The following is a 115343-nucleotide window of genomic DNA, read 5'->3' on the forward strand; positions in this document are numbered from 1 at the left end:
GAGCACCACCATAGCCCGATACTGCAACGCTTAGGGATTAACGATGAGCAATGGTTAACCTTAACCACAGAGTTTGAAAAGCACTTCAGCAGGGCAGTGGGTAGCGAGCAGATGCTGCAACAATATAAAAATAATACCCACCATCAACGCATACGAGGCATGAGTCAGGCTAAAGCCTTATTAAAACGCGCCTAAGCTGAATAACGTCCTACAAAAAAAATACGTAACAACACCCATTTGTTCAACAAGGCTGCGCGAAATCTAGTCTTACCTGCCATTTTTTGAGCTAAATCAGCTGCTTCTAATATGCAAACGGTGCATTACAGCGAATCATTTCATTTCTTGAAAAGTTGGGGATGAACTGGCTTTGTATTCTTTAAACTGGCGTTACTATTTTTTATGGTGGCTGTCCAATTAAGCTGCATTGGGTGTCTAACTAGCTGCAGGGTGTTGAACTGCCAAATAGTGCATCGCTTAGCCTGGTCCAAAAACTACGGTGATGGGGCGCCGTATTGCGATAGTCATTTTTTTGCTGCCAACGAGCTTGGGTGGCTAATCGAGTTTGACGTCTATCATCAGCCCGATTGGCAACTTGTACAAAACGCTTTCGTTGTTCTTGGTTTAAGTCTTCGCAAAAGGCTTTAACTGTGACTCTATTGGCACGAGACGCTGAATTTGATTTGGGTGAAGAACACATGAATTTGCTAACTTATTTATCTGCACATGTCTACTTAGACAGGGTATCCATTGCTATTCTTGCAAATTGCTTTGATAACCTTGCGCTTAGTTTGTTTACAGTACTTAAAATTGTTTTAAAATACTCTCGTCGTAATCATCTGCAACTAAGCTCAGGTTATACTGGGCGGCAAGGATATCAAGTTTAGCCTGTTCAATAGCTAAGTCTTCCATCACGATAGTGTTATCATCTAGTTGCCACAATAAACGCGAGCCCGCATAACTATATTGCATGGCTAACAATGCATTGGCATCGCCTTGTTGTCCGGCGGCTTTGAGTTTAAGCATTTTGCGATTTATTTTATTGAGAGCTTGCTTAAGATCCCATACGTAGGTGACTTCGGTCATAAAGTCGTGAGAGCGGAACTTATTGAGCAGCCAAAATATCGTCGCACCTGCAATAACGACACCCAGTAGATTCCAGTAAAAATGGCTGCCACTTTCATTGGGAAATAAAGCAATCAGTGTTTGTGAAATAGCCAGACTACCTAACAATAGACCAGCAATACAGCTGACAATAATTAGATTTAAGTGGCGTCTATAACGGACTTTATTTATTTTAATGAGCTGCATAATAACCAATAACAATAGTATAAATTTAATAGAGTGCTAAGTACCACAAATCTCATCATAGAATTAACAACATTACTTTTACGATGATGATTTACTGATAAAAATCGGCTCTTTCGCTGCGCCAACACGCTACTTTAGGTGGAAAAAGATCTTATTGAGATGTTAACAAGGCTTTTGTTTGGATAAACGCTATCGCTTCTTCAGATAAACATCGGCTGGATAAATAATTTTTCCCTCCATCATGGTACAGCAACCACCCTTGGTTGGTTTGTTCAATTTTATTGACTGCACTCCATTGTATTTCACTTTCGACCGAAAAGGAGCGAGTGTAAACGCCCTGTTGATTGATGGTTAAGGTTAGCTCGGTATTAGCGGCTTTGCTGATCAACTGCCTAGCTAACCACCATGACTTTCTAAAACGTATACTGAAAATTTCCAAACCACCAAGTGCAATAATAAACCAAGCAATATAGGCATGAATCTCGGTAAAAAGTAAAACCGCTAAGCCAAAAACTGCTAAAAAAACACCCTTAAGGTAGGCTTTTTTCGAGTTATCCTGCGTATTTGACTCATCGAAGGTTTCACTAAAATGGCTTTTATCTAGGGTGTAAGTTGTTGAATAAAAAAAAGGCGTAGTCATAAAAGTTACAGTTTGAGCTAAAATGCGATTGTAGCGACAAGTGATGTGACTGGATACTTGTTTTGTAAAGCATTTTTAGTTTCAGCTCGGGCTAATAAAAAACGCTTTGGTCTAGTGTCATCTTCTATACAAATATAACGTCCTTGTATTGGCCAAAGTGTTTGATTGCAACTAATTCGCTAATACTATCACTTATTAATCCGCAGGGCTTTGGCGAGGTTGATGCCAGTTTTAGCTTGCTGATATTTTTGTTTTTTTAATAGAACTAATTATTTTTTAGCTGACCAATACGTAGCGCTATGCAAAAAATACATACTTTAGCCATTTGGTTCTAGTCGATTTTATCCGCAGTCTCAGTAGATTGTGGCAAAATACCGCAACGAGAGTGTTTAGGTTGCCAACCCAACGATGAAGACTATGCAATATTGTTGTTCAAAATGTTAACGCTGAACCGTCAATTAGTTGCTTTAGATATGGTTTGCACTGAATTAGCTGAGTATGCAAATAAATTGAATGGGCACAATAATCTTGTCCCTCGAAGCTATTTGAACTTGCTGAAGCAATTTTGTTTAGCCATTGAGCAACTGAGTGAGACGGCCACAGCTTACAAACAATTTGCCTTCATCGCAGAAGTCGACAAATTTGGCTTGGCTCTGCCGATCACGAATACCCGTATCTTGTCGGTGTATCTTCGTCTGATTGAATACGTGATAGATTATTATCAGGCCAGTGAAAAAATTGCTGGAATAATAGACAGTCATTTTGACGACAACGCCGAGAAACGTTTACAGTTATTGCAAACTCGAGCAATACGAGCCAAAGCTCAGTTTAAAACCGTAGTACAAGCCTTGGGTAAGCCAGACTACCAAGAATTTTCCAGCCATCTTGCCTTACCTCAGTCCGATTGGGGTTGGGATGCACTGCGACTCGAGATACAGTAAATTTATTTAAAATAAAACATAGATTAAAATCACTAAAGCCAAGGTAAATAAAATGAAAAATAGTAAACGAAAATTACATGGCTTAATGCTATTGAGTTTGTTGACACTCAGTAGTCTTGTGGGTGCCACTCAGCCGATACCCGCAGCCTGGTTTGAAACCTTTAAGCAACAAGCCAGCCCTGAGCAGTTGTATGATTTTTTGTATTTACTGCCTAAAGGAGGCGATTTACATAATCATTTAAGTGGTTCAAATTTCAGCGAATGGTGGTTTGAGCTGGCGACTGATCAGCAGCTTAACGGTGGTTATCGTTACTACACGCAGATATTTGCCAATATGTGCCAAAACGGCAATGCCCTTGAGTTTAGTTCAATCGGTAATTTTTTGGCTTTTCGTAATATTCAACACAGCCATTATGAGCAATTAGGTGAATGTGAAAAATCGCAGTACAAAGCACTGAATGAACTAAACTCCGCTGAAAAACAAGGGTGGCTCAATAGTATTCGCCTTGATAAGTCGGGTGAGGGGCGCGACGAGTTTTTTGAAAAACATTGGCCACGACTCAATGAGTTAATGAATAACCCCTATATACAAGCGGCCTTGCTGGTTAAAAATATGCAGGCTTTTGGTCAAGAAAATCTGGTATATCTTGAAACTCAAGTGGGGGCTCGCAATATGTTGCGCGCCGATGGTTCGTTTTTTGAGCCCGCTGACGTGGTGGACATTTACCGCCAACGTTTAGCACAAAAAGATGCACTAAGCTCAGGTGTGACCACGCGTTTACAATATACCTTGTTGCGATTTACGCCTGATGCAGAGCAACAACTAGAGTGGATATATCGCTTTGTTGATCAACATCGTGATTTATATGTGGGCATTAACATGGCGGGCAGAGAAGACAACGATAAAGGTTATCCCTTACGTTTTTTATCGACTTTACGTAAGTTGCGTAGCACCTTACCAGCCGTTGATTTGTCTATTCACGCCGGTGAAGTAGATGAGCCTAATTTTCATGTACGCGATACTTTATTGCTTGGTGCTACGCGCATTGGCCATGGGGTAAACTTGATTGATGATCCGCAAACCATGCTGTTAATGCGCAATGGTCAAGCCATGGTGGAAATTAACTTAGTCAGTAATTTATTACTCGAATATATTAATGATTATAGCCAACATCCCTTTCCTGAGTATTTGCGCACCGGTATTCCTGTGGCTTTGTCGACTGACGATAGAGGTATGTGGGATTCCACCATGACAGACGAATATTATGTTGCGGTAAAACAATTTAACTTGTCGTGGCAAGAGTTAATTAAATTGGGCGAAAATTCACTGCAATATAGTTTTGTTGATGAAAAAACTAAACAGCGACTGTTGGCCCAGTATGATGCGCGTCTTGAAAAGTTTATTAAGGATTTTAAGCGCCAAGGCATGAATATGCTAAAAAGTACTCAGTCGCCGAAACGTGGCTTTATTTGCCAGTATTATTCATTGTGCAAGCCTTAAAAGTACAAACGAAAAAAATGAACTCATTAACTAATAGGGTATTGCATTGCAGAAAGTTAAAACTTAAATTGCCTTTTTTTTTGCAAAGATGCATATTCCGCGAATGAAAGAATTTTACAATAAATTAACAAGGTCAGTTGGCCAGCTTGTTTATGGTGATAATTGCCGTGAAAAAGCCCCCATTGAAGACAAAGATTGGTATTCACATACTGTGATAACCACTCGTGCTAAGTTAATGACATCTCTTTCACGCATGTTAAGTCCCGAAGAATCTGAAGAGATTATTCAAGAGGTTTATCTGAAATTGTTTGTAGTGGCAAAGACTGAAATACCAGATAACCCAGTTGCTTATGTTTATCGCTTGGCACGTAATTTAGCTATAAGCCGTTTGCGCAACCAAACAGTTGCTCATCGTTTTGTGCAAGAAGTACTTGAGCAAATAGCCTTGGTGCAAAATGGTAGCGATCCTTTGACTTCATGTACCGAAGAAGAAGATAAAATCTTACTATTGGAGGCCATCAATACCTTGCCACCTATTTGCCGTCAGGTTTTTATCTTACGAAAACTACATGATCAAAGTCATAAAGAAATTGCTGAAGATTTAGCGATATCAATAAAAACCGTAGAAAACCATATTTATAAGGGCATGCAACATTGCCATCATTATCTGACACGTTCACACTATAATCATCATATTAAATCGGCTAAAAAACTGGCGTAGTGCTAAATGTCTTTAGATGAATGGGTTGGGCATGGCATTCCTGATGAGATTATCGATTTAGCTATTGTTTGGATCGCTAAACTTGACTCACAAAACCTTACTGAGAATGAAAAACGCGAATTTTATCATTGGTTAGACGACGAACCGATGCACCGCTGGGCATTTGAAGAGTTATCTGAAATTTGGGCAAAAACCTCTTTATTGAAAGATAAGGCCCACCTAGTTGAACAATCCCAAATATTACACTTTCCTGCCCCGACTAACCACAACAGCGAAAAAAGTCGTTTATGGTTTCAAAACCCCTCCTATTTGGCCATCTTTTTTATCAGTATCGGCCTTTTACTGCCTTTAATATTTTAAAGTGTAAAAATATTGTTATTTTTTTGTAGGGGGAAGTTGCATTTCATGCGTCTTTACATCGACACATAAAAAAATAACATATAAAACTAGGGGCAACACCATGTTGAATCGCATCACCCAAGCCTTACGCAGTAATCACATCAAAAATATAAGCTATCCCTTATTGTTACTCACTGGCCTATCGACCAGTTATGCCGTGCACGCGCAAGATGCACAAAACGCTGAAAAAGATAAAGAAATTGAAAAAGTCACCGTAGTTGGTAGCCATATTAAAGGAGGACAAGTTGCAGAGGCTTTAGCTATATCGGTTCTTAATGCTGAAGCTATTGCCAATCTTGGTGTGGACTCGGGTGATGATTTAATGGCACTTATTCCTGAAAATGGCCAAAACTATTTTAACGAAGCTGCCAATATTGGTGGTGGAGTTAATGCTGCTCGCGGTGATGTGGGTGCGTTTAACCTCAGAAATCTGGGCACCGGTAATACCTTAGTTTTGTTAAATGGTCGTCGTATGGTTAACGAAGCTGCCTATCAAACTGAAGCTATAGGTGGCAGCTTTGTACCGGTTAATACGGTTAACTCCAACACCATTCCGGTGGCAGGCTTGTCTCGGGTGGAAATACTACGTGATGGTGCCTCTGCAATTTATGGCGCTGATGCGGTAGCCGGTGTGGTAAATAACGTATTAAAAAGTAATTTTGTTGGGCTGAATATCAGTGGTCGATGGTCTGAGTACAGTAACTTACCGCGTAACGATCAAACCGTCACCGTTGAATGGGGTAAAGACTTTAACGATGGTCGCACCAACGTTAGTACCTTCTTTAATTACTACCAGCGTGATCGGGTAAATTCACAAGACGATCCACGTTGGGCTGATTCAGATTTTAGGTCGCGTTTGCCGGCTGATTCACCCTTTGCCGGTACCACCACTTTTCGTAACGACAGCGCCAACTCGCTTTATGGTCAGTTTGATGCGGTAAGTAGTGTGGCCCGTACTAGTTTACCCGGACTGATTACTGATTCTGCGGGCGAATTTGAGACTTTTCCAGAAGGCGACGAGCGCTGCCAATATTCAATCGGTTATGGCACTTGCGGTGGAATTGACGGGCAGGGTACTTATCGCTATAACATGAACGCTGATCGCGACTTGAGCTCAAAACTCGATCGCGCCAACATGTTTATGTTTATCAACCATGAGTTTGAAAATGGCATGGAAGGTTTTACTGAGTTGTCATATTACAACTCAAAAACTAACTTGCGCCGCCACGCCAGCGCACCCTTTGCTGCAACAACATTGCGCGTTGCCGCTGATAATTACTACAATCCACTTGGCCCTTGTGGCTCACCTAATCGTTTACCAGATAGTGTCATTGGTGACAATGTTCCCTGCGCAGGTGTGGCCTTGAATATAGATAATTATCGTTTTGCTGAACTGCCGCGTATTGTGAACAACGATGCCTCTACTTACCGCTTATTACAGGGCTTACGTGGAGAATTAGGTGAATGGAGCTGGGAATCGGCAGTATCTTATTCCAAAGCCAAACGTGAAGATATTACCAGTAATCGCGTATCTAATAACCTTATTCAAGAAGCGCTTAACGATACAACAGCTGCGGCCTATAACCCCTTCAGTGGTGGTGTAAATAACAATATAGAACGTGCACTTATTGATGTTGAGCGCCTCAACGAAACTGAATTGACGACCTTCGACTTAAAATTCTCTCATCCTGAAATCATGAGTTTACCTGCAGGTCCCGTGGGCTTTGTGGCGGGCGCAGAATTTCGCCGCGAAACATTTCTAGATGATCGTGATGATCGACTGGACGGAACCATTCAATTTGTTGATTTAGACGGTGGCACTTTCCCCTATGTATCGGACGTAGTTAACTCTAGTCCGTCACCCGACAGCAGCGGTGCGCGCAATGTATCGTCACTGTTTAGTGAGTTGCAAATCCCAGTTTTGACAAACTTGAATGTACAAGCCGCGGTTCGTTATGAGAATTTTTCTGATACCACCGATACCACCGTAGGTAAATTGGCCTTTGGTTGGCGCCCACTTGATAATGTTTTGGTCCGTGGTTCATGGTCAACAGCTTTCCGAGCTCCTAATCTAGTGACAATTAACGAAAGTATTGTGGCACGTAATAATACCCGCACAGATTATACTTGTTTATATGCAGCAGAAAATGGCGGGGATGCAGGGCAAGATACCCTTGATTGCGTGAACAGTATTCAACGTATTGCCCAAGGTAGCCAAGACCTAGTGCCTGAAGAGTCAACTAATACCTCTCTCGGTTTAGTATTAACCCCAACTAAAGGGTTGACCTTTACTGTTGATTTTTGGTCGATTGAAAAAGACAACACCATCGGTTTGTTCGGCGAAGAAAATCATACTTTATTGGACTTATTGTTGCGCTTAGAAAGTGGTACAAGTAATTGTGCTGTACCCTTTAATCCAGCGGTATCGCGAGCGACTGCAGGTGAAGGTGAAGCCGCTATTTATCAGGCAGCGGGTATTTGTCCTGCTGGCAATATAGACTTTATTGATGATCGTTATACCAACCTCGATAAGCGCACAGTAGAAGGCTATGACATTGGTTTATATTACAATATTGATACGGGGATGGGGGAGTTTGATTTTAGCTACAACGGCTCTTTCCTTAGTAAGTTTGAACAGGCCTCCGGTGGTGATGCCGAGCGTCTAGTAGCCGCACAACAGGAGGGTATTATTCCTATGAGTTTCCCTGTGGCGGGCTTTGCTGATCTAGTCGGCCAGGACGGCAACCAAGAGGAACGTCATTCGGTTAAATTGGGCTGGAAAAAAGGTAAATATGCAGCCTCATTGAGTGGTTTTCAAATTGGTAGCTTTTATCAAAGCAGCCTGACTCTCGATGATGGTACTTTGTACGTAGTGCCGTCGATGACAACTTTCAATGCGACAGTTTCTTATCGCTTTGATTTGGCGGGCACAAAATCACGCCTACTGTTTGGGGTAAGAAACTTAACCGATGAGCGTGCGCCGTTGACCGACGACAGCTTTGGGTTTTTCTCTGACGCTCATAATGACTATGGTAGAAGCTACTACTTAGATGTAAAAGCCTCTTTCTAACCGCACTAAACTGGGGGAAACTATTCCCCCAGTTTCTCACACCCTAATTATTAGAAGTAACCATGACCACTAATTCTTTAACTCAAAGCAGTGAGCAGGATCGCGCTAATTATCAAAATGTAGGCCTTGTTCTGGGCCCAGCCTTATTTGCTTTGATGATGCTGTTCGATCACAGTCAAAATACCATGCCACTAGAAGCTTGGCGCACCGCGGCAATTGGGATATGGATGGCGATATGGTGGGCAACCGAAGCTGTGCCGGTGCCGGTCACTGCCTTTATCCCCTTAGTCACCTTTGAATTACTGGGGATCAGTGATTTTAAAGACACCGCGATTCCCTTTGCTAACCCTATAATCTTTTTGTTTATGGGCGCTTTTTTTCTGGCGATTGCCGTAGAAAGATGGAATCTGCACAAACGCATTGCCCTATTAATATTAACCAGAACAGGCACCAATGGCAGTCATCTCATTGGCGGTTTTATGCTGGTTGCCGCGTTGTTATCCATGTGGATGACTAACACCTCTACCACCATGATGTTATTGCCCATTGGTTTATCGGTGGTGCAGGTTATCAGCGACAATGTTGATAATTTGGGTGACAAACAACGCAAAGACTTTCAAGCGGCCATGCTTTTATCCTTGGCGTATGGCGCAACTATCGGCGGTTTAGCCACTTTGATAGGTACCCCACCAAATGCCTTGTTAGCCGCGTTTTTAGCCGAAAACTATGACATTCATTTAGATTTTGTTACCTGGATGGCGATAGGTGTGCCGGTAAGCGCCATCATGTTGCCAGTGGCTTGGTTCACCTTGACCAAGTTGTCATTTAAAGTCGATATTCAAGCGAATGATTCTGTTAAAGAGCATTTAACTCGTTTACGCAGTGAATTAGGTCCCATGTCATCGGCTGAAAAACGTGTCGCTGTGATATTTTCACTGGTGGTATGTGCGTGGATGACCCGCGGTATATTAATGGATACATTTGGCTTTAGTGGCTTGTCAGACGCAGGAATTGTTATGGCCGCAGCGTTACTTTTATTTTTATTGCCAAGTAAATCCAAAGACCAATATCAGATATTAAGTTGGCATGACGCCAATCGAGTGCCTTGGGGGGTATTAATTTTGTTTGGCGGTGGTTTGAGTTTGGCGGCAGCCGTGTCAAACAGTGGTTTGGCCCAATGGTTGGGCGAGAGCTTAATGCCCTTAACTGCTTTTGGTGTTATTGCGCTAATTATCGCCGCTACGGCAATGGTGATTTTCCTCACTGAGATGACCAGCAATGTGGCGACGACAGCAACATTTTTACCAGTGGTGGCTGCCATTGCCTTTCAGGCCGATCTGAGCCCCTTGCTGCTTACCGTGCCTATCACCTTGGCGGCAAGTTGCGCCTTTATGTTGCCTGTTGCCACACCACCCAATGCGATTGTCTTTGCTTCTGGCATGTTAACCATTCCACAGATGATCCGCGCTGGTCTGGTCCTCAATCTAGTGGGCATGGTGTTGTTATCCCTTGTAGCAATTTGGTGGGCACCTTGGTTGTTAAGTTAAAAATTTAGCCAGTTATTACCTTAAAAATGAGAAAATATAATGAAAAATAGAGTACTAAGTTTGTTGCTAGTTGGTTTGCTCAGTGTTGGTGTTGCAACTGCAGCTGTTAAACCTGAAGTGCAGCCAGTCAGCACACCTAAACGTGTGCTTTTTGTGGGCAATAGTTTTAGCTATTACAACAATGGTATTCAAAACCGAGTATCCAACCTTATTAAGTCAGCCGGTAAGTGGCAAGCAGGTGACAATCGTTATCGTTTAAAAACGATTTCAGGTGGTAAGTTATTTGAACATATCGCAGGTATTCCACCGCTGTTACAAAATAGTCAAAAAAGGCAGTGGGATGTAATGGTATTGCAAGAATATTCCGATGGACCGATTTCTAAAAAATACCACCAGTCTTTTGTTGATTCCTCCGATGAAATAGCAATTTTGGCTCGTAAACAAGGCATTGAACCCGTACTTTTTATGACCTGGGCTTATAAAAATGACAAAGATATGACCCAACAATTAGCTGACGCTTATACGGCTCAGGCCAATAAACTGAATGCCCTGGTCGTGCCAGTCGGATTGGCGTTTGCATTAGCGGCGCAAACCAATCCTGAAATTGAACTGTATATTCCTGACATCGATGGCTTCAACGAGACTGGGCAAGAGCAATATAATGACGTACTTAAACATCCTAGCGTGGCCGGTACGTATTTGGCCGCATGTATGTTTTACGCCAGCTTTTATCAGCAGTCACCAGAAGGTTTAGCCTATATTGCTGATTTACCTAGCGCCGAGGCCAAACGTTTACAGCAAATTGCTTGGCTAACATTTCAGCAATTTTATAAAGGCTAAGTTATGAAGTTATTGAGTATTGTTTTAGGTTTTTGGCTTTATACACTGAGTTTACCAATAAACGCTGAAGTAGTACTTGATGGGTGTACAAACCAACAGATCACCTTAAGTAAAAACTTTGAAAGTGCTCGATTCAATTCGTGTTTGGTTTTGGACAACAATGTTTTCGAACTCAGTTTGGTACCTGAAAACGAGCCAATAAACCCAAGCCCTTGGTATGCCTTTAAAGTGCATGCTAAAAGTCCAAGTACAGTTACTATTGTGCTTAATTATACCAAGGGTAAGCACCGTTATTGGCCTAAAGTGAGTGACGATTTTGTCTCTTGGCAGCGACTGTCTGAACAGCAAGTTGAACTGTCACAGGATGCTAAGCAAGTGCGCTTGCAACTGGATGTAAAGCAAGGTGATACCTGGATTGCAGCTCAACCTTTGATAAATAATAGCGCTTATCAACTTTGGTTAGAGCAGATGACGGTGCAACAACCAGCCGTGAGTTTATCTGAAGTGGGTAAAACGGTGCAGGGCCGCAGTTTGTTGGCTTTAACTTCAACAGCCAAAAATAAAAAGCCCCTTATCGTGTTACTTGGGCGCCAGCATCCACCTGAGGTAACCGGTGCATTAGCTATGTTTACGTTTGTTGAGACTCTAATGCAAGATACGGAACTGGCGCAGAAATTTCGCCAAGAAATAAATCTGCTTGTTGTGCCTAATATCAATCCGGACGGTGTGGCCGCAGGGAATTGGCGACACAATGTTAATGGCATTGATTTAAACAGAGATTGGGGGCCATTTAGTCAGCCTGAAACTCGCCAAACTAATGAGTACATAAGGCAGTATATGGCGGACAAAAGCTTGTGGTTGGTGATTGATTTCCATTCAACATGGCGTGATATTTTTTATATTCAACCAGCTGAACAAGAAACCCGTTTTCCTCATCTTGTCGATAGCTGGATGGCAGCTATTAATCAGGCGGACTCGCCGATTATTTTTGAACCAAAGCCCGGCCATGCGCCAGATAAACCAACCTCTAAAAGTTATTTTTATGAAAAATATAAAGTCCCCACACTCACCTATGAATTAGGTGACGACAGCAAACCGAGTGATATTGAAGACTCATCAAAGATAGCTGCAAAGACCTTGATGGAATTACTTTTGAGTGAGGTCAGTCTCTGAGTTCACGCTCAGTTTTGGCTTAGTGTTGATACTTTAGCCCGCTCGCGTAAGCAAAATAGGTAATCTTTAGCCTAGCAAAAAAATTTTAAATCATTTGCTGAGATAATTTGTACTCAGAACGTTCTAGATTATCGAAGGGTAAGGGCTAAATATTCTAATTTTTATTAATACATTGTGCATCTACACTAATAGCTATTAAACATAGTGGGTGCTAAAGATGATTAATCAAAGCAAAGCGGCAGTTAAAAGTAATACACAGGATAACGCTACTAGCGCTATTGAACTTATGATCTTGCCACATGAAAAAGATCTTGGGGAGTTTACTGTTAGGCGCAGTTTGCCCTCTGTGCAAAGAAAAATGGTTGGCCCTTGGATTTTTTTTGATCACATGGGGCCAGCAACCTTTGCCGCTGGGTCTGGTGTTAATGTTCGTCCCCACCCGCATATTAACTTAGCTACTGTTACCTACCTATTCGAGGGTGAAATATTACATCGTGATTCATTAGGCAATTATGCCACTATCAGCCCGGGTGATTTGAATTTAATGGTGGCTGGTAAGGGCATCGTGCACTCTGAACGCGAGCGGCCCGAAATCAATAGTATTGAACATCGTTTGCATGGTTTACAACTGTGGCTAGCCCTGCCTGAAAAAGACGAAGAAATAGATCCAGCCTTTTATCACTACCCTGCGTCCAGTATTCCGGCCACCTCGGTTGATGGTGTTGCCCTTCGTGTATTAATAGGAACCGCTTTTGGCCTGACATCGCCGGTGTTGACTTATGCCTCTACTTTGTATGTTGAAGGTTTTATGAGTGAAGGACAAACCCTTGAGGTGCCTGAAGCGCCAGAGCGCGCCATTTATGTTGCCAAGGGGGGCTTAAAAATTAATGGAACTGCCATTCCAGAGTTCGCTATGGTGATAGTAACACCCGGTGAGCAGGTGAGCATTGAAGCCTCTGCTGAATCTAGAATCGCTATCATTGGCGGTGAAAATGTGGGTAAACGTTTTGTAGAATGGAATTTTATCTCAAGCAGAAAAGCACGAATTGAACAGGCAAAACAAGACTGGCGAGAGGGTAAATTTGCTAAGGTGAAGGGCGATGAACAAGAGTTTATTCCTTATTAATCAAAATAGGCAGCATGATGACCCTAAGTCTGCAAAAAAGTGACAGCGGTACCTACCGGCAAACGATGCGCATTCACCAGCATACCTTGTTTGCTGATGTTGCGATTGCGCTCGGTGGTGAAGATTCAGCGCCCGATCCCCATGACCTATATGATGCGTCTTTGGCGGCGTGTAAAGCGATTACTTTATTGATGTACGCCAAGCGCAAGGGGATACCATTAGACAGTGTCGATATTGAAATTGAACGTGATAATAGCCGAGAATCAGCCGGTGTTTACGTACTGAATGTGAACATGATACTAGTAGGCGACTTAAGCGACGAACAACGCCAGCGTTTGGCTTTAATTGGTGATAAATGCCCCATTCATAAGCTAATGACAGCGGCCACCACCGAAGTTAATTCAAGCACAAGTTAGGGAAGTAATGAGCACGATAGAAAGTGTTAAAGAGGATGAGTCAGTGCCAATCAACAATGGCGTTTCGCTGATTATCCGGCATAAAGTCGAGCCTTCTAATCAAGCTTCTTATGAGCTGTGGCTCAAAAAAATCATTCCTGCAGCAGCGAAATTTGCCGGTCACCAAGGGGTGCATGTCTTGCGTCCAGCCCGTGGTAATAATAAATTCGAAATAGCCGTGCGATTTTCCAGTGAAAAACTGGCTCACAATTGGTTGAATTCAGATGAGCGAAAAAGCCTGTTAGCGCAAAGTGAAAGTTTGTTTCACGAGCAAGAAATGTTGGAATTATACGATGGCATTGATTTTTGGTTTACCGAGTCACCTGCACCCAACAAAGTTGCCACCCGCTGGAAACAGTGGTTACTAACGACCGCTGTTATTTGGCCTCTTACCATGCTAATTCCCCTCTTGCTCCAGCCTTTTTATGAGGTCTTGGCATTTTCTTTTCACCCTATTTTACGTCAAGGACTGACAGTGGCAATCGTTGTGGGTTTAGTGGTTTATCTGATAATGCCAAAGCTAGTGCAACTAAGCGCAAGTTGGCTGTTTGGTAAATAAAAACTTGAGTTTGTAGTATTCAGCCTCAGTCTATACCCTAGGATAAGCACTAATTACTCAAGCACCTTGAATCGGAGTGCACGAGGTTAGGTGGACGAACAATCTTTGCAATGGTCTTATTAAGGCTAAGTGAAAAACGATATGCTACTGTTTTTCATAGTTATTTCGTCTACAGTTTGATGACTTGTTTACAGACGGTCATGAGCGGTTGGTGACGCTAGGTCACATACCTTACATAACGGAGATAAAATGAAAGCATCAGATTTATTTGTAAAAGCCTTAGAAGCTGAGGGTGTGGAATACATCTTTGGTATCCCCGGTGAAGAAAACCTCGATTTACTTGAATCGTTACGCAAATCAGATATAAAACTCATTCTCACTCGTCATGAGCAAGGCGCAGGTTTTATGGCGGCCACTTATGGGCGTTTAACCGGTAAGGTAGGTGTTTGTTTATCAACCTTAGGGCCCGGTGCAACTAATTTAGTGACGCCTGCCGCTTATGCCCAGCTAGGCGCTATGCCGATGTTGATGATCACGGGGCAAAAACCAATTAAAACCAGTAAACAAGGCCGTTTTCAGGTGATTGATGTGGTAGATATGATGCGGCCTATTACTAAATACACTACTCAAGTAGTCAGTGGTGATCGCATTCCCTCTATCGTACGTGAAGCGTTTCGCATTGCTCACAATGAACGTCCCGGCGCGGTACACATCGAGTTACCCGAAGACATCGCTGCTGAAACTACCACGGCACAGCTTATTCCTGCTAGTCTCTATCGTCGACCTATTGCTGAGTACAAATCGATAGATCGCGCCGTCAGGCTTATTGAGGAGTCTCAGTCGCCCTTATTGCTCATTGGTGCAGCCGCCAATCGCAAGCTTACCAGTAAAATGTTACGCGAATTTGTGACTAAAACCGGCATCCCTTTTGTTACCACCCAAATGGGTAAGGGAGTATTAGATGAAGCCGACGAACGCTTTATGGGTAATACCTCTTTGTCGGATGGAGACTTTGTGCATAGGGCCATCAACAAAGCCGATTTGATCATTAATGTGGGTCATGATGTGGTTGAAAAACCGCCATTTTTTATGCATCACGACGGTAAAAAAGTCATTCATATTAACTTTGATGGCGCAGCTGTTGACCCAGTTTACTTTCCGCAAGTCGAGGTTATCGGGGATATTGCCAACAGCATTTGGCAAATTAAAGAAGCCATTAACGTACAAAGCAGTTGGGAATTCTCTTTCTTTAAAAAGGTTCATGAGGCTTACATTGTTCATCGAGCAGAGTTAGAAGACGACAAACGCTTTCCTATTTTGCCCGAACGCTTTGTTAAAGGCATACGTAAAGTTATGCCCAAAGATGGCATTGTTACTTTAGATAACGGTGTGTATAAAATTTGGTTTGCCAGAAACTATCCTGCTGCCTTTCCTAATACATTGTTACTTGATAATGCCTTGGCGACCATGGGTGCAGGTTTACCCTCAGCCATTGCCGCAAAAATAGTCCATCCCGAAAAGTCTGTTATCAGTATCTGTGGTGATGGCGGATTTATGATGAATAGCCAAGAGCTAGAAACGGCCGTTAGATTAAATCTTCACATTGTGGTGATTATATTGCGCGATGATGCCTATGGCATGATCAAGTGGAAACAAGCCCATATGGAATTCGAAAACTATGGCTTGGATTATGGCAACCCGGATTTTGTTAAATATGCCGAGAGTTATGGAGCAAAGGGGTGGCGGGTCAATGCAACAGAAGAACTGGAAGGTTTAGTCAGTTCTTGTTTAGCCTCACCTGGCGTGCATGTAATTGATGTACCTGTTGATTATAGCCTGAATGACGAAACCCTAAACCGCACCATTCGTGAACGTAGCAAAGCATTATAAGGAGTTAATATGTTAGCAAAATCTTATCCCTATTATTTAGCCAATAAAGCCGTTTATGCCAATGAAAATTTGGCAGTGACGGATAAATACACCGGTGAAGTGGCCACTCGCGTGGCAATGGCTGACGCCTCAGTTATTGATGCAGCCATTGCTGCCGCTCAAAAGGCCCAGCCATTATTAAACAAAATGCGTCCTTATGAGCGCCAAGCCATTCTAAATCACTGTGTTAAACGCTTTGAGGAACGTTTTGACGAGTTAGCCGATGCCTTATGTATTGAAGCGGGTAAACCGATTAAAGACGCAAGGGGCGAAGTGACTCGCTTAATTGATACCTTTCGCATTGCCGCTGAAGAGTCAGTGCGTATGCACGGTGAGGTGATGAATTTGGAGATCACCCCACGGGCAAAAGGCTATCAAGGTATGTATAAACGTGTACCCATAGGGCCATGTTCATTTATTTCACCCTTTAACTTTCCGCTGAATTTGGCTGCGCATAAGGTGGCTCCGGCAATTGCCACTGGCTGCGCTTTTGTACTCAAACCAGCCAGTCGTACCCCCTTAGGTGCCATTATTATCGGTGAAGTCTTAGCTGAAACTGATTTACCTGAAGGCGCATTCTCCATCTTACCCTGCAGCCGTGATGGGGCGGATTTATTTACCACCGATGAACGTTTTAAATTATTAAGTTTTACCGGTTCACCGGACGTCGGGTGGGCGCTTAAAGCCAAAGCGGGTAAAAAGCCAGTAATCTTAGAACTTGGTGGCAACGCCGCCTGCGTGGTTGACGAAGACGCAGATTTAGATGATGCCATTGAGCGGATTATTTTTGGTGCTTATTATCAGTCAGGCCAAAGTTGTATTAGCGTGCAACGTATACTCGTGCATGAAAAACTGTATGCAGAGTTCAAACAACGGTATGTCGAAAAAGTCGCGAAACTGGTGCACGGCGATCCGAAAAAAGAAACAACTTTTATCGGGCCGATGATTTCAGAATCAGAAGCTCAACGCCTAGAACTTTGGATTAAACAAGCCAAAGAAGCCGGTGCTGATGTGCTGTGTGGTGGTGAGCGTAAAGGCGCTATGTTACAAGCCTGTGTATTAGAAAACGTGCCCAATGATGCCAAAATAAAGGCTGACGAAGCCTTTGGGCCAGTGTCAATTATTGCTTCTTTTAATGATTTTGATGCGGCTTTAAAAGAAGTGAATAACAGCCAGTTTGGTTTACAAGCCGGTATCTTTACTCGCGATATCTATAAAGCCCATCAAGCTTGGGATGAACTGGATGTAGGTGGCGTTGTCATTGGCGATGTGCCCAGTTGGCGAGTTGATAACATGCCTTATGGCGGCGTAAAAGAATCGGGTCTTGGCCGCGAAGGCGTTAAATTTGCCATGGAAGACATGACAGAATTACGTTTGATGGTACTACGTACTCCGCAAAAATAGTTTTAGTCTTTGGATTTTATCAAACAGGCCACTTTATGTGGACTGACAGTTAATTAGGGATCTATATGGTCCCTTTTTTATTTTATATAAATTAATATATCAATGGGTCAAGGTGTTTTTTAGTTGAAATGTGATTTGCACATTTCATGATAGATATATTATTTATCAGTCTAGCAGTATTTGCAGAAGCGGCCGATTTTTCCTGAAAGGTATTATTCGTTGCGTCCTTGTAGCCCATCTCTTCGCATTCCAGCTAATGCTGTTGTGCATTGTTCTTACAATGTTGTGAACATCGGAACAACCATGATGGCCCTCAGGCAGAGGGCATGGATAGCTCGGGTAGCGATAATGGATGGCTGTGCTGGCATCAAGCTCCATGGATGGACTATTTTTACTCCGCCACTTTAGATTACTAAATCCGTTGAGCTTTTAAATTTTGGCCACATAAATCTGAAGACATTCACATATATTCACGCCGCTGCTTACTTTTAACATTGAGTCTCAGCAAGGTGTATTTCAAATTTTCCAACTGAGAAGAAGCATAGGGAAATCGCTATTAGACATTGACTCCGTGTAGTCGCTCAGTCCCGTGCTGCTAAAATCTTTGATGAAAAAGGGGCATTGATAGCTACTATCGTCAAATGCAAAGAAGGACTAAAGCAGACCATCGTATTGTCCAAAGTAACTTGGCTGATAGGCATTCTTGCGGCAACGGTTTAACTTTACTGCGAGCCCAGTTACTATTCGGGCCCAGTTACTATTGCGGGTTCCACGTAATAGGTCAGCAATTGATAGAGACAATCCATGACCAGTCACAAAGAATTTAAAGCAGCCGCCGAGAAGGCGCTTGAACATGCACTAGCATGGCGTGAGGATAGAGCAAAATTACCAGCCTTTCCATCAGCAACAACGGCGGAACTCAGAGCACGGTTTGACCGCGATTTACCGGCTCAGGGTTTGAACGGCGAGGTGGTTATCGAGAATTTAGTTAGAGCCGCTGAGCACGGTCTGGTCAATAACACACATCCAAATTTTTACGCTTGGGTGCAGGGAGCATCTCATCCCATTGGCGTAGCCGCCGACATCCTTACCTCTGCTTGGGGGCAGAATGCAGCAATCTATCAAACTGCTCCGGCCGCAGCTATTGCTGAAGAAGTCTGTGCAAAATGGATACTCGAGCTACTTGATTTACCAGCAGAGTGCTCATTTGCCTTCGCCACGGGAGCCACTACTGCAAGCTTTATTTGCCTCAGTGTTGCTCGCAGTGAAGTGTTGCATCGCCAAGGTTACGATCTCGAACTTGAAGGTCTAACTGGGGCACCTAACATCCAAGTGTTTTTAGGTGAAGAGGCCCATGCTACGATTATTTCAAACCTCAGGTATCTGGGGTTTGGGCGCAAAAACCTTGTTTATATTGCTGTTGATAAGCAAGGCCGTATGCTGCCCGAAGATCTGGCAGACAAACTGGGTCGGGCCGATGGACCGAAAATTGTGATCCTGCAGGCCGGCCACATCAATTCCGGCGCCTTCGATCCCTTCGGGGACATCATACCCCTTTGTCAAACGCATAATGCCTGGGTTCATGTTGACGGTGCTTTTGGTCTTTGGGCGCGAACCGCACCGTCGCTTACACACCTTTGTGAGGGGGTGGAGAATGCAGACTCCTGGACTGTTGACGGGCACAAGTGGCTTCAGGTGCCCTATGATTCCGGCTATGCCATTGTTAAACACCCCAAGGCCCATCGCCGCGCTATGGATATTTCTGCCAGCTATCTGGTCAGTGATCCTGATGATGGCCGCAACCCTACCCAATTCGGTATGGAGCTTTCACGGCGCGCGCGCGGATTTACTCTGTGGGCGGTATTGCAAGCTTTTGGTCGTGAAGGTGTGGTGGAAATGCTCAGCCGCCATCATGATTGTGCCAAGCTATTGCAACAACGCTTGACAGGAACACCCGGGATAAGAATTCTAAACCAGGTAGTATTGAATCAACTGGCTATCGCGTTTGGCGATGAAAACGAAGAACTGGAAAAACGTAATCAGATGACTGCCGCAGTTATCCGCAAAATGCGCCAAGAAAATACGAATTTTGTGCTGGGGGCTAAATGGAAAAATCAAACTATCCTGCGGATTTCCATCATTTCCCAGCTTACCGACAAAAGTGACATTGAGCTGCTGGCAGCTTCTCTGTTGAGTGCATGGAATGCGGTCAGATTTGTATGATTCGGAATTTACCCCTGTGTTAGAAAGAATAACTAGGGCAGTTTCATCCTAAAGTGGTACGTTTATAAATGGAGGATTACCGTAAAATGCAGCACCACTCAATTTCGCGAATTGAGGCAGTGCCTTTCAAATAGGCAAAAAGGATAATTTTTAACAGGGCAGAGGGAGCATATGCTGGACGGACAGTGGCATCATTTGGGTACTTCGGATAAAACACGGACTTATCTAGACTCCTGTGCCTAATTGATAATAACTATTGGATGACAAACGACGGTCTGTGAGAAGTAAATGATGCCGAATTTATGCACAATTTAAGGGCTTTCTAAAGTCTCAACATCGCCATAAGCGGAAATTTACAGTTTGGCTATAATGCGCTGAGCGCAAGCTAACAGTAAATTTCCGTTTGAACAGTTTGTTAGTATCGTTTTTACTTAGAAGAAATAAACTGCTGATACAGAAAGTGTATCTAGATCGTCTGCTTTGCTGTAACCAACACCAGCTGAGAATTGTTCGGTAAAGTTATATAACGCAGCGACACCGAAAGCGGTTTCCGTTTCATCAGCAATATCCACATATTGAATAGAGCCGCTCAGCTCAATTTTTTCAGAAAGCATTGAACGGACACCCACTGTTAATCCATAGCCGTTATCGCCGTTGCTTTCTGAATTACCTTCATATGTTGCTTCAACTTCGACATCTTCGTATGAAATCACACCGAAAAAGTCAGAGCTTTTCGAAAAAGCATAGCGATAACCTAGACCTAAAGATAGTGTATTGAAGTCTAGTTCAACATTTGCACCAAACACATCAATATCATCTGAAGCGCTTCCATAACTGCCTACCACAAAGAAATTTTCTGCGAGTAATTTACTACCAGAAAGACCAAAACCTGTTAATTTATCGCCATCGACATCAACTGATTGATAAGAAATAGATACGCTATCCCAACGAGGTGATTCTGAGGCTTGAACTGGGCCAAAGGCTAACAATAAGGCTGACACTAAGACTAATTTTTTCATTTTAAATTCCATACCCAGTTAAGAATATCGGTAGTGTCTTGGGCGCGAAACTGCCGCATATTATTTAGACGTCTTTGTATTATATGTGGGTCCACATTTTGTAATTTTCACTCATTTGTCAGAGAAATCAGAAAGCTTTTCGAGCACTAGACTTATTATTCTTTTAGGATCTTACACAGAAAGCAGAATAATCTACCATTCATTTTTATAAAAATAACCTTCAATCTTTTAGCTAATTCAACTAAGCAATTTCTATTTGGGATATTAGTGATACTTCGCTACAACGCACTCGATAGATTTCATGGTTCGAAACCACGTAAAGATCTTGATTAAAAGATGAAAAAGAATTTAAAGTTTAGTTTCATATTTGTATGCGAAGTATTGAAGAACAATACTCCTGCTCATGAGTTAAATTGATATAATCATATTGTTCATTCTCAAAAGCTCGAACGGCTGTAAACTGAGTGTTCCCGTCCGTCCGAATAGCTACCTAACGACAAGTGCGTAGTGCGGCAGATTGCAAACTGTCAGGTTTTGTTCGGGATCTTGACGTGAGTATTACCTAAGTAAGAGATAGTCTATTACCACTTCAGCCTCGAATTTAAGTATAATTCGGGCAGTAAAGTCATCACTATAATTTAATCCATTCAGAAATTGGCGGTCCAGCAGATTGGGGTCCGTGGAGAATGGGACGTCTAGTCCACCCTTCGGCATTCGACTCATCACACTCAATCCACATAGCTCTCGCCGGGCCAACGCCAGCGAGAGTAGACAATACAGCAGAGGCTTCTGAAATTTGTTCCAGGCTAGCTTTGCGGCACGGACTCCAGTCATCTGATTTTCGGAATACTCTTACAACTTTACCCACTATGTAACCTTGAGGTGTTTTATTCAGCTCAACTTCAACTAGATCACCTGATGTATCCCAAGTGGCATCTAAGTCGCCCTTGAGTTTTCCCTGCAGTTCAACAGGCACATGAGCAACGTAGTGACCGTGATGAGCACATATAGAAACACCACTATTCCAGCCATAGCAATAGGTGAAAATTGTTATTTCACTGCCATCAACGATGTCATTGTCAGTATATCCAGCTGAGATTAATTTATTCCTCCAACCCAATAACAAACCTTTGTTGGATAGGCTTTCATCGCGAGTTGTAATCATAACGACCTCAGCAAGAATTCGTGTTCCATTGACAAATTCAGGCGGTGCTGACTGAGTTTGCCATTCACTTTGTGAAGCGCACCCAGCAGTAACTAGTAGCCACAGCAAATAACTGACTCGACAGTAAATATGTAAATTTGTCATACTTATCCTCGTAATGTTTTTATGAGATTTTTATAGACAAATGAACCCATCATCAATGAAATTTAACGATGTCTAACTGGGCTGAATCGCCGTCCATTTTGTGTGAAATGCTTAATGTGATAGAAACAATATTAATAATTTACACCCAATATATAGACAGATAAGTTAACAAAAGCAAAATAGCGTTTATTTGCATGAGATGAATAGAATCCCCCACTCAAAAAACGTAGATAATTGGCAATCTGTCAGCTTAGACTGGCTGATTTCGCGACAAATATAAAAAAGGCATATCTGATGTGAGCAAAGGCTATAAAAATGACAGTAGTTTAGCGACAAATATTCGCCAAGCTACACCAACTGCAATTAATTGACTGACTGTAAATGTGGCAACTTTATAATTGAATGTGTGGTCTGCGACAATGTGCTTTCAGTAGAGCTGTTAAAGCAAAAGTATCGTCTGAACTCTCTATGCAGAAACTCAGAAACAAAGACTCGGACGCTTTCTTCTAAGACTAACTCAATGTTTTTTAATGCATGCCATTGAAAAATAAAGCTTTTTATATACACCACTAAATTCCACTAACAGTAAAGTTCAAAGCTATATCACCAAAACTTTAGCGATGAATAAAAAGTTATATTTAAAAACTCACTTAGTGCTTACAAAATCTCTCTAAACTAAAAATATCCCAAGACTGCATTCAATGTTTGTTTGGAAAACGGTGTTAAAACAAATAAGAACATTGTGTATTAATTTTTTGAATTGTTGGCAAGTGAAAGAATAACAAGCAACTTATTTTGAAGCGTTTTGCAATTTCACTAAAAGAATGGGAATAAAAAGGATTGTCCAAGCGTTATCTAGGTGTCATTCACATAAACCTAGAGGAAATTAAAATGACTTCGATCAATAAAATATCAATGATGCTTGGACTAGTGTCAATGGTATCAAGCTTAGGTGCAGTCGCTGCAACCACTCAGCAAAACATCGCTTTAAATACTTCATTAAGTGCGAACAATCAAGCACAGGTTTCTGCGGCAAATACTAAGGAGATGCAAACTACCACTGACACCAAGATAGTTAGCAATACTGCTAGCGCATTGGATACCGCACAAAACGACACTCAGTCTTCCAGTGAAACTGGAGCTAACCCGCAACTGAGTAGTGAGACTGAAGTAAGGCCTGAGCAGGAAGAAGCAAGGGTAATGACATCAGATGAGTCTGCACAAACTGCAGGAGCAGTTAAAGGACTGATGACATCCAGTAGTGATTTATCGCAAAAAACTACAGGGAGTGTCGGTGATGGAAATGCAAACACCTCGACTGTGCTGACTCAGCTAACAAGTAGTGACTTAAATGCTGATGCAGGGTCTTTACTATCACCAGTATCATTATCACCAAGCGATACTGCTAGCCCACAAAAAAATGGTTCTGCGTCTGACGATGTGCAATTGGCGAATTCGAGTGCCATCGTGAGTAATGTTGCTCAGTCGGCCGACCTGAGCCAGAACCTCGGGCAAAGCGCTGCACTATTTGACCCCAGTAACAGTGTTGTGACCAATACGAGTCAATCTATCAGTCACAACATTTCAGGGGCAATTGGCAATGGTGTGAGTGCGGTATCTGAACAAGCGCTGCAACAGCAAGTCGCTGGACAGGTGAGTTCTGTCGTTACTGAACAAATCGCCAGTACCCTTGCATTACAAACGACTAATCAAGTCAGTAATAGCGTGGCCAACAGCATGAATTTAGGCCTGTAATTCCCCCAGTAATACTTAAGCGTCAGTGCCATAACACTGACGATCTGCTTTTCATAGGACGATGATCATGAAAGCCACCTGTTATGTGCCCATTTTATTCAGTCTAAGTGCCGCTTTTTATTGTGTAGCACAAGAGTCAGCTTTTACTTATGAAGCCCAAGCCAAGCTTGGTGTATTAAACAATTCAACCCTAGTTGTGGCTGAGCTTGATCAAGTTTCTAATCAACAAGATGTTGCTCTGACCATGAATGCAAAGTTAGCGGGGCAATGGCGAGCGACATCTGCTTTAACTTTGCAGGGCGGGTATAGTTTTGCGCGTAAAGACTTTCAAGCCTTTGATCGCTATGATTTGGACTTACACCAGCTATACGTTGATGCACAATACGATTTTGCTTGGTTGAGTGTTGGTGTTCGCCATGACCTCGCTAAGGCTATTTTGCAAGATGAGGCGTTTTTAAGTTTAAATCAAACCAGTATCTATACCGCTAAATATTTAACCACGACCACCTATTTACGTTCGGCTTTAATTTACAAAGACAAAAAAATTGACTCAATGGCGAGTCGTGATGCGACTAACCGAGGAGTTGATTTGAATCTATTTCAATTTTTTGCTGGTGGCAATACGATGCTGGCCTTTGGATTGTCGGGTGAGCAAGAAGAAGCGCTAGATCAGCAATTTAATTATAGTAGTAATAGTCTCAATAGCAGTGTGTTACACAAATTTGAGTTATTTGGTCAAGCAAGTCAGGTGCAGCTAGACTGGCGCTATCGCCATAGTACTTATACAGATTCGGCTTCGAATACCGCTACCCAACGTAAGGATATTCAACAAAGTATTGAGTTACAGTGGCAGCAAGCTATTTGGCGCAAAATGAGTGTCGTTGCAAAAGTTGAATACAGTGATAACCAAAGCTCACTGCCCCAACTAAACTATGCACAAACCATCAGTTTAATCGAACTACAAATGACGTTCTAATTATTAGGTCTGTGCAACAGGCCATAACCAAATACCGGATCTTTGCCTGTTGCGCCTAAATCAATACTCCTCTTTATTAACTCGTGTTGTATAGTTTGCGGCTCATGTTGAAGTGATAAACATGCGGCTAAGGCAGCCACTAGCGGGGATGCGATTGATGTACCCGTTTCACGAGCTTCTTTGCCTTTTGAATGGGCTGTATAAACGTTTACACCCAGAGCGACAAAATCAATCTCATCCCCTTGATTAGCCCAGCGATATATCTGATTTTCATCATCAGTAGCGCTGACTGAAATGACACTAGCATAAGCAGACGGATACATAGGCGGCGCTGCAGGTCCTTCGTTACCTGCTGCCGCTACAATAATAGTGCCCTTAGCGATAAGTCTCTCAATAACCAAGGCTAAAATGCGATTATCAGGCCCCGCCAAACTCATATTAATAACCTGAACGCGTTCTTCTGCTAACCAATTAAGGCCATCTACCACGTTTAACATCGTTGCGCCTTGGGCAAACTCAGACTGCTTATAAAAAACGGCTGCGGCATATAAAGTGGCGTTTGGCACTAACGCTGAAAAGTGTTGACCACTGCCAACCAGCACACTGGCTACCGCGGTGCCATGGTTTAAGGGGGCAATACTGGCAATATCCACCAAGTTTTTGCTGATGATCTTGCTTTGTGCAAAGGCGGGATGCTGGAACTGAATACCGGTGTCGACCATACCAATTGATAAGTCTTGGCTGCACATAGGCGAGCTCAGTGTTTGAGTATCGGTTTGTGAGAGTAACTTATTATTTGGTTCGCTTTGATTCTGAAAGACATGATTGCGATCTAAACTAATGGCAACCTCGGCAGGCAATAAGGCGGTTAAGGCTGCGCGAGAATCTAAGCTCTCAGGCACGACAAATTTCACCAAATAAAGATCCAAGGCAGGGTAAGATTTTTGTTGTGTCATGCTGATAGCATGTTGTTTAAGAATCTTGATGCCATCTGCATCACTGAGCATAACCCATTCGCGCTCAATAGCCCGCCAACCATCAGCTAGTTTTACCTCGACTACTTCAACACCGCCGATGCCCGGCAAGGTCAATTTGTCAGGCAAGACAGTTAAAGGCTCGGTCAAAGTTTCTTCAAGTGTGGGCAAACGACTTAGTGCAAAAGGGCCTAGTAGCGGTTTTTTTATCAGCGGCTGGCTTATACGATCTAGTGGCCGTGTAACCTCCACCATGGGCGCTAATAGCGGTCGGGTTGGCAAGGTTTGTGCGCCGACTTGCGTCAATGTCACACTGCATAAAAGAGCAGTGGTGTATTTATATTTCATGTTAGCCTCATAAGGTGCTCAGTTTATATCTTTAACATGAAAACGTTTGAACATAGAAAATAATTCCAATTTTGTGGGAATAAAAAAATAGCTCGCTCGTCTTCACTATAAAGAGGAGATAATAATGAAAAACCAACTCACTACTTTACTACCCATGTTGCGGCGCTTTGCCTATTCATTAACTGGCAGTATTGCCGATGCGGACGACTTAGTACAAACCACCATAGAGAAAATATTGTCGCGGGGCATGCCCGATGATGCTGAGTTAAATAAATGGGCATTTAGAGTCTGTCGTAATATTTGGATTGATGAATATCGAGCGCGTAAAGTTCGTTCAGTGGCCGCGCAAAATCCTGAATTACACCAAGAGCAGACCAGCGACAACGATGAAAATCTAGCTAGGCAAGAAACATTGAATCAGGTGAATACTGCGATGCAAACCTTACCCAATGACCAACGTTCTATTTTGTCCCTAGTGGCGGTTCAAGGTTTGTCTTATAAAGAAGTGGCTGAGACCTTAGAATTACCATTAGGAACGGTAATGAGTCGTTTATCAAGGGCGCGCACAGCACTTTTGAAAATAGTAAAAAGTCAACAAGGAGGCATTTTTGCATGAATATTAGCGACCAACAACTCTGTGCTTTTTTAGATGCAGAATTACCTGAAGATGAAATGCAGGCGATACGCCAGCTACTTTTAAGTGACGATGACTTAGCTATGCGCTTGGCGGATTTAGCCCAAGTTGATGAGTGGGTTGCCGCGCATGCCAGTGAAATTGACCGTCATCCTGTACCTGCCAGTATCAGTGTTTTACTGCAAGAAAGCGCAAATCGTGACAATGTGGTTGAGCTTAGGGGGTGGAGAAAATTACACAATGGCCTGAGTAAACATGCCGCATTAGCTGCAGGCATTGCCCTGTTTTTTGGTATCGGTTTAGGCCAATTTGGCCAACAAGAAAGTGCGACTTTGAGTGCCCAACTGACAGCCCCACAAGCTAGGGCTTTAGATAATTTAAGCAGCGGCGAACAAGGTGAACTTACCAATCAACAAACTATGCAAGCGAGCTTAAGTTTTAGGAATCAGCAAGGGCAATACTGTCGTCAATATAGCCTCAGTGATAGCAGTGTACTCAGTAACAGTATTGCTTGTCGTGAGGGTGCTATCTGGCGCATTCAGGCAACTAGTTTTAGTCAGCTAGAGCAAGATCAAAATGTATATCGCAGCGCGACTAAACCCAATGCAATGCTCGATACGCTGATCGATCAAATAATCGAAGGTGAGCCATTAAATAAACAACAAGAGCTCGATGCCATCAGTAAGGCATGGGTAAATCCAGCCAATAAACCAGGAAATTAAACATGAAAAACATGAACGTTTTAAGCGTAGTTTTGATCTTAAGCATCGTCCTAGCTGGTTGTGCCAATGGCCCGCAATATCGTGCAGCTAAAAATGGTGGCAACGGTTACAGTGACATAAAAGTATCTGATGACAGATATCGGGTGCAATACACCAGTAATCGTGAGGATGTATTGAGCGTGACTAATCATGCCTTGTTTCGCTCTGCACAGTTAACTCAGCAACAGGGATTTGACTGGTTTGTAGTAACCAGTCGAGAGACCTTTGTTGATCGAAAACAAGTGCAGCCCGATGCCAGCATAAGTTTTATGCGCAGTCAGGCAAGCACAAGAGAATGCGGCTTGTTAACCTGTACAGAGCGTCATCAACCCATCGATGAAATGGGCCTTGAGCTAGCCAACAATAGAGAACGCACGGAAGTGCAAAGTATTTTGGAAGTCAGAATGGGCAAAGGTATGCAGGTGAATGAAGATAGTTATGCTGTGGTAGATGTGTTGCAAAATCTTCAGCCTAACTAAATAATTTTACTCCAATTTATCATGCCCACCTAGTGTGGGCTTCATTTTCTTCCGCATTTAGGTTAGTTTTTTTGCTCTAGGCAAATAAAATATCAAACGAGCCTTAAGTGATGACTACCCATGAGTCGTTTTCTATTTTGCAGTGAGTTGATGTTGTGATGACATTGAGGTTTAATTTAGCCGAATTTCAAGGGTAGGTTCTTTTGTTTAATCATGTGGATGTTAGTAACTATCCTTTGGGAAGATAAAGACGGTATCTTGGGCTATCGGATTGATTTTTATTCGTAGCTGTTTGAATTATCGTTAAGTTTGGCAAATCAGAGGTATGTTTTGTGTTCTTAATCCGAGCAAAAATTAATTGTTAGTTTACAAAGTAAGGGTTCAGTATGGCAGATAAAATGAGTGTCAATAGTTTGCAGAGTGTTGATGAAGTCAAGCTATCAAATCCACCAGAAGACTGTTTACCCAATTTGTCGATTGATAATATTGTGCTCGGGATTGAAAATGGGCGTTTAATGGTTTTGGTGGCAAAATTTAAAGAGGGTATGGCGCAAGGGAAATGGGGTTTGCTGGGTGGTTGGGTTAAAACCAGTGAAGATCTTGATACCGCAGCAAAGAGAAACCTTAAGTATATTACCGGGATTGAAGAATTGTTTCTGGAGCAATTTAGAGCTTTTGGCAGAACAGATCGTTATTCTTTGAAGCGGGTTGTTACCATAGGGTATTACGCTTTAGTAAAACCCGAGTTATATCATTTTTTACCTAGTGGTCGTGTGGCTGAATTACAATGGATGGAAGCCCGCAAAATTAAAGAACTCATCTACGATCACTATGAGATTTTAAATTGTGCATTAGAACACCTGCAATATAAAATTCGCCATGAGCCAATAGGGTTCAACTTGTTACCAGAAAAATTTACCTTGCTGCAACTGCAAGAGCTTTATGAAGTCATTTTGGACACAAAGTTGGATAAACCCAATTTCAGACGTAAGTTTAAGAAAATGAACTTGATAGTTGATTGTCATGAAAAACAGCGAGATGTGAATCATCGAGCGGCAAATTTATATCGATTTGATTTAGGCGTCTATCAACAATTGTGTCAGAAAGGATTCAGTTTTGAATTTTAAGCCTCGAAACTCAAGGCATAACGAATCAGTTATGTAAATTTGGGACATGTCACTGCTCCTGTATCGTGATCATTTACCGACCTTTTTATCCCTAAAGCCCATAATAAATCGTTATTTTATGCAATTACGTTTTTGTATGTTCAAAACTGTCATTGGTAAGGTGGGTTTGCTAATAAAATAAAATAATTATTTTTTCTTCATAATTCATCTCATCAAAAATATTTTAGATTATTTATTATTACTAATAAAAAGAATTAAGATATTGATTATTAGTAGTTTTTTTAAAAATATCGTATTGATTTGTCAATCTTCAGTTTACTATCTTTATTGAATCTTCCAGTTAATAAAATAAATTGGCATTACCACCTTACCTATAAAGTTAATTTTATGTTGCATAAGAGGGCTTGATTGTTATAGATTAGTAATAGTCAAAATGACTAAAAGATGTGTTTGAAGCCCCTTGCCTGCTACCGTTATGCAACTGCTTCTCGCTCCTCTATTTATAAAAAGCATATTTCAGCTACTAAAAATCGGAGTTACTAAATGTCTAGAGTTGCAGCAGCAAACAAAAAATGCAGGTCTTTTACGGGTTTTAACAAATCACTTATCGCCATTGCTGTAATGAGCTTGACTCATTCATCGTTTGCACAAGAATCAGGTGAACCTGCGCAAGAAGAAGAGGTTGAAGTTATTAACGTTAAGGGGATGCGAGCGAATTTACTGAGCGCTCAAGCCTTAAAACGTGATGCTGCGACCTTTGTTGATGGTATTACTGCCGAAGATATTGGTGCATTACCTGACCGAAGCGTACTAGAAGCTATTCAGCGACTTCCGGGCGTTTCTGTTGAGCGTTTTGCTGGCCCTGATGATCCTGACCATTTCAGTGTTGAAGGTTCAGGCGCAATAATTCGTGGCTTAACGCAAACCCGAAGTGAATTTAACGGACGTGATTCGTTTACCGCTAACTCAGGGCGAGGTTTGTCTTTTCAAGACGTTTCGCCTGAGTTAATGGGTGGTGTTGATGTGTATAAAAACCAAACGGCCGACATGATTGAGGGTGGTATTGGTGGAACTGTTAGTTTACGTACTCGTAGACCATTTGATTCAGATAAACGTATACTCGCTTTTACCGCTGATTATTCATACGGCGATTTAGCTGAAAAGGGCAGTCCTACTTTTTCTGCACTTTACAGCGATTCATTTGATACCGACACAGGAAAATTTGGTGTTTTATTTAATGTCGCACGTTCGCAGTTATACGGCACTTCACATGGTATTCAAGCTGATACTTTTGTTCCCTATTTGGCTTCGAACATCGCTGGCGCGGATGACTTTGTTGGCCTTGATGGCTTAGGTACAGTTTATATACCACAAGCATCAAATATCAGAACCATGGACAATGACCGCCAACGAAAAGGTTTCTCAACTGCTCTACAATTTGAGAACGTTGATGAAACATTGCTTGCTACTTTTCAGTACATTCGTTCTGATGCCACATTATCTTGGCATGAAAATGCTATTAAATATAACGGTGGGTTCCGAAGTCCATCAGACGGTAGAAGCCGTCCACTAAGCGGCACTGAATTTAGTTTTGATGAACAAGGCTTATTTGAGTCAGGCATTATTACCCAAGGTGTTGATGGATGGCGTACCAGCGATCCAAACGTAGATCATGTGTCGCGTGGTTGGGGTGACAATGCCACTTCACAGTTTGGTTCACTGCATACTTTTGAAAGCCGCGCCAGAACTAACCGTAATTTGGTTGAAGATTTTTCGCTTAATTTACGCTACAAAGCGACTGATTCGTTGACAGTAACCGGTGATGTACAACACGTTAAAGCTGAAACCAGCGATGATGACATTGTATTGATGAACGGTGCTTGGACGATTCAAGCGTTTGATTTGACTGGTTCTATCCCTACCGTAGGATTTATTGATCCTTGGAATGGTGGTCGAGATGCTAACCCAGATGCTTATGCAACACATCCTAGTGATGCCTTTGACATTTATCCTGGCTTTAGTGATGACCCTGCCGGTGATTCAAACTACTTCCAAGATCCCAATTCGTATTTTTCTCGCTCAATCATGGATCATTATGAGCGTTCTGATGGCGACTCAACCGCAGCGCGACTGGACTTCCAATACTACTTAGAAGATGGCGGTATAGTTACCGATATGCAATTTGGTGTGCGCTATGCTAAACGTGAACAAACAGTCAGAAACTCAGCGTATAACTGGGGATCGACTGCACCTGAATTTAGTGGCTCTGCACGCGCAGGTTGGTTGCCAGAAATCCCAGGTTATGAAAATAACTACCATCAAGTAGATTGGTCTGACTTCTATCGTGGTGGTGATATCGCTGATATTCCTGGTGGCTCAACTATCCACCCAACCGAGGAATATGTTCGTTCGTTTTTAGGTACAGGTGCTATTCCGTTTAAATCAGGAGCTGGTGAATGGTTCCCGATGGGACAAAGACGTGACCCAAGTACTGGAGGCAGCCCTAACGAAAGGTCACCTTATGAATTTGACAATGAATACGGTCTTTTCTTACCCAGTGAAGTGTTTACAACGACTGAAAAGAATAAAGCATTATATTTACGCCTAAACTTCGAAGGTAACGACGATGTTCGTTATAGCGGTAACGTTGGATTTCGTTATGTGATTTTAGATCGTGATGCACTTGGTGCGGTTCAGTTTCCAAATTTGGTACCTAACTTTGCTGCTCCTGAAGGAGTAAGTTTACCCCTGACTCCAGATGCTGTTTTGGCATACGTGAATCAACAAGTGGCCGATGGCACTTTCCCTGATATCTCCACAGCGTTGCGTGATCCGTCAAATCAATGGACAACTGGCGCTAATAACTATTTGTCGGACACTGTGAGAAGTTACGGTAACAACCAAACTGAGCAATCTATCGCATCATCGCAGTATAAAATGTTTTTACCTAGCTTAAATGTAAAGGTTGAAGTAACAGATGAGTTAATTGCGCGTTTTGGTATTTCTAAAGCCGTCGCTTTACCTGATATGGGCGATGTACGTAATAACCTAAGTTTAGGTGTTGAATCAGTTGAGTCTGTGCGTCCATTGGGAAATGATGCTGGTGAAGATGTTGCTCCTGAAGACAACTTAATTCAGTCTGCCTATGTCACTGCTTTTACAGGCGGTGGTGGTAATCCATACCTAAAACCAATTACTGCAGTTCAGTATGATGTTTCGCTTGAATGGTATTTTGCTGATGTGGGGCAATTAAGCGCCACGCTGTTCCATAAAAATCTAAAGGATTTCTGGGTCCAAGGTGCAACACCTATTGCTATTACCAATCCAAGCAGCGGTATTACTCAAACTTCTTTGGTTACTACAACTGTTAACGGTGGCACTGCCACAGTTGATGGTTTAGAAGTCGCCTATCAACAATTCTTTGATATGCTGCCTGAGCCATTTAATGGTTTTGGGGTGCAAGCTACCTATACCTTGGTTGAGGCGGGAGGAGTACCAAACAACCAGATTGATTATGAAGATGAGTCTTGGGCAGGCTCTGGTGAAGATCCCGGTCTTCGTGTTGACTTGGGTACTTTACCTTTGCAAGGTCAATCAAAACATACCGCAAACTTTATTGCCATGTATGAAAAAGACGATTGGAGTGCGCGTTTAGCTTATAACTGGCGTTCAAAATACTTGTTAACTACACGCGATGTTATCAGCAAAGTGCCCTTATTCTATGATGATTATGGTCAATTAGACGGCTCTGTATTTTATAATATAAATGACAGTGTGACCGTTGGGATACAAGGCACTAATCTAACTAAAACCGATACCAAAACGATTATGGTTCTCGATAATGAGGGGACTGAAGCTGGTCGCTCTTGGTTTACCTCAGATCGTCGTGTTGCCTTGGTGGTTAGAGGTAACTTCTAAGTAAAACAAACCCTCTAATGAAAACGCGCTTGTTTAGGCGCTTTTATTAGGGGACTTGTGGATCATTGGTCATCTTATTAATTTGTTTGAGAATCATGTGTCTGAACACTATAAAATAGTCATATTAGGCGGTGGCACCGCAGGCTGGATGGCTGCAGCGGCTTTAAGTCATTTTCTGAAACCGACGCAGTTTTCAGTTTGTTTGATTGAATCAGACGAGATTGGTACTATCGGAGTGGGGGAAGCTACCTTGCCCCATATTCGTCAGTTTAATCAGTCCTTGGGGATTGACGAAGACGACTTTATTCGAGCTACCGGTGCCACTTTTAAGTTAGCTATAGAGTTTCCTGGTTGGGGAAACCAAAACTCAAGCTATTTTCATCCATTTGGGCAAAGTGGCGAGCCAATAAATGGTATTGATTTTCACCATTATTGGCTAAGCCTTAATCAGCAATCCAGCACCCCATTTGATCATTATTCCTTGGCAGTAATGCTTGCTCGCAACAATAAATTTGCGCGTCCAACGGCCGAGCCTAATAAATTATCAAGCTCTTTTGCTTACGCTTATCACCTTGATGCGACGCTTTATGCGGCATTTTTAAGTGGTTTTTCTCAACAGCGTGGCGTCACCAGAGTCGAAGGTAAAGTACAAAAAGTGTTACAACATCCGAGTGGTGATATTGCTGGCTTGCAACTCGAATCAGGCCAACAAATAAATGGCGATTTTTTTATTGATTGTTCTGGCTTTCGTTCCTTAATACTTGGGCAGACTTTGGGTGTAGCTTACGAGAATTGGCAACAATGGTTATTGTGTGATAGTGCTATTGCAGTTGCCAGTGAAAGCATGGATGACAAACCGCCCTACACAAGAGCTGCGGCCCATCAAAGCGGCTGGCAATGGCGCATTCCTTTGCAACATCGCACTGGCAATGGCATCGTTTATAGCCAACAGTATATGTCAGACACGAATGCTCAAGATACGCTCCTGTCAAATATCGAACAAAGTGTAAATAGTGAACCAAGGCAATTACGTTTTACGCCAGGTAAACGCGCTGTATCTTGGCATAAAAATTGTGTCGCAATTGGTCTTTCAGCAGGTTTTTTGGAACCACTTGAATCAACTAGCCTATACCTCGCACAAATTGCAATCCAAACGCTTATCGACTGTTTTCCCGGTAAACCTGTTGGACACATCGAACGAGATAATTTTAATCGTAAGTTAAATTCAGAATATCTGCGCTGTCGCGATTTTATTATTTTGCATTACAAAGCCACGCGTCGAAACGACAGTCCTTTTTGGCAATACTGTCAGCACATGGCTATACCTGAATCTTTGCAACAACAATTAGAGGAATTTAATTGTACCGGTAATGTTAGTGCGTATCGAGAAGGTTTGTTTCTGCCGGCTAGCTGGTATGCGGTTTTGTTAGGTCAAGGGCAATTGCCGCAATTTCATGATAGCAGAGCAAATTCGATACCGACTGATGCGCTTATCACGCACAGCAATACATTATTATCTTCGCTTAAATCAGTCGCACAAAACGTGCCCCATCATCGACAAAGCATTATGCAACACCCTTTTAGTAGTGAAATGAAAGGTTGTGGGCAAGAAAAGGTAAAATATGGCTGAGTACACAGCGATTTCAAATGTTGTTGTGATAGGACATGGCGTTAGTTTATCTATGATGGCCGCTTTGTTGGGTCATGGTTTAACCCGCCACAGCAAAACCATTACGGTTGTGCAATTGCCAGACATGGCGAATGACTGTGATGTTGTTATAAGTGGTCCTGAGTTTGCTGCCTTGTGTGACATTCTTAAATTACCGATTGAGCAGGTTATTAGTCATTGTGTTGAAGGGTTTAGTCTGGGTATGTGTTATCACAAAGACCAACGGTCATGGTTTGTTCCTTTTGGTAATATGGGCTTAGTTGAGGGAGCCGCTTACTTTAATCAAGGGATCCTCAGAGCACTAAAAGATGAACTATTGCCTGAACTACAATGGCAACATTTGAGTCTTGCAGCCCAAGCAGTCAGCGCAGGAAAGTTTGCTATTGCCGGCCCCAAGCAAACACACTTACAAGGGCCTTTACAGTATGCAGTTACGCTAAATCGACAAGCTTATCGGGCCTTACTACAGCAAATAGCGCAACAAGCTGGTATCAAAATTATAGCAACTGCAAGTATTACTCCTACCTATCATGAAACGGGCGCAATCTCTGATTTAACCCTAGATAACGGTCAAATAGTAAAGGGCGATTTTTTTATCGATTGTTCAGTAGGGGATCGTTTAACGCCAAAGGTAGTAGACGCAATAGAGGCAAATCAACCGTCAATTATCACTATGAGTTGGGTTCAAAATACACCAGTTAAGCATCAATTTGGCTGTCAACATTTAGTTAGCACACCATGGGGCTGGATACGGCAAACTCAGGCTAAAGACAAATGGCACTTTTATACTGTATTTGAATCAACACAGTGGACAGCATCACAAGTCGAAAGTTGGCTTTCTGAGCAGGGTTTTTCTGATATTGAGCGATTGTCTGTCGCGACATTAAGTGGCGAAGCATTAGCCCAACCCATGCAGCAAAACTATTTGGCGGTCGGAAAAGTCGTTATGGATTTGGGCGAGTTGGTTTTTTCCGAATTAGTCGTTGTGCAGCAAGCGATTATCACACTGCTTGATCATTTTCCTATTAACAACAATTGGTCAATACATAACCGAATATACAATCGTGCTTGGCAAGTAGTCTTGTCGGAAGCCGAAGCGTTTATCGACCTGCATTCTTCTCATTTTATGGTGAGAGGTGCGAAAACCACACTTGCAAAAAATCTTGTAGCGCGTTTTGGTCGATTGGGTAGTTTGCCTACCTTGCAATATGACATTGTGTCCGAATCACAATGGTTTAGTTTGATGCTTGGATTGGGAATTAGTCCAAAGTTACCCTGTCACTATTTGTCAAATATCAGCGATACAGAATTGCAATCTACCTTGAGTAGTTTGCGTCAATATATTCTCAATATAGTCAATGGGATGCCTAGCTATGTGGATTTTTGTTCACAAGTTATCCCAAACACTCTCCATTGCCCATTACGTCGTCAAGAAGCTGGTTCTCATGGATGAATTAAATGCGCTTCATTCTTCTCGATAATTCTAAAACGGAGTCATTATTATGCACAGTTTTACCTCAAAGTTGTTTCGACCGAACGCTCGACATATTGCGTTGTTACTCGCTGGTAGCTTATGTTTAAACGCAGTTGCTCAGGAAATTAGCCCAGATTTAGTCGGGACTAATTTGTGGTATGCCGATCAAAATACTGGAGTGGGTCCTAACGCCACTGTTTGGCAACAAACTAAGGAAATGGGCACTCATGTCATTCGCATAGGTGGCAACTCATTTGATCGTAAAATGCCTTCAAATGGGATTATGTTGCAATGGGTTGATCAAATTATCGCCGCTGGGGCAGAGCCTATTATTCAGGTTTCACAATATAACGATGCCACTCCGCTCAATGATCGCGTTGCCGCTGCCGCCGACTTAGTGACATTTTTAAACGTTACACACGATCGCAAGATTAAATACTGGAACGTGGGCAATGAACCATGGTTGCAAGCCGAGCGTCCCAGTATGAGTACGATGGGCAACTTTGTTGAAGATTACTTTAAGCCCATGGCAGCTGCCATGAAGACGGTCGATCCAAGCATCAAAATTTATGGCCCAGACTTTAGTGATTTTTATGACGAAGCCTATGACGATTTATTCGGCGGAGACAACGATATAACAGGCCTGGTGCCAGGCAAATCGTATTACTATATAGATGGTTTATCTTGGCACCGTTACCCTCAAGCTGACAATGCCGACCCTGCTGTTGCGGGTGCTGCAGATATGTTGGAACGCGTGATAAAAGCAAAAAACAAGATTGATTTTGTCAATACTTTACATACTCGGACTGGCGATAATGCTTTGACATGGGGGGTAGGGGAATACAATTCAAAGTCAGGCGAAACGGTACATACCTTTGCCAACGGTCAGATGTTTGGTCAGATGCTTGGGTATTCAATGAAATATGAAGCGCGTTATATTGCAACGTGGTCGATGTATGAAAATAGCGGCAGTCGCACTGGTACAGATTTTAGTATGATTGATGGCAATGGAACCCGACGTGCTTCATATCAACATATGAAGTTTGTCACTCAGTATTTTACTGGTCATTATGCGGATGGCATGACCAGCGACAATAATGTCGTCGCTTACGGTGCAGTAAAAGAGGGACGATATTCTGCCATGATCATGAATCGTGGCGGCTCAAGTTTCAACTATACCTTGCGTTTTAATACAAACGCGATCGAAGGTGATAATTTGAAAATCAATATTGATGCCTCGGGCATCGGTGAAGTGACTGAAAGTATCGGTCCTTATACAACGCAAGTTATTGTCTTAGACAACGAAACCTCTACTTTAATCACCTATTCAAAAAATAATTTTGATAATGATCAAGCACCTACCGTCGAATTACTGTCACTATGTGGCAACAATAAACCAACCATTAGCCATTTAGAGCCCCTAACAATCGAAGTGGGTGACGGGCTACAAAATATTATGCTATCAGGAATAAGTGATGGTAATGCATGTTCACAAGACGTCACCATCACTGCCACTAGTAGTGATCCTGATATCGTGGTTATAGAGGGAGTTGATTACATTTCATGTGAGGCCAACGGCACCTTGAAATTAAGCCCTCTCAGTGCTGGGCAAGTTCAAATAGCGCTGGTAGTAAGCGATAGTGGCATAGGTGAAACTTGTGGACCTGCGTCTGTCAGCAACTATTTTGATGTACTTGTACCATCTCGGATCGATGTGCCAGCCTTGATTGAAGCAGAAGACTTTAGTGAGATGGAGGGGCTTGAAATTGGTGAAAATGATGTTGGTGGTGGCCAACATATTGGTTATATCGATGCGGGCGACTTTGCGGCCTATTATGTTAATGTGCCTACAGCGGGTAACTACGCTATTCAAATGCGGATTGCTAGTAATTTGGATACAGCTAGTTTTGCATTAAAAGACAGCACGGGTAATGCTCTTGAGACAGTTGCCGTGCCGAATACAGGTGGCTGGCAAACATTTCAAACCATAACGTTATTGACCCCTTTAGTTGCAGGTAAAGAAATAATCTATTTGGATTTTTTGGGGGCAGGGGTCAACATTGATTGGATTGAAGTTAAAAACGATGATGGCAGTTTTACTGAGTTTGAAGGTACCGTTGGCGCAACACCTATTCCAACGCCTATTCCAACACCTGCTCCAACACCGACACCAACGCCCTCTCAGCCTGATACCTCATCTGGTGGAGGTAGTGTTAATCTGTATATGTTAGCTTTGCTTTTAATCATGGGTTTAGTTTCAGCCTCCAAAGGCTCTCGCTTAGCTAATAAAGTAAGCAAATAGGTAGGTCATATCGCCCCTATTATTTTATTAAGTTAGTGTAATTTTGTTGTGAAAATGGACAAAGAATTGAGGATTTAATGAAGAAATACCCCTTATCAGAATACGTAGAAAATAGTAGCCCATTGGTTTTTGGTTGCATGAACCTCGGTGGTGGTTGGAATGACAATCCCATTAATAAAGCTGACATTGCACAGACACATGCTGTAATCGATGCTGCTTTAGAATCCGGTATTAGGGTATTCGATCATGCTGACATATATGCGCGTAGCAAAGCAGAGCAGGTCTTTGGCAAAGTGTTAAAAGAACGTCCTGAATTACGCTCGTCTATGGTTTTGCAATCGAAATGTGGGATACGCTTTGAAGAAGGCATTGCTCCCAAACGTTATGACTTCTCAGGCGCTTGGATCAGTCAATCTGTTGAACAGACTCTGGAACGTTTGCAGATAGACACCTTGGATATAATGATGTTGCATCGTCCCGATGCCTTAATGGAGCCAGATGAGATTGCTGAGGTGTTTAATCAACTGCAAACCAGCGGCAAAGTACGCTATTTTGGTGTGTCTAATATGCAGCAGCATCAAATGCGGTATTTGCAAAGCGCGTTGACCCAGCCACTGGTGGTTAATCAACTTGAATTAAGTCTCAGCCACCTTAACTGGTTAGAAGAAGGCATGACCTCGGGTTGTTCTGGAGAGTCAGTGACCAACTTTAGCGCAGGCACCTTGGAATATTGCCGCACTAATAATGTTCAAATTCAAGCATGGGGCAGCTTAAGTCAAGGTCTGTTTAGCGGAAAAGATTTGGCTCAGGCGTCAGACAGTGTTGTGAATACAGCAAAATTAGTTAGCCAACTGGCAGATGAGCTGGGTGTAAGTCGAGAAGCTGTCGTATTGGCTTGGTTGATGCGCCATCCCAGCAATATACAACCAGTCATTGGTACCACTAATCCTGAAAGAATTCGTTTGTGCGCCCAAGCCCAAACTATACAGTTAAGCAGAGAGCAATGGTATGCACTGTATGTTGGCGCCAGAGGTATAGAATTACCCTAGACCAGTTGTGTGTCCCCCTTGACTCTTCATCGTATATTTTCGCTTGAAAATGGCGGTGTTGAGTCAATTTTTTATTATCAATCTACTCGTTAACTAAGGGAAATAGCTAAAATGAAACTCAATTTACAACTACAACCGTTGTTATTAGCCATAACTTTTTATGCCACCGGTGTCAGTTCATCCTTTGCTCAAGAGATCAGCCCATATTTATTTGGACAAAATCATTGGCTGGCTTCCGGTGATGAAGGCCGCGTAGGTTATGTGCAAGACCTTTGGCCAGAAGTAAAGGCAAGTGGCGTAAAGATGGTTCGTATTGGCGGTAATGGTTACGAACGTCAGTTCCCTGAACGTTCTAGATTAAACGCTATGATCGACAATATTAAAGGTATAGGCGCTGAGCCTATCTTGCAGGTTCCGCGTTTTTTTAATGAGCTGCAAATAAGAGAATTGGTCCGTTATTACACCAAGGACAATAGTAAAAAGGTGAAGTATTGGTCGATTGGTAATGAACCTATGTTGCACAATGAAAACACCTTAGAAGAAGTGCATAGTTTCTTGTTAAGGATCGCGCCAATAATCAAAGATGTCGCACCTGATGTGACGTTATTTATGTATGACGAATCATCGCTAATGATGCCAGCCTATGGCGAATTAATTGGTGGAAAAATGGATGTGACTGGCCTAAAACACAAAGGAAGGTGGCTATTTGACGGTGTCACCTTTCATAACTATCCAAATGGCAAAGACTTCTCTCGGGATGACGTTATCTTTAGTGGACCACAAAAAATTCTGGGCGAAATAAAAACTCTGAAAGATCTTATCGCTAAGGCTAATAAAAAGTATAAACGCCAAGGTGACGACGCTTTACTTTGGGGCTTAACTGAGTTCAATGTCACTTATCATAACCCTGACCGCGAAATCTCTGGCTATGGTAATACCTCATTTTTGGCGGGACAATTTTTTGCCGAAATATTTGGTTATGGTATGGAGTACAGCGCATTCACCATTGATCCTTGGTGTATTAGTGAAGTAGACAAAGTGGCCACTGATTTTGGCTTCTTGGGCTTACCTACTGAATTTTTCCCACGTTCTAATTATTACCACATGCAGTTGATGAGTACCTATATGACCGGCAGCTTCTTAGCGAGTAACAATAATCAGAAGTATGTTAAGACCATCGTTACGCAAAACCCTGAAACAACTGCCATTATGATCCTCAATCAGGAAAAGGCTATGGCATTTGATTATCAATTAAATTTAGCCGGAAGTGTTACTGATGGTTCATCTTCACTATTGATAAATACAGATGCAGGCATAACGGCAACCCTTTCAGGTGAGGTACCCGCTCAGTCAACTCTATTATTAGTGGTTAACAAGCAAGGCAAATTAATCAAAAAAATTACCTATGGCCTAACAAATAATTTGAAATACGAAGCACCACAAATTACCCCCTTAGTACAATGAGCGCAAACTCGAACAGACTGAACTTGACACATACAGGAGCAACATATGAAACACTCTTCTCGAATAACCAGCATAGTCACATTAGTGATAATGCTTTTGTCGTTTACTAGCATGGCCAGTAATTTGGACCAGTATGTGCAAAATGCGGGCGCACGACAGCACATAAGCTTAAATGGTCAATGGCATCGCATATTAGATCCTTATGAAAACGGTTATTATAACCATCGTTACGAGCCGCACGAAAACGGCTACTTTAAAAATGCTAAAGCCAAAGATAAAGGCGATTTAGTTGAATACAATTTTGCTACGGCGCCCTTAATTAACGTACCAGGTGATTGGAATACTCAGGAAGAGCAACTCTTTTTGTATGAAGGGACCGTTTGGTATGAAAAGAGTTTCAATGTCGAAAAAATCACAAATAAGCGTTATGTCATGCACTTTGGCGCAGTTAACTACAAAGCAATAGTCTATGTAAACGGTACTAAAGTAGGTGAACACGAAGGCGGCTTTACCTCTTTCCAATTTGATGTCACTGAGCAAATCAAAGATAAAGACAACTTTGTGATTGTTAAAGTGGATAATCGCCGTGAGCGCGATCAGGTGCCTACTGTTAATACTGACTGGTGGAACTATGGCGGTATTACCCGTTCTGTTTCTTTACTGGAACTGCCTGAGCGATACCTTGCTGATTACTCCGTTCGTTTAAACGATAAAGGCGATGGCGTAATCGGTATGGTAAGCGTGTCTTCACCCGGCAAAAAAGATGAAGTGACCGTCTCGATTCCAGAGCTAAAAATTAATACAAATGTAAAATTGGATGCTAAGGGTATGGCCAGCTTTGACATCAAAGCTAACCCAAACCTCTGGTCGCCTGAAGCTCCTAAACTCTATGAAGTGTCGTTCGCGTTTAATGGTGAAACTGTAAAAGATAAAATTGGTTTCCGTTCTGTGAAGGTCGAAGGCACTGAAATTTTTGTTAACGGCAAGTCGATGTTTTTACGTGGTATCAGTATTCATGAAGAATCTCCCTTCGGCGGTGGTCGTGCATGGAGTGAAGCAGATGCCCGTACCCTGTTAACATGGGCCAAAGAATTAGGCTGTAACTTTGTCAGATTAGCCCATTATCCACATAATGAAATGATGCTTAAGATAGCTGATGAACTAGGTCTTTTGGTGTGGTCAGAAATTCCTGTTTACTGGACCGTGATGTTTGATAGTAAAGACGTGTATGCCAAAGCAGAAAAACAACTCACTGAGATGATCACTCGAGATAAAAACCGCGCGGCTGTTATCATGTGGTCCGTGGCTAACGAAACGCCTGTTCAAGATGATCGTCTTGTCTTCTTGGGCAACCTTATCAAAAAAGCTCGTGCACTTGACCCAAGCAGACTTATCACGGCAGCAATGGATACACAGAGTACCTCAGCTAACGGTAAGCTTATCGATGATCCCTTGGCTAAGTACGTAGACATTATCGGCATCAACAGCTATTGCGGTTGGTATTCTGCCAAGCCCGCAGATTGTGGTAATTTGCGCTGGGAATCCCACTATGAAAAACCCATCATCATGAGTGAAGTCGGTGCAGGAGCCCTAAAAGGCTTGCATGATAAAAAAGAGGTTATTTGGACTGAAGAGTTCCAAGCCGATGTTTACGTGCACAATATTGAAATGATGGAAAACATGCCGTCTTTGCGCGGTGTGACGCCATGGATTTTAAAAGATTTCCGCTCACCGCGTCGTCCACTGGATAATGTTCAGGATTTCTGGAATAGAAAAGGTCTGTTATCTGAAAAGGGTGAGCGCAAGTTAGCTTGGTATGTACTGCGGGACTTTTACCAGAAAAAAGCGGCTGAATAAGTTTTTTATTTTACATGTGCTAGTTAGTTATAACTAAACCCAAGCGGATCAGACATGATTCGCTTTTTTTTTACGTTTTTATGTAAATCACAATATATTTGACTTAAAAATGCGATGGGATTGGTCACATCAACATAACTTGCTACTTCGTTTGAATCTTGAATAAAGTGACGAGGCTTATTATATTAAATAGCCAACGGATTGTGTTATTGCTTGTTTTCTTATTTTGTTTTCATGCTTAATTTATAATTAATTTTCAATTCTCTATATTTGTTAAAGGAGAGGGATTAGTATGAAATAAACATCAATAAATAAAGCATTTTTAGATGATGTGTGCCACATTATGTTTGTACGTGCTTTGTTTTTAGTCGAGCTAGGCGAATTGGTTTAATATTAAGCTATATTGCTAATGTTATTGCCTAAAGGTTCGATAATATAAGTTAGCTGCCTTAGCCTTATGAGGAAAAAACATGTTTGGAAATCGTCAAAAAGTACAAGAACTAGAACAAAAAATTAGCGAGCTTACAAAAGACAAACATGACCTGTCTGCACAATTAGACAGTGCCATGAAGTCTCAGCAAAAATATAAGTCTGAAGCCGAACATGCCTCTAGTCAAAATAAGGCAGAACAAGTAATTAATAGCTTGTTTGTCAGTTCGATGGATATGCTTGATGGCGTGCGTCAAGAGGTGGCTACTTCTGCACAAAGTATAGCGGATGAGAAAAAACGCTTAGAAAACTCGTTAAGTGATTTTGCCCATATTAGCAGTACTTTAACTGACTGTGTTGATGTGTTGAAAAACCTAACCAGCAAGTCAGGCGAAATAAGCCAATCTATTGGAAAATTATCGCAATCAGCCCTAGAAATTGAATCTTTTGTTTCACAAATACAATCCCTCTCGGCACAAACAAATTTATTAGCCTTAAACGCAGCGATAGAAGCGGCTAGAGCTGGTGAACAAGGTCGTGGCTTTGCCGTGGTTGCGGATGAAGTGAGAACCTTAGCGGGGCGTTCTGCGCAGGCCTCAGATAAAATATCGGCCCTGACTTCAGCCACAACTGAACAAACGTCAAAGGTGTCGACCTACATTAACGAAAATAATGATCAAACCGCCAATGTGTCGCAATCGGCTGCATCGATCAATAATTCGGTGACTGATATTGCCAAGATGGCAACCAATATGTCTAAAGTTATCTCAGCCGCTAGTCTTAGTACCTTTGTGCAAACGGTTAAGCTAGATCACTTGGTGTGGAAAGTTGATATTTACAAAATGATACGCTCAGATTCTAAAAAGAGTCAGTCAGATTCTACAGATCATACTCAATGTCGTTTAGGTCGCTGGTATTATGAAGGTGAAGGTAAACGTTTATTTTCAGAACTTAATGAATTTAGACAATTAGAACAACCCCATGCTGCATTGCATCAAGCGGGTAAAGAGGCTTTGAAGGCTAAGGCTGACGGACAAGTAGACAAAGTTGTAGAAGCTTTGAATAAAATGGAAAAAGCCAGTATGCAAGTGTTTGACAGACTCAATAGCATAGAGGCAAGAGCAAAATCTTTATAGTCTATGAGTGACGTTTTCAAACCATTGCCACTACTCAATTTTGTAGCCAATGCCATAAACAGAATGTAATAAGTCTTGCGCAGGACTGGTTAACGCCAGTTTACTGCGTAAGTTTTTCATATGGCTGTCAATAGTGCGTGAACTCACTATCCTGTCATCTTCGTAACTTGCCTGCATCAAACTGTTCCGCGAAAAAACCACAGCAGGTTTATTAACTAAAGTAAGTAATAATCGAAACTCAACAGGGGTTAGTTCGATCAGTTTCTGATCGATATGACATTGAAACCGTTCGAGATCGAGTTCAATGCTTTTATAAGTGACTAACGATTTAGTGATTTTCTGCTGAGTCCTGCGCAATACGGCTTGCACCCGAGCAACCACTTCACGAGCTGAAAAAGGCTTGCATACGTAATCGTCGGCGCCAAATCCTAAACCCATTAATCGATCAATTTCATCCACCCGCGCGGTAAGCATCAGCATGGGAATATTCGAAAACTGACGCACTTCTTTGCAAATGCTTAAACCATCTTTATGGGGTAACATGATATCGAGAATAATAAAATCAGGTTGCTTTTGTTTAATAAATTCAACCGCGTGCAATCCATCTTTTAGTACATGAACTTTAAAGCCTTCCACTTGTAAAAAATCGACCAGAATTTGTGCAATTTTGGGTTCATCCTCTACCACCAATATTTGTTGCGATTGACTCATGCGGTTTCTCTTGTGCTGGGTAATTCGATATGGATCGTTAGGCCGCCCAGCGAGTTTGGCAAAGCCTTAATTTGACCTTGGTGTGCCTCGACAATATTGCGACAAATACTTAAACCCAAACCTGCCCCTGAGCTTAGTCTGGTTCTGGCGGAATCTTGTCGATAAAGGGGGGCAAATAGACGTTCACATTCGGTTGCATTAACGCTAGGTGCGGTATCGTTTATCTCAATAATAATATTATGTTGTTGTCTAGACAGGCTGATCTCTATACGTCCTGGAATATCGGTATAATGCCAGGCATTGCTCAGTAAATTAATAAATAGCTGCTCTAAACGCTGAGCATCGGCAACCAGTGATAAATCTTGTTGGCACTCAACTTTTAGGCTTAAACCTTTATCTTCTATCGTGCGGCCCATGGTGCTCAATACTTTGGCTAAACAGTCACTGGGATTAATCGTGGCAAACTGATAACGTAATCCGCCAATGTCGGATAATGACAACTGATACAAATCGTCTACCAAATGACGTAGCCTATTAGTCTCCTGCTCCAAAGACTCTAATTGCTCATGATTAAAGGGCCGAATACCCGCTTTTAGCGCATCTATTTCGCCGCTTAGTATGGTTAGTGGCGTACGCAATTCGTGGGATATATCGGCAAACCAACGGTTTTTGGCGCTGCGGTTTTTGTCGAGTACATTCGATAAATTTTGCACATCATCCATCAATTGACCAAGTTCGTCTTTACGTTGATGGGAAAAATGTAATTTGTATTCACCCTTCGACAGCTTTGATACGCCACTAAGTACTTGTTTTAGGGGGGTTAGCAACACCTGAGTCAATAACCAAGACATAAGTCCAGCGCAGATTAAACAAATAAGGCCAATCACCAAACTGGTCCACAATTGTTCTTTTGAAAAGGCACTGGCCAAGGAGCTTTCGCTTACCGCTTTAGGCCAACTGCGCAATTCGCCAATTTTTTCGTTTTCTAGATACAAAGGTAAGCTGATGTAAGTAGCTTGTGCTGCGAAACGAGCATCACCTGATACACTATTATCGGCAGCATCGTACAGCAAAGTGGGGGGACCAATATCTTTGGGTTTAGAAAATCCGTTTTGTTCTGGAGGCATTCTGCCATTAGGTGGAGACCTTCGTGGGCCACTAGGTGAGTGAAGTTGCCCACGAGGATTAAAGTGTTGGCGTAAATAACTGTCTAAACCCACTTGTTTTATCTTAATCCAACTATTACCTGCAGCTGTATATTCAGTGATTAGCTCATCAGCTACATATTGCAAACGCTGTGTTTCTTGGCCATTGATAAAGTCTAAAAAGCCCCGCTCAAAACTCCACCTTGCAAGAGAAAGTGTTGCAATTAAGATGACAGTAGTGAGTCCTAAAAAGGACAAAAAGAGTTTATTAGATAAGCGCATGATTTAAGTATAGCCCTTGAGGTGAGTGGCCCCTATAGCTGAAAAATAAATTCATTACTTCTGTGTTAATTCTGCACAGCTTCTGCACAATTAGTTAAACGCTTGTTGATACTGCTTTATTATCTTGTCGCTTAGCGCTTCAGCTTGATGATCGATTATCTGTCGTTCAGGCTTTTCTGCAAACCAATCTAATGTTTGTTGTATACCGATATTAAAGGGGGTCGAGGGACAAAAGTCTGGTACAAACTGTTTTATCTTGCGGTTATCAAAGATCACGCTGTGCGACTTATCTCCCAACAAGGTGCCGGTATAGTCGGGCGCTACATGACAAATAAAATCTGAAGGGATATGTACAATGTTGGGCTTTATTCCCACAGCTGCTGCGACAGCGAGATTTATTTGATCCCAATTGAGACTTTCATCGCTAGTGATGTGAAAGGCGTGGCCAATGGTAGTTTGCCGCCCCAATAAACCGACAAATCCTTTAGCGAAATCACTCGCGTGCGTAATGGTAAACAAGGAGGTGCCGTCACCTTGAACGATTATCGGCTTGCCTTGTTTGATTCGCTCAATTACGTTGTAGTGAGTCCATGCTCCGATTGGCAGAGGTATAACCGTGTCATAGGTCAGAGAGGGTCTGACAATACAGATGGGAAAACCCGTTTCTCGATACGCTTTTGTTAGTGCGTCTTCACCGGCAATTTTATCACGAGAATATTGCCACCAAGGATTGGCCAATGGTGTTGACTCAGTAATAATTGGATTTGAGACGGGTTTTTGATAGCAAGATGCTGAGCTAATATACACATATTGATTGGTATTTTTGCTGAATAATTTGATGTCTCGCTCAACATCTTCAGCGGTAAAGGCAATCCAGTTAACAACGGCATCCCATTGTTGCTTAGCGAGCTGTTCTTGCGTAGATTTTTGATTAATATCGCCAACAATAAATTTTGCTCCAGGGATCGCTACGCCTCGATTTCCGCGGGTCAGCAAGGTTAACTCAATGCCCAGTTGCACGCAGAGCAAACTTGACTCGGTACTGATATTGCCCGTACCGCCTATAAATAATACTTTCATTGTTAACCTTAAATTAAATACCTTGTTTGTTAGACACTCTCGTAAACTGGTTTTTAAGAGAGTTTTGTGTCGTTATCTTTGCGCCAAAACAGTTTTTTCAGTAATGCGCCAAGCGCAATTAAAATAACGATGCCGAACTTCTTCAGAAAAATGAAAGCCGCTGCTAAAAAGCCAGTTTTAGCGATAACTTTGCCTGCCACTAAAGCGCCAATACCATAGGCCGCAACATCATCCAAATCAGGGTCGAAGTCACTATAGCGAGAACCTTCGTTAAATTCTGCCATGGCTAATACGGTATCTATATTGTGATCAATTTCTGCTAATTGGTCGATATTGGCAATAAAGTTCAGTACTAACACGCCTTTGCGTCCCAGTATCCGAATATTGTAGTTCAATGTGTGGGTCGCTGAGTCACCGAATTTAAATTCTTTTGCCCAATGCAGTTTATTGCTAGTTTTGTCGTAATACGGTTTTGCCGCCCAGCCAACTAATTCAATGGGATCATAACCTTGCTCAACTCGGGCACGGCTGCTTTGTTGGGCATCATTTTTCATTTCTAGCAATAGTTTGTCGTAATTCAGTTGCTCGGCATCTTCATCACTAACATACCCGTCTTGTTCATACTCAATGCTTACGCCCCAAGCATCGCCATCAAATGGCGTGGTACCTTGTTTAAACAACATACCAAGCAAGGCCTCTGAGCTCCCCGGCGGATTTCCCCAGATATCTTCAAGGACCTTCTTGCTGCTCGTTGCTTGACTGATCAGCCTGCTGGGCAATCAAAGGGAAATTAAATGAAAGTAGTAAAACGAGGGCAAACCTTCCAAGTCGTTGCATAGCATTCCTTTTAATATTTTTAAATTGTTAGTTCTACACTTTTCAAAGCTTAACCTTAGTTTTAGCTCCAGCACAATAATAAAAGATCATTGTTTAAATGAGTGATATTTTTATTTGTTAGAAAATAAAGATATTAATCTACGAATTTTTATGACGATCAAAGGTGTTATGCTTTCCATTAACGGTTAAAATATACCGGTAATGTTAAAAGTATTGTGCCATTGTATCGAGCTGTAGCATGCTTTAATTAAAAGGTTTTAAGTATGCAGCGCTCGAACCACCACTCAAGTTAAAATTGGAACGCTATGAAAACTCTATCTGATATTGGTCTAATAGGCCTTGCTGTTATGGGTGAAAACCTGATCCTGAATATGGCGAGTAAAGGTTTTACCGTTACGGCTTATAATCGTTCGACTGACAAAGTAGAAAACTTTATTAACGGTCGTGCACAAGGTCTTTCTATCCGCGGTGCTTATTCTGTTGAAGAGTTAGTACAGTCACTTGAGCGGCCACGTAAAGTAATGATTATGGTTAAATCTGGTGCGCCAGTTGATGCCACAATTGAACAGCTTGTGCCCTTTTTAGAGAAAGGCGATATTATCATCGATGGTGGGAATACTCATTTCCCTGACACCATTCGTCGTGAAAAATATTTAGCTGATTTAGGTATTCATTTTGTTGGGGCAGGTGTTTCAGGTGGTGAAGAAGGAGCCTTAATAGGACCGTCAATTATGCCCGGTGGTTCGCAAGAGGCATGGCTAGCTGTTAAACCTATCTTCCAGGCTATTTCTGCCAAAGTAGAAGATGGTTCGCCCTGTTGTGATTATGTCGGGCAAAATGGCGCAGGTCACTTTGTTAAGATGGTACATAACGGCATTGAATACGGTGATATGCAATTGTTGTGTGAAGCCTATCAGATAATGAAAGAAGTATTAGGCCTGTCATCCGACGAAATGCACGAAGTCTTTAAACAGTGGAATACTACTGAATTAGACAGTTATTTGGTGGAGATTACGCGCGATATTTTAGCTTTTAAAGATGAAGACGGTGGACCCTTAGTTGAAAAAATCCTGGATACTGCAGGGCAAAAGGGCACGGGTAAATGGACAGGTGTTATCGCTTTAGATTTAGGTGTACCTCTCACACTGATTGCAGAATCAGTATTTGCTCGTTGTATCTCGGCATTAAAAGAAGAAAGAGTCGCTGCATCAAAGGTATTAACTGGGCCAGCTAAAACCTTTAGTGGTGATAAAACCGCCTTTATTGAAGATTTGCGTCAAGCTGTATTGGCCTCAAAAATTGTTTCTTATGCCCAAGGTTATACCTTAATGCGTGAGGCCGCCAAAGAGTACAACTGGGATCTTAATTACGGTGGTATTGCATTGATGTGGCGTGGTGGTTGTATTATTCGTTCGGCTTTCTTAGGTAAAATTAAAGAGGCTTACGATAAAAATCCTGAACTAAACAATTTGTTGTTAGATGATTATTTTACTAATACTGTTGTTAACGCTCAAGAGGGGTGGCGCCGTGTTGCGATGAATGCCATCGGTAATGGTGTTCCTGCTCCTTGTTTAACCGCCGCGTTAAACTACTTTGATGGTTATCGCACCGAGCGTTTGCCAGCTAATTTATTACAAGCCCAGCGTGATTATTTTGGTGCGCATACCTATGAACGTACTGATAAACCCCGAGGTGAGTTTTTCCATACCAATTGGACTGGGCGTGGCGGTAATACAGCATCTTCAACCTATAATGCCTAAGCTATCCTTAATGAGCTAAGCGGGCAATATCTCAGGTAGATATTGCAGTAACTGATGAACAAAAGGCCTAAGCAATAAAATTGCTTAGGCCTTTTGCATTGTAAGCGAGTGTATTCGTTAGCCACTGTCGTTAGTATTATTATATGTGTACCATTTGTCGCAACGCGACGAATGATCCCCTGAACTAATCGAACTCACTGCGCGTTAAATTATACTAAGCAGAACTTAGGCCAACTTTTTTAATTTATTAATATCAAAGGCTTAGCAGTTTATGATGGCTTAAAGAATATTGTTTGTGCACATTTTTAGGGAGTTCCAAAGATAGAACTCACCAAAGTGGTGAGTGTTTACTGCGAGTGTCGACTACTCTAGGATAAAATCTTGCCAGGCCAGTAATAAGTGTTGTAAATCATCGAGACCGCAGCCCTCTAGCAAGGGGTCTTCAAACTCAGTGCCTTCTGGTAGGGCATCTTCATCAGCAAAACCAACAAATAGTGCGGCAATCTCAACCTCGTCTTGATTGAGCTGTAAACGATAGTCTTTGCTGACAAATTCAACATGCTTCTTTTCAGCGCGTAGTAGTGAATCAACGATGGCAATTAGTTCAGCGACTTTGGCCTTATCACTACCAATATCATGACTTAACCAATCACCAAAAGCGGCAATCTCACAGCTTGCATTCGGCAAACTGCCCTCATCTCGAAAAAACTGATAGTCCATTTATGGCTCACTTAAATAAGTTATTTTACCGTCGCTTAAACACGTCAAGCTTAGTTAGTATTAAAAACCTTACCGCTACAGTCTAACTCAGTTAAGTATACTCTTACTTCAAACTCTAGTTGATGATAGTTAGGTAACATATGTTGGCAAAGCTGATAAAACGCTTTGTCATGTTGTTTTTCTTTTAGGTGGGCAAGTTCGTGCACCACGATCATATTAAGAAAAGGTTCAGGTGTTTGTTTGAAAAGAGTGCTCACCCGAAGTTCATTTTTGCTCTTTAACTTTCCGCCTTGCACCCGCGAAACATAGCTGTGTAAACCCAAGGCTTGATTGATAATATGTATTTTACTGTCATACACTATCTTACTTAGGGGCTGGGTTTTTTTCATATAGCGATTCTTCAGTGCAATAACGTATTCACGCAAATCGCTGTCATTCGATATCTCATGTATGGTCGGATACTTACTGCGTAACCAGTCCCCCAATTGCTTTTTTTCAATGAGGGCTATAATTTGCTGTTGAATTTGCGGTGAGTAATGCGATAAATAGGGTAATGAATCAGACATAAAAAAGCATTAGCGATAAATATGACATAATTCTACCTCACTTCATGCTTTGCGACGCAGTTAAATATGCATATTGAAAAGTGAAGGACTTCTTAGGGTAATTAAAAGCCAAGTTAGTATTTATAGACAAACGGGGCGCTTATATTGCAGCCCCGTAGTGTGAGAGTTTAACTGAAAGTTAAGCCTAATGAGGCTAAAGATTTGGCACGTTTTTCCATAATGTCAGATTCAAATTCAACGATATTCGCTTGTTCGAGATTAACTTTGGATGCGTCATTAATATTGGTTATATTACGGCTGATTTCTTGTGAAACCATACTTTGCTCTTCAGAGGCGGTAGATATTTGCGCGGTTAAATCAGCAATTATCGAGACATCGTCGTAAACTTTAAAAACCAAATCCCGAGTCTGACTGGTATCTTTCACACAGTCTTCAGCTGAATCCTTGCCGGTGTGCATGGTTTTTGACCACGTAAGTAAGGTGGTTTGAATTTCATTCACCGAGGTTTGGATTTGTTCTGTCGCTTTTTGTGTGCGGCTCGACAGGGCTCTTACTTCGTCAGCTACTACTGCAAAGCCTCTGCCTTGTTCTCCAGCCCGAGCAGCTTCGATCGCTGCGTTCAAAGCCAGTAGGTTGGTCTGATCGGCAATACCTTGAATTTCTTGCATAATATTGCCAATTTTCTCGGCTTCACTGGCTAATTCTGAGGCGGCACTAGCAGATTTAGCCACATCTTTAGCCAGTTCAGATACTTTATTCATGGTACGAGTCATAGAATCAGTAGCTACTTTACAATCTTGATGCACGGATTCTACTTTTTTCGAAGTGCTTACTGTATTGGTGGCCACTTCGCTGATAGAGGCCACCATTTCTTCTATCGCGGTTACCACTTGATGTAACTCGTGCGCTTCTTTCTCTACGCCTTTTTTCGCTTCGACTGAGGCTTTTTTCAATAAAACTACTCCTGAACTTAGCATGTTAGTACCATCAATAACTCGGCCTAATATGGTTCTAATCCGGCCCTCATCCATTTTTTTAATGTAATCAGCCACACTACTGATATCACTACCAGAAAAAATCAGTCGAGAGACGCTATCGTAATTCGCTTGTTGGTCGGTTAAATAACGGCGTAAATCGAGTAGTTCGCCTTTAAAAACGAGATAGGGTAGGGCAACTAACAAAAACGCGACAAAAGGATAAAACAAGGCAACAGTAGCCAGGAGAAGAGCGACAACAACAAAGGCAACATCTTTAAAAGCCGAAGCGGCTTTAAGAATATTGCTTGGCGCTTTATCACTATTGAGTTTGCTGTATAAAGCTTCGGCTCTGTCTCTATATTCCGGTTTTAGTAAGGTTCTGACACTTTGGTAACCTATTAATTGGCCATTCTCATACACTGGCGTAACAAAAGCATCAACCCAATAATATCGCCCATCTTTACAGCGGTTTTTCACCGCCCCACGCCAAGCTTGTTTGGCTTTAAGTTTACTCCACATATCTGCGTATGCCGCCTTGGGCATATCGGGGTGTCTTACAATGTTATGGTTTTGGCCAACTAATTCTGCCTCCGTGAAACCTGCTATCTGACAAAAACGTGGATTGGCATAAGTCAGCACACCACGAGTATCGGTAGTGGATACCAGCTCTTCTCCCTGGTTAAATCTCACTTCCTCATTAATTACATTTTGATTTCGCTTAGACATGCCTAGGTATCCCGTTTCCATTAGATAATATATATCGGCTTAGATTTGCAATGCTTTAAGTTCCAAGTTAACCAGCATTACATGAGTAAGGTTTTACATGTGCCACATAAATGACTTTTAAATTAAACATTTAGCCAAAGTGTTATTGATTAAGACTACGTGTAGATTCAAAATTGTCAAAATTAAAACTGCTTTTGTTTTAATAAAAGTTTACTGTTAAATTTTTAATTCGAAAGACACTTCGCAATATTATATAGGATTAACTCTTGGTTAGAAATATAGCCGTTGTTGGTGCAGGGATTGGAGGTTTATGTAGCGCCTTGGCGCTGGTTAAACGGGGTTTTAAGGTTACTGTTTATGAACAAGCTGCAACAATAAGTGAGGTAGGCGCTGGTTTGCAATTGAGTCCAAATGCCGTACAGGTATTGAATCAATTGGGCTTGGCTGCGGCTCTGTCTCCCACTATTTTCCGACCTGATAATGCAATTATGCGGCACTATCAAAGTGGCAAAAATTATTTTTCAGTGCCACTAGGAGAGGATTGTTTACAGCGGTTTGGAGCAGAGTATTGGCATGTTCATCGTGCAGATCTGCATCATGTTCTATATCAAGCCTGTATGCAAAACCAAGTCAAACTAAGATTAAATAGCCCAATTAGCACCTATCTGCATCGTGACGACAATAATGGTGTGGACTTAGTGTTAAACAATGCTGAAAAAATCCAACATGACTTAGTGATTGGTGCTGACGGCATTCATTCTAAAATTCAGACGACCTTATTGCATAACTTAGGTTTATCGTCCAAACCCAGATTTACTGGACAAGTTGCTTGGCGCGGCACGGTCAAAACCAAAGATCTGCCGCCTAATCTGATAGAGCCGAGTGCCAACCTTTGGGTTGGTCCGGGCAAACATTTTGTGAGTTATTATTTGCGTAACGGTGAAGAAGTTAACTTTGTTGCGGTTGAAGAGCGCACTAACTGGCAGCAAGAATCGTGGAGCCAACAAGGTGATATCGCTCAACTTAAAGGGCTATTTGTTGGTTGGCATCCCCAAGTTCAAGAAATACTTGGTGCAACACACAACACTTTTTTGTGGGCCTTACACGATCGTGAACCACTGAGCCATTGGGTAGACAAAAATGTAACCTTATTGGGGGATGCTTGCCATCCCATGTTACCTTTTTTAGCTCAAGGCGCAGCAATGGCGATTGAGGATGCTTATGTACTCGCCGCTTTGTTGAAAACTCAACTGCATACGCCAGCGGCGCTGCAGCAATACCAAAATTTGCGTTTAGCACGAACTCGTTCAATACAATTGAATGCTAGGCAAAATGCCTCCTTGTACCATATGAGCACTCAGCTCGACCGAGCTAAATTAAAGGTGCTTGCTGCTTTATCAGGCAGTGGTATCAGTTCGTTTTTAGCCAGTCAAAAACTACAACAAATCTATGGTCATAATGTGGTGCAGAATATGGAGTCGTTGCCAACATCAACAACTCATTAGGCTAGGTTTTAGGCAGCAAACGGTATTATGAGGTTTGCGAGAGAGTGAGAAATAATATGCAGAAAAAAATAACTGACTCAGCTACCGATGAAAGAGGGCGCTACCAAGATATTGGCTTAGTCCTAGGGCCTGTCATTTTTTTGTTGTTCATTTTTATACCGCAACAAACCATGAGTCAGCCTGCTTGGTTTACTGCAGCGGTCAGTTTGTGGATGGCAATTTGGTGGGCGACTGAAGCTATTCCGGTGCCTGCCACAGCACTACTGCCGATTGTAATGTTTCCCATGCTGGGCATAGCAAGTCTTAAAGATGCCACTTCTGCTTATTCAAATCCTATTATCTATTTGTTTTTAGGAGCATTTCTATTGGCTTTAGCGGTAGAGCGCTGGGATCTGCATAAACGCATTGCTTTAGGTATTTTGAGTGTTACAGGCACCAACGGCAAACACCTTATTGCGGGTTTTATGTGTGTGGCGGCCTTGTTATCTATGTGGATGACTAATACCTCAACCACCATGATGTTATTACCCATTGCACTGTCAGTGACAACGGTTATTGCAGACAATATCGAGGGCTTAACTGCCAAACGTAAAAATGCTTTTCAAGTGGCTATGCTTTTGGGATTAGCCTACGCCGCTACCATCGGCGGTATGTCGACCTTGGTGGGCACACCGCCCAATGCCTTACTCGCGGCTTTCATACTCGAAAATTATGGCATTGAAATGTCGTTTGCGCGCTGGATGGCATTGGGCGTACCCATTATGTGTTGTATGTTGCCTATCACCTGGTTATTGCTAACTCATGTTGTGTTTAAGATTGATATTCCTGCCAGCCAACAGACTCAAAACCATATTCAAAATCTGCGCCGTGACTTGGGAGTGATGAGTAAGCCAGAAAAGCGGGTTGCCTTTATTTTTTGTTGCGTGATTGTATTGTGGATTGTCAGGCGACCACTTGCAGAGTGGCTTGATTGGGACTTTTTAAGTGATCCTGGCATTGTTATGGCAGCTGCTATTTTACTGTTTGTGGTGCCAAATGGTGGCTTACCAGAAGCAAACAAACGAGCTAAGCAAGATCCTCGGGCTAGTTTGATGACATGGACGGACACCACTCAGTTGCCTTGGGGTGTACTCATTTTATTTGGTGGAGGCTTGAGTTTAGCCTCAAGTGTTTCATCTTCGGGTTTGGCGCAGTGGCTGGGTGAAAGTTTAATGCCTTTGGGCAGTATGGGCACTCTAGTCCTTATCGTGGCAGCCACGGCTGTAGTGATTTTTTTGACTGAATTAACCAGCAATCTTGCTACAACTGCGACGTTTTTGCCGGTTATGGCAGCGGTGGCTTTACAGCTTAATATCTCGCCTTTATTACTTTGTATACCAATCACTTTGGCGGCCAGTTGTGCCTTTATGTTACCTGTCGCTACTGCGCCCAATGCCATTGTGTTTTCATCGGGCAAACTGACTATTCCGCAAATGGTTAAGGTTGGTGTATTGTTGAATATAATCGGAATGGCCTTACTGACTGCGGCGACCGTTTGGTGGTCGCCCTATATTTTTGGCTAGACCTAAGATTTTGACTTTAGATCATTTGCGCTTATTTTACTTGGGTAAAGGCCCAATCTAACCAGGGCAACAATGCTTCAATGTCGCTGTTTTCGATCGTGGCGCCACACCAAATGCGTAAACCAGCCGGTGCGTCACGATAAGGGCTAATGTCATAAGCGATTTGATGTTGTTCAAGTAGTTTAATTAAGGCTTTTACCTGCTCAGGACTTAAATCCAAGCGCAAACATACACTGGTATTTGAACGAATACTGGCATCAGCAGCCAAAAAATCAATCCAGTCACGGCTTTCAATAAAAGCTTCTAAACTTGCTAGGTTTTGTTTACTGCGCGCGATAGTAGCATCTACACCGCCGATAGCCTCGACCCACTGTAATGCATCAAGATAATCGACAACGCATAACATAGAAGGGGTGTTAATGGTTGCGCCTAAGAACAGGTCTTCCATTAATTTACCGCCGCTGGTCATACGGAATATCTTAGGCAGAGGCCAGCTCGGTGTGAAGCTCTCAAGCCGTTCGACAGCGCGAGGGCTCAAAATCAACATGCCGTGGCCGCCTTCACCGCCTAATACTTTTTGCCAGCTGTAGGTAATCACATCCAGTTTGGGCCAATCCATCTCTTGCGCAAATACCGCAGAAGTCGCATCACAAAAGGTCAGACCTTTGCGATCGGCCGCTATCCAATCGGCATTGGGCACTTTGACACCTGAGGTGGTACCGTTCCATGTAAAAACGACATCGTGGTCACTGTTTACCTTGCTTAAATCGGGTAACTGGCCGTAATCAGCATGAAAGGTGCGCACATTGTCGATCTTTAATTGTTTGTTGATGTCGGTGGCCCAACCTTGTCCAAATGACTCCCAATACAACACATCAACTGGGCGTTCGCCGAGCATTGACCACATGGCCATTTCCATTGCACCTGTGTCTGATGCGGGGACGACTGCAACCCGATAGCCTGCAGGCAAGCCTAGAATACGTGCGGTATCTAAACAGGCTTTTTCTAGGGCCTTTTTGCCAATGGGTGCACGATGAGAACGCCCCAATACGGATAAATCTAATTGACTGACATCATAGCCTGGACGTTTTGCACAAGGACCAGAGGAAAAGTTGGGGTTTGCAGGTTTGTTCAATGGTTGCATGTAGATCTCTGGCGGAGTAAGTCAAAATAACGAGTTACATTCTAGCTTACAGGCCTTTTATTTAAAGAGTTAATATTGCATTGAAACAAATAAAAAAGGCTACGGCTTATTAGTTGCTGGTTGAAATTTAATCAGCTAACCTGACTGTAGTGATTTTTCCCTAGCGTAACTTTGCGAGAATAACTTTGGAAGAGATGACAAGCTTTTTAGATATCCTGGGCTGGCCTATTAAAGTGGTAGATAGTCTGCGGCAGGTTCTGCTGAGTGTTAATATTCAGTTACCTGCTGTTTTAGCCCAAACCTTAGTTTGTGTGACTTTTATTTTAATCGCCTATTCAATTAGAAAGAAAGCACAAACGGCGAAGTTATCCCATATTAAGTTAGCCGCATATTCAGTGGTAGCCGCTTGTTTAATCGGCGTTATTTCAATTGTTTATGTGTGGGCTGATTACGCCATTTGGCCCCGTAATAAAGAAGTTATTGGTAATATTGCCTTTTCAGGCACCGGTCAACCTAGTATTGAATTACTGGATAATCTGGGGCAAGAATTGACTGCGAATGCAGATATTGATCCCCAAGGTAATTTTTTCATTCGCATTAGTCCCGTGTTTGCAGATCCGCCTGCTAAAGTAAGAGTGGAGCAATCTGGCTGTAAAACAAGAGAATATATTGTGCGGCGTAGCAATTTGTTGGGCGAGCTTTTGCAAATAAACTGGAGATGTGATGTGCCTGAATAATCGCCAATTTACGGCTTGGTTTATCCTTACCCTACTTTATTCTCAGTATGGCTTTGCTCAATGCACATTAAGTGGTTTGGTTGACAACAATGGTGTGCCGCTGGCCGGTGCAAAGGTTTCTGTGAGTAACGATAATGTATTGTTGTCTAGCGCTATTACCCTCGCCGATGGACGTTTTAAAATTGACTATGCTGAACCTGCTCGTTCTGCGCCAACCGTAAAAGTGGTGGTTATAGCCAGTGGATACGCGGATGACGGGCGCAATTTGTTGCGTAACCCACAACAAAAATGCCCAAATGCAGATGATATGCATTTTTCTTTGGCTATGGATGATAGTGGGTCAGCCTCAAACAGTGCCCCGACATTTACAATCTATGTTTCCCCGTTTGAACTGTACGGTGGTGATAATGATCAGCAGGCGCAAGAATTTAATGCTGATTTACCTAATTTCATCTTCCATAAAATTATGGCTTACAAGAGTAGTCTAGGCTTGGATGCCAGTGTGAGTGACATGAGTATTAATACACTCGAAGAGAAGCTAAGCCCAGCAAAAGGTTCAGAAATACGTAATTTAGGGCATCAGTTGGGTGCACTTGCCATGGTAGTAGGAGAAGTTGAAATATTACCAGGTAACCAAAGTGGCTTGGAGTTGATGTCGTCGGTCAAACCTATTCCTGTTTTTGAAAACCTAGAAATTAACACGTTTGTCATTAATGACAAACTACCGGCCGGTTCACTGCGACCGAGTAAAGTAGGACGGCAACTCAGCGACCACTGGGGCAAGCAAGCCGTGTTGGCTTATGTCATGCAAAGTTTAGCCATACATCAAGGGCCATGGCAAAAAACTGAGCTAGATAACATGGAAAAAATCCTAATCAGTGTGAGAAGTACTATCCGTGATGAGTCTGATCCATTCAAATCGATGGTTGATGAGCTGCTAATCGTGGTCAAGGGGAAGCGTTTATGAAACGCATTGATTGTTTGTTGTTTTGCATTATTGCCACAGGATTTAATGTTAAAGCTGCCTTGGCGGCTGATGTGGCTGCCTGCTTTAGTGCCCAAGATATGGGTGGATGTAATCGGCAAGCCTTGTCTCATGTCGATTTCAAGTCTGTGGTGCTACAGTTTGTTGACCCCGCAGATACCCAACTTGGGGAAGGTTTAGCGCGCTTATTTTGGCGTGAAATTTTGGATAGTATCTCGGATTTAAAAGGGGCGGGCGTAATCTTAGCCTATGATCGAGAACAACAAATTAAGACACTACTGGGTGAGCAAAACGTACAGGTTTTTCTGCATAACAATTATCACGATGCGGCACTAAAAATCGCGCAGTTTCAACAAACACAGATGGCCATTTGGGGAGCTGTGCTTAATGATGGTGATGGAATATACGTTCAAAATTACTTAACCCTTAACGAACCCAAAGACCATTCTTGGACCACCATGCAAGTGGGCTTTCCTTCTGGCCAGCAGTTGTCTGTGCCGTTTATGCGTAAACAGTTTAATTTACCCGAAGTGGTGGGTACGCGTGCTGAATTATTTGCCCGTCGATTTTATACCCGCTGCGCCTTAAGTGAAGGTTGTCCCAAAGGGATTGCCCTCAGAGTTGAGCCTGATAATAATAGTGCAATCGCTTATTATGTTGCAGATGGGGCAGCTCTGCAGGTTATCGATATGCAACAACAGTGGTTACTGGTGGAAAATCCCCAAGGCAGCAATGCGTGGATTAATATTTATTATCTTGAAGTCTATCCAAACGAAGTTTCATTCAACAAAGTTACCCAAGTTAATCTGCGCACAAAACCTAATCAGCGCAAAATTGCCTCGGTTGATCTCGATGGCGATTTTGCAGTTTCAGATGTGCTAAAGTCTGGTGACTATCCGTGGTATCAAATCAAAGTTGATGGGCAACAAGGCTGGGTGAGGTCAGATATTGCGAGTAATCGCGCTTATATTTTTCCTGCTGTGCATCTGATCGCAGGTTTGTATCGTTACAATGCTCAACAATATGCCAGTGCAATTAACGAATTTACTGAGTATTTAAAAGCAGTACCTGAAGAAGATAATGTAACTCGTGCCAGTGTGTTTAAATTATTGGCTGCCAGTGAGTTAGCGGGTAATCAAGCCAATACATCTGGTTTTAGTCGTGCTAAAGATTATTTAAAACTAGCAGCAACTTACACTCCTTATGATGCCAGTGTTTATTCACAAGAGGCTTTGTTAACCATGGCAAAACGCAACGAGTTTGCCACTGCCCTTGACCTGATAGACAAAGCGTATCAATTGAATGCCAATGATCCGGCACTAACTGCGATCATTAAGTTTTTAAGCAGTTTAGAGCGAGATAATCAGTTATCTGATGTTGTGCCTAATGAACATATTGTCCAGACCCGCAAAAAACTCAAAGTTTGGCGTTTGTGATGGATACTAAAGCACTATTTTTGATACCGTGAAAAGCGCTAGAAGCTCGTTGACTAGCATGATTTTGAAACTGTGCTAGATTCCGTTATTGATTGTTATTTGCTAAAAGCTGGGCAAATTAACCTTGCTTTATTACTCTGCAAAACGCCTTTATTAAATACCCTCCATCCCCTATTTTAGTCAGTATTTTGATTGCGAGAAAACGTTTTTGAGCGTTTATTTGTGATGCTGTTTTATACCGATGAGCTTAGGGCTATAGAAAAAAACTCGTTTTATATACCCATAAAAAAGTAACATGTGTAAGCTAATATTGAGTAGTATTAATATTAACTTATAAAAACGAGGTAGACGAATTGTCGCCATTTAAAAGCAAATTTTTGTTTTGCGTACTTACGCTCTTATGGTTCAGCATTTTGCCTAAATCGGCATTCGCAGATGAAAAATTGCGTCAAATATTAGAGCGTAGTGATGAAAATGCATCGTTTACAATAGGTGATCAAGCCATTTTCAATATTAGCCTGCTACGATCTTTCTACCAAGATTCTCAATTTCGTTTTCTGTGGCACACCAAGCAGGGAAGACCTAATGCCATGGCACTTGAACTAGTGGATACCATTGCATCAATCGATGATGAGGGCCTTCTTCCGAATGATTATCATTATAAGCTGTTGCAGGAACTGGACACCCTGAGCGAAATTGACCGGGAGTTAGTGTTGAGTGACGCTTTTCTTACCTTAGTCAGTCATTTAAAAGCGGGTAAAACTGATGCTCAGCAAATCAAATCTGAATGGAAATCTATCCCTAAAGCGCGAGATCCGAGTCCCCAGTTAATACAACTTGTTAGCACCCAGTCACTATCTAAGGTATTAGCGGATGTAAGGCCCGCGGATGCACGCTATGCAGTAATGAAACAAGCGCTAATATCCTTACGTAAACTGACGGAAGTTGAGTGGTTACCGCTTACCCTTAGTCCCGTGATTAAAACGATTGGTGCATCAGATCCCCGCATTGTAGATATTGCTACCCGTCTTAAATTATTAAATGAACTTCCCCCAGAGTGGAATAATACCGTGTATGACGAAGAATTATTTGCTGCGGTAAAACAATTTCAACAGCGTCATGGACTCAAAGAAGATGGAGTATTGGGGAAAGAGTCGCTTAAAGCTCTCAATATAACCCCAACTGATAGGGTGAGAGCCCTTACGGTGAATTTAGAACGTTTTCGGTGGTTGGATGAGAAATTAGGTAACAAATATGTATTAGTAAATATTGCCGGTTTCTACCTGCGTGTTATTGAAAACAATGAATTGATGTTAGAAATGCCGGTGATAGTAGGGCGCGAATTTCGTAAGACTCCGGTATTTAGCGATAAGATACGTTATCTCGTTATGAACCCTCAGTGGGTGGTACCGACTACCTTAGCGGTTGAAGATAAGTTACCAGCCATAAAAGCAGATCCAAACTACTTAAAGCACTTTGGTTTCTCGGTGTATGAAGGAAGCAGTCGCACTGCTACCGATCCTAACGATATCGATTGGAATCGCGTGACCAAACGAAATTTTAACTTCCGTTTGGTGCAGGATGCCGGACCTTTAAATGCTTTAGGACAGATTAAGTTTATGTTTCCCAATGAGTTTGATGTGTATTTGCACGATACACCTGCCCGAGAATTGTTTGCACAAGCTCAGCGCGATTTTAGTTCTGGCTGTATTCGGGTATCTGCGCCACTGCTATTAGCCGAAAATCTACTTGCGGGAACAGAATGGAATGTAGACCGTATTAAATTGCAACTAAGCAGTAGTGAAACCAAAACAGTTCATTTAAAACAGGTCGTCCCTGTGCATATAGAATACTGGACCGCGTTCGCTGATATCAATGGGGTGATGAATTTTAGAGCCGATATATACAAGCGTGACGCAGTATTATACGCTGCTATGCAACAGCCTTTGTTTTAACATAAACAATGCTAAGGTCAATTAAGGGGTGTCAACCACTAAGGTTTTCACTCTACATTCAGCAATAGTGATACGGATGTGGATATAATTTATGAAATTTGTAAACTCGCCTTTTTATGCGAATGCTAAGAAGTTGGGGTGGGTAAAGTTGTGTTTTATGCTCATGGTTTTATGTGGCAGTGTTAATACTTTTGCTGAAGAGTTTGCAGAGCATCGTACTGAGTTTAGTTTTTCCTTAAATGAACGCGTTGTAAGTTTTGATTCTACCTTTCAAATGGTACTGCCTGGCGAGGAGCTAGTGATAAAATTTGCTGCTGAAAAGGACTTAAATAACTATGAGTTGTTAGGAGCAACAATGCCTCTGAAATCGCAAGCTGGTATTATTCGTTATTTAAGCCCTGTAAAGCCCGGATATTACCCACTAGAAGTGAAAAACAACTCGACAGGCAAAAGTGTTCAACTGCATCTTTTTGTTTTAGTACCTATCACTCAGGTTAAAAAGGGGGTATTAAATGCTTATAAAATTGGCGATTACCCGCCGCCTCATAAGGGATTAGAGGCTTATAAAGCGCCACTAGGTTATATTGAAGTTTATAAAGAAAACGAATCCATTCAAATCTCACCGCATTTTACTCTTGGTCAATTTTTATGTAAGCAGAAAAGTGGTTATCCAAAATACCTTGTATTAAGACCGCGTTTAGTAGAAAAACTCGAGCTTTTTTTAGCGGATGTTAACCAACAAGGCATACGAACTGACTCTTTTGTGATTATGAGCGGCTATCGCACCCCATATTATAATCGCTCCATTGGCAATGTATCGTCTAGTCGACACATGTATGGTGGCGCTGCTGATATCTATATTGATGTTAACCCAGTTAATGTCTACATGGATGATGTCAATGGCGATGGTAAAAACAACTTTCAAGATGCGGTTTTTTTATATGAGCTTGCCGATGGTTTAAGTCGCCGTTATCACAGACAAGATCTAATAGGCGGGTTAGGCAAGTATCAAAGTAACGCTAATCACGGTCCATTTATTCACATTGACGTTCGTGGTAGCAAAGCTCGCTGGAGCAACTAGCTATGAATGCAAACCCTGTGGGAGGATGTGCTGTATGGTATCAAAGAGAAATTCGCTTAAGCCCTAAAGTAAGAGGTTTTCATTTAATCACTGAAGAGCTTGTGGATCAACTTCCTGAGCTAAGGTCTGTATCTGTAGGGCTTCTGCAGGTATTTATTAAACATACCTCTGCGTCACTCACGATCAATGAAAATGCTGATCCTACAGTGCGAGGTGATTTTGAAAGATTCTTCAATCATGCAGTGCCAGAAAACGAACCTTACTATCAACATTTAGATGAAGGTAGTGATGACATGCCTGCCCACCTTAAAAGTAGTCTGTTAGGCGCGAGTGTGATGATTCCTATTAGCCAAGGCAGGCTGAATATGGGCATTTGGCAGGGTATTTATTTGTGCGAACACCGCGACTATGGTGGTTTACGTACGGTGGTGGTGACAATTCAAGGCAATGGCGCATAGTCACAATACCTTATCATTATGCATGTGCATTTTTTGTATTTGTCAGATATTCCAACTGCTGAGTCCGAGCTAAATATACCACTCCTTCATACCTTATTTTTTATACGTCCTGTATTTGATATGAGTACAAAAATGGGCTAATTTATCCTTTGTGGACAATTTACCACACATGGTAAAAATATAAGGAAGGAAGCGATATGTTTGATAAGTTTGTATTTACTTTAATGCTGCCCATTTTATTAACAGGATGTGCTTTTGCACCCCAGGAAATTCAAGTGGCGAGTAGCCAACCATTAGTCAATTTTTCAGATGTGACTAATGATTCTGTTGGTAAAGTAGCGAGATGGGGCGGCGTTATTCTTGGTTTAAGTAAACAAGATGACAGCACTTCTGTCCTTGTATCTCAATATCCACTTTTACATTCAGGTCAGCCAACTTATAGGCCTCAAAGCGGAGGGGTTTTTACTGCAAAATTCAATAATTCCATGGATATAGAAAGTTTGCAACAGGGCTCCGTACTTACGATTATTGGTAACGTTGAGCACTTACAAACTCCTGAAACAAGTCTTGATACTGCTCAAGTGGCCACCGTAAAAACTAGTCACTTTTACGTATGGGAAGGACTTTCGAGCGCTAACCATCCAGATTTGGAGAATAATAATCCTGCAGTTATACAGCGAGGAAAATGGGGATGGCAGGTGAAAAGCGAAAAAGAAAAGAAAAGAGAACGTCAAGAGCGACAGAATGAGCGCGCTAGTCAATACTGAGTACCTCCTTTTATTATCACCATAGTTTGAAGACGTTATTTGTTTAAATAAACATGATAAGCAGCATCCACTGAGCAGATGCTGCCTTGTTGCTTTTAATTACATGCGCCATTAAATCGTTCTGTACCTTGCCAATTACAGTTGCCATCTATGATGCATAAGTGCAAATTATTGGCAAATTCGTTGGTACTATGGTCGAAGATCTTAAACCAACCACCATCATCCCAAACTGTCGTGGGCATACCGTAAGAGCGGGCATATTGCGCATCAAACTTTTCATACCACAAACGGATATTATTACAGTCCATGGTTTCATACCGACTTCCCCAGCCCGTGCCCCATTCACCAATATATACCGGCATACCTTTACCGACGGTATTAGCCCAGTTTTGCATGGTTTGCATAGCTGAATCGATATCATCATCGGTCCATTGGTCAGCGTAGTCACCTTGGTTATCACCATTAAAAGACCATGGATCATAGTGATGAAAAGTGGCCATTAAATACTCATCTGAGCCCGCGCCTACTTCATCAAGATTAGGCCAAATAGCAGGTATTTCGCTGGCGCCAAACCATTGGTTGCCACCGATAACAATAATCCGATTGGGATCAATATTACGGATCTCGTCGTAGGCTCGCTCGGTCATATAACGCAAATTAACTGCAGGCATGGGCGAGTTGTTGCCATCATCAAGGTGTGGTTCGTTAAGAAGCTCAAAAATTAAACGATGATTGCGCTCACCAAAGATAGTCGCAATATCACGCCAAAGACGCTTTAGCACCCACCATTTATTACCAGTTTTTAAGGCTTTTTCGTGGTGGGTATTAATGACGACATAAAAATCAGGAAGTGAAAGTGCGTAATCAACCACATCCTCGATTACTTGGAGTCTTGCGCTACTTAAATCGACCTCACCTGTATCGGGGTCGATGACTAAATCCTCTCCATCAATAATTTCGGTCCAAGTAATTGGAATACGCACGTGGCGATATCCGAGCGCGTAATACTTATCAATTTTCGCAGTAGCAGCGGCAACCGTTCGTGGATGTTGGTTATTTTCAAACATTTGCCCAATGTTAAACCCCGTTCCCATGCCCGTGGCTGCTTGTTTCGCAGAAATGGCGACAAGGTTTGATGCATCGATAGTGGCTGATGGTAAAAAATCTGGATCACTATCTGAACCGGTTGGCGGTGCAGTTGTGCCTGTTGGAGGAGGGGTTGTCACCGTAGGTGCTGAAACCCGATTGTTCCCGCCGCCACTGCACGCCGAGATTAAGAATATCGTAAAGACTAGATAGGGTATTCGCATTTTGGTCTCGCTTGAATAGAGTAGTTAGTTGATCTTGCTGCTGATTTCACTAAAAAATGATAAGTCCTAATGTGTTTGTCTAAACGCTCGTAAAGTAGCGTAACTAAACATCATTTAATATTGAAAACGTTTTCATTTGTTGCTAAAAAAAAGTCGCTAAACTGCGACCTGCTGTTATTTTATAAACTAGCGAGCCTTAGGCTATTTTTCTTTTTATAGATTGTCAACTATCTGTTTACAAAAACAATACAATTGAGACGCGCTGTTACTTTGTATTCTCGCCACCTGTTTGTCTTACAACAAGCGATATTCGCTGCATTCTAAGGTGAAATTCGTTGTTTTTTCTTACAAGTAAAATTTAGATGCGTAATTCAAATTCCTGACTTGCCAATGCTTGGCCATTAATTAAGATTTCTAATCGATGAGTTCCTGCATAATATTGCCTAGTAGTAATCGCTTTAATGGCATGGCGCTTTTGAATATTGCAGGTTTGTTTGGCTGCTAATTGTATGGATTTTAACTTAAATACTTTGGCTTTTTGTTGGCCGTTGGCTTTGACAAAATGAATAGCAAAATCAATCACTAATTTTTGTGATTCACTACTAGTGGAGCTAAGTTCCAAGTCAAATTCAAGATAGTGACCTAGCCGTATCTGACTGTTAATGATGTTCAAACCAACAGGCGCAAGTAACAGTTGCTGCTCATAACCTAATAGACTCAATACTTCTGGATGCCCGGCTTTTACTAAGCTACGAGTTGCGTGTTTGATAATCCAGTGCACGTCCTGACTGGCATCAACCTGCCAGCTTTGGCAAATGGTCAAGAGCACATCGGGGTTATCTTTACTGATGTCGTTTAGATGATTGGCTACTGAGCGGCGTACATACAAACTTGAGTCATCTTTAAGCGCTGTTAGTAGGGGTATATTCGCTGAAGGATCGACCGTGTAGCGTTTGAGTTGCAAACCCCATGGCAAACGAGGGCGAGTGCCTTCAGACACTAAGCGACGTATATGTTCACTTTCGTCTTGAACCCACATTCTAAATTGGCTATGACAATAATCAGGGTGTTCAATTATGAAAGGTCGTATAGCAAATTCAGCCGAAAACAAATGAGTCAGGGAACTAAGTAAATCTAAGGATTGTTGTGGATTAGACAGCCCATATACACTGGCGTAATCAATCACTGGCCATGCAGCAAAACTACTGACTTGTTTGTTAGGATCCAGTTTTTGCCATACCGCAGGTAACTGCTTGAGTAAGTCTGCTGCATGTGCAAAATCAGCGGGTAAAAACGGGTGTAATACGCGGATAATATGGCTTACGCGTTGCTTGAGTTCGAGCTTATCTAAACCTAAAAGTGCTAGCTTACAGAATTCACTGTGTTTAAAGTCCTTATCTAATTCCCTGAGACACAAAGCGATATGTGCAACAGCGACATTACTTAACTGATTTTTCATGTTTCACCTAAAACAAAACCCAGACTTGCTGGGTTTTTTACTGTAAATACTTATGCCGCAAGCTTAAAGTATTGAACCTTGCTAGCACCAGCCCACAAAACAGATTTTTGTTCTTTGTGACTGTTTATTATTGTTTTAAAGCCAAAATCTTATAATAAGCTGACTTAGCTTTGCTTTGACGGTCAAATAGCAGTGGGTAGTCACTACGGCCTACCATAGGCCAATTATTGCGCCAGGTCATGCCATCGTCTGTGCCCCAAAAAGTAACACGGCTGATATCTTTTTCATGACGCAAAAATATCTCAAATAAGTCAGTGTAACGTTGGTCTAATGCTGCTTCGGCTTCGGGGCTTAAACCCTTACTATAAGGATTGAGTTTTTCTTGTAAGGCAAAGTTTTGATTAACATCTGCACCAGCTTCAGCATCTTCAGGAAAGATCAATACCGATATATCCACCTCGGTGAACATGACTTTTACCCCAGTTTCGGCATAGGCAATTATAGAATCTTCTACTTCTTTAAAGTCGGGATGAAATAGTGAGTAATGACCTTGCATGCCCACGCCGTCAATACGCAAACCTTTATCTTGTAATTGTTTTACTATACGCAGCACACCAAGACGTTTTTGTGGATTGTTCAGGTTGTAATCGTTGTAGTTTAATTCAGCCTCGGGATCAGCTGCATGGGCATATTCAAAGGCTTTTTCGATCATGTCTTCGCCAATGATCTTGTACCACTTAGACTGGCGCATAGTACCATCTTCGTTAAGGGCTTCGTTGACCACATCCCAACTTTGTACACGGCCTTTGTAACGGCCAACCACAGTGTCGATATGATCCTTTAAACGGCCCAGCAATACTTCGCGACTGACTGCTTGGCCATTTTCGTCTTCAAATATCCAGTCGGGTGCCTGACTATGCCACAACAAAGTATGACCGGTCATAAAGATATTATTCTTTTGAGCAAATTCGACAAATTTATCTGCAGCAGCAAAATCATACTGTCCAGGCAAGGGATGAATTCGCTCCCATTTCATATCATTTTCTGGGGTGGCGGCATTAAATTCTTTCTCAATCAGCTTGGTAGTGACTGCCTGCGGATGCATTAGTTGATCGTTGCCAATGGCGGTGCCAATTAAAAAGCTATTTTTATAAGCTTGTTTCAAACTGACTGTTGATGCAGTTTTGTCTGCAAGCTCATTGCTACAGGCTGACAGTAAGCTGCAGCTTAAGAGTGTTGCGCTGATAATGGGTAAAAATGCTAGTTTCATATCGTTTCTCTTGTTAAATAAGTGCCTCATTAAAAGCCCTTTATTGAAGCTGTTTTAAGTCTTAATTACGCAATATAAAAGACCTTAAATTCCCTAAGCTTTTGCCTAATTTGCCTCAGCTTATTCGCTCAGTGCCATCAATCGCGATAGGGTTTTAAGGTGTTAATTTTGCCTTGCGTATCATAGGTAATTTCAGCCATTTTGACCGAGCGTAAATGGGTGATACCACCAGATAAGCTTGAGTCGTGATAAAACAAGTACCACTTGCCTTCAAACTCAGCAATAGAGTGGTGAGTCGTCCAGCCTAGGACCGGCTCTAATATACGACCGCCATATGTAAAGGGGCCGTAAGGACTATCGCCCATGGCGTAACACAAAAAGTGAGTATTACCGGTGGAATAGGAGAAGTAATATTTACCTTTATATTTGTGCATCCACGAGGCTTCAAAAAAGCGTCTGTCATGATCACCTGCTAATAAAGGCTGACCTTTTTCGTCGAGGATTAAAATTTCTTTGGGTGTTTCAGCAAACTCCAACATATCATCGCTCATCTTGGCGACGATAGGACCCAGTTGAGCTTCATAGTCAGCAGGTTCGGCTAAGCTGGCATCATACTTATTGTTACGATAATGCTGTAATTGGCCACCCCAAATACCACCAAAATACATGTAGAACTGGCCATCATCATCTTCGAATACGGCGGGATCGATGGTGTAACTGCCTTTAATTGGTTCAGGCTGAGGTAAAAAAGGTCCTAGTGGTGAATCACCCACTGCCACACCAATTTGGAATAGGTCGTCGGCTTTTTTTGCCGGAAAGTAGAAGTAATATTTGTCGCCCTTTTTAGCCGCATCAGGCGCCCACATTTGTCTGGTTGCCCAAGGTACGTCTTGCACATGCAAGGCCACACCATTATCCACTGCCGGGCTATTCGGCGATTCCATTGAGATCACATGGTAGTCTTGCATTCCAAAGTGATCGCCGTTGTCATTAAAGGGAATACCCGCTTCAATATCGTGTGAAGGGTAGATATAGATCTTGCCATCAAATACATGGGCAGAGGGATCAGCCGTATAAATACTGTCAACTAGGGGCTGGGAAATTGCCTTTGCTCTTAGCGCTTGCAAGGCTTCTTGGGGTAGTAATTCTTCAGACATAAAAAACTCACTTGGTAAAAGTCGCCGTCAAAAAGTTACGGCGTTTAATCGGGCAAAATTAGTTAACTTGGCGACGTGCAGCTAAGTCTTTTTCAATTTTTTGTTCCATCGCTTTATTAATGCTGTAGCCAAATAAACACGCGACGGCCAAGAAAAACGGGATAGAGGCAAATACACTAACCGACAATTTAATGCCATTAATGGTGTCAGGTAACTGGGTGCTCAGTTCTACGCTGTAATTGAAATAATTCAAGATGCTTGAAAGAATAGAAGAGCCCAAGGTTAAGCCGACTTTTAAGCCTACGATCATGGCTGAGAATATGATTGCAGTAGCACGGCGGTGGGTTTTCCATTCTGAGTAATCTGCAACATCGGCAATCATCGCCCACAATAAAGGGGTCGAAATACCATAAAAGAAGCCGTGCAATATTTGTGAAGTAAATACTAAGCCAATGGCATCTGCAGGATAGAAATAGAACACTAGGATAAATAGTGTGGATAAAAACAATGAGGCACCAAACACTTCTCGCTTGCCAAATTTATCCGCCAATGACTTAGAAAAGCCAATGCCGATGATCATAAAAATAATCCCGCCAGCGTTGAATAAACTAAAGCCAGAAGTAGCAGGATCTTCAGGCCAATGAAACTCTGATAAACCCAAACCTGTTAAACCGGCGTTTAAGCCATTAATAAAACTGTTAAATCCAATATTGTGTAAAAAGGCGGCAATCTGTGCAGCGTCGAGGTAGTTTTCAAAATAATAGATGTACATCCCGCCTTTCAGCGCCAAAGTAATAAACACTAAAATGGTAATGATTAACATCATGATCCACGGGCGGTTACCCATTAAATCTTTGATGTCTTCTAATACAGTCGACTTTTGCTCTTGGGTGGGTACGACGCGTTCTTTGGTGGTTAAAAATGTGATCAGGAACATGATGATCCCTGCAATAGCCAAAAAGGTCATGACTTTTTCAAAACCAAGGGCTTTATCTCCATCACCGGCAATCAGTACTAAGGGCAACAGCAATACTTGAATAATGAATTGCGCAATCATCACGGCCACAAAGCGGTATGAGGACATGCTGTTACGCTCTTGCATATTGCCGGTAATTACACCGCTAAGGGCGGAGTAAGGCAGGTTGTTAGCTGAGTAAACGAGTAACAGTAAAAAATAGGTAATAAATGCATAATAAATTTTACCATCGGGTCCAAAGTCCGGGGTACTAAAGGCCAATAAGGCTAAGACCCCAAAAGGTACAGATGTCCATAATATCCATGGTCGAAATTTACCCCAACGGGTCTGAGTACGGTCGGCAATCATGCCCATAAAAGGATTGAAAAATGCGGCTAACAAGCCACAGGTGAAAATAACTTTAGTGGCTGATTCAACTGGGATTTTATAAACATCAGTATAAAAGAATGCAATGAAAGTCACGAGGGTTTGAAATACCAAATTTGCGGCTAAGTCACCGAGGCTGTAACCGACTTTTTCAATAATACTTAACTTTTCAGTTTGCTGATTCATTTGTAAGTCATTTGTGGTTTTTTTGTTATGCAAGAATTGTATAGCGTTAGTGATTTTTGGTTATTGCTATTTTCGCTTTCCGCATTATTTTATGTGCCCTTGTGGCTATAAATTATCCAGCCAAGATTTTTTGCTCCAGTTATTTCGCCGTCTAGACGAGATAATAGAGCTTTACCCTAGCGGAAATTTTGTAGTCAATCGTTGATAACAAGAGGACGGTAATACGTAGTTTGGAATTCAATAGTGTCCTACACCCGTTTTTAAATCTAACATTATGTTTTTTCACATAAAATTAACATGTGATTGTTTGTATTCATAACTTTAGTATGCTGTTTGCATTTGGTCTATCCGCAGAAATTAATTGAGGTAAGCATTTGAACACCCAACATAACGAGAATATGATTTTTATTATATTAGTGAGTATCGTGGCAACCATTGGCGGCTTCTTATTTGGCTTTGATAGTGGGGTGATTAACGGCACTGTTAACGGACTGCAAAAGGCGTTTAACTCTGATGATATCGGCACCGGTTTTAACGTAGCCAGTATGTTACTTGGTTGTGCGATTGGCGCGTTTACGGCAGGCAGATTAGCTGATGTTTATGGTCGTAAAACCCTGCTGCTGGTGACTGCTGTCTTGTTTATTGTCAGTGCTTGGGGTTCGGGTATCGCTGGCTCCTCCATGGAGTTTATTGTTTATCGAGTCATAGGTGGTTTAGCGGTTGGGGCTGCCTCGGTCATGGCGCCCGCTTATATCAGTGAAATTGCTCCGGCCCGTTTACGCGGGCGTTTATCTTCTATTCAACAAGTCGCTATTATTAGCGGACTATTTGCGGCTTTTGTTAGTAACTATTTATTAGCTAATCTAGCGGGTGCTTCCACTGCTGATTTTTGGCTGGGCTTTGCAGCATGGCGTTGGATGTTTTGGATTGAGTTGTTTCCTGCAGTATTATTTTTAGTTTTTTTGCTGTTTATTCCAGAAAGTCCGCGTTATTTGGTTTTGCGTAAAAAAGATCATCAAGCCTCTGATGTACTTAATCGTTTGTACGGAGAGGAGCAAGGGCAAAAAAAATTATTGGAAATACAGCAATCTTTGGCTGGCGATCGCCACGAACCCAAATTGGCCGATTTATTTGACAAACAAAGTCGAAAAGTCCGCAAAATCGTGTGGATTGGTATCGGGCTTGCGGTGTTTCAGCAATTAGTCGGAATCAATGTCGTATTTTATTATGGTGCCGTGTTGTGGCAGGCAGTGGGTTTTTCTGAGTCAGATGCCTTACTCATTAATATTATCAGCGGTGCAGTTAGTATTGCGGCTTGTGTTATTACTATGTACTTCATCGATAAAGTAGGCCGTAAACCCTTCTTATTGTTAGGTTCACTTGGCATGACCGTGACCTTAAGCTGCTTAGTGTTTGCCTTTATGAATTCAGACCTTGATATACATGGTAATTTGGACCTCGGGGATATGGGGACCTTTGCACTGATTTCGGCCAATGCCTATGTATTTTTCTTTAATCTGTCTTGGGGGCCTGTAATGTGGGTGATGTTGGGGGAGATGTTCCCCAATCAAATTCGCGGTTCTGGTTTGGCGGTTGCTGGCCTCTTTCAATGGGGCGCTAATTTTGCTATTACGATGACTTTCCCCATTATGCTAACAGGTATTGGATTAGGCGGTGCCTACGCTTTTTATGCGGTTTTTGCGGCACTGTCAGTATTTTTTGTTGCTAAGTATATATACGAAACCAAAGGGCGAGAGCTTGAAGATATGCAAGGTTAAACAGTTGTCTATTTGAAAATATGCAAAGGCCACTTACTTAGTGGCCTTTTTTATATGTGGCATAAACAAATCAGTTTTACATTTCTTGATTAGATTTGTGGAAATAAAAAAAGGCCTCAAACGAGGCCTCATAAAATAAACGAACGAGGGACACAATCGCTCGTTTACGGGACAACACAAAAAGTCAATTAACCAAACAAAATACGGTTAACCTGATTTTCTAATAATTCTTGCTGACCACTGACGTGTTTAGGTTGGATATTACTTTTGGCAGCAAAGTCAGCTAAGGTCGCTAAGCTGTGTTCGCCATTTTGAATGGCTTTGCCTAAGTTACCGTTCCAGCCCGCATAACGTTTTTTAACGAAATCAGCTAGGAAGTCATTTTCAAGAATGGCTGCCGCTTTGCGTAAGGCCAATGCTAAGTGATCCATGCCACCAATATGCCCGTGGAACATATCAGCTGGATCAGAACTCTGACGACGTAATTTACAGTCAAAGTTCATGCCACCTGTGGTGAAGCCACCGGCTTTTAATATTTCATACATCACTAAGGTTAGTTCGGGCACATCTGTAGGAAATTGGTCAGTATCCCAACCTAATTGCGCATCGCCTCGGTTAGCATCTAAGCTACCAAAAATACCCAAAGAAACTGCAGTGGCTACTTCATGGTGGAATGAATGGCCAGCTAATGTGGCATGGTTGGCCTCAATATTTACTTTGTATTCTTGCTCTAAGCCATATTGTTTAAGGAAGCCGTATACCGTTGCCGTATCATAGTCGTACTGGTGTTTGGTTGGCTCCTGTGGTTTGGGTTCAATTAATAAAGCACCCTTGAAACCAATTTTATTTTTATGCTCAACCACCAACTGCATAAAACGACCCAGTTGCTCACGCTCTTGTCGCAGATCGGTATTTAGGAGAGTTTCATAACCTTCACGGCCTCCCCACAATACATAATTTTCTCCGCCTAAACGCTTAGTGGCGTTCATCGCATGGAAAACTTGGGTTGCTCCATACGCATAGATTTCTGGGTCGGGGCTGGTAATCGCTCCGCCTGCATAACGAGGATGACTGAATAAGTTAGCTGTTCCCCATAATAATTTCATGCCCGTTTCAGCTTGCTTTTGCTCAAGCACATCGGTGATTTGGGCGAAGTTGTTGACATATTCTTTGATTGAGTTGCCGCCAGGTGCTACATCAGCATCATGGAAACAGTAATAGGGTGCGCTTAATTTTGAGAAAAACTCAAAAGCAACCTTGGCTTTTTCTTTAGCCCGTTGCATTTCGTCACCGGCTTGTAACCATGGGCGTCCAAAAACCCCTTGGCCAAATACATCGCTACCATCCCAACAAAAGTTGTGCCAATAACATGAGGAAAAACGCAAATGTTCGGCCATGGTTTTACCCAAGATCACTTCACTTGGATTGTAATGGTGGAAGGCAAGCGGGTTAGTCGACTCGGTTCCTTCATATTGGATTTTGGGAATATTTTTGAAATACTCAGTCATTAGGTGCTCCTAAAACGGTAAAAATTTTATTGCTTTGGTTAGCCTTATCATGCGTCTTCTATGCAAGGCTAACAATTATGTTTTCTTGATTAAGGGGTGTGCTTTTTATTGCTTTTTTATTACTAACTTGATTTTTTCTTTATTGCGGCCTCATCAGTGGTGCCAATTGAGTGTACAAGCGTTTGAACACTTTACGCCGAGCAACTAACAATGCTGCGCGCTGTGTTTCAGGCTCAGAAACACTTTCCAAAGCTGGTTGCGGGCATATTTGCTGTAAATTTTTATCGGTATCAATGGCCAGTTGCGCTAGTCTTGCCGCACCTAAGCCCGGGCCGACATCACCACCTGTGCGATAATTGACTGGTCGTTGTAATACGTCAGCCAATAGCTGCCGCCAGTATTGGCTTTTGGCGCCGCCGCCGATTAAGGTGATTTCTTGTGCTTGGCCAGCGACTTGATCCAACGCTTCAACCCCGTCGGCAAAGGCAAAACTAACGCCTTCCAATACACTGTATGTTAAGTTTACTTGGGCGCTAGAATGACTTAACCCAAAAAAGGTACCACTGGCACAAGGGTTATTATGCGGAGTGCGTTCGCCACTTAAATAAGGTAGAAAAATAGGGCAATGGTCTAGATTGATTTCGCTATTATCAAGTTCATTTAAGAGTTCTTGAACAGGACGCATCGCAATATTATCGGCAAACCACTGCAAACAACTTGCCGCGCTAAGAATAACCGACATCAAATGCCAGGTATTAGGTAAAGCATGACAAAAACTGTGGACTGCAGATTCTGGGTTAGCGCTAAAGCCCTGTGTAACTGCAAAATAGACACCTGATGTACCGAGCGACAACATTGCTTGTCCTGGTTTGACAATACCCATACCCACAGCACCTGCGGCATTATCCCCCCCTCCGGCGATAACCGGAATAGCGGCTAAGTTCCAGCGTTGTGCAATATCGCTTTTTAAGTTTCCGGTGATTTGTGAGCCTTCAAATAAACGAGGCATATGGGATTCATTTAGACCAAAAGCAGCAAGTAAATCGTTATGCCATACACGATTTTTAACGTCTAACCACATAGTTCCGGATGCGTCTGACATGTCGGACGCGTAATCACCGGTGAGTAATAAACGTAAGTAGTCTTTAGGCAGCAGTACTTTGCCAATGCGAGCAAAATTTGCTGGCTCACATTGTTTGATCCATAGAAGCTTGGGCGCAGTGAAACCTGGCATCATGATATTGCCTGTGATCTCCCGTGCATTTGGAACTAATGCTTCAAGCTCTTTACATTGAGCTTCGCAGCGTCCGTCATTCCACAAAATGGCAGGCCGAATTACTTGATCGTTTTCATCTAACAAGGTTGCACCATGCATTTGTCCTGATAAACCTAATCCAAGGACCTGTGATAAATCATTGTTGATACTGAGTTTGTCCATTGCATCACAAAAGCCTATCCACCAATCGCGAGGATTTTGTTCCGACCAAAGGGGATGTGGACGACTGACTTCAAAGCTACTTGAACTGCTATCTACAATATCTCCACTGGTGTTTATTAACACAATTTTAACGCCAGATGTGCCTAGGTCGATGCCTAAATACATAATAAGTCCTCTTGAAATTTTTTGTGATACTAGCAGAGCGTTTTGCTTTTAAAGAGCTGTAGGATTGATTACGAAATTAAATAACTAAATATCATAATAACCCTATTCACTTCCATTATAGCTATATGTAACAATTATGTTGCAGAATACTAAAAAACATAAATCCATTTATAGGAGTCGCAATGTATCAAGCTCGACACAGTATTAGTCTTTTGTTCAATGCCAATAAAGTGTATGACCGCCAAGTTATTGAGGGCATAGGCCATTATTTGCAGTCTTCTAAAGTGGATTGGGATGTGTATCTGGAAGAAGATTTTTTAGCTCGCCTTGAACATATTGAGGAGTGGAGTGGTGATGGCATTATTGCTGACTTTGATGATCCCGCTATTCAAACAGCTATGCATAACGCTAAAGTTCCGGTTATTGGAGTGGGCGGCTCCTATAGCAATGAGCAAGATTATCCAGATGTACCCTATGTGGCTACCGACAATTATGCAGTGGTTAAATCTGCTTATGAGCACCTCAAGAAAAAAGGCTTAGAACGCTTTGCTTTTTACGGCTTACCCTTAGATCAAACACATAGATGGGCGGTTGAACGTGAGCGTGCCATGCTTAAATTGTGTAAAATTGACGGCTATGATTGTTCAATTTATCGAGGCCATCCGACACGTCCTGAAACGTGGCAATACACTATGAATCGAGTCAGTGACTGGCTGCAAGGTTTGCCTAATCCTGTAGGGATTGTATCAGTAACAGATGCAAGGGCTCGACATTTGCTACAAGCATGTGAACAAATTGGTAAATTAGTACCCGATAATATCTCTATTGTTGGTATAGATGATGATGATATTGCTCGCTACTTGAGTCGTATTAGTCTAAGTAGTGTTACCCAAGGTTGTTTTGAAATGGGATTTCAAGCGGCTAAATTATTACACCGTCACCTTGACAATCCTAATTTAAAAAGTAGGCGAGTATTAGTGTCGCCAGTAGGTGTGTCTGAAAGACAATCTACGGATTTTAAAGCGCTTAAAGATCCCTATGTTATTCAGGCTATGCACTATATTAGGCAAAACGCCTGTCGTGGAATAAAAGTTGAGCAAGTATTAGATTATGTAGGTGTTTCTCGTTCAAATCTGGAGCAACGATTTAGAGAAGAACGTGAGCACAGTATTCATACTGAAATTCACAACGAAAAATTAGCTAAGGCTTGCAAATTATTGGCTGAAAAAGATATTTCTACCAGTGAAGTTGCACAAGTCTGCGGCTATCCCTCCTTACAATATATGTATGCTGTTTTCAAAAAACACTATGATAAAACCCCTCGTGAATTTCGCGATGGAACAGGTAAATAACTGGCGCTAAAGAGAGCAAGAAACCGATTTTTTAGCAGATCATAGCCTGCTTGAGTGGAGGCTATTTATAGTGGCTTTAATGGCAAATATCGACTTAGAAACATGGAAAGTTCACTGGCTTTAAGGGGTTTAATCAGGTAATCATTCATACCTGCTTTTGTTGCTAATTTTTTGTCTTGTGCCATTGCATTGGCTGACAAACCACAAATAATCAGGTCGGCATAGCCATTTTCTCGCAGCGTTTTAGTGGCTTGATAGCCATCCATTATGGGCATTTGAATATCCATCAATACCAAATCATAGTGAATAGAACTCATTACTTGTTTGACGGCTTGGCTCCCGTCTTCAGCGATATCAAAAGTAATACCCATCAGTGTTAACATTTCGCCTGCAACAGCTTGGTTAATAAAGTTGTCTTCAACTAATAATAAGTGACCTGTAAATTGTTTAATAGTGTTTGAATGTTGTTGTGTGTCGAGATCAATATTTTCATTTAGTTCAAATAACTGCTCTAAAAAGTGACAAGTTTGCGTCAATGTAAAAGGATGGCTTAAACACAGAGAGTCGGTGTTTTTAGTCAATGCATGAACTAAGTCACTAGGTTGCGATTCAGTAATAAATCCAGTGTTTATTTTTAACTCATTCAAACGAAGCAATTCAACACGGTACTTTTGGTAGTCGCTTTGGTCGGCGATATCTAGTGCAACCACATCGTCTTGATTCATGCCCACTATTTGATTGTTCAATTCACTTAAAGGAAAACGCCGCAATTCAATTTGTAGGGCCTCGATATACTCGTCTGGTAAATAACCGAGGGGGCCAGCACTAAAATAAAATAAACGACCAATGGGCTTTTGTGGCATCTGTAATAGCCGCTGTTTTTTGCTAGATAGTCCAAGGGGTAAAGATATTTTGAATTGACTCCCTTGGTTTTCTATTGATTCAGCAGTGATTTCACCGTTCATTAATTTTACTAGTTGCTTCACTATACTCAGACCCAAACCAGTACCACCAAAGGTGCGACTAGTTGAGCCATCAGCTTGGGTAAATGCACTGAACACTTTTTCCAGCTGTTCTGCTGACATACCGATACCGGTGTCGGCCACGATAAGCTCAAGTATCACGGTGTCTGTTGAATCATCTTGATGGAAATTCACCTCAATATTTACCATCCCCTCATAAGTAAATTTAATCGCATTGCTACTAAGATTAAGCAATAACTGACTTATTCTTAAGGGGTCACCAATGAGGTAAGCCGGTAATTGGGGGGAGGCGTTAAAACGTAATTTGAGATGTTTTTCAGCTGCCCGATTGGTTATATTGGCCAATACATTGGCGAACATATCTTCCACATTAAACTCTATACGTTCAATATCTAACTTCCCGGCTTCTATTTTAGAGAAGTCCAAAATATCATTAATTAGGCTCATTAAAATTTCGCTGGAATAGACGACTTTATTTAGTTGTTCTCTTTGTGCTGGTTTAAGCTCCGAATTGAGCACTAAATCTAACATACCCACTATGCCATTCATTGGGGTACGAATTTCGTGGCTCATATTGGCGACAAACATACTTTTAGCTTCGTTTGCTTGCTCCGCCTTTAAATTAGACTGAATTAAGGCTTGATTTAGGGCCTCTTGTTTGGCGTTCATCAACTGCGAATCAGCCAGCAAATCATGAGTTTGTTGGTTCTTTTGTTGAAAAATATTAGCCGCCTTGGCTAATCGACCAATTTCATCTTTGCGTTTTAAGTCAGGAATATCACTGATTTCTTGATCTTGGCTCAAACGTTCAAACACTGCGGTAATTTTTTTGATGGGCAGCATTATGCGATAGGCTAAAAATACGGCAGCGAATATGGCTAATAGAATGCCTATTAATGAATACAAATCACTTTCGTTAAGAGACTTTTCTGTGGTGGTTTTAACGTCAATGTTGGTTTGGTGTAGTTTTTCAGTAACTAAAGAATTTAGTTCTCGAGCTAAAAATAAAAATTCATTTGCAGAGCCTGCCATCACCACATTTACTAAAAATAAATAGCCGCGAGTTATTTGGGTCAGTTGAATAAAATCTTCTTCTACTCTGCTCAGTGTAGTGAGTAAATCCGTCAACTCATTGTTGAGTGTTGGCTTCCCTTGGCCTTCAATCAGTTGTATTGCAGTGGCAATATGTTGTTGAAAAGGAGAGATGAATTCTTGATCTGGGTTTAATAAATATTGGAGTAAATAGTTTTCTGCCTGAGCAATGTTAAATAGGATAGTTTCTATTTTTTTGACTCTGTCAGCATCCTTAGCGTTACTCAATTCTGATAAATTGATAGTGTCAAAGATTTGTTGAAGCTCTATCAATAAACCATTGTCTACTAATGATTGGCGCTGTGTTCGCCCAATAATCACTTCTGCAAAGTTATCGTTGTAATCTTCTAAATGGGCACGCATACGGGCTATGTAGTCACTGTACAGTTGCATCTGTACATCATTTTCTGTGAGCTTTTGTAAGCTATCAAGCCGCTGTTTAGTATCTAACATTAATACTACAAAACGCTCAATCGCCGACTCACTGGCGGAGGATTTATAAATCAGCACATTGCGTTGTAAGTCGATAACATCCCGCTCTAACTCTCTTACAATGCTAACCTCTTTTATGGTTTCTTGAGTGATGTCCAGATTGCTTACAAAGGTGGCATATATATCTCTTGATAATATTATCTGTAGCCCTAATAACAGGGCAAGGGTCAATGAAAACAATAAAATTTGTGATTTAAGGCTAGTGAACACGTTGTTTTTTACCTATCGTTGACCATTAGGAACTGATAAATTCATACCACTTTTGCAAGCTATAATCATATGTTGGCATGGCAGTATTCCAAACAGCAACATTACTTAAGCGTTTACTATAACTGCCACCCGTGCGCATTTCACCTTTCTTTACTGCTATTTTATCATCGGTACCAAGTAAATCTTCAGTGGCGATCTTGCCCTGATACCAATAGTCCCATTCGGCCTGAGTCAGAAATTTTTGTGAGCGTTGCGGATTAGAAATATAGTAACCCTGACGAGCGATAAAAGCGCCTGGCCAACCCGAGAGCCACCAATTCATATAATCATAGGCTGCATCTTTTTGTCTGCCCTGTGTTGCCGCAGATAAACACATTACCCCATGCCAGCCACGATATCCTTCTTTAGGCGCGGCAAAGGTAACCGGTAAACCTTGGCTATTTAGAGTCGACACTGCGGGTGAAAACATACTTTCAATGACGACCCGTTGGGTACGCATAAAATCTACCGATTCAGGCACGGAATTCCAAAAACCGCTAAAATGTTTTTGTTGTTTAAACGCAATGAGCACTTTAAATAGGGCATCTAAATCTGCTTTTGTCAGTGCGCCTATATCGTCAAATTGGACTAGATTTTCAGCTTGTGCTGCCAAAGCAAGGTCAAACAGGCCAATCGTGGGGTCGTTAACAATCCCCACTTTGCCACGATATTTCTCATCCAGTAACCATCCCCAACTTTCAGTAAGGTATGGTTCACCTTTTGGAATGAAAAAGTTGTTATAGCCAAATGAATCGACATTGTGCACGTAAGGCAAAAAGCTTATTTGTTCAGTCGGGGTTTCACCCAAGGTTCCATCATATTGAATATTGAGGATCTTATTGGGTGCATCACCGGCCCCCATTTTGGCATTTGGACTAATTTTACCGGTCTTGGAAAGTGAGTTAATTTCATCCCAATATATGAGCCTTTTTTTATCTATGGCTTGAATTGAACCACTGGTCCACAATGGCCGAATGCTGTTTGACCATTGTTCGTATAGATCAAAAGAAGTGGGTGACACACTGGCTTTTTGCAAGACGGCGGCACTGCCTCTTGGCTCAAAAATAAGCTCAATGCCTAAATCTTTCATCGCTTGTTGGCGCAATTTTTCTTGTAAGGTGACGTGGGTGCCGAGAATTTTAAGTACAGTGCGTTGGCGAGCAAATACGTAAGGAGCCTTTGAGGTCATTGCCGTGGCTACTATTACAGCACCAAGCGACTTTACCATCGTTCTGCGCTCTGGGCTTTCAGTCTGGTTTGAGGGCAATATTGGTTTTGGCACAGCTAACTCCTTTATGGGAGAATAAAAGTCAACTTTAGAGTATAAAAATACTATCTGCAACGATTCAACGCGCAGATAGCATACGGTTTTTATCCTGCTATTTTGTTAGCCATTTGCATGCCCTTTAGAAGGGACTATTCTGCATAAAATTTATGTTCAAAAGTAAACTCTTGCTTGCTGCTGCCATCATTCAAACGCAGGGTTATTCGATAACGTTCTTGATCACTAAAAGGCAAAACCGCAAGGTAATAAATGGCGTCTCCTTCTTGTACTTCTTTAAAGGTCAGATTTTTTATCACTCCAAGTAGGTTTTTCGCTTCGCCACTAACCACAAGGCTTTGAGCTTTTTGACTCTGTTTATCAAGCACTGAAACATTAATTACGCCATTAAATTTACTACGCACAATCGCATATTGTTGGGCTACCTCAGGAGTAAGAAACGTGCTATTCAATGCCATATAATGCACATCCCAAGTACCCAAGGCTACTTTTTGTTCCGCTGTACTTGTCCTTGTAAAAATACAAAATGTCAGAAGTATTAGTAACTGCACATATTTAGAATATACCAAACAGATCACCCATTAGTTTTTGTAAGAAGATAAGCAGTAAAATAACTACCATAACCGATAAATCTAAACCACCCAAGTCAGGCATTCTTTTACGAATAGGATATAACATTGGTTCAGTCAGTTGCGCTAAAACCAATTCCATTGGGTTACGACCTTGACTTACCCAACTCATGATCGCACGTAATATGAGTACATAAATGACTAAATCGACGGCCTCAGAAAATACCACTAACAATCCACCCAAACCAATGCCAATTAAGTTAGTTAAGGTGAAACCTGCGAGCAAAGTCAGTACTACAATCTTAGCGACAGCAACCAACCAAGCTAAGAGTAAAGTCGACGTATCAAACCGGCCTATAGACGGCACAACTCGGCGCAAGGGGCCAATAATCGGTTGAGTTGCTTTTACAATAAATTGGCTAAAAGGATTATAAAAATCGGCTCGCGACAATTGCAGCCAAAAACGCAATAAAACGATCATTAAATAAAGTTTAAATGGCAAACTGATTAAAAATTCAATTGAACTCATAGCGTTGTTGTTTCCTAAACACAAATTTTGAAATTAGTACCTTGGCAAGGTGTTTATTTGGGCCTTTGGCCTCAAAATGTCGTTGACATCTCTTTCGCTCGAGCGACTGCTGCTTGCATCGCTTTGGCTACAATATCAGCTAAACCATGCTCTGCAAAACAAGCGAGGGCTTGAGCAGTTGTGCCGCCTTTTGAGGTCACTTGAGTGCGTAACTCGCTGATTTCAAATTGCGGATTTTGACAAACCATTTCAGCGGCACCTAACATTGCTTGTTGGACCAATAAACGCGCGGTATCTCGACTAAAACCTTGCTGTTCAGCCTCATGTTGCATCGCTTCTAAAAACGCAAAGAAATAGGCAGGGCTGCTGCCCGCTGCAGCGATAACACCATCTATCATGCTTTCGTCTTCCACCCATGCAATTTTACCAACATGTTCGAGTAAGGCACCAGCATAGTCTCTATCTGCCTGAGGTATATGTTCATCAGCATATAAACCTGTCATACCTAAACCCAGGGAGCTGGGAGTATTGGGCATAGTGCGTATAACATGATAGTTACCACCTAACATCTCCTGCAACCTTTTGATGCCAATGCCCGCAGCAATAGAAATAAAGAGTTTGTCTTGCAAATCAGTTTGCTTAGCCAAATCTGCACACATCTGAGCCATTAATTGGGGTTTCACTGCAAGGACAATAACTTGGGCTTGCTCCACAACGTGAACATTGGATTGGCTGACTTGAATACCAAATTGTTGCTGCAAACTATCTAGCTTAGGGGTTGAGGGATTACTGGCGTAAACGCACTCTGCAGGGTAGCCGTTGTTAACGAGTCCACCGATGATGCTTTTACTCATGTTGCCTGCGCCAATAAAGGCGATACGTCTATGTTCCATTTTACCTCTGCTTATCTACTTGTTGGTCTATCTATGCCTACTGGCGGCTACCAAAGATGGCGGTGCCGATACGAACCATGGTGCTACCGTTTTGAATAGCAAGTTTTGTGTCTGAAGACATACCCATCGATAGGGTATCAAATTCCGGATACTCTTTACTCATTTCACTGAACAAAGTGTACATCGCGGAAAAACTCTTTATTTGCTGTTCTTCACTTGCCTGTGCCTTAGGAATGGTCATCAAACCGCGTAATTTCAAGTGGGGTAGCTGTTTAATGGCCGCCGCTAAAGACGCCACTTCGCTGAGGGATACCCCTGATTTACTGTCTTCGTCATCAATATTAACTTGAATACAAACATTTAATTGTTGATGTGGGCTATGTTGATCATTTAGGCGCTGAGCTATTTTTAGGCGGTCGATTGAATGCACCCAAGTAAAGTTTTCCGCGACCAAGCGGCTTTTGTTGGATTGAATAGGACCGATAAAGTGCCATTCAATATCAGCTAAATGTTTGAGTGCTTGAACCTTTTCTACACCTTCTTGCACATAGTTCTCGCCAAACAAACGTTGTCCCGCTTCATACGCTTGCACGATATCAGATACTGGTTTGGTCTTACTGACCGCTAGTAATTTGATCGCATTTGATGGACGATTGGCCTCTAATGCAGATTGCTTGATAGTTTGGTATGCGCTTTTGAGTCGTTCTGCTATTGTTTCCACGTTGTAAACTTTTTTACGGAGAATTTGGCTTGGATATTACCGAACTTTTAGCCTTTAGTGTGAAAAATAAAGCCTCAGATTTACATCTATCAGCAGGATTGCCTCCCATTATTCGCGTTGATGGGGAAATGCGTAAGCTTAATGTTCCTGCACTGGGACATAAAGAAGTGCATGCGCTGATTTATGAGATCATGAATGACAAACAGCGCAAAGAGTATGAAGAAAATCTCGAAACCGATTTTTCTTTTGAAGTAAAAGATCTCTCACGTTTTAGGGTCAATGCTTTTATGCAAAATCGCGGTGCGGCAGCCGTGTTGAGGACCATCCCCAGTAAAATTCTAAGCTTAGACGAGCTGGGTGCCCCACAGATTTTTAAACAAATTATTAATCAGCCCACCGGTATTGTTTTAGTGACCGGCGCGACTGGCTCAGGCAAAAGTACAACCTTGGCCGCCATGGTTGATCATATCAATTCGACCAAACGTGAACATATTCTAACCATTGAAGATCCCATCGAATTTGTGCACGAAAATAAACTATGTGTTCTCAATCAACGGGAAGTTCATCGCGATACACACAGTTTTAATAACGCTTTGCGTTCGGCCTTACGTGAAGACCCTGATATTATTTTAGTCGGTGAATTACGTGACTTAGAAACCATTAGATTGGCCATCTCTGCAGCGGAAACCGGGCACTTAGTGTTTGGTACCTTACATACTAACTCGGCCCCTAAAACGATTGACCGAATTATCGATGTATTCCCAGCATCAGAAAAATCTATGATCCGCTCTATGTTATCAGAATCTTTACGAGCGGTTATTTCACAAACTTTATTGAAAAAAGTCGGTGGTGGTAGGGTTGCTGCCCATGAAATTATGTTAGGGATCCCAGCGATTCGTAATCTAATTCGCGAAGACAAAGTGCCGCAAATGTACTCAGTGATCCAAACCGGTCAACAACACGGTATGCAAACCATGGATCAGTGTTTACAACGTTTAGTGGCACAAGGTGTGATAACAGCGCAAGATGCTGCGGCTAAATCCATAGACAAAAAGCCCACGTCAGGTTTCTAATGCTTAAATTAAATATGCCTTATTAGTAGGAAGTAACAATGGAACTCACGCCTTATTTGGAAGCCATGCAGGACGCTGGAGCTTCAGATTTATTTATTACTGTTGGCTTTCCGGTCAGTGCTAAAGTCAATGGGCAAATGACACCTATTGGCAGCAGCGTATTAGATGAGGAATCATCCCTCGCTCTAGTGCACGATGCGATGAATGACAAACAAATTCAGGAGTTTACCGACAGTAAAGAATGTAATTTTGCCATTGCGCGTGATGGAATAGGGCGATTTCGTTGCAGTGCCTTTTGGCAACGAGACATGGCGGGAATGGTAGTCAGACGAATAGTGACTCAAATTCCCCAAGTCGACGAACTTGGTCTGCCGCCAGTGTTAAAAGAAATTATTATGGCAAAACGTGGTTTAGTCTTATTTGTGGGAGCGACCGGTACCGGTAAGTCGACGTCTTTAGCTGCTCTTATGGGCTACCGTAATCATAATTCTAGGGGCCATATACTCACGATTGAAGACCCCATTGAATTTGTGCATGAGCATGGCCAATGTGTGGTCACGCAACGTGAAGTCGGTATCGATACCAAATCTTTTGACGATGCTTTAAAAAGTTCACTGCGCCAAGCGCCTGACGTCATATTAATTGGTGAAATTCGTTCCATGGAAACCATGGAATACGCCATGTCGTTTGCAGATACGGGTCATTTGTGTGTGGCTACTTTGCATGCCAACAATGCCAACCAAGCCATTGAAAGGATTATGCATTTAGCGCCCCATGATCAACATGATAAATTACGTTTTGATTTGAGTTTAAATATGCGTGCGATTGTCGCTCAGCAACTTGTCCCTACACCCGATGGAAAGGGGCGTGTGGCAGCCATTGAAATTCTACTTAATTCACCCTTGGTGACTGATTTAATTCAGCGCAATGAAATAGGTGGGCTCAAAGAAGCGATGCGAAAAGGTAGAGAGTTAGGCATGCAAAGTTTTGATATGGCGCTGTACGATCTTTATAAAATGGGCAAAATTACACTCGAACACGCGATTCATCATGCTGACTCACCCAACGATTTGAGACTGATGATTAAACTGGCTGCAGATGATGGCAATCAACTCGGTTCGTTATCGAATGTTTCTATAGACATGGACTAGCAGTGTAACTATGCGCAAAGTATATAGTCATCATGACCGCTTTATGATTTGGCAAATCAAACAGTTACTCGAACAACATGGTATTCCATGTTTTATTAAAAATGAGTTTGCTATTGGCGCAATGGGCGAGCTGTCGCCCTTTGATGTATTACCTGAGGTTTGGTTAACTGATGATGACTGGCTGCCAAAAGCGCAGCGAACAATCGAAGACTTTGAGGCTCAACCTGTGCTGAAAACCCCTTGGCTGTGTGAGCAATGCCATGAAACGAATGACGCTAATTTTGAGCTTTGCTGGAAATGTGGCGCCCTTGCCCAAGAATAAAACAAAATCAATTAATTGATGGCAAAAGGAGTGTGTTTGCTTGTAAGTTTTGCGGCAAATCAGTCTAAAACATCTATGTTTAGCGCAGGCTTTCGCTTCACAAATTTTTACAGATGAGCAAGAGCCAATCGTTTGGATTAAATTAGATAATCCCGTACACTCTGGTAAAACAGAATTGAAATTATTTGGCTTCTGCGAGGTCATATACTCATACTTTCTCTGAATCTTTATTCTCAAAGTTGTATGAATTAACAATTGTCGGGTGCTTCACCCTTAGTAAATATTGGAAATAATATGAAAAATTGGATTAAACACTGCACCTTGGGTTTGGCTTTTGCATTAAGCACAGCAGTGAACGCAGCGGACAAAGTGGAAAATTTTGAATTGGTTAAACAAAAAATTCAGAACACGCTTGGCATGAAAGTATCGTCTATTGCGGATTCTCCAATCCCCGGCTTATTGCAGTTGGAAACAGATAAAGGTTTGTTTTACAGCAGTGAAAATGGCAAGTTCTTATTGCAAGCTCGGGTTTACAATCTTGATGAGGGAATGCGCAATGAAACAGAAATTGCTCTGAGTCAAATGCGTTTGGCAGGGGTAGATGAGTTCAAAAATTCTGTCATTGAGTACAAAGCAAAAGATGAGAAATATGTGGTAGATGTTTTTACTGATATCACCTGTGGGTATTGCCGTAAATTGCATGGCGAGATGGCACAGTATAATGATTTGGGTATTACTATTCGTTATCTAGCCTATCCTCGAGATGGTTTACGTGGGCAAACCTATAAAAATATGGTCTCGGTTTGGTGTGCAGAAAACCCGCAAAAAGCCATGGATAACGCTAAAAGTGATAAACCAGTGACGCCTAAAAGTTGTGAGTCGCAGGTTGCCGAACAATATGCTTTTGGTCAAATGATAGGGGTGAATGGTACGCCTAATATTATCTTACCTGATGGTTCTTTGATTCCGGGCTATCAACCACCCAAAATGTTAGAGCAAGCCCTTAAAGCACTTTAATTCTAAAACAAGCCTGCTGTTTAGCAGGCTTTTCTCAGCTTAAAATTTGAAATTCATCAATGCCTAACCTTGTTATTAAGCGCAGACCCACATGTAATAGTGAACATTTACCTGCCAGTTTACACCCTCTTATCCGACAAATTTATGCCAACCGCGGCGTGGAAAATGGTCAACAACTTCTGCGCAATACCAAGTCTTTGTTGCACTACAATCAACTAAAAGGCGTTGAAGGAGCAGTTACATTGCTGGTGGCAGCCATTAAATCGCAGCAACGTATCATAGTGGTAGGTGACTTTGATGCTGATGGCGCAACGAGTACCGCGCTGTGCATGCTGTCACTGACTAGGTTGGGCTCTTTACGGCACAGCTACTTGGTACCTAATCGTTTTGACTTTGGCTATGGATTAAGCCCTGAGATTGTAGAGGTTGCTGCTAGTCAAGGTGCTGAATTGATTATGACTGTGGATAGCGGCATAGCTTGTTTTGCGGGTGTAGAAAAAGCCAAGTCACTCGGTTTAAGTGTTGTTATTACCGACCATCATTTGGCCGCTGATAAATTGCCTATGGCAGATGCAATTGTTAATCCTAATCAGCCTGGGTGCGAGTTTTTGTCGAAAAACTTAGCCGGTGTTGGCGTCGCCTTTTATTTAATGTTGGCTGTACGTGCAGAGTTAAAAAATCAAGATTGGTTTACTCAACAGTCACTTCCTGTGCCTAACTTGGCGGAATTACTCGATATTGTTGCACTTGGTACCGTGGCTGATGTGGTGCCCCTGGACAGTAATAATCGTATTTTGGTTCATCAGGGATTACAGCGCATACGCAGTGATCAGTGTTGCGCCGGTATTCAAGCCATCATGGAAGTCGCTGGGCGCGATAAAAGCAAACTAATGGCCTCTGACTTGGGTTTTGTAGTTGGGCCGCGTCTTAATGCCGCAGGCCGCTTGGATGATATGTCCTTGGGCATTGAATGTTTGCTCACCGACAACCCGGCGCGAGCAAGACAAATTGCGGTGCAACTAGATAGTTTAAATCAAGAGCGTCGAGAAATAGAAAGCTCCATGCAACAAGAGGCTGTTAAGGCTCTTGAACAGCTCGATTTGGCCGCCGAAGCCCTACCTTACGGTTTGGTCTTATATAAAGCTGATTATCATCAAGGCGTTATTGGTATTTTGGCTGGGCGTATTAAAGAAAAATATTTTCGCCCTACTATCGCATTTGCTCATCAAGATGAACGTTTTTTAAAAGGCTCTGCTCGCTCAATTCCCGGTGTGCACATCCGCGATTTACTTGAATCGATAAACAGTCAACATCCAGGTCTTATTGTTAAGTTTGGTGGCCATGCTATGGCCGCTGGTTTGACTATTGAGTTGGCGAGACTCGCTGACTTTGAACTCGCTTTCCATCAAATTGCCCAAAAAATATTACAAAACCAAACCCTGGGCGGTGAGGTGTTATCAGATGGCGCTTTGTTAAAAGAGCAATATAGCATTGCTTTTGCACAACAACTTAAAGATGCGGGGCCATGGGGCCAAGGTTTTGCTGAACCTATTTTTGATGATGAATTTGAGTTGATAGAGCAAAAGTTGCTGGGCGGTAAACATTTAAAGATGTTGGTGCGTTATCAAGGTCAACTATTGATAGACGCGATCGCTTTTAATATTGAGCCAACCTTGTGGCCAAACTTAGCCTGCAAACAGGTTAGACTTGCCTTTAAACTGGATATTAACGAATTTCGTGGGCGAGTGAATTTGCAACTAATGGTAGATGCCATAGTCGCAATTTAAACAAATATTCAGCCAAACTTAGCTAATATTCTGACAAAGCTGCATATTTGGTGAATTTGGGTATATCATTGTTCTTTTGGACAACCTAAACTTTTTCATGGCTAAAAAAACGGATGTAGAAAAATTACTGATTAAACACGACAAGCTCACTCATACTGAAGAGCTGACGGTGTCTTCTCACGTACAACGCAAAGATGATGACTGGTTTATGAATACCTTGATGATTGAAGGTTATGACGTGCCATTTAAATTCCGTCGTCGTAAGGTTTATAAAAACCTTACTGGCATGAGGGTCAATCTGACTTATTACCCCATCAAAGAAGAAATTGCCGGCATGGACTTTGAAGCCATGAAGGTCGTACGTATTAAAATAAGTTAATTTTTATTTTTTAGATTGGGGTTTTAATACGTGTCTTCTACTGTACTTGCTGGATTTATCCTGCATCGGCGACCTTATAGGGAAACGAGTTTTTTACTGGATATTTTCAGTTTGGAATGGGGTTTGGTGAGTGCGGTAGGCAAAGGCATTCGAGGCAGTAAAAGCGATAAAAAAAGTTTATTACAGCCGTTTCAAGCTTTATTACTCGGTTTATCAGGCCGACACGAGCTGAAAAATTTGCAGCAAGTGGATGCCCTCGACGCCAGTTATAAACTCGAAGGACATTACTTATTCTCCGCAATGTATATCAATGAACTATTAAGCCGTTTATTAGCCAAAGAAATTCCCCAAGCTGATTTATATTATTTGTATCAAACAACCTTACAAGCGCTCGCGCAACAAGAAGCGATAGAGCCGCAGTTACGCCAATTTGAATTGTCATTAATTGCAGAGCTTGGTTACGGAATCGACTTTTTATACGATACAAATTCTGGTCAGGAAATTGAACCTTTTGCTTATTACAGCTTTATACATGAACAAGGATGGTTAAGGCTCAAGCAACAATACGCCGGTAATAATTGTTTTTTAGGTGAAAGCATTATGCAAATTAGTGATTTTGTTTGGACACCTGCCAGTTTACTGTGTGCCAAATATATTAGTCGTATGACCTTAGCCAAGTTGTTGGGTGATAAACCCTTAAAAAGTCGTGAGTTATTCAAACAAACTTGGTCGACTAGATTACCCGTTAATGTGGAGAATTTAATTAATGAATGACATTTATTTGGGGGTTAATATTGATCATATTGCCACCTTACGAAATGCTCGAGGAACGCTTTATCCCGATCCTGTGCACGCTGCAGAAATAGCTGAAAGAGCAGGGGCTGATGGTATTACCGTGCATCTGCGCGAGGACCGTCGTCATATAAACGACCGTGATGTTAATGTTCTCAAACAAACCATTCAAACCAGAATGAATTTAGAAATGGCCGTCACTGAAGAAATGTTATTAATCGCAGAGCATATCAAGCCAACCTATTGTTGTTTGGTGCCTGAAAAACGCCAAGAACTGACCACAGAAGGGGGACTTGATGTCGCAGGAAATCAAGTGGTCATTGGTGCTGCCTGTGCGCGATTAGCTGCGGCAGGCATATTAGTGTCTTTGTTTATTGACGCTGATCGTAGCCAAATAGATGCCGCTCATGCCTGCGGTGCTCCCTATATTGAAATCCACACCGGTCAATACGCTGAAGCCCATAGCGAAGCGTTACAACAAAGTGAGCTGGCTAAATTAGTCAGTGGTATAGAATACGCGCATTCTTTGGGCATTAAAGTTAATGCCGGTCATGGTCTAAACTATCATAATGTAAAACCCATTGCCGCAATCCCGCAGTTGTACGAGCTGAATATCGGTCACGCCATTATTGCTCGAGCCGCATTTGATGGTTTGCATCAAGCGGTAGTTGATATGCGCCGTTTAATGCAAGAAGCCCGTAAGTCGTAAGCCCAGTATGAGCATTGTAGGTTTGGGTACCGATATAGTCGAAATCGCACGAATTGATAAACAACTTATGCATTCAGAGCGACTTGCCCATCGAGTTTTAACAAAAAATGAGATGCAGACCTTTGAGCTACATAAGTTCAAAGCTCGTTTTTTGGCCAAACGTTTTGCCGCCAAAGAAGCTGCGGTAAAAGCATTGGGTGTCGGTATTGGCAATGGAGTCAGTTTTCATGACGTCGAAGTTGTTAACCTTGCCAGTGGCCAGCCGACCTTACGTTTTTATGGTAAATTTGCGCAATTATGTGAAGAGCGCGGTGTGAGTAACAGTTTTATCTCAATTTCAGATGAACAACACTATGCTGTTGCTACAGTAATATTGGAGTAGTGGACAAGGCGCCTGCACTTTTATAGTGCCTAAGCGTTTTTAAGGTGCGCTCGATGTTCATAAAAGAGGCGAATAGGCTAATTAATCCGCTTATTTACTTAGTTTAATGAATGAAAAATTGGCTCGTATTCTGAATGGTCTAGATTCAATAGCAGAAACAAATTCGAATATTAGCTAAGGCGTCTGCTCTTACTACGTCATTAACTAACAGTTACAGGACAACGTTGCATGGTTTCTATCCGCACTGTTCATCAACCACAAAGGCCTTCATTTGAAGAATGGCTGGCCAGTTTGAATTTGTCTACCACCACCAAACAAAAGTTACGCGAACTCTCTGATACTCCAGAAATTCTACTGATTGGACAGGAAATGGTGGAAATTCTGCATGAATTGCATATGGATGATGAAACCTTGCAGGCGTCGTTAATTTATCCCTATTGTGAAATGCATGAGTTAAGCGAAGAGCAAATATCTGAGCAGTTTGGCGAGGGTATTCAAAAACTGATTGTGGGTGTTAGGCGCATGGACGCCATTAAGTCCCTGCATACTCGGGCAAATAGCACCAGAAAGAATGATGAGACCCAAATTGATAATGTGCGGCGCATGTTATTGGCCATGGTTGAAGATGTAAGAGCGGTTGTTATCAAACTGGCTGAACGTATTTGTGCCTTACAGAAAGTCAAAAACGCGGATGAAGAAACCCGTGTATTGGTGGCTAGAGAGTGCGCTAGTATTTATGCACCTTTGGCCAATAGACTCGGAATTGGCCAATTAAAATGGGAATTAGAAGACCATTCATTTCGTTATTTGCATCCGGAAACGTATAAGCAGATTGCTTGTTTACTCGATGAAAAAAGAGCGGATCGTGAACAATATATTGATGATTTTGTTCACGAGTTGCAGGCGGTATTAGACGAACAGAACATTAAAGCTAAAGTCTATGGTCGACCCAAACACATCTACAGCATCTGGAAGAAGATGCAGAAAAAACATTTAAGCTTTGATCAACTTTATGACATTCGTGCGGTGCGTATTATTGCAGAACGTTTGCAGGATTGTTATGCGGCTCTGGGTGTGGTGCATGCTAATTGGAAGCACATTCCCAACGAATTTGATGATTACATCGCGACCCCTAAACCGAATGGCTATCAATCGATTCATACCGTTACCTTGGGCAAGCAGGGTAAAACCATCGAAATTCAAATTCGTACCGGTAAAATGCATGAAGATGCCGAGTTAGGCGTGGCAGCTCACTGGCGCTACAAAGAGGGGGCTGCGGTCAGTCGTACCGCCTATGAAGAGCGGATCAACTGGTTACGTAAAATTTTGCAGTGGCAAGAAGAGGTCGCCGAGTCTGGCGACTTAGTAGAAGAACTGCGTAGTCAGGTATTTGATGATCGTGTTTATGTTTTTACCCCTAAAGGCGATGTTGTAGACTTACCCTTAGGCTCTACGCCCCTAGATTTTGCTTACTATATTCACAGCAATGTTGGCCATCGTTGCATCGGCGCTAAAATTAGTGGGCGTATTGTACCCTTTACCTATCAATTACAAACCGGCGATCAAGTTGATATCTTAACGGGCAAACGCTCTAATCCAAGTCGAGATTGGATGCACCCAGGATTAGGCTATGTGCATTCTTCAAGGGCAAGAGCCAAGATACACAGCTATTTTAAGAAGCAAGACAGGGATAAAAACTTAGTTGCCGGCAAAGAATTGTTAGATCGGGAATTAGTTAAGGTGAGTATCAACGCGAAAGACGCCGTGGAGGCAGTATCTCGTTTTAATATGCAAAATGTAGATGATTTATATGCCGCTTTGGGAGCGGGCGATATTCGCCTAATGCAAGTGGTTAATTTCTTAGTGCAAAGGCTTGAGCCCCTACCCACGATTGACCAAAAGATTAAGGCGAGAAAACCGCAAGCAGATAAGTATAAAAAAGATACTGTGGTGGTGGAAGGTGTTGGTAATTTATTAACGCAAATTGCGGGTTGCTGTCAGCCTTTGCCCGGAGAGCCTATTATGGGCTACATCACGCAAGGCAGAGGGGTGAGTGTTCACCGCGAAGATTGCGACCAGTTAAGCCATTTACTCGATCAGCATCCTGAAAGACAAATTGATGTGAATTGGGCGAGCAATGTTAAGGCCGCATTTAAGACCGAGTTAGATGTTTATTGCGTTGACCGAGATGGTATATTGCGTGATATCACCACAGTACTTGCCAATGAGAAAGTGGGATTGTTAGGGGTGAACAGCTTAAGCGATACTAGCAAACATACGGCTAAAATAAAGATAAGTCTTGAAGTAAAAGACCTCAATAGTTTAGCTAAAACTATGGTTAAAATTCAGCAGATTAAAGGCATATCTGAGGTGCTTCGAGCAGACAATTAACTTTTACTACCACACCCAGATAATCATTGTTTTGTCTGGGTATCAAAAACCGTAGCCAAAATTGAACCAAATAACATCTTTAGTATTGCCTGAAAATAAAAATCCATCTCCATCATCCTTGGGCATATGGCCCAAGTCTAAACCCAGCCGAATGCCAGAATTGGGATCATCAAAATAATAATTGATATTCGCCGAGTAGACACTGCGAATGGTTTCGGTATAGGTAAGGCCCAGAGACCAATGTTGGTTTAATTGGTAATCATAACCCGCGGCCGCGCCAAGAATACCTATTGCTCCGCGAAAACGATGTTCTTCATTTTGGTAGCTTAGTTGATAACCGATAAAGCCGGCATATTGCAAACCAATACCAACTGCATGATTGAGTTCGCTGGCTTTCAAAGGCAGCGCTGGCAATAAACTCAGTAATAGTAAAATTTTCTTCATTTTATGTTTTAGCAATTGATTAAAAAACGCAGGCTACATTAGATTTCAATCTCAAGATAGCGCTATCATTGGCCAAAGTTTATCCAAAAAATAATAGTGACCATTACTTATGTTGAATACTCACTCATCAATCGAAAAACTCCGTTGGATTATGCAACAACTAAGAGATCCGCATACGGGATGCCCATGGGATAGTAAACAAACGTTTGCTAGCATAGTGCCTTACACAATCGAAGAGGCTTATGAAGTCGCGGACGCAATCGAAAGTGGCAACATGGAAGAGGTAAAAGATGAGCTAGCAGACTTATTATTTCAAGTCATTTTTTATGCACAACTTGGTCAAGAACAAGATCACTTTGATTTTGAAAGCATTGCTCAACATCTTATTGAAAAGCTTATACGTCGTCATCCCCATGTATTTGATAAAAAAATACAACTATCAGAGGATGAGTTAAACACGCAATGGAATGCTATCAAATCACAAGAGCGTCTGCATAAATCTGTGGTCAGTGATAATAGTATTTTGGCTGATATTCCAAGTGGTATGGCACCCTTGATACGGGCGCAAAAAATCCAGCAAAAATGTGCCAAAGTAGGGTTTGATTGGAAGGAACTGCATGGCGTAGTGGATAAAATTTATGAGGAGATTGATGAAGTCCTTGTTGAAGTTAACGCGCCACAAGTCAAGGAGGATGCCATTGAAGAAGAAATCGGCGATTTATTGTTTGCGGTGGTTAATTTAGCTAGGCATACCAAAGTTAATGCAGAAACTGCGCTAGTCAAAGCGAATAGGAAATTCGAACAACGTTTTAGGTTATTAGAACAGCACTTTTTTCAAAAGGGACAAGATATTTCAAGCCGCAGCGAGCAAGAGTTAGAAGACGTATGGCAGCAAGTAAAAGTACAACTTAAAACCTAAATAGCATGGAAATAACGCAGAAAAGTACAGTAATTTAAACTTTTTTGTTTTGCGCAACGACTTACTTAACCTGAACCCTTGGATAATGAGTGGCGCTGCTTATCCAAACTTCAGTTTTTGTAACAATGACACCAAGGAGATTGTCAACGTGAGCTGGTTATTATTATTGAGCATGATGTCTGGGATAGAAAGCGCGGCAGCAAGCGCGGCTTTGATTGAAATACGCGAAGTTAACATACAATGTCGACAAATCATTAACTGTCCTTATAAGACCATTAATATTGTTGATCAGAGTTGTAGTCATGATACAAATTTCTTGTTAGACAGTCCGTTCGATTGGGTGCAGTTACCATTTCGAATCCCACAAAAAAGTGACTTAGCTTCTGCCCACAAAACGCATTATTTACAGAACTCACCAACTTGGAAAATGTTGCAACGTGAATTTCCGGTCCGTTAGGATAAAGACCAACTGAAACGCTAATGTTTTGACAACAGGCTAGACAGCGTTTCTTATTCAATAATGTTGAAGGAAGCCCACAACGCCTAAACGCTGTGGGCTATAAGTCAGCTTATTTTTCTTCTTGTTATTCCCCAAAAGCCTATCAAACATAAAATACTTAACCAACTCGCAGTACCACCACCGCCGCCCGTTGATGGAGTCAGGGGAGTGGTAGGAATTGGTGTAACCTGAGTTGGGGTAAACACGACATTGCGCACATAGGCTTTATCGTCGCCTGCGATAGTTGCAGGATCTTTACGATAAACCCAAGTGATAATACTGCTGTCATCCTCTAGTGTGATCGTTGGATAAGACTCAAAAGCAACTTCACCCGATATAAAGGTTTGTAATTCGTTGTTAACATACAGATATAAAGCATCGTAGGGATCTGTTGGGTCGTCTACATTTTCTTCTGACGAAACGGACCATTGAAAACTAAAGCTACCTTTACCCACAACATAAGCGCTTAATATACTTTGTTGATCGTTACCAATAATACCACTTTGCACACCTGAGCCTGTGTTGTTGGCAAGCCAAGGACGATTACCACCTGAATACCAAGTCACACTACTATTCGTAGAGCCTGCCACACCGCTTAAGGCTGCAGCTGTATTGATGCTTTGTGTCGATAATAAAGCGCTACTGGCAGGCACTGCCGGATTGTTGGTAATGATGGTTACGCTGGCATTTTGTTCGCCAGCCTGAGTCGGATTAAGATTGACTTTTAGTTCGCAACCGCCGCCTGCTGCAACATTATTACAGGTGTTGCTACCTAAACTAAAGGCGCTGCTACCACTAATTGTAAAGCTCAAGTCAACCACAAAAGTTGAATTATTGACTAACTGTAAGGTGCTCTCTTGAGTCACTCCTAAGGGCGATACGCCAAAATCTTCGATCTGGGTAATGGCAATCCCTGTTTGGAGGGTATTTAACCATTCTGAAAATTCAGCAACCCGGGTAAATACACCAGGATAGCCCGCTTCAGCACAGCCTATACCCCAACTCACTATGCCAACTTGCTCTGGGCCAGTGCCGGTTTGCACTACAAGAGGACCGCCACTATCGCCCTGACAAGAACCTTTACCAAAACTTGATTGTGTGGCACAAATCATTCTATCGGTGATGCCCGTATTCTGGACTGTGGTGTCTAATGACTGCGCTAAAATAGCGCGACATTCGTCATTAGTGGCAAGATTAAGGTCTACCTCATGTAAGATATCAGGAAAATCTGAGGTCGGACCCTCACCAGGTGCATAACCTACTCGTCCTCCCCAACCAGCTACTAGGGCAGGGCTGTTTTCAATGGCATAAAGATCCGTCGTATTCTTGCTTGCCAGTTTAATCGCAGGGGAGTCAACAGAGGAAACTAACTCAACTAAGGCAATGTCGTAATCAATCGCATCGGCATCGTATTGGGGATGGATATAAATATTTTTGATGGCGGTGGCATTGGCCGCACCATCTGACAAGTCGTATTCACCCACATTCATTTTAAATAATGAAGCTGATGCTGAATCAACACAATGTGCAGCGGTCAGTACCCATTTGTCGCCTAAAAAGCTAGCGCCGCAAGAGGCGTCTTGTTGGATTTCAGAACTCGCCGAAACACTGACTTCAGCTAGTTTGCCTTCCATCTCTAACAGTAACAAGCCATCGCTGCGCGTGACTGAAACCACTGGAATAGTGCCGCTAAAATCTGCGCCTAGGGTACCTGATATCTCGCCTACTTCATTATTGTAGATAATGACAGCAACCCCACCTCCGGCTTCACAATTGAGCGCTTTTTCAGAGAAATTAATATTGCCTCTTTCTATTAAACAGACTTTTGCGTCGGCATTAACACAAGTTGTGTCGCCCAACCCGCAACTGATTAGTGGCCCACTCGCATTGCCGGCAGAACCTTCACTAAAGTAACCAGAAGGGTAACTTTGATTATCTACCCGTAACGAGGTGGTGAAATCTTCAAATGTAAATACAAAAGCAGTCATCCAAGGCCAGTCATTTGCTTGAGCTTCTTGACCACCGACAATCTGCGTGGAGGCTAAACTTGTTTTGCTTTGCGAGGTAGCGGGGCTGTCTACTTTACTGGCAAACAGCGAGCTTGAAAAAACACTAAGACTGCAAATCAGCCCTATTAATAATGCTGAACTTATGTTTTTTTTCATGTTAATCCTTCTTACAACAACTTTAATTATGTCTTAAAAACCCGAGTTTAAACCACTTATGCTGTGAGTTGATACTTGAACCTGCCCTGCAGCGATTAGTTTGAAGCCATTTTTGGACGTATTTGTTGACATTCGAGCCCTAAATATCTCGTTTTAAGAGACCAATGATATTGATGTTTCAATACGCAGTAATGAGATTAAAGGTTTAGCGTTGTTTTTCGAAAAGGACTAATCTAAATATCCACCTATACACGTAGTGCCTATTAAGAATAATGATAGTGAAGTTTCGATGACTAAAATCCAAAGTACAGCGGTGTTGATTTTTGTGGTGATGATTGCCTTTGGAGTGGCTTGGGCGGGAGGGCAAAACACCCCTCTTATTCCGCTAGGTTTTGGCTTTTCTTTATCCCTTATTATGGTCGCGACTTTATTGGTCTTTATAATTCAATGGTTAGCCTTTATTCCTGCATTTATCAAAAGAACCGAACACTTTTACGATTTAGTCGGTGGCATGACCTATCTTCTTTTTATCGGTGGTGTCTTTGTTTTTAGTCAACAAGCAGACCTACGTGCCATAATCCTAACGACTTTGGTGAGTATTTGGGCACTGAGACTATCGATATTTTTATTTAAACGGGTTGGCCAAGATGGCTCTGACTCGCGCTTTGATTCGATCAAACATAATTTTATGTCATTTTTGGTTGCTTGGACCACCCAAGGGCTCTGGGTTGTAATCACTGCGGGGTGTGCCGCTGCTGCTATCAGTTCGAATCAAAAGGTCGGACTGACGTTTATTGATGTATTAGCCTTGGCTGTATGGTTGGTGGGTTTTAGCATTGAAGTGATTGCAGATCGTCAGAAACGTCAATTTAAACGACAAAAACAAAAAAACAATCCTTTTATTTGTCAAGGTTTGTGGCGCTACTCGCGGCATCCTAACTATTTTGGCGAAATCTTATTATGGATTGGTCTTGCCCTATTGGCATTTCCTGCTCTAAGTGGCTGGCAGTATCTGACGCTGATTTCACCCTTATTTGTCATTTTGCTGTTAACTAAGATAAGCGGAATTCCTTTGCTTGAAGCCAAAGCAGATAAGCGCTGGCATGATTTAATGGAGTATCAAGACTATAAAAAGTCTACACCAGTGCTAGTACCAAGCTTTTCAAGCTTGTGGTCAAAAACGTCCCAAGATCATTAGTTGAAAAGCAAAAACAACCGTATTTATCTAATCATTGCGGGTCATCAAGCTTCTGGTCTACAAGACATAACTAGCGCCAGCTGGGCTTTGCTCAAATAAACAAGCCATAATGTAATATATTGCAGAGACTTATTATTTTTGTTGGGACAGAGGAAATTTACATAAATAGTCTCGCGTTTTTAGTTATCTTCTGTATAATCCGCGACCTGCCCAGTTACCCCCACTTTGGGAAAGTGGAAGAATCGATCGACTCGAAGGGGTCAAGACATTGATTTTAAGCGGTTTCTGGCAGTGAGAGAACTACTTTGTAATTCTTTTAACTGACTGAAACTAAGTAACATACATAATTTTTTGGGTAATTTTAGATGAAAACTTTTGTTGCAAAGCCTGAAACGGTAAAACGTGAATGGTTTGTGGTTGATGCCACAAATAAAACATTAGGTCGCATGGCGACTGAAATCGCAAGCCGCTTACGCGGTAAGCACAAACCTGAGTACACTCCTCATGTGGACACAGGTGACTACATTGTAGTGATCAATGCTGAGAAAGTACGTGTTACTGGTAATAAAGCCAAAGGCAAAATTTACTACTCACACACTGGTTATCCAGGCGGTCTTAAAGAGACTAACTTTGAAAAGTTACAAGCCCACAAACCAGAGATGATCATTGAAAAAGCGGTTAAAGGTATGTTGCCAAAAGGTCCTCTTGGACGTGACATGTTCCGCAAAATGAAAGTCTACGCTGGACCTGAGCATAATCATGCTGCTCAACAGCCTCAAGTTTTAGACCTTTAAGGAGCATAACACATGGCAGATAATCAATATTACGGCACAGGCCGCCGCAAAACTTCTACCGCTCGTGTTTTTCTTCGTGCAGGTAGCGGAAACATTGTGGTAAACAAACGTCCTTTAGATGTATTCTTTGGTCGTGAAACAGCACGTATGATCGTACGTCAACCTCTTGAATTGTTAGAAATGACAGAGAAGTTTGATTTGTACGTGACAGTAGCCGGTGGTGGTATCAGCGGTCAAGCTGGTGCAATTCGTCACGGCATTACTCGTGCATTAATGGAATTTGACGAAACACTTCGTCCAGCACTACGTACTGCGGGTTTTGTTACTCGTGATGCACGTAAAGTTGAGCGTAAGAAAGTCGGTCTTCATAAAGCACGTAAGAAACCGCAATTCTCTAAACGTTAATCGTTGGAGAAATCAGATTCAAAGACCCAGCTTTTGCTGGGTTTTTTTTGTGTATTATTTGAGCAAATTAAAATTGATTAGCCGAAAATCGATAGTCATTAAGCTAAGTATCAGTAATTCTTCGATTAATTGACGAAAGCCTTGTCTTTTGTGTGGGTTTTCTTTTATCATTTTCGGTTAATAGTAAAACCGTTACGTCTATTTTTGAGTATCAACAATTATTACTCTCAATTAGCTAAGTTTAAGCAAATGCAACCCTCGGAGAAAAGTGGATGAGCAAAGTATCTTTAGATGCGCATGATTCGTCTGGAGCCGAAAACCAACCTCAAGATAGCAGCCGTCGACGTTTTTTAACTGTCGCTACTTCTGTCGTGGGCGGTGTCGGTGTGGTTGGCGCAGCTGTGCCTTTTATTGGTTCGTGGAATCCCAGTGTTAAGGCCAAAGCGGCTGGTGCTGATGTTGAAGCTGATATCAGTAAAATGGAACCTGGACAGCAAATCATCGTAGTCTGGCGCAGTAAACCGGTGTGGATCGTCAGGCGTACTCCTGAATTGTTGGCTTCTTTAGCCAATGATGAAGATCAACTTAAAGATCCTGAATCACAAGAGCCACAACAACCCGCCTTTGCGCAAAATCGCTACCGTTCGTTAAAAGAAGAATATTTAGTGCTGGTCGGCATTTGCACACATTTAGGCTGTTCTCCGAAACATTTAAAAGACGGCGAATTTGAGGAATATGTTGAAGGTGTGCCTGAGGGCTTTTTCTGCCCTTGTCATGGTTCTAAGTTTGATATGGCTGGTCGAGTATTCCAAAATGTACCTGCACCACTAAACTTGGTTGTGCCACCCTATACATTCGTGGACGACAACACTATTTTGATTGGTTCAGAAGAGGGGGCAGCATAATATGTGGAAAAATTTAATGGGATGGATTGAGTATCGTTTACCGATCATGCGTGTGGCTAACCAACACGCTATTCAATACCCCGCTCCGCGCAATATGAATTTCTGGTACATGTTTGGCTTCTTAGCCACCATCGTACTAGTTAACCAAATTGTTACCGGTATTTGGTTAACCATGAGTTACAACCCCACTGCTGAGGGCGCCTTTGCCTCAGTAGAATACATCATGCGTGATGTAGATTACGGCTGGATCTTACGTTATATGCACAGTACAGGCGCTTCTGCGTTCTTTATTGTGGTGTACTTACACATGTTCCGCGGCATGATTTATGGCTCGTATCAAAAACCACGAGAGTTGCTATGGTTGTTTGGTATGTTTATTTACATAGCGTTGATGGCTGAAGCCTTTATGGGCTATGTATTACCATGGGGTCAGATGTCCTACTGGGGTGCTCAAGTAATCGTATCATTGTTTAGTGCTATACCTGTTATTGGTCCGGATTTGGTTATTTGGATCCAAGGTGACTACGTTATCTCTGGTGCAACACTCAATCGCTTCTTTGCACTACACGTTATTGCATTGCCATTAGTTATTGTTATTTTGGTATTTTTACATATCGTTGCATTGCATGAAGTGGGCTCGAATAACCCTGACGGAACCGACGTAAAACGTAAAAAAGGCTCGTTAAAAGAAGAAGAAAAAACCAAATTCAAAATTCATGAATACTATACAGACAAGTACGACATCATTGATGACATCGTACCTTTCTTCCCACACATCGTATTAAAAGATTTGGTGGGCTTTGCCTTCTTCTTGTTGGCTTTTTGCTACGTCATGTTCTTTAACCCAGGTATGGGGGGCTATTTCTTAGAGCATCCTAACTTTGAGATTGCTAACAACTTGAAAACCCCTGCGCATATTTTCCCTGTGTGGTATTTCACGCCTTTCTATGCAATTTTGAAGGCAGTGCCTGACAAGCTGCTAGGTGTTATTGCAATGTTTAGCGCGATTATCGCCTTAGCCCTACTGCCATGGATTGATCGTGGTAAAGTGAAGTCTTGGCGTTACCGTTGTGGCCTACACAAGTGGAACCTGATGATTTTTGCTGCTGTCTTTATTTTCCTAGGTTATTTAGGTGGGACGCCACAAGAGAACTGGAAAATCACCGCATCACAAATTGCCACTATTATGTATTTCGGCTTCTTTGTCCTGCTGTTTATTTACAGTAAAAATGAGAAGTGTAAGCCGGTTCCAGCGAGGATCACAGAATGAGAAAACTATTAATCCTTTTGTCATTAGTGTTTCCCATCAGCGTATATGCCGCTGGTGGTGGAGCCCATTTGGATAAAGCTGAATATGACTTAACCGATAAAGCCTCTTTACAAAAAGGTATGCAGCTATTTAACAACTACTGCCTCGGCTGTCATCAAATGCAATATCAGCGTTATCAACGTTCGTTTCAAGACTTAGATATTCCAATTGAGCTAGGTGCTGAAAACTTAATGTTTACTCAAGAAAAAGCTGGCGAACACATTACTAACGCAATGCCTGCTGAGTCGGCTGCTAAGTGGTTCGGTGCGCCCCCACCAGATTTAACTTTGGTTGCTCGTGTGCGTGGTGCTGATTGGATCTACACTTATTTGCGTACCTTTTATGCAGATGACAGCCGTCCTTTTGGGGTTAATAATTTAGTCTTTCCTGAAGTTGGAATGCCGCACGTTTTGCAAGAGCTGCAAGGTCTGCCTCGAAAAGCAACTGAAGAACATATGGTTGACGGAGAGATGGTTGAACGCCACGTTGGGTTAAAAACAGATGGCTCAGGTGTTATGACTACAGAAGAATATGATGCTGCAGTTTTAGATATAGTCAATTACCTCGTCTATACCGGTGAGCCTACTCGCTTGGAATCAGAAGCTATTGGCCGCTATGTGTTGTTGTTTCTCTTAGTGTTACTGGTACTAGTTTATTTACTGAAAAAAGAATATTGGCGAGATGTTCATTAATTTGCCGAACGTATCGGCAAAAAATAATGTATAATCCGCAAAATTTTATGGTAAGGGGCGAATAGCCCCTTTCTTTTCAGTTTTAGTCTATGTTGCCACGCTAGTAGAAAGCCCTAAAAGCCTGCTAAGTTGGTTCAAGTGTATATCTGAATAAAGCGGATATAGGAAAGATATTTTAGGAGAGAGTTAAATGGCTGTAGCCACCAATAAACGTTCTATCATGACGTTGTTTTCAGATACTTTAGATATTTACAGTCACCAAGCCAGGATTGTTTTGGCTGAAAAAGGCGTAGGTGTAGAGATTTGTTATACCGACCCTAACAATTTGCCAGAAGACCTGATCGACCTCAACCCTTATGGCACAGTACCAACTTTAGTAGACAGAGAATTGGTCTTATATAATTCTCATATCATTATGGAATATTTAGATGAGCGTTTTCCTCATCCACCGTTAATGCCTGTTTATCCTGTTTCTCGCGGTCAGAGTCGTTTGACTATGCACAGAATACAAACTAACTGGTATGCGCTTGCTGAGCAAATTCTTCAAGCTAAAGGTGATATAGAAGCTGCTCGTAATGAATTACGTGAAGCGATTCTAAGTCTTGCACCTTTATTTGCTGAAACACCATTCTTTATGAGCGAAGAGTTCAGTTTGGTTGATTGTTATTTAGCGCCTCTGTTGTGGCGTCTACCTGCATTGAAGATAGAATTAGTGGGTAATGGCAGTAAAGATGTGCGCGCTTACATGAAACGTATATTTGAACGTAGTTCATTCAAAGCATCTTTGACAGACCAAGAACGTGAAATTCACAATCCATTATAATTATTAAGACAATGACGCCGAATCAACCTTATTTATTGCGGGCTTTTTACGAATGGATTGTGGATAACAATCTTACTCCGTATCTAGTTGTTAATGCCACTTACCCAGGCACACAGGTTCCTCAGGAACATGTGCAAGCAGGGCAAATCGTATTGAACGTATCCCCCAGTTCAACTGGTAAGATGTTATTGGGTAATCATGAGATTACCTTTGACGCTCGTTTTGGTGGCGTACCACGCAGCTTGGTGATCCCTTGTAAAGCGGTGTTGGCAATTTATGCAAAAGAAAATGGTGCGGGTACCGTATTTACGCCAGAAGACGAAATAGACTCCGACGAGCCAGATATGACGGCACAGCCAGAAAAACCAACTAAAAAGGGCAAACCGACCTTAACAGTGGTGAAGTAAGGTAGTCACTAGGTGATTACGTTTCAATTAATAATAAAAAAGGGGCAACGAAAGTTGCCCCTTTTTTATTATCTGATGCTAATTATAATGCTTTGGGTAGCCGCATCAACTTCCACTGTCCTTTGCTCTATTCCTCATAGTCAGAATTTTATGCCTTGTTACGGCATATAAACCTGCAAATAAGTATCATGAGTAGCGGCAATGCTGTAGCCGCCTATACCCACTTGCCAATATACCGAGACCTTAGGTCTTGAGCTAAGTTTTACAAATATTCGAAGGCTTTTACTACTTGCTTTACACCATCAATATTGCGGGTGATATCTACCGCAATGTTGGCTTCTTCTTGGCTGACTAAACCCATTAGGAATACTTCACTATTTTCTACTTCTATTTCAATATTAAGTCCATCAATTCGTTTATCAGCAATAAGTTGGGTTTTTACTTTTGAAGACAACCAAAGGTCTTTGGCAGAGTCACTAGTCGATATAGGGGAGCCCAAGCGAATTTGATTGTGCAACTTTTTGATGTTTTTGACTGAATTGGCAGTTTGCTGCGCCAACTGAATAAGTTCATTGCTTGGCGCTTGGCCAACCAATAAAGCGGTACCATTGAATACTTGCACTGTTATGCTGGTTTGATTCTTTAAGGCTTCAACTTCACTAAGGGCTACTGAGATCCGGCTAGCAGCGGTTTTGTCATCCACTTGTGCGCCCAAAGTTCTTCTGTCGTGGGCCGCGGAAGCCGCACCAACTCCAGCTCCCACAACGAGAGCAGCACAACCTTGAAGGCTTATAAGCACGGCAATCAACACCAAAGAAAGCTTATTTTTTTGCATTAACACCTTAATACTCCTGTAAATTTTGTGGGAATAAACAATCATCTATTCCTTCGCAGAGACAATGAACAATCATAAAATGAACCTCTTGAATACGCGAAGTACGGTTAGACGGTACTCTAATTTCAACATCGTTTTCACCAAGTAAACCAGCCATTTCACCGCCGTCACGGCCAGTTAAAGCCACAATAGTCATATCTCGACTCAGGGCAGCCTCCATGGCATTGATCAAATTACGTGATTGTCCAGTTGTTGACATCACCAGTAATATATCACCTGCTTGTCCTAGCGCTCTGACTTGTTTTGAATATACTTCGTCAAAATGAAAATCATTGGCAATACTGGTAATAGTGGCACTGTCTGAAGTTAATGCCAAAGCCGGCAAGCTTGGTCTGTCACGCTCATAACGGTTTAACAGCAATGAAGCAAAATGCTGGGAACTTACTGCTGATCCACCATTACCACAACAGAGGATTTTCTGACCATTAACCAAGGCATTGACCATCATAAATGTGGCTGCCGCAATTGCATCAGAAAGCAGTTCCATTGATGCAATATTGATTTGGATGCTTTCATTAAAATTAGCCTTGATATTCTCTACCATTTTGTTCCTTTTTGTGTGCTATTCGGCACGATATATTTATACATTTTGTAACCAAGTGTACTTTGTTTGGCCCTGCACATTTGCATCTAAACCAATAATATCAATTCGGTGGTCTATTTGGCTTGGATTAAGCTTGTGTTGATGCAAATAATGGGCAATAGCAGATTCAAATTTACGCCGTTTAGTGGCATGAAAATACTCAATCGCCGCGCCAAAGTCAGACCTACTTCTATATTTAACTTCAATAAAAACTAAGGTTTGATGGTCTCGCATGACCAAGTCTATCTCACCGCTGCGACAGCGATAATTCTGCATTAGATAAACCAGTCCTTGTTCTTCTAGGTATTGTTTTGCTAGTTTCTCAGCTTGCTCGCCGATTAGGGGAGATAGCGCCTGCTTAATCCATTGCAAGAACCGATACTCTGTCTTGAACAATCTGGGCTAAGGGCAAATGACGATGTAACACGCCATCGGCTGTCACACTCAGTTCTCCCGTTAAACCTGATTTAGTGATTTGTGGCAAGGTTTGAAGTTGACGCAAATTACCAATTAATTCGTAAGCATCATAACCCATGGCAAAGAGGCGTAATAATGCGTCTAAACGTTGTGGCCACAGTTCGTTGGTTTGATTCGCTAATTCGCTCCACTGATGGCCAGGTAACATCCAAGGCATGTCGCTAAAGGTTAGATTACGTAAATCCCGCAAGCTGTTTTTGCTTAACTCTAGGCTGTAACTGCGTGATGAGGCAAATACCGCCAAACTCCCTGCAGAAGAGGGGCTTAAACTAGCTTCAATAATGGGGTTAAGTAACTCTGTTTGCTCCGGGTTGGCAAATAAAATCATAACATCAATGTCTAAACGGTTGCGCTCTACACTGAAGACTTCGATGTCAGCAACGTTTTCCATTTGTTTTATTCTGGCTTTACTTTGCGCAACGTCTAACAAAGACTCTACTTGTTCTCGCATGTCTTTACTGTCAGAAAAAACAGCAACATCGGGTTGTCTTTGGCCGGCTGAATCTTTCATCCACGAGTTCATAAAAGCCTCAGTCATTCGACTTGTAACGCTGTTATCAGCCGTAAATATAATCGGACGTTTATAACCCTTATGTTTAATATATTGAGCGAGTTGTTCCGCTTCATCCTCTGGTGCTAAGGCATAAAAATAATGCTCTTTTTTGGCTAACGGCATAGTATTTTCGAATATTGGATTCGAGTTATTCTTACTCTCATTTTCAATGCGATTAAGTGCCAACATAATTTTATCGGCGGGGAGTAGTTCGGTTAAACCATTAATACTTTCTTTTAATAGAGGTCCTAATACAAAATCATAGTCTGCGACTAGGTCATTTAATTCTTGGGGAGTTTTTAAAGCCGAATCAAAGAAATTAAGTTGTCGATAATTGGGTGATGCAGACTGTGAAGTGTTATTTATACTAACCGCTTCAGAAGGCGGAATTAACGCCTCGGGTAAATTATTCAAGTAGGCCGCTAATATGCCTTCTTTAAGTGCTAAACCTTGACTCGACAGTCTGCCACTTAAGGGCAGTAGTACCGCAATTCTAAAGGGTTTTATTGGCGTTTTTTGAAGACTTAAACTGACCTCTGCGGGTAATTGACGAGCGAGGGCAGAATCACCAAAACGGCTTTGCCAGTTTACAATCTGCTCGGCAAGAAGAGCAGGTTCAAGGCCATAGGTGTGCACGATTAGACTAAGTTGTAACCAGGCTTGTAATTGAGTATTGCGTAGTTTTTCATTTCTGAGTTCTTTGATGCTCAGATTTTTTAACCATTGCCAAATTTGTTGACTCTTTGCAATGTCGTCGCCATCCGTTTTTAATAGGGCTTCACTGGCTTTTATCCAAGCCTGTTGTTGGCTATAAAGAGTGGCTTGCAGATGAAAAACTCGCTGCTCATAGCCAATTACAGGTACGAGCTTAGCAAGCAGTAAATCGCGATGTTCATATACCTCAGGGCGCTGCAGCGTTATTAAACATTCTGTGCTAAGGATTTGGGCAATGTGTTTATGTTGTTGAGATTGCAAACTGCTGTCCAATATTTGCAACAATTTTAAGCTTTTTACACAGTCACCTTGTTGTTGCAATAAATCAGCGGCTTTTAATAAAAGCTCATCGCGTTTCTCAGTTGAACCGGTTTGCGCAAATACGACTTCAGCTCTTTTTAAATAATCAACATTTTCAATAATTTGCGGAGTTTCTTCTAGCCTTTGTTCTTCCTTGACTGGCATATTAGTGCGCGTTGTCGGTGCGCTACATGCGACGATAAAAAAGCTAATTAGTATTATTGATAAAAATCTAGACAAACCCATGTCACAAACTCAGTAAAAAATATGTTTATTAGTTTATAGTAACGCACATAAATATCTACCCGCTTAGCCAATATCAAGGCCTGTGTGCTTGAAACAGTTTGGTTCGAATTTGGAGTTATGTTAGTGAGTGAAGTTGGCAAGTTATATATCGTTCCCACCCCTATCGGCAATTTGGCGGATATTACCCATCGTGCCTTAACTATTCTGGCGCAGGTGGATCTCATCGCGGCAGAAGATACCCGACACAGTCTTAAATTATTGCAACATTATGATATTCAAACTCGACTAATCTCCCTGCACGATCATAATGAATCTCAGCGGGCAGGCGAGTTGATCTCACGCTTGCAACAAGGCATTAATATTGCCCTTATTTCTGATGCAGGCACTCCTTTGATCAGTGATCCCGGCTACAGTTTGGTTACCCAGTGCCGGGCCGCTCATATAGATGTTATTCCTCTGCCAGGCGCATGTGCCGTGACCACCGCTTTATGTGCGGCAGGTTTGCCCACTGATCGCTTCCGTTTTGAAGGTTTTTTGCCAGTTAAAATGCAAGCTAAACATCAAGTGTTGGCGGGCTTATTATTAGAGCCTGTTACTTCAATATTTTATGAGTCACCGCGGCGGATTGCGCAAACTGTCAAAGACATTATTGAAGTACTCGGTGGTGATAGAGAGCTGGTGTTGGCCAAAGAGTTAACCAAAACTTTCGAAACGTTTTTCTCCGGTACCGCGGATAATTGTCATGCTTGGCTATTAGCGGATACAAATCATCAGCGCGGAGAGTTTGTGTTATTAGTCAGTGGCAATAAAAAAAGTCAAACAGACGTGCCACCCGAGGCTATGAGTTTACTGGTATTGCTGATGAAAGAATTACCACTGAAAAAAGCTGCAGCCATTACCGCAGAGCATTTTTCATTAAAGAAAAATACTTTGTACCAAGCTGGTTTGGATTTAAATAAATGATCGCCATCATCAAGTCTACTTCGTTATTACTACTTCTGACTTTTTGGGTGTCAGTCACTAATGCCCAGTGGTATCAAGACAAACAAGGTATTATGGGCACCAATATTCAAGTCGAGGTGTGGAGCGACTCTTCTACTCTAGCTGAGCAGGGAATGTCGGCCGTGATGGCTGAAATGGAGCGGATCAATCAGCTGATGAGCCCCTACATAGTGACTAGTGAGTTAGCCATCTTAAACCAGCAAGCAGGCGCTCATCCCGTTAAGGTATCGCAAGAACTTTTTGATCTTATTGCCTTATCTCTTGAATTGTCGATTGAAACAAAAGGTGCTTTTGATATCACTTTTGCCAGTGTGGGCTATTTGTTTGACTATCGGCAGCATGTAAAACCCAGCGAAGAACAAGTAAAAGCCTTACTTGAGGCCATTAACTTTCGTTATGTGGTGCTTGATGCACAAAAGCAGACCATCTACTTTGCCCACCCTAAGGTTAAGATTGATCTGGGTGGCATTGCCAAAGGTCATGCAGTAGACAATGCTATCGCCATACTCCAAGACTTAGGTTTTGAGCATGCCTTGGTCACCGCTGGCGGAGATACACGTTTATTAGGCGACCGGCTAGGTAAACCGTGGATGGTAGGTATTCGCGATCCGAGAGATGCTGACAAGCAAGCCGTGGTGTTACCGCTGGAAAATATCGGTTTGTCGACATCCGGTGATTATGAACGTTATTTTGAGCAAGATGGAGTACGTTACCATCACATCCTTTCACCTAAGAGTGGTACTTCAAGTCATGAGGTGCAAAGTGTGTCTATCCTTGGTCCTCGCAGTACTTTAAATGATGCGCTTTCTACTGCCGTGTTTGTATTAGGAGTGCAAGACGGCATCGATTTACTCAATCGTACCCAAGGTTATGATGGCATAATATTAGACAATCACCGTAAATTGCATTATTCCAAGGAACTCAGTCCCTAAAAACTTGTGAAATGTGATAATTTTGTTACCTTGATTCTATGTATACCTTTTTGTTTTAGCTTGCCCGGTTACCACACCACATAAACGGAAGAAATCATTATCAAATGCAATTATGTGCCGATTATTATTGACGTAGAAGCCAGTGGTTTTGGTGCACATAGCTACCCTATAGAAGTGGGTGTGATAAAACCCAATGGCGAGCGCTTTTGCAGTTTAATTCGTCCGCAAGACGATTGGCTGCATTGGGATGAGCAAGCGCAGCAATGTCATGGTATTAGTCGGCCTTTATTGCAAAAAAATGGGCGCTCGGTGACACAGGTCTGTGCTGAACTTAATGAGTTTTTGCAAGGCCAAACTGCCTATTCTGATGGTTGGGTAGTCGATCAACCTTGGCTTATTACACTGTTCTATGCCGCTAATATTAAGATGGCATTTTCAATTAGTCCTTTAGAAATGCTGCTCAGTGAGATGCAAATGAATTTGTGGCACCACACTAAAGACAGCTTATTAGCTAAAACTACTCAACCCCGGCATCGAGCCAGCCATGATGCTGCGTTAATTCAAAATACCTTTATTTTAACCAATCACCTCGCTCACCAACAAAGTAAGCCCTTTGTTATTCAATGCTAGTCTGATGAATTGTCTTGCTGTTAACTAACGATATTTGCGTAGCAATTTATAAAATTACTGGTATAAGGCTCGCTTAGATCGCCGATCTATTTTTAGGTCACTATTGTCCCCATGTCACCCTATTATGATGAGTCGCTTGTTAATGCGTGAGCCAAGTACAAAATTTTTATTATCTGAGTTTCAAATCGATCATATCGCTGAGTGTTTAACTGCACAGGGTTATTGTTTATTGCACGATTTTTTATCGCCATTACTGACTCACAATATTTTGCACGAGCTACAAGGTTTTTCTGAACAGGATTTTAAACCTGCTGCTATTGGACGCGAACTTGGCCAGCAACTAAATGACAAAGTGCGTAGCAATACCTTACATTGGTTAGAGGGTAATTCTGAAGTGCAAAGGCACTATTTGGCGGTTATGGAGCAACTCAGAATTGGTATTAACCGGCGATTATTTATGGGCTTGTTTGATTTTGAATGCCACTATTCTCATTATAGTCGCGGTGATTTTTATAAACGTCACGTAGATGCATTTAAAGGTTCCAGCAACAGAGTACTGAGTACCGTATTCTATTTAAATACTGATTGGTGCAAAGATGATGAGGGAGAATTACTTTTGTATCGTGATAAACAAATATCACCCGTACTAATTGTGGCGCCTAAATTCAACGATTGCGTTATGTTTCTCAGTGATGTTTTTCCACATGAAGTCCTTGTTACACAAAGGGATCGATACAGTATTGCCGGCTGGTTCAGAGTAAATGGTAGCCACGGTATTAAGGTTGATCCCTCTACTTAAATATTGATCGTTACAATCGCTTTGTTGCATTAAATCGTATTTATACGTTAAATAGCCAAATTGAAGGTTGGTTGTGGTGAACTGTTGGTGCGTAAGTCGCTTAAAGTCGGACTGTGGTCTGTCGCTGGTATTGTTTCTGTTGTGGTCTTGCTCGGTATTTTTGCCAAGACTGCTGTATTGGCCTATTTATCGCCCCCAGAGATGTTCGATATTAGTCAAGCACCTAAAGCCCCAGATTATCAAGATAGTTATTTTTGGGTCTCGCATCCAGACAAAGACGATAGCGCCGATTTAATCCCGCCAGAGACCGACCTTAGTCAAGATTATCCTGAGCCACCGGTTGATGTTTTTTTTATTCACTCTACTGGTTATGTGGGGCCGGGTGGTTGGAACTCCACCATGAGTGAGGATAACTCTGAGGCACAGTCTATCGAGTATATGCTGTCCAGTATGGCGAGCATCTATAATGGGTGTTGTCGCATTTATGCGCCTCATTATCGTGAAGCTCACTTACAAGCCTTTTTAAGTGATGCCCTGAGCCCTGCATCACAAGCCTTAGACTTGGCCTACACTGATATAAAACAAGCATTTGATTATTTTCTCACCCATTTTAATCATGGCCGGCCGTTTATCATCGTCAGTCATAGTCAGGGCACCGCACATGCTTTGCGTTTATTAGAACAAGAAATCGATACCCAGCCTATTCAACAAAAACTTGTTGCTGCCTATGTGCTTGGTTATTGGTTGCCTTTGGATAAGTTTACCCGCAGCTTTCGTTCTTTAACCTTGTGCCAAACTGCGCTGCAAACGGGATGTATCATTAGTTATGACACCTACGGAGCAGGCGGCACGTCAGAGGGAAGGGTGCCTCATTGGTATACCTCCGGCTGGGAGTTTAATCTTGATGAAAGCGGCAACAATAAAGCGAGCGCTTGTGTAAACCCTTTAAGCTGGCAAACTGGGCAGGAAAAAGTAGCTAAGACTCAACACTTAGGGGCCATGCCAGTTGAGTTTAAGCGCACGCCAATAGACATGTTGTTGGCGCGCAATCCAGGTTTCAAATTTAGCCAACTTCCGCCCATCAGTCCACAATTGACTTGGGCTCAGTGTCAAGCAGATGGTCGTTTAGAGGTCGCCCAGCAACACGATAATGCCTTCTCTAATCACCTAGACCAAGCAAACCACAGTTATCATGTGCTTGATTTTAGTCTTTTTTATGCCAACCTTCGACAAAATGCACTGCAACGTACGCAGGCCTATTTGCAACAACATCCCTAATTAAAGGATCTTTATGTTTAATTCAAACCTTTACCGCAAACGACTTAAACCACTATCGAGTTTAGTGGTCTGTGCCCTATTATTTAGTACTAACTCCCAAGCGTCAGATCCGCAGCAACTCTATACCCATCAGCCCTCGGTGACACCTGAATTGGCCTTGCCTGGTGAATACAAGGTCGGCGTACGGACCTTGCAGGCAACAAATCCACAGCAGTTAAGTGCAGTGGATTATCAATCTAAACAAGACCGCAGCTTAACTCTTGAAGTCTGGTATCCCGCGACTCCTGAGCAAGGAGCAAAAAAAACCAGTTATGAAAATGTCAGTCGTTTGCATGTGCCCTTTAGTCTGGCAGCCAATGCCTACCGCGATGCGCCGGAATCAACAGGTACTACCTTTCCATTAGTGGTATTGTCTCATGGTTATACTGGGTATCGCACCATCATGTTCTATCTAGGTGAGCATCTTGCCAGTCACGGCTATGTGGTCGTAGGAATCGATCATACTGACTCTACCACTGCTGAAATTGACTTCAAAAATGGGCCATTTGCTGGCTTTCCCAGCACCTTAATTAATCGAGCACGGGATCAGCAGTTTGTTTTAGATTATTTTAGCCAATCGAGTTCCCCTTTGGCTGGCATTATCGACAATTCTCATGCAGCCGTTATCGGCTATTCAATGGGCGGCTACGGCGCTATTAATACTATTGGTGGATGTTATAGTTTTTCGCAAGCGGGACTGCAGCAACAAGGATTTCCTGAAGCAGCAGCAAAAGCATTATTACCGGTGTTTAATAGCTGTAATGCTGGACGTGAAAGGGTAGATCCGCGCTGGAAAGCCATGGTGGCTTTTTCTCCATGGGGACAAGAACTCAATGTGCACAGTGACAAAGCTCTGCTTAATATTAAGGTTCCGAGTCTATATGTGGTGGGAGATCATGATGATGTGTCTGGCTATGAGAATGGCGTAAAAAAATTGTATGAACAAAGTGGTAGCAAAGAAAGTTACTTGTTGGTCTACCAAAACGCGCGGCATAACATTGCACCTCACCCTGCTCCGCAAGAAACCTATGCCACCGATATCGATATTGGTCATTATTTTGAGCCAAGTTGGAGCAGTGAAACCCTTAACCGGATAAATCAACATATGACCTTAGCTTTCTTAGATTGTAAGGTTAAGACTGATGAAAAAGCCTGTGATTATCTGCCCAAGCGCCAATTAAGTAATCAAGTCAAAGATGAGAGTGGTAAAATGTCTGCCCCTTGGCCAGGATTTAAAGATCGATGGGGCACTGGTGTGATGTTTATGCGCAAAGATCTACCTTAAAATTGCGCTAGTTTTTGACAAAACTTAGGCTCTATTTACTCGCTTTGGTAGAGTAAATAGAGCCACTTAACGATAAATTCCCCATTTTCTCTTGCAAGACTCCTTATTGTTCTTTCCGATTTTATATCAACCCCTCCAATGTAAGCCTCTGTCAGTAAAGCGTAAAGATAGCGTAAAGGGCATCTATGCTCGTGAACTTAGGCTATATCCTTTAGTCCCATCAGCACCCGTCATCAAGATTTTTAGTGCTCGCCAACACGGTTAAGGGGTCTAAAAATAGTAAGTGTCAGTTTGGCTATAAATAATAATTGATTAAATAATT

At 42.1% G+C, this 115343-nt stretch carries 100 protein-coding genes and 1 pseudogene; 67 read left to right on the forward strand and 34 right to left on the reverse strand.

The genetic code is table 11. From position 1 onward, the window contains the following. Window positions 1-195 (forward strand): annotated as a pseudogene (locus ABKW31_RS00005) (transposase); the annotation flags it as partial. A gap of 241 nt (window positions 196-436) precedes the next feature. Here the strand turns inward: ABKW31_RS00005 and ABKW31_RS00010 are convergent. The 3 genes from ABKW31_RS00010 to ABKW31_RS00020 all read right to left on the reverse strand — a co-directional run bounded on the left by ABKW31_RS00010 (window position 437) and on the right by ABKW31_RS00020 (window position 1948). After that, window positions 437-697 carry a hypothetical protein gene (locus ABKW31_RS00010; protein WP_348614048.1) on the reverse strand — a complete coding sequence of 87 codons (261 nt, stop codon included), beginning with the start codon at window positions 695-697 and terminating at the stop codon, window positions 437-439. Window positions 698-801: 104 nt separating this feature from the next. Then, complete coding sequence (locus tag ABKW31_RS00015; protein WP_348614050.1) at window positions 802-1308, reverse strand: DUF3087 domain-containing protein; 507 nt, start codon at window positions 1306-1308, stop codon at window positions 802-804. Between the two features lie 151 nt (window positions 1309-1459). Beyond that, the gene (locus tag ABKW31_RS00020) at window positions 1460-1948 is read right to left on the reverse strand and encodes a YcxB family protein (protein WP_348614051.1); all 489 of its coding nucleotides are present in this window, start codon (window positions 1946-1948) and stop codon (window positions 1460-1462) included. Between the two features lie 437 nt (window positions 1949-2385). Between ABKW31_RS00020 and ABKW31_RS00025 the strand changes: the two genes are divergently transcribed. From ABKW31_RS00025 to ABKW31_RS00090, 14 genes are all read left to right on the forward strand, one after another. Then, window positions 2386-2889, forward strand: coding sequence for a hypothetical protein (locus ABKW31_RS00025; RefSeq protein WP_348614052.1), 504 nt, complete (start codon window positions 2386-2388; stop codon window positions 2887-2889). A gap of 52 nt (window positions 2890-2941) precedes the next feature. Beyond that, a complete protein-coding gene (locus ABKW31_RS00030) occupies window positions 2942-4390 on the forward strand; it encodes an adenosine deaminase (RefSeq protein ID WP_348614054.1) in 1449 nt (482 codons plus the stop codon). Between the two features lie 103 nt (window positions 4391-4493). Continuing rightward, window positions 4494-5111 carry a sigma-70 family RNA polymerase sigma factor gene (locus ABKW31_RS00035; RefSeq protein WP_348614055.1) on the forward strand — a complete coding sequence of 206 codons (618 nt, stop codon included), beginning with the start codon at window positions 4494-4496 and terminating at the stop codon, window positions 5109-5111. 6 nt (window positions 5112-5117) lie between these two features. Next, entirely contained in the window at window positions 5118-5471 is a 354-nt protein-coding gene (locus ABKW31_RS00040; RefSeq protein ID WP_348614056.1) for a DUF4880 domain-containing protein, read from the forward strand. Window positions 5472-5571: 100 nt separating this feature from the next. Beyond that, entirely contained in the window at window positions 5572-8580 is a 3009-nt protein-coding gene (locus tag ABKW31_RS00045; RefSeq protein ID WP_348614057.1) for a TonB-dependent receptor, read from the forward strand. Between the two features lie 62 nt (window positions 8581-8642). Beyond that, on the forward strand, window positions 8643-10127 hold the full coding sequence (locus tag ABKW31_RS00050) for a DASS family sodium-coupled anion symporter (protein ID WP_348614059.1): 1485 nt from the start codon (window positions 8643-8645) through the stop codon (window positions 10125-10127). A 39-nt stretch (window positions 10128-10166) separates the two neighbouring features. Beyond that, complete coding sequence (locus tag ABKW31_RS00055) at window positions 10167-10967, forward strand: DUF4886 domain-containing protein (protein ID WP_348614060.1); 801 nt, start codon at window positions 10167-10169, stop codon at window positions 10965-10967. 3 nt (window positions 10968-10970) lie between these two features. After that, on the forward strand, window positions 10971-12140 hold the full coding sequence (locus ABKW31_RS00060) for a M14 family metallopeptidase (protein ID WP_348614061.1): 1170 nt from the start codon (window positions 10971-10973) through the stop codon (window positions 12138-12140). Between the two features lie 217 nt (window positions 12141-12357). Next, window positions 12358-13266 carry a pirin family protein gene (locus ABKW31_RS00065; RefSeq protein ID WP_348614062.1) on the forward strand — a complete coding sequence of 303 codons (909 nt, stop codon included), beginning with the start codon at window positions 12358-12360 and terminating at the stop codon, window positions 13264-13266. 14 nt (window positions 13267-13280) lie between these two features. After that, window positions 13281-13682, forward strand: coding sequence for an OsmC family protein (locus ABKW31_RS00070; protein ID WP_348614063.1), 402 nt, complete (start codon window positions 13281-13283; stop codon window positions 13680-13682). 7 nt (window positions 13683-13689) lie between these two features. Then, window positions 13690-14280 carry an antibiotic biosynthesis monooxygenase gene (locus tag ABKW31_RS00075; RefSeq protein WP_348614065.1) on the forward strand — a complete coding sequence of 197 codons (591 nt, stop codon included), beginning with the start codon at window positions 13690-13692 and terminating at the stop codon, window positions 14278-14280. Window positions 14281-14529: 249 nt separating this feature from the next. Then, window positions 14530-16170 carry an acetolactate synthase large subunit gene (locus tag ABKW31_RS00080; RefSeq protein WP_348614067.1) on the forward strand — a complete coding sequence of 547 codons (1641 nt, stop codon included), beginning with the start codon at window positions 14530-14532 and terminating at the stop codon, window positions 16168-16170. Window positions 16171-16179: 9 nt separating this feature from the next. After that, the gene (locus ABKW31_RS00085; protein WP_348614068.1) at window positions 16180-17613 is read left to right on the forward strand and encodes an aldehyde dehydrogenase family protein; all 1434 of its coding nucleotides are present in this window, start codon (window positions 16180-16182) and stop codon (window positions 17611-17613) included. 804 nt (window positions 17614-18417) lie between these two features. Then, window positions 18418-19836, forward strand: a complete 1419-nt coding sequence (locus ABKW31_RS00090; RefSeq protein ID WP_348614069.1) for an aminotransferase class V-fold PLP-dependent enzyme — start codon at window positions 18418-18420, stop codon at window positions 19834-19836. Between the two features lie 76 nt (window positions 19837-19912). Here the strand turns inward: ABKW31_RS00090 and ABKW31_RS00095 are convergent, their stop codons facing one another. The 3 genes from ABKW31_RS00095 to ABKW31_RS00105 form a co-directional block, all read right to left on the reverse strand. After that, complete coding sequence (locus ABKW31_RS00095; protein ID WP_348614070.1) at window positions 19913-20053, reverse strand: transposase; 141 nt, start codon at window positions 20051-20053, stop codon at window positions 19913-19915. Window positions 20054-20267: 214 nt separating this feature from the next. After that, window positions 20268-20855 (reverse strand): porin family protein, encoded by a 588-nt coding sequence (locus tag ABKW31_RS00100; RefSeq protein WP_348614072.1) that lies wholly within the window; start codon window positions 20853-20855, stop codon window positions 20268-20270. Between the two features lie 631 nt (window positions 20856-21486). Continuing rightward, a complete protein-coding gene (locus ABKW31_RS00105) occupies window positions 21487-22164 on the reverse strand; it encodes a hypothetical protein (RefSeq protein WP_348614073.1) in 678 nt (225 codons plus the stop codon). Window positions 22165-23055: 891 nt separating this feature from the next. On the opposite strand from ABKW31_RS00105, the gene ABKW31_RS00110 reads away from it, so the two are divergent. Both ABKW31_RS00110 and ABKW31_RS00115 read left to right on the forward strand, forming a co-directional pair. Further along, entirely contained in the window at window positions 23056-23919 is an 864-nt protein-coding gene (locus ABKW31_RS00110) for a hypothetical protein (protein WP_348614074.1), read from the forward strand. A gap of 67 nt (window positions 23920-23986) precedes the next feature. Next, window positions 23987-24895: a hypothetical protein gene (locus tag ABKW31_RS00115; RefSeq protein ID WP_348614075.1), complete on the forward strand. Its 909-nt coding sequence runs from the start codon at window positions 23987-23989 to the stop codon at window positions 24893-24895. On the opposite strand, the gene ABKW31_RS00120 is transcribed toward ABKW31_RS00115, so the two are convergent. Further along, window positions 24892-26217 carry a S8 family serine peptidase gene (locus ABKW31_RS00120; protein ID WP_348614076.1) on the reverse strand — a complete coding sequence of 442 codons (1326 nt, stop codon included), beginning with the start codon at window positions 26215-26217 and terminating at the stop codon, window positions 24892-24894. The genes ABKW31_RS00115 and ABKW31_RS00120 overlap by 4 nt on opposite strands. Before the next feature lie 124 nt (window positions 26218-26341). Between ABKW31_RS00120 and ABKW31_RS00125 the strand changes: the two genes are divergently transcribed. From ABKW31_RS00125 to ABKW31_RS00180, 12 genes are all read left to right on the forward strand, one after another. After that, window positions 26342-26833, forward strand: a complete 492-nt coding sequence (locus ABKW31_RS00125; RefSeq protein ID WP_348614077.1) for an RNA polymerase sigma factor — start codon at window positions 26342-26344, stop codon at window positions 26831-26833. Then, on the forward strand, window positions 26830-27573 hold the full coding sequence (locus ABKW31_RS00130; RefSeq protein ID WP_348614078.1) for a hypothetical protein: 744 nt from the start codon (window positions 26830-26832) through the stop codon (window positions 27571-27573). Before ABKW31_RS00125 ends, ABKW31_RS00130 begins: the two co-directional genes overlap by 4 nt. Window positions 27574-27575: 2 nt before the next feature. Next, window positions 27576-28091 carry a hypothetical protein gene (locus ABKW31_RS00135; RefSeq protein ID WP_348614079.1) on the forward strand — a complete coding sequence of 172 codons (516 nt, stop codon included), beginning with the start codon at window positions 27576-27578 and terminating at the stop codon, window positions 28089-28091. A 386-nt stretch (window positions 28092-28477) separates the two neighbouring features. Next, entirely contained in the window at window positions 28478-29218 is a 741-nt protein-coding gene (locus ABKW31_RS00140) for an NUDIX domain-containing protein (RefSeq protein WP_348614080.1), read from the forward strand. A gap of 543 nt (window positions 29219-29761) precedes the next feature. Next, a complete protein-coding gene (locus ABKW31_RS00145; RefSeq protein WP_348614081.1) occupies window positions 29762-33136 on the forward strand; it encodes a TonB-dependent receptor in 3375 nt (1124 codons plus the stop codon). 97 nt (window positions 33137-33233) lie between these two features. Continuing rightward, window positions 33234-34766, forward strand: coding sequence for a tryptophan halogenase family protein (locus tag ABKW31_RS00150; RefSeq protein ID WP_348614082.1), 1533 nt, complete (start codon window positions 33234-33236; stop codon window positions 34764-34766). After that, complete coding sequence (locus ABKW31_RS00155) at window positions 34759-36258, forward strand: tryptophan 7-halogenase (RefSeq protein ID WP_348614083.1); 1500 nt, start codon at window positions 34759-34761, stop codon at window positions 36256-36258. Before ABKW31_RS00150 ends, ABKW31_RS00155 begins: the two co-directional genes overlap by 8 nt. Window positions 36259-36307: 49 nt before the next feature. Continuing rightward, window positions 36308-38581 (forward strand): carbohydrate-binding protein, encoded by a 2274-nt coding sequence (locus ABKW31_RS00160; protein ID WP_348614085.1) that lies wholly within the window; start codon window positions 36308-36310, stop codon window positions 38579-38581. Window positions 38582-38658: 77 nt separating this feature from the next. Further along, window positions 38659-39630: an aldo/keto reductase gene (locus tag ABKW31_RS00165; protein WP_348614086.1), complete on the forward strand. Its 972-nt coding sequence runs from the start codon at window positions 38659-38661 to the stop codon at window positions 39628-39630. A gap of 111 nt (window positions 39631-39741) precedes the next feature. Further along, a complete protein-coding gene (locus ABKW31_RS00170; protein ID WP_348614087.1) occupies window positions 39742-41094 on the forward strand; it encodes a hypothetical protein in 1353 nt (450 codons plus the stop codon). 45 nt (window positions 41095-41139) lie between these two features. Continuing rightward, window positions 41140-42951 (forward strand): glycoside hydrolase family 2 TIM barrel-domain containing protein, encoded by a 1812-nt coding sequence (locus ABKW31_RS00175; RefSeq protein ID WP_348614088.1) that lies wholly within the window; start codon window positions 41140-41142, stop codon window positions 42949-42951. Between the two features lie 470 nt (window positions 42952-43421). Continuing rightward, on the forward strand, window positions 43422-44516 hold the full coding sequence (locus ABKW31_RS00180) for a methyl-accepting chemotaxis protein (protein WP_348614090.1): 1095 nt from the start codon (window positions 43422-43424) through the stop codon (window positions 44514-44516). Between the two features lie 30 nt (window positions 44517-44546). Here the strand turns inward: ABKW31_RS00180 and ABKW31_RS00185 are convergent, their stop codons facing one another. The 4 genes from ABKW31_RS00185 to ABKW31_RS00200 form a co-directional block, all read right to left on the reverse strand. Then, a complete protein-coding gene (locus ABKW31_RS00185; protein WP_348614091.1) occupies window positions 44547-45227 on the reverse strand; it encodes a response regulator in 681 nt (226 codons plus the stop codon). Continuing rightward, complete coding sequence (locus ABKW31_RS00190) at window positions 45224-46654, reverse strand: ATP-binding protein (RefSeq protein WP_348614092.1); 1431 nt, start codon at window positions 46652-46654, stop codon at window positions 45224-45226. The genes ABKW31_RS00185 and ABKW31_RS00190 overlap by 4 nt, the downstream gene beginning before the upstream one ends. Window positions 46655-46744: 90 nt before the next feature. Continuing rightward, window positions 46745-47734 carry an NAD-dependent epimerase/dehydratase family protein gene (locus ABKW31_RS00195; protein ID WP_348614093.1) on the reverse strand — a complete coding sequence of 330 codons (990 nt, stop codon included), beginning with the start codon at window positions 47732-47734 and terminating at the stop codon, window positions 46745-46747. A 53-nt stretch (window positions 47735-47787) separates the two neighbouring features. Further along, window positions 47788-48513: a DUF2167 domain-containing protein gene (locus ABKW31_RS00200; protein WP_348614095.1), complete on the reverse strand. Its 726-nt coding sequence runs from the start codon at window positions 48511-48513 to the stop codon at window positions 47788-47790. Window positions 48514-48876: 363 nt separating this feature from the next. Here ABKW31_RS00200 and gnd point away from each other — a divergent pair, with 363 nt between their 5' ends. Then, window positions 48877-50331: a decarboxylating NADP(+)-dependent phosphogluconate dehydrogenase gene (gene gnd, locus ABKW31_RS00205; protein WP_348614096.1), complete on the forward strand. Its 1455-nt coding sequence runs from the start codon at window positions 48877-48879 to the stop codon at window positions 50329-50331. A gap of 363 nt (window positions 50332-50694) precedes the next feature. On the opposite strand, the gene ABKW31_RS00210 is transcribed toward gnd, so the two are convergent. The 3 genes from ABKW31_RS00210 to ABKW31_RS00220 all read right to left on the reverse strand — a co-directional run bounded on the left by ABKW31_RS00210 (window position 50695) and on the right by ABKW31_RS00220 (window position 53320). Then, window positions 50695-51051 (reverse strand): YacL family protein, encoded by a 357-nt coding sequence (locus ABKW31_RS00210; RefSeq protein ID WP_348614098.1) that lies wholly within the window; start codon window positions 51049-51051, stop codon window positions 50695-50697. Window positions 51052-51101: 50 nt separating this feature from the next. Next, the gene (locus ABKW31_RS00215) at window positions 51102-51617 is read right to left on the reverse strand and encodes a M48 family metallopeptidase (RefSeq protein ID WP_348614099.1); all 516 of its coding nucleotides are present in this window, start codon (window positions 51615-51617) and stop codon (window positions 51102-51104) included. Between the two features lie 167 nt (window positions 51618-51784). After that, window positions 51785-53320, reverse strand: a complete 1536-nt coding sequence (locus ABKW31_RS00220) for a PAS domain-containing methyl-accepting chemotaxis protein (RefSeq protein WP_348614101.1) — start codon at window positions 53318-53320, stop codon at window positions 51785-51787. A 266-nt stretch (window positions 53321-53586) separates the two neighbouring features. Here ABKW31_RS00220 and ABKW31_RS00225 point away from each other — a divergent pair, with 266 nt between their 5' ends. Together ABKW31_RS00225 and ABKW31_RS00230 are read left to right on the forward strand one after the other, a co-directional pair. Continuing rightward, entirely contained in the window at window positions 53587-54825 is a 1239-nt protein-coding gene (locus ABKW31_RS00225; protein WP_348614102.1) for an FAD-dependent monooxygenase, read from the forward strand. 56 nt (window positions 54826-54881) lie between these two features. After that, the gene (locus tag ABKW31_RS00230; RefSeq protein WP_348614103.1) at window positions 54882-56387 is read left to right on the forward strand and encodes an SLC13 family permease; all 1506 of its coding nucleotides are present in this window, start codon (window positions 54882-54884) and stop codon (window positions 56385-56387) included. Between the two features lie 31 nt (window positions 56388-56418). Here the strand turns inward: ABKW31_RS00230 and ABKW31_RS00235 are convergent, their stop codons facing one another. Further along, window positions 56419-57531 (reverse strand): phosphoserine transaminase, encoded by a 1113-nt coding sequence (locus ABKW31_RS00235; RefSeq protein ID WP_348614104.1) that lies wholly within the window; start codon window positions 57529-57531, stop codon window positions 56419-56421. Between the two features lie 185 nt (window positions 57532-57716). Between ABKW31_RS00235 and ABKW31_RS00240 the strand changes: the two genes are divergently transcribed. From ABKW31_RS00240 to ABKW31_RS00270, 7 genes are all read left to right on the forward strand, one after another. Continuing rightward, entirely contained in the window at window positions 57717-58268 is a 552-nt protein-coding gene (locus ABKW31_RS00240; protein ID WP_348614106.1) for a hypothetical protein, read from the forward strand. Continuing rightward, window positions 58255-59235 carry a carboxypeptidase-like regulatory domain-containing protein gene (locus tag ABKW31_RS00245; protein WP_348614107.1) on the forward strand — a complete coding sequence of 327 codons (981 nt, stop codon included), beginning with the start codon at window positions 58255-58257 and terminating at the stop codon, window positions 59233-59235. Before ABKW31_RS00240 ends, ABKW31_RS00245 begins: the two co-directional genes overlap by 14 nt. Next, window positions 59232-60689 (forward strand): SH3 domain-containing protein, encoded by a 1458-nt coding sequence (locus tag ABKW31_RS00250; RefSeq protein ID WP_348614108.1) that lies wholly within the window; start codon window positions 59232-59234, stop codon window positions 60687-60689. Before ABKW31_RS00245 ends, ABKW31_RS00250 begins: the two co-directional genes overlap by 4 nt. Window positions 60690-61102: 413 nt before the next feature. Continuing rightward, entirely contained in the window at window positions 61103-62644 is a 1542-nt protein-coding gene (locus ABKW31_RS00255) for a L,D-transpeptidase family protein (protein ID WP_348614110.1), read from the forward strand. Window positions 62645-62735: 91 nt separating this feature from the next. Beyond that, a complete protein-coding gene (locus ABKW31_RS00260) occupies window positions 62736-63725 on the forward strand; it encodes a D-Ala-D-Ala carboxypeptidase family metallohydrolase (protein ID WP_348614112.1) in 990 nt (329 codons plus the stop codon). Window positions 63726-63727: 2 nt separating this feature from the next. After that, window positions 63728-64183, forward strand: a complete 456-nt coding sequence (locus ABKW31_RS00265) for a secondary thiamine-phosphate synthase enzyme YjbQ (protein ID WP_348614114.1) — start codon at window positions 63728-63730, stop codon at window positions 64181-64183. Between the two features lie 197 nt (window positions 64184-64380). Further along, window positions 64381-64950 (forward strand): Slp family lipoprotein, encoded by a 570-nt coding sequence (locus ABKW31_RS00270; protein WP_348614115.1) that lies wholly within the window; start codon window positions 64381-64383, stop codon window positions 64948-64950. Window positions 64951-65045: 95 nt separating this feature from the next. Here ABKW31_RS00270 and ABKW31_RS00275 read toward each other — a convergent pair whose 3' ends face one another. The 5 genes from ABKW31_RS00275 to ABKW31_RS00295 form a co-directional block, all read right to left on the reverse strand. Next, on the reverse strand, window positions 65046-66260 hold the full coding sequence (locus ABKW31_RS00275; protein WP_348614116.1) for a glycoside hydrolase family 5 protein: 1215 nt from the start codon (window positions 66258-66260) through the stop codon (window positions 65046-65048). A gap of 358 nt (window positions 66261-66618) precedes the next feature. Then, window positions 66619-67719 (reverse strand): DNA alkylation repair protein, encoded by a 1101-nt coding sequence (locus ABKW31_RS00280; protein ID WP_348614117.1) that lies wholly within the window; start codon window positions 67717-67719, stop codon window positions 66619-66621. Between the two features lie 127 nt (window positions 67720-67846). Then, window positions 67847-68989 carry an endo-1,4-beta-xylanase gene (locus tag ABKW31_RS00285; protein ID WP_348614118.1) on the reverse strand — a complete coding sequence of 381 codons (1143 nt, stop codon included), beginning with the start codon at window positions 68987-68989 and terminating at the stop codon, window positions 67847-67849. Between the two features lie 137 nt (window positions 68990-69126). Beyond that, on the reverse strand, window positions 69127-70146 hold the full coding sequence (locus tag ABKW31_RS00290) for a glycoside hydrolase family 43 protein (protein WP_348614119.1): 1020 nt from the start codon (window positions 70144-70146) through the stop codon (window positions 69127-69129). A gap of 58 nt (window positions 70147-70204) precedes the next feature. Beyond that, window positions 70205-71674 (reverse strand): MFS transporter, encoded by a 1470-nt coding sequence (locus ABKW31_RS00295; protein ID WP_348614120.1) that lies wholly within the window; start codon window positions 71672-71674, stop codon window positions 70205-70207. A 398-nt stretch (window positions 71675-72072) separates the two neighbouring features. On the opposite strand from ABKW31_RS00295, the gene ABKW31_RS00300 reads away from it, so the two are divergent. After that, the gene (locus ABKW31_RS00300; protein ID WP_348615161.1) at window positions 72073-73452 is read left to right on the forward strand and encodes a sugar porter family MFS transporter; all 1380 of its coding nucleotides are present in this window, start codon (window positions 72073-72075) and stop codon (window positions 73450-73452) included. 188 nt (window positions 73453-73640) lie between these two features. Here ABKW31_RS00300 and xylA read toward each other — a convergent pair whose 3' ends face one another. Beyond that, window positions 73641-74960 (reverse strand): xylose isomerase, encoded by a 1320-nt coding sequence (gene xylA / locus ABKW31_RS00305; protein ID WP_348614121.1) that lies wholly within the window; start codon window positions 74958-74960, stop codon window positions 73641-73643. Between the two features lie 139 nt (window positions 74961-75099). After that, entirely contained in the window at window positions 75100-76563 is a 1464-nt protein-coding gene (gene xylB / locus ABKW31_RS00310) for a xylulokinase (protein ID WP_348614123.1), read from the reverse strand. 182 nt (window positions 76564-76745) lie between these two features. Between xylB and ABKW31_RS00315 the strand changes: the two genes are divergently transcribed. Continuing rightward, window positions 76746-77915: a DNA-binding transcriptional regulator gene (locus ABKW31_RS00315; protein ID WP_348614124.1), complete on the forward strand. Its 1170-nt coding sequence runs from the start codon at window positions 76746-76748 to the stop codon at window positions 77913-77915. A gap of 65 nt (window positions 77916-77980) precedes the next feature. Here the strand turns inward: ABKW31_RS00315 and ABKW31_RS00320 are convergent, their stop codons facing one another. The 6 genes from ABKW31_RS00320 to ABKW31_RS00345 all read right to left on the reverse strand — a co-directional run bounded on the left by ABKW31_RS00320 (window position 77981) and on the right by ABKW31_RS00345 (window position 84725). After that, a complete protein-coding gene (locus ABKW31_RS00320; protein ID WP_348614126.1) occupies window positions 77981-80692 on the reverse strand; it encodes an ATP-binding protein in 2712 nt (903 codons plus the stop codon). A 25-nt stretch (window positions 80693-80717) separates the two neighbouring features. Continuing rightward, window positions 80718-81920 carry an extracellular solute-binding protein gene (locus ABKW31_RS00325; RefSeq protein ID WP_348615162.1) on the reverse strand — a complete coding sequence of 401 codons (1203 nt, stop codon included), beginning with the start codon at window positions 81918-81920 and terminating at the stop codon, window positions 80718-80720. Between the two features lie 227 nt (window positions 81921-82147). Beyond that, window positions 82148-82564, reverse strand: a complete 417-nt coding sequence (locus ABKW31_RS00330; protein WP_348614127.1) for a DUF4426 domain-containing protein — start codon at window positions 82562-82564, stop codon at window positions 82148-82150. Window positions 82565-82568: 4 nt separating this feature from the next. After that, window positions 82569-83111, reverse strand: coding sequence for a YggT family protein (locus tag ABKW31_RS00335; protein WP_348614128.1), 543 nt, complete (start codon window positions 83109-83111; stop codon window positions 82569-82571). A 71-nt stretch (window positions 83112-83182) separates the two neighbouring features. Next, window positions 83183-84004: a pyrroline-5-carboxylate reductase gene (gene proC / locus ABKW31_RS00340; RefSeq protein ID WP_348614129.1), complete on the reverse strand. Its 822-nt coding sequence runs from the start codon at window positions 84002-84004 to the stop codon at window positions 83183-83185. Window positions 84005-84041: 37 nt separating this feature from the next. Beyond that, window positions 84042-84725 carry a YggS family pyridoxal phosphate-dependent enzyme gene (locus tag ABKW31_RS00345; RefSeq protein WP_348614130.1) on the reverse strand — a complete coding sequence of 228 codons (684 nt, stop codon included), beginning with the start codon at window positions 84723-84725 and terminating at the stop codon, window positions 84042-84044. Between the two features lie 29 nt (window positions 84726-84754). Between ABKW31_RS00345 and ABKW31_RS00350 the strand changes: the two genes are divergently transcribed. From ABKW31_RS00350 to relA, 10 genes are all read left to right on the forward strand, one after another. Beyond that, window positions 84755-85798 (forward strand): type IV pilus twitching motility protein PilT, encoded by a 1044-nt coding sequence (locus ABKW31_RS00350; protein WP_348614132.1) that lies wholly within the window; start codon window positions 84755-84757, stop codon window positions 85796-85798. A gap of 38 nt (window positions 85799-85836) precedes the next feature. Then, window positions 85837-86949, forward strand: a complete 1113-nt coding sequence (locus ABKW31_RS00355; RefSeq protein ID WP_348614134.1) for a PilT/PilU family type 4a pilus ATPase — start codon at window positions 85837-85839, stop codon at window positions 86947-86949. A gap of 10 nt (window positions 86950-86959) precedes the next feature. Next, window positions 86960-87271: a DUF2007 domain-containing protein gene (locus ABKW31_RS00360; RefSeq protein WP_348614136.1), complete on the forward strand. Its 312-nt coding sequence runs from the start codon at window positions 86960-86962 to the stop codon at window positions 87269-87271. Window positions 87272-87565: 294 nt separating this feature from the next. Then, complete coding sequence (gene dsbC, locus ABKW31_RS00365) at window positions 87566-88288, forward strand: bifunctional protein-disulfide isomerase/oxidoreductase DsbC (protein ID WP_348614138.1); 723 nt, start codon at window positions 87566-87568, stop codon at window positions 88286-88288. 59 nt (window positions 88289-88347) lie between these two features. Next, a complete protein-coding gene (gene recJ / locus ABKW31_RS00370; RefSeq protein ID WP_348614139.1) occupies window positions 88348-90075 on the forward strand; it encodes a single-stranded-DNA-specific exonuclease RecJ in 1728 nt (575 codons plus the stop codon). Between the two features lie 97 nt (window positions 90076-90172). Further along, window positions 90173-90454, forward strand: coding sequence for a hypothetical protein (locus ABKW31_RS00375; protein ID WP_348614140.1), 282 nt, complete (start codon window positions 90173-90175; stop codon window positions 90452-90454). Between the two features lie 30 nt (window positions 90455-90484). Next, window positions 90485-91228 (forward strand): DNA repair protein RecO, encoded by a 744-nt coding sequence (gene recO / locus ABKW31_RS00380; protein ID WP_348614141.1) that lies wholly within the window; start codon window positions 90485-90487, stop codon window positions 91226-91228. Then, entirely contained in the window at window positions 91221-91955 is a 735-nt protein-coding gene (pdxJ, locus tag ABKW31_RS00385) for a pyridoxine 5'-phosphate synthase (protein ID WP_348614142.1), read from the forward strand. The genes recO and pdxJ overlap by 8 nt, the downstream gene beginning before the upstream one ends. A gap of 7 nt (window positions 91956-91962) precedes the next feature. Beyond that, window positions 91963-92337, forward strand: a complete 375-nt coding sequence (gene acpS, locus ABKW31_RS00390; protein WP_348614143.1) for a holo-ACP synthase — start codon at window positions 91963-91965, stop codon at window positions 92335-92337. A gap of 228 nt (window positions 92338-92565) precedes the next feature. Beyond that, on the forward strand, window positions 92566-94728 hold the full coding sequence (gene relA / locus ABKW31_RS00395) for a GTP diphosphokinase (protein WP_348614144.1): 2163 nt from the start codon (window positions 92566-92568) through the stop codon (window positions 94726-94728). 42 nt (window positions 94729-94770) lie between these two features. On the opposite strand, the gene ABKW31_RS00400 is transcribed toward relA, so the two are convergent. Next, entirely contained in the window at window positions 94771-95172 is a 402-nt protein-coding gene (locus ABKW31_RS00400) for a hypothetical protein (protein ID WP_348614145.1), read from the reverse strand. A gap of 109 nt (window positions 95173-95281) precedes the next feature. Here ABKW31_RS00400 and mazG point away from each other — a divergent pair, with 109 nt between their 5' ends. Then, window positions 95282-96091, forward strand: a complete 810-nt coding sequence (gene mazG / locus ABKW31_RS00405; protein ID WP_348614146.1) for a nucleoside triphosphate pyrophosphohydrolase — start codon at window positions 95282-95284, stop codon at window positions 96089-96091. A gap of 148 nt (window positions 96092-96239) precedes the next feature. Continuing rightward, the gene (locus ABKW31_RS00410) at window positions 96240-96548 is read left to right on the forward strand and encodes a hypothetical protein (protein ID WP_348614147.1); all 309 of its coding nucleotides are present in this window, start codon (window positions 96240-96242) and stop codon (window positions 96546-96548) included. 107 nt (window positions 96549-96655) lie between these two features. Here ABKW31_RS00410 and ABKW31_RS00415 read toward each other — a convergent pair whose 3' ends face one another. After that, complete coding sequence (locus ABKW31_RS00415) at window positions 96656-98755, reverse strand: trypsin-like serine protease (RefSeq protein ID WP_348614148.1); 2100 nt, start codon at window positions 98753-98755, stop codon at window positions 96656-96658. 289 nt (window positions 98756-99044) lie between these two features. Here ABKW31_RS00415 and ABKW31_RS00420 point away from each other — a divergent pair, with 289 nt between their 5' ends. From ABKW31_RS00420 to ABKW31_RS00455, 8 genes are all read left to right on the forward strand, one after another. Then, the gene (locus ABKW31_RS00420; protein WP_348614150.1) at window positions 99045-99953 is read left to right on the forward strand and encodes a DUF1295 domain-containing protein; all 909 of its coding nucleotides are present in this window, start codon (window positions 99045-99047) and stop codon (window positions 99951-99953) included. A gap of 365 nt (window positions 99954-100318) precedes the next feature. Next, on the forward strand, window positions 100319-100747 hold the full coding sequence (rplM, locus tag ABKW31_RS00425; protein WP_348614151.1) for a 50S ribosomal protein L13: 429 nt from the start codon (window positions 100319-100321) through the stop codon (window positions 100745-100747). Window positions 100748-100759: 12 nt separating this feature from the next. Further along, entirely contained in the window at window positions 100760-101152 is a 393-nt protein-coding gene (gene rpsI, locus ABKW31_RS00430; RefSeq protein ID WP_348614152.1) for a 30S ribosomal protein S9, read from the forward strand. A 272-nt stretch (window positions 101153-101424) separates the two neighbouring features. After that, the gene (gene petA, locus ABKW31_RS00435; RefSeq protein WP_348614153.1) at window positions 101425-102057 is read left to right on the forward strand and encodes a ubiquinol-cytochrome c reductase iron-sulfur subunit; all 633 of its coding nucleotides are present in this window, start codon (window positions 101425-101427) and stop codon (window positions 102055-102057) included. Window position 102058: 1 nt separating this feature from the next. Then, window positions 102059-103327, forward strand: coding sequence for a cytochrome b N-terminal domain-containing protein (locus tag ABKW31_RS00440; RefSeq protein WP_348614154.1), 1269 nt, complete (start codon window positions 102059-102061; stop codon window positions 103325-103327). Then, complete coding sequence (locus ABKW31_RS00445) at window positions 103324-104058, forward strand: cytochrome c1 (RefSeq protein ID WP_348614155.1); 735 nt, start codon at window positions 103324-103326, stop codon at window positions 104056-104058. The genes ABKW31_RS00440 and ABKW31_RS00445 overlap by 4 nt, the downstream gene beginning before the upstream one ends. Window positions 104059-104248: 190 nt before the next feature. After that, window positions 104249-104881, forward strand: a complete 633-nt coding sequence (gene sspA / locus ABKW31_RS00450; protein WP_348614156.1) for a stringent starvation protein SspA — start codon at window positions 104249-104251, stop codon at window positions 104879-104881. An 11-nt stretch (window positions 104882-104892) separates the two neighbouring features. Then, a complete protein-coding gene (locus tag ABKW31_RS00455) occupies window positions 104893-105288 on the forward strand; it encodes a ClpXP protease specificity-enhancing factor (RefSeq protein ID WP_348614157.1) in 396 nt (131 codons plus the stop codon). A 262-nt stretch (window positions 105289-105550) separates the two neighbouring features. Here the strand turns inward: ABKW31_RS00455 and ABKW31_RS00460 are convergent, their stop codons facing one another. Genes ABKW31_RS00460 through ABKW31_RS00475 form a run of 4 tightly spaced genes read right to left on the reverse strand, consistent with a single transcriptional unit; the run spans window position 105551 to window position 108975 of the window. Continuing rightward, entirely contained in the window at window positions 105551-106123 is a 573-nt protein-coding gene (locus ABKW31_RS00460) for a BON domain-containing protein (RefSeq protein WP_348614158.1), read from the reverse strand. 7 nt (window positions 106124-106130) lie between these two features. Next, window positions 106131-106727: a phosphoheptose isomerase gene (locus tag ABKW31_RS00465; RefSeq protein ID WP_348614159.1), complete on the reverse strand. Its 597-nt coding sequence runs from the start codon at window positions 106725-106727 to the stop codon at window positions 106131-106133. A 36-nt stretch (window positions 106728-106763) separates the two neighbouring features. After that, entirely contained in the window at window positions 106764-107138 is a 375-nt protein-coding gene (locus tag ABKW31_RS00470) for a YraN family protein (protein WP_348614161.1), read from the reverse strand. Continuing rightward, window positions 107125-108975: a penicillin-binding protein activator gene (locus tag ABKW31_RS00475; protein WP_348614162.1), complete on the reverse strand. Its 1851-nt coding sequence runs from the start codon at window positions 108973-108975 to the stop codon at window positions 107125-107127. The genes ABKW31_RS00470 and ABKW31_RS00475 overlap by 14 nt, the downstream gene beginning before the upstream one ends. A gap of 204 nt (window positions 108976-109179) precedes the next feature. On the opposite strand from ABKW31_RS00475, the gene rsmI reads away from it, so the two are divergent. From rsmI to ABKW31_RS00505, 6 genes are all read left to right on the forward strand, one after another. Further along, entirely contained in the window at window positions 109180-110019 is an 840-nt protein-coding gene (gene rsmI / locus ABKW31_RS00480) for a 16S rRNA (cytidine(1402)-2'-O)-methyltransferase (RefSeq protein WP_348614163.1), read from the forward strand. Next, window positions 110016-110990, forward strand: a complete 975-nt coding sequence (locus ABKW31_RS00485) for an FAD:protein FMN transferase (protein ID WP_348614164.1) — start codon at window positions 110016-110018, stop codon at window positions 110988-110990. The genes rsmI and ABKW31_RS00485 overlap by 4 nt, the downstream gene beginning before the upstream one ends. Window positions 110991-111089: 99 nt before the next feature. Next, window positions 111090-111620, forward strand: coding sequence for a hypothetical protein (locus ABKW31_RS00490; protein WP_348615163.1), 531 nt, complete (start codon window positions 111090-111092; stop codon window positions 111618-111620). Window positions 111621-111762: 142 nt separating this feature from the next. Then, window positions 111763-112419: a 2OG-Fe(II) oxygenase gene (locus tag ABKW31_RS00495; protein ID WP_348614165.1), complete on the forward strand. Its 657-nt coding sequence runs from the start codon at window positions 111763-111765 to the stop codon at window positions 112417-112419. An 87-nt stretch (window positions 112420-112506) separates the two neighbouring features. Continuing rightward, window positions 112507-113697: a DUF3089 domain-containing protein gene (locus ABKW31_RS00500; RefSeq protein WP_348614166.1), complete on the forward strand. Its 1191-nt coding sequence runs from the start codon at window positions 112507-112509 to the stop codon at window positions 113695-113697. 13 nt (window positions 113698-113710) lie between these two features. Next, on the forward strand, window positions 113711-115021 hold the full coding sequence (locus ABKW31_RS00505; RefSeq protein ID WP_348614167.1) for a prolyl oligopeptidase family serine peptidase: 1311 nt from the start codon (window positions 113711-113713) through the stop codon (window positions 115019-115021). Window positions 115022-115343 lie beyond the last annotated feature (322 nt).

Source organism: Paraglaciecola sp. 25GB23A, assembly GCF_040012495.1.
GTDB lineage: Bacteria > Pseudomonadota > Gammaproteobacteria > Enterobacterales > Alteromonadaceae > Paraglaciecola.

What these genes read in the sequence shown, in the direction of transcription:
- mazG (WP_348614146.1), top strand. Translation starts at nt 95,282, where the DNA reads ATGTTGAATACTCACTCATCAATCGAAAAACTCCGTTGGATTATGCAA.
- acpS (WP_348614143.1), top strand. Translation starts at nt 91,963, where the DNA reads ATGAGCATTGTAGGTTTGGGTACCGATATAGTCGAAATCGCACGAATT.
- ABKW31_RS00195 (WP_348614093.1), bottom strand. Translation starts at nt 47,734, where the DNA reads ATGAAAGTATTATTTATAGGCGGTACGGGCAATATCAGTACCGAGTCA.
- ABKW31_RS00505 (WP_348614167.1), top strand. Translation starts at nt 113,711, where the DNA reads ATGTTTAATTCAAACCTTTACCGCAAACGACTTAAACCACTATCGAGT.
- ABKW31_RS00465 (WP_348614159.1), bottom strand. Translation starts at nt 106,727, where the DNA reads ATGGTAGAGAATATCAAGGCTAATTTTAATGAAAGCATCCAAATCAAT.
- ABKW31_RS00040 (WP_348614056.1), top strand. Translation starts at nt 5,118, where the DNA reads ATGTCTTTAGATGAATGGGTTGGGCATGGCATTCCTGATGAGATTATC.
- ABKW31_RS00220 (WP_348614101.1), bottom strand. Translation starts at nt 53,320, where the DNA reads ATGTCTAAGCGAAATCAAAATGTAATTAATGAGGAAGTGAGATTTAAC.
- sspA (WP_348614156.1), top strand. Translation starts at nt 104,249, where the DNA reads ATGGCTGTAGCCACCAATAAACGTTCTATCATGACGTTGTTTTCAGAT.
- ABKW31_RS00270 (WP_348614115.1), top strand. Translation starts at nt 64,381, where the DNA reads ATGTTTGATAAGTTTGTATTTACTTTAATGCTGCCCATTTTATTAACA.
- ABKW31_RS00010 (WP_348614048.1), bottom strand. Translation starts at nt 697, where the DNA reads ATGTGTTCTTCACCCAAATCAAATTCAGCGTCTCGTGCCAATAGAGTC.
- ABKW31_RS00360 (WP_348614136.1), top strand. Translation starts at nt 86,960, where the DNA reads ATGCGCAAAGTATATAGTCATCATGACCGCTTTATGATTTGGCAAATC.
- ABKW31_RS00100 (WP_348614072.1), bottom strand. Translation starts at nt 20,855, where the DNA reads ATGAAAAAATTAGTCTTAGTGTCAGCCTTATTGTTAGCCTTTGGCCCA.
- rpsI (WP_348614152.1), top strand. Translation starts at nt 100,760, where the DNA reads ATGGCAGATAATCAATATTACGGCACAGGCCGCCGCAAAACTTCTACC.
- ABKW31_RS00355 (WP_348614134.1), top strand. Translation starts at nt 85,837, where the DNA reads ATGGAACTCACGCCTTATTTGGAAGCCATGCAGGACGCTGGAGCTTCA.
- ABKW31_RS00115 (WP_348614075.1), top strand. Translation starts at nt 23,987, where the DNA reads ATGAAAGCCACCTGTTATGTGCCCATTTTATTCAGTCTAAGTGCCGCT.
- ABKW31_RS00180 (WP_348614090.1), top strand. Translation starts at nt 43,422, where the DNA reads ATGTTTGGAAATCGTCAAAAAGTACAAGAACTAGAACAAAAAATTAGC.
- ABKW31_RS00030 (WP_348614054.1), top strand. Translation starts at nt 2,942, where the DNA reads ATGAAAAATAGTAAACGAAAATTACATGGCTTAATGCTATTGAGTTTG.
- ABKW31_RS00105 (WP_348614073.1), bottom strand. Translation starts at nt 22,164, where the DNA reads ATGACAAATTTACATATTTACTGTCGAGTCAGTTATTTGCTGTGGCTA.
- ABKW31_RS00035 (WP_348614055.1), top strand. Translation starts at nt 4,494, where the DNA reads ATGAAAGAATTTTACAATAAATTAACAAGGTCAGTTGGCCAGCTTGTT.
- rplM (WP_348614151.1), top strand. Translation starts at nt 100,319, where the DNA reads ATGAAAACTTTTGTTGCAAAGCCTGAAACGGTAAAACGTGAATGGTTT.
- ABKW31_RS00185 (WP_348614091.1), bottom strand. Translation starts at nt 45,227, where the DNA reads ATGAGTCAATCGCAACAAATATTGGTGGTAGAGGATGAACCCAAAATT.
- ABKW31_RS00455 (WP_348614157.1), top strand. Translation starts at nt 104,893, where the DNA reads ATGACGCCGAATCAACCTTATTTATTGCGGGCTTTTTACGAATGGATT.
- ABKW31_RS00130 (WP_348614078.1), top strand. Translation starts at nt 26,830, where the DNA reads ATGAATATTAGCGACCAACAACTCTGTGCTTTTTTAGATGCAGAATTA.
- ABKW31_RS00315 (WP_348614124.1), top strand. Translation starts at nt 76,746, where the DNA reads ATGTATCAAGCTCGACACAGTATTAGTCTTTTGTTCAATGCCAATAAA.
- ABKW31_RS00070 (WP_348614063.1), top strand. Translation starts at nt 13,281, where the DNA reads ATGATGACCCTAAGTCTGCAAAAAAGTGACAGCGGTACCTACCGGCAA.
- ABKW31_RS00075 (WP_348614065.1), top strand. Translation starts at nt 13,690, where the DNA reads ATGAGCACGATAGAAAGTGTTAAAGAGGATGAGTCAGTGCCAATCAAC.
- ABKW31_RS00375 (WP_348614140.1), top strand. Translation starts at nt 90,173, where the DNA reads ATGGCTAAAAAAACGGATGTAGAAAAATTACTGATTAAACACGACAAG.
- ABKW31_RS00025 (WP_348614052.1), top strand. Translation starts at nt 2,386, where the DNA reads ATGTTAACGCTGAACCGTCAATTAGTTGCTTTAGATATGGTTTGCACT.
- ABKW31_RS00235 (WP_348614104.1), bottom strand. Translation starts at nt 57,531, where the DNA reads ATGCAACCATTGAACAAACCTGCAAACCCCAACTTTTCCTCTGGTCCT.
- xylB (WP_348614123.1), bottom strand. Translation starts at nt 76,563, where the DNA reads ATGTATTTAGGCATCGACCTAGGCACATCTGGCGTTAAAATTGTGTTA.
- gnd (WP_348614096.1), top strand. Translation starts at nt 48,877, where the DNA reads ATGAAAACTCTATCTGATATTGGTCTAATAGGCCTTGCTGTTATGGGT.
- ABKW31_RS00135 (WP_348614079.1), top strand. Translation starts at nt 27,576, where the DNA reads ATGAAAAACATGAACGTTTTAAGCGTAGTTTTGATCTTAAGCATCGTC.
- ABKW31_RS00210 (WP_348614098.1), bottom strand. Translation starts at nt 51,051, where the DNA reads ATGGACTATCAGTTTTTTCGAGATGAGGGCAGTTTGCCGAATGCAAGC.
- ABKW31_RS00190 (WP_348614092.1), bottom strand. Translation starts at nt 46,654, where the DNA reads ATGCGCTTATCTAATAAACTCTTTTTGTCCTTTTTAGGACTCACTACT.
- ABKW31_RS00400 (WP_348614145.1), bottom strand. Translation starts at nt 95,172, where the DNA reads ATGAAGAAAATTTTACTATTACTGAGTTTATTGCCAGCGCTGCCTTTG.
- ABKW31_RS00120 (WP_348614076.1), bottom strand. Translation starts at nt 26,217, where the DNA reads ATGAAATATAAATACACCACTGCTCTTTTATGCAGTGTGACATTGACG.
- ABKW31_RS00015 (WP_348614050.1), bottom strand. Translation starts at nt 1,308, where the DNA reads ATGCAGCTCATTAAAATAAATAAAGTCCGTTATAGACGCCACTTAAAT.
- petA (WP_348614153.1), top strand. Translation starts at nt 101,425, where the DNA reads ATGAGCAAAGTATCTTTAGATGCGCATGATTCGTCTGGAGCCGAAAAC.
- ABKW31_RS00290 (WP_348614119.1), bottom strand. Translation starts at nt 70,146, where the DNA reads ATGTCTGAAGAATTACTACCCCAAGAAGCCTTGCAAGCGCTAAGAGCA.
- ABKW31_RS00170 (WP_348614087.1), top strand. Translation starts at nt 39,742, where the DNA reads ATGAAACTCAATTTACAACTACAACCGTTGTTATTAGCCATAACTTTT.
- relA (WP_348614144.1), top strand. Translation starts at nt 92,566, where the DNA reads ATGGTTTCTATCCGCACTGTTCATCAACCACAAAGGCCTTCATTTGAA.
- ABKW31_RS00280 (WP_348614117.1), bottom strand. Translation starts at nt 67,719, where the DNA reads ATGAAAAATCAGTTAAGTAATGTCGCTGTTGCACATATCGCTTTGTGT.
- ABKW31_RS00175 (WP_348614088.1), top strand. Translation starts at nt 41,140, where the DNA reads ATGAAACACTCTTCTCGAATAACCAGCATAGTCACATTAGTGATAATG.
- recJ (WP_348614139.1), top strand. Translation starts at nt 88,348, where the DNA reads ATGCCTAACCTTGTTATTAAGCGCAGACCCACATGTAATAGTGAACAT.
- ABKW31_RS00295 (WP_348614120.1), bottom strand. Translation starts at nt 71,674, where the DNA reads ATGAATCAGCAAACTGAAAAGTTAAGTATTATTGAAAAAGTCGGTTAC.
- ABKW31_RS00085 (WP_348614068.1), top strand. Translation starts at nt 16,180, where the DNA reads ATGTTAGCAAAATCTTATCCCTATTATTTAGCCAATAAAGCCGTTTAT.
- ABKW31_RS00125 (WP_348614077.1), top strand. Translation starts at nt 26,342, where the DNA reads ATGAAAAACCAACTCACTACTTTACTACCCATGTTGCGGCGCTTTGCC.
- ABKW31_RS00055 (WP_348614060.1), top strand. Translation starts at nt 10,167, where the DNA reads ATGAAAAATAGAGTACTAAGTTTGTTGCTAGTTGGTTTGCTCAGTGTT.
- ABKW31_RS00415 (WP_348614148.1), bottom strand. Translation starts at nt 98,755, where the DNA reads ATGAAAAAAAACATAAGTTCAGCATTATTAATAGGGCTGATTTGCAGT.
- ABKW31_RS00140 (WP_348614080.1), top strand. Translation starts at nt 28,478, where the DNA reads ATGGCAGATAAAATGAGTGTCAATAGTTTGCAGAGTGTTGATGAAGTC.
- ABKW31_RS00475 (WP_348614162.1), bottom strand. Translation starts at nt 108,975, where the DNA reads ATGCCAGTCAAGGAAGAACAAAGGCTAGAAGAAACTCCGCAAATTATT.
- ABKW31_RS00110 (WP_348614074.1), top strand. Translation starts at nt 23,056, where the DNA reads ATGACTTCGATCAATAAAATATCAATGATGCTTGGACTAGTGTCAATG.
- ABKW31_RS00325 (WP_348615162.1), bottom strand. Translation starts at nt 81,920, where the DNA reads ATGACCTCAAAGGCTCCTTACGTATTTGCTCGCCAACGCACTGTACTT.
- ABKW31_RS00080 (WP_348614067.1), top strand. Translation starts at nt 14,530, where the DNA reads ATGAAAGCATCAGATTTATTTGTAAAAGCCTTAGAAGCTGAGGGTGTG.
- ABKW31_RS00440 (WP_348614154.1), top strand. Translation starts at nt 102,059, where the DNA reads ATGTGGAAAAATTTAATGGGATGGATTGAGTATCGTTTACCGATCATG.
- ABKW31_RS00265 (WP_348614114.1), top strand. Translation starts at nt 63,728, where the DNA reads ATGAATGCAAACCCTGTGGGAGGATGTGCTGTATGGTATCAAAGAGAA.
- ABKW31_RS00045 (WP_348614057.1), top strand. Translation starts at nt 5,572, where the DNA reads ATGTTGAATCGCATCACCCAAGCCTTACGCAGTAATCACATCAAAAAT.
- proC (WP_348614129.1), bottom strand. Translation starts at nt 84,004, where the DNA reads ATGGAACATAGACGTATCGCCTTTATTGGCGCAGGCAACATGAGTAAA.
- ABKW31_RS00230 (WP_348614103.1), top strand. Translation starts at nt 54,882, where the DNA reads ATGCAGAAAAAAATAACTGACTCAGCTACCGATGAAAGAGGGCGCTAC.
- ABKW31_RS00155 (WP_348614083.1), top strand. Translation starts at nt 34,759, where the DNA reads ATGGCTGAGTACACAGCGATTTCAAATGTTGTTGTGATAGGACATGGC.
- pdxJ (WP_348614142.1), top strand. Translation starts at nt 91,221, where the DNA reads ATGAATGACATTTATTTGGGGGTTAATATTGATCATATTGCCACCTTA.
- ABKW31_RS00495 (WP_348614165.1), top strand. Translation starts at nt 111,763, where the DNA reads ATGCGTGAGCCAAGTACAAAATTTTTATTATCTGAGTTTCAAATCGAT.
- dsbC (WP_348614138.1), top strand. Translation starts at nt 87,566, where the DNA reads ATGAAAAATTGGATTAAACACTGCACCTTGGGTTTGGCTTTTGCATTA.
- ABKW31_RS00460 (WP_348614158.1), bottom strand. Translation starts at nt 106,123, where the DNA reads ATGCAAAAAAATAAGCTTTCTTTGGTGTTGATTGCCGTGCTTATAAGC.
- xylA (WP_348614121.1), bottom strand. Translation starts at nt 74,960, where the DNA reads ATGACTGAGTATTTCAAAAATATTCCCAAAATCCAATATGAAGGAACC.
- ABKW31_RS00245 (WP_348614107.1), top strand. Translation starts at nt 58,255, where the DNA reads ATGTGCCTGAATAATCGCCAATTTACGGCTTGGTTTATCCTTACCCTA.
- ABKW31_RS00145 (WP_348614081.1), top strand. Translation starts at nt 29,762, where the DNA reads ATGTCTAGAGTTGCAGCAGCAAACAAAAAATGCAGGTCTTTTACGGGT.
- ABKW31_RS00060 (WP_348614061.1), top strand. Translation starts at nt 10,971, where the DNA reads ATGAAGTTATTGAGTATTGTTTTAGGTTTTTGGCTTTATACACTGAGT.
- ABKW31_RS00250 (WP_348614108.1), top strand. Translation starts at nt 59,232, where the DNA reads ATGAAACGCATTGATTGTTTGTTGTTTTGCATTATTGCCACAGGATTT.
- ABKW31_RS00285 (WP_348614118.1), bottom strand. Translation starts at nt 68,989, where the DNA reads ATGAAACTAGCATTTTTACCCATTATCAGCGCAACACTCTTAAGCTGC.
- ABKW31_RS00160 (WP_348614085.1), top strand. Translation starts at nt 36,308, where the DNA reads ATGCACAGTTTTACCTCAAAGTTGTTTCGACCGAACGCTCGACATATT.
- ABKW31_RS00165 (WP_348614086.1), top strand. Translation starts at nt 38,659, where the DNA reads ATGAAGAAATACCCCTTATCAGAATACGTAGAAAATAGTAGCCCATTG.
- ABKW31_RS00445 (WP_348614155.1), top strand. Translation starts at nt 103,324, where the DNA reads ATGAGAAAACTATTAATCCTTTTGTCATTAGTGTTTCCCATCAGCGTA.
- ABKW31_RS00065 (WP_348614062.1), top strand. Translation starts at nt 12,358, where the DNA reads ATGATTAATCAAAGCAAAGCGGCAGTTAAAAGTAATACACAGGATAAC.
- ABKW31_RS00215 (WP_348614099.1), bottom strand. Translation starts at nt 51,617, where the DNA reads ATGTCTGATTCATTACCCTATTTATCGCATTACTCACCGCAAATTCAA.
- ABKW31_RS00485 (WP_348614164.1), top strand. Translation starts at nt 110,016, where the DNA reads ATGATCGCCATCATCAAGTCTACTTCGTTATTACTACTTCTGACTTTT.
- ABKW31_RS00020 (WP_348614051.1), bottom strand. Translation starts at nt 1,948, where the DNA reads ATGACTACGCCTTTTTTTTATTCAACAACTTACACCCTAGATAAAAGC.
- ABKW31_RS00335 (WP_348614128.1), bottom strand. Translation starts at nt 83,111, where the DNA reads ATGAGTTCAATTGAATTTTTAATCAGTTTGCCATTTAAACTTTATTTA.
- ABKW31_RS00090 (WP_348614069.1), top strand. Translation starts at nt 18,418, where the DNA reads ATGACCAGTCACAAAGAATTTAAAGCAGCCGCCGAGAAGGCGCTTGAA.
- ABKW31_RS00420 (WP_348614150.1), top strand. Translation starts at nt 99,045, where the DNA reads ATGACTAAAATCCAAAGTACAGCGGTGTTGATTTTTGTGGTGATGATT.
- ABKW31_RS00260 (WP_348614112.1), top strand. Translation starts at nt 62,736, where the DNA reads ATGAAATTTGTAAACTCGCCTTTTTATGCGAATGCTAAGAAGTTGGGG.
- ABKW31_RS00050 (WP_348614059.1), top strand. Translation starts at nt 8,643, where the DNA reads ATGACCACTAATTCTTTAACTCAAAGCAGTGAGCAGGATCGCGCTAAT.
- ABKW31_RS00300 (WP_348615161.1), top strand. Translation starts at nt 72,073, where the DNA reads ATGATTTTTATTATATTAGTGAGTATCGTGGCAACCATTGGCGGCTTC.
- ABKW31_RS00275 (WP_348614116.1), bottom strand. Translation starts at nt 66,260, where the DNA reads ATGCGAATACCCTATCTAGTCTTTACGATATTCTTAATCTCGGCGTGC.